This window comes from Streptomyces sp. NPDC054863, assembly GCF_053610825.1.
Genome location: NZ_JBSGZD010000002.1, coordinates 1 through 110,226, shown reverse-complemented (window position 1 = coordinate 110,226; position 110,226 = coordinate 1). Strand labels below are relative to the sequence as shown.

106 protein-coding genes and 4 pseudogenes are annotated in these 110,226 nt (G+C 70.2%); 64 read left to right on the top strand and 46 right to left on the bottom strand.

Annotation, left to right across the window (positions count from 1 at the left end; translation table 11 throughout):
* Positions 1-504, bottom strand: a pseudogene (locus ACWGIG_RS01110) (mandelate racemase/muconate lactonizing enzyme family protein); the annotation flags it as partial.
* Positions 505-733: 229 nt separating this feature from the next.
* Here ACWGIG_RS01110 and ACWGIG_RS01105 point away from each other — a divergent pair.
* The 3 genes from ACWGIG_RS01105 (at position 734) to ACWGIG_RS01095 (ending at position 3,395) form a co-directional block, all read left to right on the top strand.
* The gene (locus ACWGIG_RS01105) at positions 734-1,513 is read left to right on the top strand and encodes an IclR family transcriptional regulator (protein ID WP_453319351.1); all 780 of its coding nucleotides are present in this window, start codon (positions 734-736) and stop codon (positions 1,511-1,513) included.
* Entirely contained in the window at positions 1,510-2,355 is an 846-nt protein-coding gene (locus ACWGIG_RS01100) for an SMP-30/gluconolactonase/LRE family protein (RefSeq protein WP_453319350.1), read from the top strand. Before ACWGIG_RS01105 ends, ACWGIG_RS01100 begins: the two co-directional genes overlap by 4 nt.
* 134 nt (positions 2,356-2,489) lie before the next feature.
* Positions 2,490-3,395 (top strand): pectate lyase, encoded by a 906-nt coding sequence (locus tag ACWGIG_RS01095; RefSeq protein ID WP_453319349.1) that lies wholly within the window; start codon positions 2,490-2,492, stop codon positions 3,393-3,395.
* Positions 3,396-3,485: 90 nt separating this feature from the next.
* Here the strand turns inward: ACWGIG_RS01095 and ACWGIG_RS01090 are convergent, their stop codons facing one another.
* The 5 genes from ACWGIG_RS01090 to ACWGIG_RS01070 form a co-directional block, all read right to left on the bottom strand.
* Entirely contained in the window at positions 3,486-6,047 is a 2,562-nt protein-coding gene (locus ACWGIG_RS01090; RefSeq protein WP_453319348.1) for an alpha-L-arabinofuranosidase C-terminal domain-containing protein, read from the bottom strand.
* A 193-nt stretch (positions 6,048-6,240) separates the two neighbouring features.
* Entirely contained in the window at positions 6,241-7,833 is a 1,593-nt protein-coding gene (locus tag ACWGIG_RS01085; RefSeq protein ID WP_453319347.1) for an aldehyde dehydrogenase (NADP(+)), read from the bottom strand.
* A 180-nt stretch (positions 7,834-8,013) separates the two neighbouring features.
* Positions 8,014-8,751: an alpha/beta fold hydrolase gene (locus ACWGIG_RS01080; protein WP_453319346.1), complete on the bottom strand. Its 738-nt coding sequence runs from the start codon at positions 8,749-8,751 to the stop codon at positions 8,014-8,016.
* A gap of 67 nt (positions 8,752-8,818) precedes the next feature.
* Positions 8,819-9,448: a response regulator gene (locus ACWGIG_RS01075; protein WP_453319345.1), complete on the bottom strand. Its 630-nt coding sequence runs from the start codon at positions 9,446-9,448 to the stop codon at positions 8,819-8,821.
* On the bottom strand, positions 9,441-10,739 hold the full coding sequence (locus tag ACWGIG_RS01070; protein ID WP_453319344.1) for a sensor histidine kinase: 1,299 nt from the start codon (positions 10,737-10,739) through the stop codon (positions 9,441-9,443). The genes ACWGIG_RS01075 and ACWGIG_RS01070 overlap by 8 nt, the downstream gene beginning before the upstream one ends.
* A 135-nt stretch (positions 10,740-10,874) precedes the next feature.
* Here ACWGIG_RS01070 and ACWGIG_RS01065 point away from each other — a divergent pair, with 135 nt between their 5' ends.
* The 4 genes from ACWGIG_RS01065 (at position 10,875) to ACWGIG_RS01050 (ending at position 15,094) form a co-directional block, all read left to right on the top strand.
* Positions 10,875-11,399, top strand: coding sequence for a PH domain-containing protein (locus ACWGIG_RS01065; RefSeq protein WP_453319343.1), 525 nt, complete (start codon positions 10,875-10,877; stop codon positions 11,397-11,399).
* A complete protein-coding gene (locus ACWGIG_RS01060; protein WP_453319342.1) occupies positions 11,396-12,952 on the top strand; it encodes a PH domain-containing protein in 1,557 nt (518 codons plus the stop codon). The genes ACWGIG_RS01065 and ACWGIG_RS01060 overlap by 4 nt, the downstream gene beginning before the upstream one ends.
* Positions 12,953-12,989: 37 nt before the next feature.
* Positions 12,990-13,610, top strand: coding sequence for a TetR/AcrR family transcriptional regulator (locus ACWGIG_RS01055; protein WP_453319341.1), 621 nt, complete (start codon positions 12,990-12,992; stop codon positions 13,608-13,610).
* A 98-nt stretch (positions 13,611-13,708) separates the two neighbouring features.
* Entirely contained in the window at positions 13,709-15,094 is a 1,386-nt protein-coding gene (locus ACWGIG_RS01050; protein WP_453319357.1) for an MFS transporter, read from the top strand.
* On the opposite strand, the gene ACWGIG_RS01045 is transcribed toward ACWGIG_RS01050, so the two are convergent.
* Positions 15,070-16,188, bottom strand: a complete 1,119-nt coding sequence (locus ACWGIG_RS01045) for an MBL fold metallo-hydrolase (protein WP_453319340.1) — start codon at positions 16,186-16,188, stop codon at positions 15,070-15,072. The genes ACWGIG_RS01050 and ACWGIG_RS01045 overlap by 25 nt on opposite strands.
* 112 nt (positions 16,189-16,300) lie before the next feature.
* On the opposite strand from ACWGIG_RS01045, the gene ACWGIG_RS01040 reads away from it, so the two are divergent.
* A complete protein-coding gene (locus tag ACWGIG_RS01040) occupies positions 16,301-16,849 on the top strand; it encodes a DinB family protein (RefSeq protein ID WP_453319339.1) in 549 nt (182 codons plus the stop codon).
* 24 nt (positions 16,850-16,873) lie between these two features.
* Here ACWGIG_RS01040 and ACWGIG_RS01035 read toward each other — a convergent pair whose 3' ends face one another.
* The 3 genes from ACWGIG_RS01035 to ACWGIG_RS01025 all read right to left on the bottom strand — a co-directional run bounded on the left by ACWGIG_RS01035 (position 16,874) and on the right by ACWGIG_RS01025 (position 18,789).
* The gene (locus ACWGIG_RS01035; RefSeq protein ID WP_453319338.1) at positions 16,874-17,548 is read right to left on the bottom strand and encodes an NUDIX domain-containing protein; all 675 of its coding nucleotides are present in this window, start codon (positions 17,546-17,548) and stop codon (positions 16,874-16,876) included.
* Positions 17,545-17,925 carry a DUF4406 domain-containing protein gene (locus ACWGIG_RS01030; RefSeq protein WP_453319337.1) on the bottom strand — a complete coding sequence of 127 codons (381 nt, stop codon included), beginning with the start codon at positions 17,923-17,925 and terminating at the stop codon, positions 17,545-17,547. The genes ACWGIG_RS01035 and ACWGIG_RS01030 overlap by 4 nt, the downstream gene beginning before the upstream one ends.
* Before the next feature lie 78 nt (positions 17,926-18,003).
* Positions 18,004-18,789 (bottom strand): DeoR/GlpR family DNA-binding transcription regulator, encoded by a 786-nt coding sequence (locus ACWGIG_RS01025; RefSeq protein WP_453319336.1) that lies wholly within the window; start codon positions 18,787-18,789, stop codon positions 18,004-18,006.
* 151 nt (positions 18,790-18,940) lie between these two features.
* Between ACWGIG_RS01025 and ACWGIG_RS01020 the strand changes: the two genes are divergently transcribed.
* Positions 18,941-19,564 carry a DinB family protein gene (locus ACWGIG_RS01020; protein WP_453319335.1) on the top strand — a complete coding sequence of 208 codons (624 nt, stop codon included), beginning with the start codon at positions 18,941-18,943 and terminating at the stop codon, positions 19,562-19,564.
* A 17-nt stretch (positions 19,565-19,581) separates the two neighbouring features.
* On the opposite strand, the gene ACWGIG_RS01015 is transcribed toward ACWGIG_RS01020, so the two are convergent.
* Positions 19,582-19,815: a hypothetical protein gene (locus ACWGIG_RS01015; protein WP_453319334.1), complete on the bottom strand. Its 234-nt coding sequence runs from the start codon at positions 19,813-19,815 to the stop codon at positions 19,582-19,584.
* An 89-nt stretch (positions 19,816-19,904) separates the two neighbouring features.
* Here ACWGIG_RS01015 and ACWGIG_RS01010 point away from each other — a divergent pair, with 89 nt between their 5' ends.
* Entirely contained in the window at positions 19,905-20,468 is a 564-nt protein-coding gene (locus tag ACWGIG_RS01010) for a CGNR zinc finger domain-containing protein (protein WP_453319333.1), read from the top strand.
* On the opposite strand, the gene ACWGIG_RS01005 is transcribed toward ACWGIG_RS01010, so the two are convergent.
* Positions 20,433-21,341, bottom strand: a complete 909-nt coding sequence (locus ACWGIG_RS01005; RefSeq protein ID WP_453319332.1) for a LysR family transcriptional regulator — start codon at positions 21,339-21,341, stop codon at positions 20,433-20,435. The genes ACWGIG_RS01010 and ACWGIG_RS01005 overlap by 36 nt on opposite strands.
* Positions 21,342-21,461: 120 nt before the next feature.
* On the opposite strand from ACWGIG_RS01005, the gene ACWGIG_RS01000 reads away from it, so the two are divergent.
* The 3 genes from ACWGIG_RS01000 to ACWGIG_RS00990 all read left to right on the top strand — a co-directional run bounded on the left by ACWGIG_RS01000 (position 21,462) and on the right by ACWGIG_RS00990 (position 25,290).
* Positions 21,462-23,141: an MFS transporter gene (locus ACWGIG_RS01000; RefSeq protein ID WP_453319331.1), complete on the top strand. Its 1,680-nt coding sequence runs from the start codon at positions 21,462-21,464 to the stop codon at positions 23,139-23,141.
* 614 nt (positions 23,142-23,755) lie between these two features.
* The gene (locus ACWGIG_RS00995; protein WP_453319330.1) at positions 23,756-24,769 is read left to right on the top strand and encodes a SigB/SigF/SigG family RNA polymerase sigma factor; all 1,014 of its coding nucleotides are present in this window, start codon (positions 23,756-23,758) and stop codon (positions 24,767-24,769) included.
* Between the two features lie 239 nt (positions 24,770-25,008).
* The gene (locus ACWGIG_RS00990) at positions 25,009-25,290 is read left to right on the top strand and encodes a DUF5133 domain-containing protein (RefSeq protein WP_453319329.1); all 282 of its coding nucleotides are present in this window, start codon (positions 25,009-25,011) and stop codon (positions 25,288-25,290) included.
* A 228-nt stretch (positions 25,291-25,518) separates the two neighbouring features.
* On the opposite strand, the pseudogene ACWGIG_RS00985 reads toward ACWGIG_RS00990, so the two are convergent.
* Positions 25,519-25,971 (bottom strand): annotated as a pseudogene (locus tag ACWGIG_RS00985) (LuxR C-terminal-related transcriptional regulator); the annotation flags it as partial.
* Between the two features lie 4 nt (positions 25,972-25,975).
* A pseudogene (locus ACWGIG_RS00980) lies at positions 25,976-26,597 on the bottom strand (ABC transporter ATP-binding protein); the annotation flags it as partial.
* A 148-nt stretch (positions 26,598-26,745) separates the two neighbouring features.
* On the opposite strand from ACWGIG_RS00980, the gene ACWGIG_RS00975 reads away from it, so the two are divergent.
* A complete protein-coding gene (locus ACWGIG_RS00975; RefSeq protein WP_453319328.1) occupies positions 26,746-27,261 on the top strand; it encodes a hypothetical protein in 516 nt (171 codons plus the stop codon).
* 82 nt (positions 27,262-27,343) lie between these two features.
* On the top strand, positions 27,344-27,820 hold the full coding sequence (locus tag ACWGIG_RS00970; RefSeq protein WP_453319327.1) for a macro domain-containing protein: 477 nt from the start codon (positions 27,344-27,346) through the stop codon (positions 27,818-27,820).
* 314 nt (positions 27,821-28,134) lie between these two features.
* Here the strand turns inward: ACWGIG_RS00970 and ACWGIG_RS00965 are convergent, their stop codons facing one another.
* Together ACWGIG_RS00965 and ACWGIG_RS00960 are read right to left on the bottom strand one after the other, a co-directional pair.
* Positions 28,135-29,076, bottom strand: a complete 942-nt coding sequence (locus ACWGIG_RS00965; RefSeq protein ID WP_453319326.1) for an alpha/beta fold hydrolase — start codon at positions 29,074-29,076, stop codon at positions 28,135-28,137.
* A gap of 116 nt (positions 29,077-29,192) precedes the next feature.
* Positions 29,193-29,960, bottom strand: a complete 768-nt coding sequence (locus ACWGIG_RS00960) for a hypothetical protein (protein ID WP_453319325.1) — start codon at positions 29,958-29,960, stop codon at positions 29,193-29,195.
* 118 nt (positions 29,961-30,078) lie between these two features.
* Here ACWGIG_RS00960 and ACWGIG_RS00955 point away from each other — a divergent pair, with 118 nt between their 5' ends.
* Positions 30,079-31,104 (top strand): DUF389 domain-containing protein, encoded by a 1,026-nt coding sequence (locus ACWGIG_RS00955; protein ID WP_453319324.1) that lies wholly within the window; start codon positions 30,079-30,081, stop codon positions 31,102-31,104.
* On the opposite strand, the gene ACWGIG_RS00950 is transcribed toward ACWGIG_RS00955, so the two are convergent.
* Positions 31,073-31,486, bottom strand: coding sequence for an ATP-binding protein (locus ACWGIG_RS00950; RefSeq protein WP_453319323.1), 414 nt, complete (start codon positions 31,484-31,486; stop codon positions 31,073-31,075). The two genes, ACWGIG_RS00955 and ACWGIG_RS00950, sit on opposite strands and share 32 nt — an antisense overlap.
* Before the next feature lie 87 nt (positions 31,487-31,573).
* Positions 31,574-31,882 carry a hypothetical protein gene (locus ACWGIG_RS00945; RefSeq protein ID WP_453319322.1) on the bottom strand — a complete coding sequence of 103 codons (309 nt, stop codon included), beginning with the start codon at positions 31,880-31,882 and terminating at the stop codon, positions 31,574-31,576.
* 225 nt (positions 31,883-32,107) lie between these two features.
* Here ACWGIG_RS00945 and ACWGIG_RS00940 point away from each other — a divergent pair, with 225 nt between their 5' ends.
* The gene (locus ACWGIG_RS00940; RefSeq protein WP_453319321.1) at positions 32,108-32,581 is read left to right on the top strand and encodes a carboxymuconolactone decarboxylase family protein; all 474 of its coding nucleotides are present in this window, start codon (positions 32,108-32,110) and stop codon (positions 32,579-32,581) included.
* Positions 32,582-32,606: 25 nt separating this feature from the next.
* On the opposite strand, the gene ACWGIG_RS00935 is transcribed toward ACWGIG_RS00940, so the two are convergent.
* The gene (locus ACWGIG_RS00935) at positions 32,607-33,074 is read right to left on the bottom strand and encodes an SRPBCC family protein (protein ID WP_453319320.1); all 468 of its coding nucleotides are present in this window, start codon (positions 33,072-33,074) and stop codon (positions 32,607-32,609) included.
* A gap of 159 nt (positions 33,075-33,233) precedes the next feature.
* Here ACWGIG_RS00935 and ACWGIG_RS00930 point away from each other — a divergent pair, with 159 nt between their 5' ends.
* Both ACWGIG_RS00930 and ACWGIG_RS00925 read left to right on the top strand, forming a co-directional pair.
* Positions 33,234-33,779: an HIT family protein gene (locus tag ACWGIG_RS00930; RefSeq protein WP_453319319.1), complete on the top strand. Its 546-nt coding sequence runs from the start codon at positions 33,234-33,236 to the stop codon at positions 33,777-33,779.
* Between the two features lie 99 nt (positions 33,780-33,878).
* On the top strand, positions 33,879-34,658 hold the full coding sequence (locus tag ACWGIG_RS00925; RefSeq protein WP_453319356.1) for a VOC family protein: 780 nt from the start codon (positions 33,879-33,881) through the stop codon (positions 34,656-34,658).
* Positions 34,659-34,702: 44 nt separating this feature from the next.
* On the opposite strand, the gene ACWGIG_RS00920 is transcribed toward ACWGIG_RS00925, so the two are convergent.
* Positions 34,703-35,299 (bottom strand): MarR family winged helix-turn-helix transcriptional regulator, encoded by a 597-nt coding sequence (locus ACWGIG_RS00920; RefSeq protein ID WP_453319318.1) that lies wholly within the window; start codon positions 35,297-35,299, stop codon positions 34,703-34,705.
* Positions 35,300-35,327: 28 nt separating this feature from the next.
* Here ACWGIG_RS00920 and ACWGIG_RS00915 point away from each other — a divergent pair, with 28 nt between their 5' ends.
* Together ACWGIG_RS00915 and ACWGIG_RS00910 are read left to right on the top strand one after the other, a co-directional pair.
* Positions 35,328-36,314 carry an EamA family transporter gene (locus tag ACWGIG_RS00915; protein ID WP_453319317.1) on the top strand — a complete coding sequence of 329 codons (987 nt, stop codon included), beginning with the start codon at positions 35,328-35,330 and terminating at the stop codon, positions 36,312-36,314.
* A gap of 39 nt (positions 36,315-36,353) precedes the next feature.
* Positions 36,354-36,992: an NAD(P)-dependent oxidoreductase gene (locus tag ACWGIG_RS00910; protein ID WP_453319316.1), complete on the top strand. Its 639-nt coding sequence runs from the start codon at positions 36,354-36,356 to the stop codon at positions 36,990-36,992.
* A 35-nt stretch (positions 36,993-37,027) separates the two neighbouring features.
* Here the strand turns inward: ACWGIG_RS00910 and ACWGIG_RS00905 are convergent, their stop codons facing one another.
* The 4 genes from ACWGIG_RS00905 to ACWGIG_RS00890 all read right to left on the bottom strand — a co-directional run bounded on the left by ACWGIG_RS00905 (position 37,028) and on the right by ACWGIG_RS00890 (position 39,620).
* On the bottom strand, positions 37,028-37,756 hold the full coding sequence (locus ACWGIG_RS00905; protein WP_453319315.1) for a hypothetical protein: 729 nt from the start codon (positions 37,754-37,756) through the stop codon (positions 37,028-37,030).
* Between the two features lie 15 nt (positions 37,757-37,771).
* Entirely contained in the window at positions 37,772-38,464 is a 693-nt protein-coding gene (locus ACWGIG_RS00900; protein WP_453319314.1) for a formylglycine-generating enzyme family protein, read from the bottom strand.
* Positions 38,457-38,996, bottom strand: coding sequence for a helix-turn-helix domain-containing protein (locus ACWGIG_RS00895; RefSeq protein WP_453319313.1), 540 nt, complete (start codon positions 38,994-38,996; stop codon positions 38,457-38,459). Before ACWGIG_RS00895 ends, ACWGIG_RS00900 begins: the two co-directional genes overlap by 8 nt.
* A 120-nt stretch (positions 38,997-39,116) precedes the next feature.
* A complete protein-coding gene (locus tag ACWGIG_RS00890) occupies positions 39,117-39,620 on the bottom strand; it encodes a hypothetical protein (RefSeq protein WP_453319312.1) in 504 nt (167 codons plus the stop codon).
* 255 nt (positions 39,621-39,875) lie between these two features.
* On the opposite strand from ACWGIG_RS00890, the gene ACWGIG_RS00885 reads away from it, so the two are divergent.
* Together ACWGIG_RS00885 and ACWGIG_RS00880 are read left to right on the top strand one after the other, a co-directional pair.
* Positions 39,876-40,100, top strand: a complete 225-nt coding sequence (locus ACWGIG_RS00885; RefSeq protein WP_453319311.1) for a nitrite reductase (NAD(P)H) small subunit — start codon at positions 39,876-39,878, stop codon at positions 40,098-40,100.
* 78 nt (positions 40,101-40,178) lie between these two features.
* A complete protein-coding gene (locus tag ACWGIG_RS00880; RefSeq protein WP_453319310.1) occupies positions 40,179-41,612 on the top strand; it encodes an MFS transporter in 1,434 nt (477 codons plus the stop codon).
* A gap of 76 nt (positions 41,613-41,688) precedes the next feature.
* On the opposite strand, the gene ACWGIG_RS00875 is transcribed toward ACWGIG_RS00880, so the two are convergent.
* Positions 41,689-42,894: an MFS transporter gene (locus ACWGIG_RS00875; RefSeq protein ID WP_453319309.1), complete on the bottom strand. Its 1,206-nt coding sequence runs from the start codon at positions 42,892-42,894 to the stop codon at positions 41,689-41,691.
* A 54-nt stretch (positions 42,895-42,948) separates the two neighbouring features.
* On the opposite strand from ACWGIG_RS00875, the gene ACWGIG_RS00870 reads away from it, so the two are divergent.
* Positions 42,949-43,791 (top strand): helix-turn-helix domain-containing protein, encoded by an 843-nt coding sequence (locus tag ACWGIG_RS00870; RefSeq protein WP_453319308.1) that lies wholly within the window; start codon positions 42,949-42,951, stop codon positions 43,789-43,791.
* Between the two features lie 24 nt (positions 43,792-43,815).
* Here ACWGIG_RS00870 and ACWGIG_RS00865 read toward each other — a convergent pair whose 3' ends face one another.
* Positions 43,816-44,562, bottom strand: coding sequence for a DUF1838 family protein (locus ACWGIG_RS00865; protein ID WP_453319307.1), 747 nt, complete (start codon positions 44,560-44,562; stop codon positions 43,816-43,818).
* A gap of 262 nt (positions 44,563-44,824) precedes the next feature.
* Here ACWGIG_RS00865 and ACWGIG_RS00860 point away from each other — a divergent pair, with 262 nt between their 5' ends.
* Complete coding sequence (locus ACWGIG_RS00860) at positions 44,825-46,315, top strand: condensation domain-containing protein (protein ID WP_453319306.1); 1,491 nt, start codon at positions 44,825-44,827, stop codon at positions 46,313-46,315.
* Positions 46,316-46,386: 71 nt separating this feature from the next.
* The gene (locus tag ACWGIG_RS00855) at positions 46,387-47,691 is read left to right on the top strand and encodes a PucR family transcriptional regulator (RefSeq protein ID WP_453319305.1); all 1,305 of its coding nucleotides are present in this window, start codon (positions 46,387-46,389) and stop codon (positions 47,689-47,691) included.
* 28 nt (positions 47,692-47,719) lie between these two features.
* Here the strand turns inward: ACWGIG_RS00855 and ACWGIG_RS00850 are convergent, their stop codons facing one another.
* Positions 47,720-48,373, bottom strand: coding sequence for a TetR/AcrR family transcriptional regulator (locus ACWGIG_RS00850; RefSeq protein ID WP_453319304.1), 654 nt, complete (start codon positions 48,371-48,373; stop codon positions 47,720-47,722).
* 141 nt (positions 48,374-48,514) lie between these two features.
* Here ACWGIG_RS00850 and ACWGIG_RS00845 point away from each other — a divergent pair, with 141 nt between their 5' ends.
* On the top strand, positions 48,515-49,087 hold the full coding sequence (locus tag ACWGIG_RS00845; protein ID WP_453319303.1) for a dihydrofolate reductase family protein: 573 nt from the start codon (positions 48,515-48,517) through the stop codon (positions 49,085-49,087).
* A gap of 20 nt (positions 49,088-49,107) precedes the next feature.
* On the opposite strand, the gene ACWGIG_RS00840 is transcribed toward ACWGIG_RS00845, so the two are convergent.
* Complete coding sequence (locus tag ACWGIG_RS00840; protein ID WP_453319302.1) at positions 49,108-49,521, bottom strand: arsenate reductase ArsC; 414 nt, start codon at positions 49,519-49,521, stop codon at positions 49,108-49,110.
* 94 nt (positions 49,522-49,615) lie between these two features.
* On the opposite strand from ACWGIG_RS00840, the gene ACWGIG_RS00835 reads away from it, so the two are divergent.
* Together ACWGIG_RS00835 and arsB are read left to right on the top strand one after the other, a co-directional pair.
* On the top strand, positions 49,616-49,924 hold the full coding sequence (locus tag ACWGIG_RS00835; RefSeq protein ID WP_453319301.1) for an ArsR/SmtB family transcription factor: 309 nt from the start codon (positions 49,616-49,618) through the stop codon (positions 49,922-49,924).
* The gene (arsB, locus tag ACWGIG_RS00830) at positions 49,921-51,033 is read left to right on the top strand and encodes an ACR3 family arsenite efflux transporter (protein ID WP_453319300.1); all 1,113 of its coding nucleotides are present in this window, start codon (positions 49,921-49,923) and stop codon (positions 51,031-51,033) included. Before ACWGIG_RS00835 ends, arsB begins: the two co-directional genes overlap by 4 nt.
* Positions 51,034-51,045: 12 nt before the next feature.
* On the opposite strand, the gene ACWGIG_RS00825 is transcribed toward arsB, so the two are convergent.
* Positions 51,046-51,561, bottom strand: a complete 516-nt coding sequence (locus ACWGIG_RS00825) for an N-acetyltransferase family protein (RefSeq protein ID WP_453319299.1) — start codon at positions 51,559-51,561, stop codon at positions 51,046-51,048.
* A 128-nt stretch (positions 51,562-51,689) separates the two neighbouring features.
* Positions 51,690-52,049 (bottom strand): ArsR/SmtB family transcription factor, encoded by a 360-nt coding sequence (locus tag ACWGIG_RS00820; RefSeq protein ID WP_453319298.1) that lies wholly within the window; start codon positions 52,047-52,049, stop codon positions 51,690-51,692.
* 159 nt (positions 52,050-52,208) lie between these two features.
* Between ACWGIG_RS00820 and ACWGIG_RS00815 the strand changes: the two genes are divergently transcribed.
* The 8 genes from ACWGIG_RS00815 to ACWGIG_RS00780 all read left to right on the top strand — a co-directional run bounded on the left by ACWGIG_RS00815 (position 52,209) and on the right by ACWGIG_RS00780 (position 61,995).
* A complete protein-coding gene (locus ACWGIG_RS00815; RefSeq protein WP_453319297.1) occupies positions 52,209-53,585 on the top strand; it encodes an NAD(P)-binding domain-containing protein in 1,377 nt (458 codons plus the stop codon).
* Positions 53,586-53,696: 111 nt separating this feature from the next.
* Positions 53,697-54,518, top strand: coding sequence for an SGNH/GDSL hydrolase family protein (locus ACWGIG_RS00810; protein WP_453319296.1), 822 nt, complete (start codon positions 53,697-53,699; stop codon positions 54,516-54,518).
* A 318-nt stretch (positions 54,519-54,836) separates the two neighbouring features.
* Positions 54,837-56,111, top strand: coding sequence for an acyltransferase family protein (locus ACWGIG_RS00805; RefSeq protein ID WP_453319295.1), 1,275 nt, complete (start codon positions 54,837-54,839; stop codon positions 56,109-56,111).
* A gap of 193 nt (positions 56,112-56,304) precedes the next feature.
* Positions 56,305-57,000 (top strand): response regulator, encoded by a 696-nt coding sequence (locus ACWGIG_RS00800; RefSeq protein WP_453319294.1) that lies wholly within the window; start codon positions 56,305-56,307, stop codon positions 56,998-57,000.
* A 122-nt stretch (positions 57,001-57,122) separates the two neighbouring features.
* Positions 57,123-58,616, top strand: coding sequence for a sensor histidine kinase (locus tag ACWGIG_RS00795; protein ID WP_453319293.1), 1,494 nt, complete (start codon positions 57,123-57,125; stop codon positions 58,614-58,616).
* On the top strand, positions 58,613-59,218 hold the full coding sequence (locus ACWGIG_RS00790; protein WP_453319292.1) for a hypothetical protein: 606 nt from the start codon (positions 58,613-58,615) through the stop codon (positions 59,216-59,218). The genes ACWGIG_RS00795 and ACWGIG_RS00790 overlap by 4 nt, the downstream gene beginning before the upstream one ends.
* Before the next feature lie 80 nt (positions 59,219-59,298).
* Positions 59,299-61,632 (top strand): hypothetical protein, encoded by a 2,334-nt coding sequence (locus ACWGIG_RS00785; RefSeq protein WP_453319291.1) that lies wholly within the window; start codon positions 59,299-59,301, stop codon positions 61,630-61,632.
* A gap of 81 nt (positions 61,633-61,713) precedes the next feature.
* On the top strand, positions 61,714-61,995 hold the full coding sequence (locus ACWGIG_RS00780; RefSeq protein WP_453319290.1) for a hypothetical protein: 282 nt from the start codon (positions 61,714-61,716) through the stop codon (positions 61,993-61,995).
* A gap of 42 nt (positions 61,996-62,037) precedes the next feature.
* Here the strand turns inward: ACWGIG_RS00780 and ACWGIG_RS00775 are convergent, their stop codons facing one another.
* A complete protein-coding gene (locus ACWGIG_RS00775; protein ID WP_453319289.1) occupies positions 62,038-62,424 on the bottom strand; it encodes a hypothetical protein in 387 nt (128 codons plus the stop codon).
* A 302-nt stretch (positions 62,425-62,726) separates the two neighbouring features.
* Between ACWGIG_RS00775 and ACWGIG_RS00770 the strand changes: the two genes are divergently transcribed.
* Positions 62,727-63,257 (top strand): hypothetical protein, encoded by a 531-nt coding sequence (locus ACWGIG_RS00770; RefSeq protein ID WP_453319288.1) that lies wholly within the window; start codon positions 62,727-62,729, stop codon positions 63,255-63,257.
* A 208-nt stretch (positions 63,258-63,465) separates the two neighbouring features.
* Here ACWGIG_RS00770 and ACWGIG_RS00765 read toward each other — a convergent pair whose 3' ends face one another.
* The 3 genes from ACWGIG_RS00765 to ACWGIG_RS00755 all read right to left on the bottom strand — a co-directional run bounded on the left by ACWGIG_RS00765 (position 63,466) and on the right by ACWGIG_RS00755 (position 67,147).
* Complete coding sequence (locus tag ACWGIG_RS00765; protein WP_453319287.1) at positions 63,466-65,676, bottom strand: caspase, EACC1-associated type; 2,211 nt, start codon at positions 65,674-65,676, stop codon at positions 63,466-63,468.
* A gap of 10 nt (positions 65,677-65,686) precedes the next feature.
* Positions 65,687-66,040, bottom strand: a complete 354-nt coding sequence (locus ACWGIG_RS00760; RefSeq protein WP_453319286.1) for an effector-associated constant component EACC1 — start codon at positions 66,038-66,040, stop codon at positions 65,687-65,689.
* Between the two features lie 156 nt (positions 66,041-66,196).
* Positions 66,197-67,147 carry an ArsR/SmtB family transcription factor gene (locus ACWGIG_RS00755; RefSeq protein ID WP_453319285.1) on the bottom strand — a complete coding sequence of 317 codons (951 nt, stop codon included), beginning with the start codon at positions 67,145-67,147 and terminating at the stop codon, positions 66,197-66,199.
* A 226-nt stretch (positions 67,148-67,373) separates the two neighbouring features.
* Here ACWGIG_RS00755 and ACWGIG_RS00750 point away from each other — a divergent pair, with 226 nt between their 5' ends.
* From ACWGIG_RS00750 to ACWGIG_RS00735, 4 genes are all read left to right on the top strand, one after another.
* Positions 67,374-67,805 carry a peptidase inhibitor family I36 protein gene (locus ACWGIG_RS00750; protein ID WP_453319284.1) on the top strand — a complete coding sequence of 144 codons (432 nt, stop codon included), beginning with the start codon at positions 67,374-67,376 and terminating at the stop codon, positions 67,803-67,805.
* A gap of 317 nt (positions 67,806-68,122) precedes the next feature.
* Positions 68,123-69,004 (top strand): SDR family oxidoreductase, encoded by an 882-nt coding sequence (locus ACWGIG_RS00745; RefSeq protein WP_453319283.1) that lies wholly within the window; start codon positions 68,123-68,125, stop codon positions 69,002-69,004.
* Positions 69,005-69,102: 98 nt separating this feature from the next.
* Entirely contained in the window at positions 69,103-70,011 is a 909-nt protein-coding gene (gene ligD, locus ACWGIG_RS00740) for a non-homologous end-joining DNA ligase (protein WP_453319355.1), read from the top strand.
* A gap of 419 nt (positions 70,012-70,430) precedes the next feature.
* Positions 70,431-71,525, top strand: a complete 1,095-nt coding sequence (locus tag ACWGIG_RS00735) for a carboxylate-amine ligase (protein WP_453319354.1) — start codon at positions 70,431-70,433, stop codon at positions 71,523-71,525.
* A gap of 171 nt (positions 71,526-71,696) precedes the next feature.
* On the opposite strand, the gene ACWGIG_RS00730 is transcribed toward ACWGIG_RS00735, so the two are convergent.
* Positions 71,697-73,592: a bifunctional metallophosphatase/5'-nucleotidase gene (locus ACWGIG_RS00730; RefSeq protein ID WP_453319282.1), complete on the bottom strand. Its 1,896-nt coding sequence runs from the start codon at positions 73,590-73,592 to the stop codon at positions 71,697-71,699.
* 681 nt (positions 73,593-74,273) lie between these two features.
* Between ACWGIG_RS00730 and ACWGIG_RS00725 the strand changes: the two genes are divergently transcribed.
* From ACWGIG_RS00725 to ACWGIG_RS00680, 10 genes are all read left to right on the top strand, one after another.
* Complete coding sequence (locus tag ACWGIG_RS00725) at positions 74,274-75,167, top strand: ATP-grasp domain-containing protein (RefSeq protein WP_453319281.1); 894 nt, start codon at positions 74,274-74,276, stop codon at positions 75,165-75,167.
* A gap of 431 nt (positions 75,168-75,598) precedes the next feature.
* Entirely contained in the window at positions 75,599-76,588 is a 990-nt protein-coding gene (locus ACWGIG_RS00720) for a LuxR C-terminal-related transcriptional regulator (protein WP_453319280.1), read from the top strand.
* 224 nt (positions 76,589-76,812) lie between these two features.
* Positions 76,813-77,493 carry a 2OG-Fe dioxygenase family protein gene (locus tag ACWGIG_RS00715; protein WP_453319279.1) on the top strand — a complete coding sequence of 227 codons (681 nt, stop codon included), beginning with the start codon at positions 76,813-76,815 and terminating at the stop codon, positions 77,491-77,493.
* 13 nt (positions 77,494-77,506) lie between these two features.
* Positions 77,507-78,505: an AurF N-oxygenase family protein gene (locus ACWGIG_RS00710; RefSeq protein ID WP_453319278.1), complete on the top strand. Its 999-nt coding sequence runs from the start codon at positions 77,507-77,509 to the stop codon at positions 78,503-78,505.
* 64 nt (positions 78,506-78,569) lie between these two features.
* The gene (locus ACWGIG_RS00705) at positions 78,570-79,958 is read left to right on the top strand and encodes an FAD-binding oxidoreductase (protein ID WP_453319277.1); all 1,389 of its coding nucleotides are present in this window, start codon (positions 78,570-78,572) and stop codon (positions 79,956-79,958) included.
* Positions 79,939-81,174: an ATP-grasp domain-containing protein gene (locus ACWGIG_RS00700; RefSeq protein WP_453319276.1), complete on the top strand. Its 1,236-nt coding sequence runs from the start codon at positions 79,939-79,941 to the stop codon at positions 81,172-81,174. The genes ACWGIG_RS00705 and ACWGIG_RS00700 overlap by 20 nt, the downstream gene beginning before the upstream one ends.
* Positions 81,175-81,311: 137 nt before the next feature.
* A complete protein-coding gene (locus ACWGIG_RS00695; protein WP_453319275.1) occupies positions 81,312-82,634 on the top strand; it encodes a preATP grasp domain-containing protein in 1,323 nt (440 codons plus the stop codon).
* 18 nt (positions 82,635-82,652) lie between these two features.
* Positions 82,653-83,612, top strand: a complete 960-nt coding sequence (locus ACWGIG_RS00690) for an LLM class flavin-dependent oxidoreductase (protein ID WP_453319274.1) — start codon at positions 82,653-82,655, stop codon at positions 83,610-83,612.
* A gap of 100 nt (positions 83,613-83,712) precedes the next feature.
* Positions 83,713-84,945, top strand: a complete 1,233-nt coding sequence (locus ACWGIG_RS00685) for an MFS transporter (RefSeq protein WP_453319273.1) — start codon at positions 83,713-83,715, stop codon at positions 84,943-84,945.
* Between the two features lie 60 nt (positions 84,946-85,005).
* Complete coding sequence (locus ACWGIG_RS00680) at positions 85,006-85,971, top strand: AfsR/SARP family transcriptional regulator (protein WP_453319272.1); 966 nt, start codon at positions 85,006-85,008, stop codon at positions 85,969-85,971.
* Here ACWGIG_RS00680 and ACWGIG_RS00675 read toward each other — a convergent pair.
* The 7 genes from ACWGIG_RS00675 to ACWGIG_RS00645 all read right to left on the bottom strand — a co-directional run bounded on the left by ACWGIG_RS00675 (position 85,897) and on the right by ACWGIG_RS00645 (position 93,274).
* A complete protein-coding gene (locus tag ACWGIG_RS00675; RefSeq protein WP_453319271.1) occupies positions 85,897-86,607 on the bottom strand; it encodes a class I SAM-dependent methyltransferase in 711 nt (236 codons plus the stop codon). The two genes, ACWGIG_RS00680 and ACWGIG_RS00675, sit on opposite strands and share 75 nt — an antisense overlap.
* Before the next feature lie 113 nt (positions 86,608-86,720).
* The gene (locus tag ACWGIG_RS00670) at positions 86,721-87,827 is read right to left on the bottom strand and encodes a site-2 protease family protein (protein ID WP_453319270.1); all 1,107 of its coding nucleotides are present in this window, start codon (positions 87,825-87,827) and stop codon (positions 86,721-86,723) included.
* Positions 87,828-87,921: 94 nt separating this feature from the next.
* The gene (locus ACWGIG_RS00665) at positions 87,922-90,102 is read right to left on the bottom strand and encodes a lantibiotic dehydratase (protein WP_453319269.1); all 2,181 of its coding nucleotides are present in this window, start codon (positions 90,100-90,102) and stop codon (positions 87,922-87,924) included.
* Between the two features lie 3 nt (positions 90,103-90,105).
* Positions 90,106-90,981: a hypothetical protein gene (locus ACWGIG_RS00660; RefSeq protein ID WP_453319268.1), complete on the bottom strand. Its 876-nt coding sequence runs from the start codon at positions 90,979-90,981 to the stop codon at positions 90,106-90,108.
* Complete coding sequence (locus ACWGIG_RS00655) at positions 90,981-91,802, bottom strand: DUF692 domain-containing protein (RefSeq protein ID WP_453319267.1); 822 nt, start codon at positions 91,800-91,802, stop codon at positions 90,981-90,983. The genes ACWGIG_RS00660 and ACWGIG_RS00655 overlap by 1 nt, the downstream gene beginning before the upstream one ends.
* A 108-nt stretch (positions 91,803-91,910) precedes the next feature.
* The gene (locus ACWGIG_RS00650) at positions 91,911-92,114 is read right to left on the bottom strand and encodes a hypothetical protein (RefSeq protein ID WP_453319266.1); all 204 of its coding nucleotides are present in this window, start codon (positions 92,112-92,114) and stop codon (positions 91,911-91,913) included.
* An 8-nt stretch (positions 92,115-92,122) separates the two neighbouring features.
* Complete coding sequence (locus ACWGIG_RS00645; RefSeq protein ID WP_453319265.1) at positions 92,123-93,274, bottom strand: glycine amidinotransferase; 1,152 nt, start codon at positions 93,272-93,274, stop codon at positions 92,123-92,125.
* A gap of 470 nt (positions 93,275-93,744) precedes the next feature.
* Here ACWGIG_RS00645 and ACWGIG_RS00640 point away from each other — a divergent pair, with 470 nt between their 5' ends.
* The 3 genes from ACWGIG_RS00640 (at position 93,745) to ACWGIG_RS00630 (ending at position 97,538) form a co-directional block, all read left to right on the top strand.
* Positions 93,745-94,734 (top strand): hypothetical protein, encoded by a 990-nt coding sequence (locus tag ACWGIG_RS00640; protein WP_453319264.1) that lies wholly within the window; start codon positions 93,745-93,747, stop codon positions 94,732-94,734.
* On the top strand, positions 94,731-96,314 hold the full coding sequence (locus ACWGIG_RS00635; RefSeq protein WP_453319263.1) for an ABC transporter substrate-binding protein: 1,584 nt from the start codon (positions 94,731-94,733) through the stop codon (positions 96,312-96,314). The genes ACWGIG_RS00640 and ACWGIG_RS00635 overlap by 4 nt, the downstream gene beginning before the upstream one ends.
* A gap of 261 nt (positions 96,315-96,575) precedes the next feature.
* Positions 96,576-97,538 (top strand): hypothetical protein, encoded by a 963-nt coding sequence (locus ACWGIG_RS00630; RefSeq protein ID WP_453319262.1) that lies wholly within the window; start codon positions 96,576-96,578, stop codon positions 97,536-97,538.
* 265 nt (positions 97,539-97,803) lie between these two features.
* On the opposite strand, the gene ACWGIG_RS00625 is transcribed toward ACWGIG_RS00630, so the two are convergent.
* Both ACWGIG_RS00625 and ACWGIG_RS00620 read right to left on the bottom strand, forming a co-directional pair.
* A complete protein-coding gene (locus tag ACWGIG_RS00625) occupies positions 97,804-98,178 on the bottom strand; it encodes an STAS domain-containing protein (protein ID WP_453319261.1) in 375 nt (124 codons plus the stop codon).
* 521 nt (positions 98,179-98,699) lie between these two features.
* On the bottom strand, positions 98,700-98,909 hold the full coding sequence (locus ACWGIG_RS00620; RefSeq protein ID WP_453319260.1) for a hypothetical protein: 210 nt from the start codon (positions 98,907-98,909) through the stop codon (positions 98,700-98,702).
* A 158-nt stretch (positions 98,910-99,067) separates the two neighbouring features.
* Here ACWGIG_RS00620 and ACWGIG_RS00615 point away from each other — a divergent pair, with 158 nt between their 5' ends.
* Positions 99,068-99,943 (top strand): glycoside hydrolase family 19 protein, encoded by an 876-nt coding sequence (locus tag ACWGIG_RS00615; protein WP_453319353.1) that lies wholly within the window; start codon positions 99,068-99,070, stop codon positions 99,941-99,943.
* Positions 99,944-100,216: 273 nt separating this feature from the next.
* Here the strand turns inward: ACWGIG_RS00615 and ACWGIG_RS00610 are convergent.
* A pseudogene (locus tag ACWGIG_RS00610) lies at positions 100,217-100,456 on the bottom strand (CHAT domain-containing protein); the annotation flags it as partial.
* A 204-nt stretch (positions 100,457-100,660) separates the two neighbouring features.
* On the opposite strand from ACWGIG_RS00610, the gene ACWGIG_RS00605 reads away from it, so the two are divergent.
* Entirely contained in the window at positions 100,661-101,542 is an 882-nt protein-coding gene (locus ACWGIG_RS00605) for a hypothetical protein (RefSeq protein ID WP_453319259.1), read from the top strand.
* 491 nt (positions 101,543-102,033) lie between these two features.
* Here ACWGIG_RS00605 and ACWGIG_RS00600 read toward each other — a convergent pair whose 3' ends face one another.
* Complete coding sequence (locus ACWGIG_RS00600) at positions 102,034-103,272, bottom strand: threonine synthase (protein WP_453319258.1); 1,239 nt, start codon at positions 103,270-103,272, stop codon at positions 102,034-102,036.
* Between the two features lie 520 nt (positions 103,273-103,792).
* On the opposite strand from ACWGIG_RS00600, the gene ACWGIG_RS00595 reads away from it, so the two are divergent.
* The 7 genes from ACWGIG_RS00595 (at position 103,793) to ACWGIG_RS00565 (ending at position 110,148) form a co-directional block, all read left to right on the top strand.
* On the top strand, positions 103,793-104,236 hold the full coding sequence (locus ACWGIG_RS00595; RefSeq protein ID WP_453319257.1) for a hypothetical protein: 444 nt from the start codon (positions 103,793-103,795) through the stop codon (positions 104,234-104,236).
* Positions 104,237-104,613: 377 nt separating this feature from the next.
* On the top strand, positions 104,614-105,486 hold the full coding sequence (locus tag ACWGIG_RS00590) for a 4'-phosphopantetheinyl transferase family protein (protein ID WP_453319256.1): 873 nt from the start codon (positions 104,614-104,616) through the stop codon (positions 105,484-105,486).
* A complete protein-coding gene (locus tag ACWGIG_RS00585; RefSeq protein WP_453319255.1) occupies positions 105,486-106,241 on the top strand; it encodes a thioesterase II family protein in 756 nt (251 codons plus the stop codon). The genes ACWGIG_RS00590 and ACWGIG_RS00585 overlap by 1 nt, the downstream gene beginning before the upstream one ends.
* Before the next feature lie 186 nt (positions 106,242-106,427).
* Positions 106,428-106,994: a DedA family protein gene (locus ACWGIG_RS00580; protein WP_453319352.1), complete on the top strand. Its 567-nt coding sequence runs from the start codon at positions 106,428-106,430 to the stop codon at positions 106,992-106,994.
* 20 nt (positions 106,995-107,014) lie between these two features.
* Positions 107,015-107,368, top strand: a complete 354-nt coding sequence (locus ACWGIG_RS00575) for an ArsR/SmtB family transcription factor (protein WP_453319254.1) — start codon at positions 107,015-107,017, stop codon at positions 107,366-107,368.
* Positions 107,365-107,634: a hypothetical protein gene (locus ACWGIG_RS00570; RefSeq protein ID WP_453319253.1), complete on the top strand. Its 270-nt coding sequence runs from the start codon at positions 107,365-107,367 to the stop codon at positions 107,632-107,634. The genes ACWGIG_RS00575 and ACWGIG_RS00570 overlap by 4 nt, the downstream gene beginning before the upstream one ends.
* Before the next feature lie 204 nt (positions 107,635-107,838).
* Complete coding sequence (locus ACWGIG_RS00565; RefSeq protein WP_453319252.1) at positions 107,839-110,148, top strand: MMPL family transporter; 2,310 nt, start codon at positions 107,839-107,841, stop codon at positions 110,146-110,148.
* Positions 110,149-110,226: the final 78 nt, after the last annotated feature.

Genomic DNA, 110,226 nt, shown 5'->3' with positions numbered 1-110,226 from the left:
CCGGCTCTGCCCGGCATCCAGCTCGAAGTGCCCGGTGCCGAACGGGTCGATCTTCAGGGCCCGGTAGCCGCGCTCCACGACCGCCCGGGCGGCCTGGTGGTAGGCCTCCGGGGTGCGCTCGGTGGTGTACCAGCCGTTCGCGTACGCCTTGACCCGGTCGGTCACCTTCCCGCCCAGCAGCTGCCAGACCGGCACGCCCAGCGCCTTGCCCTTGATGTCCCAGCAGGCCATCTCCACGACCGCGATGCCGGACATGACGATCTCGCCGGCCCGCCCGTAGTCGCCGTACTTCATCCGCCGGACGAGATCCTCGACGTGGAAGGGGTCCGAGCCCACGATGTGATTGGCGGCGGCCTCGCCGAGGTAGCCGGTCAGCGCGTCGGTGCGGCCGAGCATCCGGGTCTCGCCGACCCCGGTCAGCCCCTCGTCGGTGTGCACGAGGACGTACGTGAGGTTCCGCCAGGGGGTCCCGACGACATGGGTGGTAATACCCGTGATACGCACGGCAGTTGCTCCTCAACAGAATGACGGTCGTTCGATATTTCGTCATACGTTCGAAATGTTGGCGTGACCGTAGCCAGCGACTTTCGAAGGTGTCAATGGGTCGCGCACAGAACGATGTTCGATGCGAGGCATTGCCCGGCGAACGGCCGTCGGGCTAGTCTGCGTTCGTGATACCGGTCATCGATCGGAATCTCGAACGCGGATCTCGGAGAAAGTTGGGTGAAGGGCCATGGGGCGCCACGTTCCCGCAGTGACCAGGGCACTGGACATACTCGAACTGTTCCTGGAGGGCGACGGCACGCTCTCCGCCCCCGACATCACCCGCAAGCTCGGACTGCCCCGCACCACCGTGCACGAACTCGTCACCACACTGACCGCCCGCAACTACCTGGTGACCGTCCCCGAACAGCCAGGACGATACCGACTGGGCGTGCGCACCTACCAGTTGGGCAGCCGGTACGCCGAACAGCTCGACCTCGCCGCCGAGGGCCAGCGGGTCGCCCGCGAGGTCGCCGAGACCTGCGACGAGACCGTCCACGTCGCCGTCCTCGAAGACGCCGACGTCATCTACATCGCCAAGGTCGACTCCACCCACGCCGTCCGCATGGTCTCCGCCGCCGGCCGCAAACTCCCCGCGCACTGCACCTCCGTCGGCAAGATGCTGCTCGCCTCCCTCCCGGAGGACGAGCTCCACGCCCGCATCGACGGCCGCGAACTCGTCGGCATGACGCCCCACAGCATCACCGACCCCGAGGCCCTGCACCAGGCCCTGGACGACATCCGGACGCGCGGCCTCGCCGCAGAACACCGCGAGTCCAACCCCGACGTCAGCTGCGTCGCCGCCCCCGTCCGCGACCACACGGGCCGGGTCGTCGCCGCACTGTCGGTGTCCGTCCCGATGATCCGCTGGACCGAGGAGCGCGAGGCGGAACTCGCCGAGCTGGCCACCAAGGGAGCGGCGGACCTGTCGCTGCGGCTGGGGCACCGGGGCAGCGGACGGCACGCATGAGAGCCCGCACAGCCGTCCAGGAACGGGCGGCCCTCGGCGAAGGCCCCACCTGGGACCCGGCGACGGACCGCCTGATCTGGGTGGACATCCTCGGCTCCCGCATCCACACCTACGCCCCCGGAACCGGCCGCCGCACCCTCATGGCCACCGAACAGCACGTCGGCGCCGCGAAGCCGCGACGCGGCGGCGGCCTGGTCGTCAACCTCCGTGACGGCGTGGGTGCGTACGACCCCGACGGCACCTTCCGCTGGCTGCACCACGACCCGGTGCAGGGCAGGCGCGGCAACGACGCGGCGGTCGCCCCCGACGGATCGCTCTGGGCGGGCACCATGCGCTACGACGAGGCGCCCGGCGGCGGCCACCTCGTCCGGATCGACCCGGGCACGGCAGAACCCACCGTGCTCCTCGACTCCGTGTCCGTCAGCAACGGCATCGGCTGGAGCCCGGAAGGCCACCGCGCGTACTACGTCGACAGCCCCACCCGGCGCATCGACGTATACGACCTCGCCGGTCGACTCCCTTCCACCAGGCGGCCGTTCGTCGAGATCGAATCCGGTGCGGGCTTCCCCGACGGCCTCACCGTCGATGCCGAAGGCTGCGTCTGGGTCGCTCTCTGGGACGGCGGCCAGATCCGCCGCTACACGCCGGAGGGGCGCCTCGACCGTACGGTCCACCTGCCCGTCCCGCGCCCCACCGCCTGCGCCTTCGGCGGTCCCGGTCTGCGTGACCTCTACATCACCACGGCCCGCACCGGCCTGACCGCCCCGCACCCGTACGCGGGCTCCCTGCTCGTGGTGGAGGACGCCGGGCAGGGGCTGGCGATCCCGGCCTTCGAGGGGTGAGGGGGCCGGCCGCCGCCGCGCTCACCGTTGCTCACCGTTTCCACCCGAAAGAAACTCCGGCCCCGGCGGCAACCTTTTCCCCAGCGGCGGCAACCAGGCGGTGAAAACCCTCCGAGGAACGGAAGTTCTCACCCATGACCCCTCCCCATCCCTCCACTCCCCCCGCTCCCTCCGGCTCTCCGCACTCGCACCGCAGGCGCACCGCCCGCCGCCGTGCCGTTCTCGCCCTCTCCGGTGTCGGAGCCCTGACCGCAGGCGCGCTCGTCACCACCGGACTGCTTCCCTCCGCCGACGCGGCCAAGGCCCCCCGTACGGCCGCGGTCACGTCAGCCGCTGCCCAGGCCGCCCCGCCCGCCTGGCCCACCCCCACCGGCAGCAGGCCCGTGACCGCCACCATCAAGGTCACCGGCACCTATGACGGCAAGCTGAAGCGTCACTTCGGCAGCGGCGACCTCGGCGACGGAGGCCAGGACGAGGGCCAGGCCCCGGTCTTCGAGCTCGCGGACGGCGCCGTGCTCAAGAACGTCGTCATCGGCACCCCGGCCGCCGACGGCGTGCACTGCCTGGGCAGCTGCACGATCCAGAACGTCTGGTGGGAGGACGTCGGCGAGGACGCCGCCAGCTTCAAGGGCAAGTCCGCCACCGCCGTCTACAAGGTGTACGGCGGCGGCGCACGCAAGGCGTCCGACAAGGTCCTCCAGTTCAACGGCGCGGGGAAGCTGGTGGTCGCCAAGTTCCAGGTGGCCGACTTCGGCAAGCTGGTGCGCTCCTGCGGCAACTGCAAGACCCAGTACAAGCGCACCGTCCTGGTCAACGACGTCGACGTGAGCGCCCCCGGCAAGTCCCTGATAGGCATCAACACCAACTACGGCGACACCGTCTCGCTGCGCAACGTCCGCGTCCACGGCGACCCGAAGAAGAAGATCGAGCCGTGCGTGCGCTTCACCGGGAACAACACCGGGAAGGAGCCGGTGCGGACGGGCGCGGGCCCGGACGGCGCCCACTGCCGCTACCAGCCCTCCGACATCAGCTACCGGTAGCGTCCGAAGCTGATCTCTTCTTAGCACCCAACAAGCGGGCCCCCAACGGCAGTTCGTCCCGGTGGGGGCCCGCCCGCTGTCACCCCTGCGTCACTCCTTGATGCGCAGGAACGTCACCGAGTGCGCCGGGAAGGTGTACGTGAACCGGGCGCCGACCCCCTCCAGCGTCGACCGGCGGGGCCGGACCGGCTGCGCGTCGGCGGTGTTCTCCGCGTCCGGCGCGCCCTGGAGGGTGGTCACCGACGCGGTCCCCGCACCGGGAGCCCTGCCGAGGTCGACGGCCGTACGCGCGGGCGCCGCCTGTGCGTTGACCACCTTGACGATCAGCTCACCGGTCGCGGCGTCCCGGCTCACCACCTGCCGGAACGGCTCGGCGGCCTTGTCGTCGGTGAAGCGGTCCCACTCCTTCCCGTCCAGGAAGAGCACCACTTCCCGCCCCCTGACCTGCACCTTCACGTCGTACGTACGACCGGTCTCGATCGTGGTCGGCTGCTCGGCCATCGTCTGCTTCGCGCCGCCGTCGGACTTCTCCACGGCCGACCGGGTGTTGCCCCAGCCGCCCAGGTTCCACCAGTAGTGGTTCCCGGTGTCGCGCACGCCGAAGGCGACGAGGAAGCCCTCCTGGCCGGCCTTCTTCGTGGCCTTCACCCGGAGGTCGTAGTCCTGCCAGCCGGGGTCGCCCGCCGTGACGAGGGTGTCCTCGGCGGCGGCGTCCGACTGCACGTAAGCACCGTCCTGGACGGCCCAACTGCCCTTGCCCGAGGCCTTCTTCCACTGCGCGTCCCCGCCGGAGAAGTCGTCGTCCAGCAGGGTGCGCCCGTCGGCGCCGGTCACCCTCACGTCGTCGTACGCGGCACTGGTCGCCCAGGTCGAGAGCCCGACCGCACCGGTGATCGGCCCGGACGTGGCGGGGGCGCCGCTCGCCCGGCTCGGTACGACGCGGTCGCCCGTGTTCGTCATGAACAGCTTCTGCACCTCGTAGCTGGTGGAACCCCAGGAACGCTCGTTGTCGAACCAGATCATGTCCGGCCGCCACTGCACGGAGTCCGGGTGCGCGAGCAGCGGCGCGTAGCTCGCCAGCTTCACGACATCGGCATTGCGCTCAAGGCCCGTCATGTAGGCGGCTTCGGCAAGGGAGTTGGCGAACTTGTTGCCCTGCGAGGCGTACTCGCCGAGGAAGACCTTCGGACCCTTGCGGTCGTAGGAGTCGTAGCGGTCGTTGTTCTCCAGGAACCACTGCGGAGTGTTGTAGTAGTGCTCGTCGACCATCGCGACGTCCGCGTCCCGGTTCAGCTTCCAGGCCCGGTCGAAGACGGAACCGCTGTCGTCGGGACCGGAGTTGCTGATGACCTCGATGCCGGGGTACTTGGCCTCGATGGCCTTGCGGAAGGCGCTGAAGCGGGTGAAGAACTCCTCGGGCAGATTCTCCTCGTTGCCGACTTCGATCCGCTTCAGCCCGAACGGCTTGGGGTGCCCCATCCGGGCCCGCAGTCCGCCCCACTCCGACGACACCGGCCCGTTGGCGAACTCGACCAGGTCCAGGGCGTCCTGGATGTGCCGCCGCAGCAGCGCGGGATCGTCGGTCACCTTGTTCTCGCCGCACCCGGTGACCAGTGCGGGCACCACGGGCAGTGCGCTCGCCCCGATGTCCTCGGCGAACTGGAAGTACTCGAAATACCCGAGGCCGTAACTCTGGTTGTATCCCCAGAAGTTGGCGTTCGTCGGCCGCTGCTCGACCGGCCCCACGGTCTCCTTCCACTGGTAGGAGCGCCGCCGCTCGAAGTCGGGCGCCTCGTAGGCCTGATGGCTTCCGGTGTTGACCAGGCAGCCGCCGGGGAAGCGCACGAAGCCGGGCCGCAGAGCGGCGATCTTCTCCGCGAGGTCCTTGCGCAGCCCGTTGGGCCGGTTCTTGTACGTGTTCCGGGGGAACAGCGACACCATGTCGAGCCCGACCGTGCCGGTGCCGCCCGCGGTGACGGACAGCCGCCCCGTCGTGCTGTCGGACCGTGCGGTGAACCGCGCCGTGTACTTCGCCCAGCGCTCACCGCGTACGGTCACGGGCTCCGCCTCTGCGAGCACCGCCCCGGCGGCGTCGCGCAGACCGATCGAGAGCGGGGTGCCGCGCCGCTGGTCGGTGCGGGCCCATACGGAGAAGTCGTACGAGAGGCCCTTTCGTACGGAAATCCCTTTGCTGTAGCCGGAGTTGACGATGCCGTAACGAGCTGCTGGGCCGCTGCCGCCGCCGTTGAGGGTCAGTCTCAGGTGCCGGCGGTTCTTCTCGTTCAGCCGTCCCGCGTCGTCCACGACCCGCGCACTGCCGGTCGCGCCGCCGGTGGCGGCCGGGGTCCAGGCGGTCATCGGCGTGTACGCGCGGTTGTCGGCCGGGTCGAACTCGAAGGACCGGTTCTGCACCAGCTCCGCGTACAGCCCGCCGTCGGCGGCCCGGTTGATGTCCTCGTAGAAGACCCCGTACATCGAGTCGTCGATCTCGGGTCCCGGCCGGGACCGGTCGAGCGAGAGCGTGTAGTCGGTGGCGGGTTCGGGCGGGGGCGCGGGATCGGCCCCGGACGGCGGGGCGACGGCGAGGGTGGCGGCCAGCAGCAGGCCGAGCGCGAGTGCGGACCTTCGCGTGCGGAAGGGTGTGGGGGACACGGGCGGCTCCTGAAATGCGTTCGAGATCTCGGACGATGTACGGGATTTCGCTCGCAGAGGATCCATGTTCGAGTGCTGGCCGTCAACACCTGGGACAGAAAAGGGAGTTGATGCGGTTGATGCGGAGGAGAGGGGGGAGGGAGAGGGTGGTGCCGGGGCCCGGTGGTGCGGGTCGGGCCCCGGCGGACGGTTCCTAGCCTTCGCGGCGGCCGTCGACCGTGCGCGGGAGGCCCAGCGGGTTGTCCTCGCGGAGTTCGGGCGGGAGGAGGGCTTCGGGGGTGTTCTGGTACGAGACCGGGCGCAGCCAGCGTTCGGCGGCGGTGGAGCCGACCGAGGTCGAGGTGGAGGTGGTGGCCGGGTAGGGGCCGCCGTGGTGCTGGGCGGGGGCGACCGCGACGCCGGTGGGCCAGGCGTTGACCAGGATGCGGCCGGCCAGGGGGGTGAGGCGGGCGAGGAGGTCCGCAGCGCTGCCCGTACCGCCCGCTGCACCGCCGTCCGCGCCCGACGCTTCTCCGGTGGAGAGGTGGACGGTGGCGGTGAGGTTGCCGGGGAGGCGGGCGAGGAGGGATTCCGCCTCGCCCGTGTCGGCGTACCGGGCGACGACGGTGACCGGGCCGAAGCACTCCTCCAGGAGGAGGGCGTGCGGGCCGTCGGCCCGGGCGAGTTCGGCGACGGGCACGGTGAGGAAGCCGGGGCCGACCGTGTGGGCGTCGGGGCCGGGGCCCGGCAGCACCGGGGCTTCCACGTGGGGGAGCGCGGCGCGCTCGGCGACGCCCGCGACGAAGTTGTCGCGCATGCGGTGGTCGAGCATGATGCCCGGGTCGACGTCCGCGAGCGACTGGCCGAGCGACTTGAGGAGCTGGTCGCCCGCCGCGCCGGTGGGGGCGAGTACGAGTCCGGGCTTCACGCAGAACTGGCCCACGCCCATCGTCATCGAAGCGGCGAGACCGGCGCCGATCGCCTCGGCGCGCTCTGCCGCGGCGGCCTCCGTCACCCATACGGGGTTGAGGGAGCCGAGTTCGCCGTGGAAGGGGATGGGGGTCGGGCGGGCGGCAGCCGCGTCGAAGAGCGCGCGCCCGCCCCGTACCGAACCCGTGAAACCGGCGGCGGCGACCAGCGGGTGCGCGACCAGGGCGACACCGGCGTCGAAGCCGTGGACGAGACCGACGACGCCCGCCGGGATCCCGTGCTCGGCGGCTGCCCTGCGCAAGGCGGCTGCGGTCAGTTCCGAGGTGGCCGGGTGGTCGGGGTGGGCCTTGACCACGACCGGGCAGCCCGCGGCGAACGCGCTCGCGGTGTCGCCGCCCGCCACCGAGAAGGCGAAGGGGAAGTTGGAGGCGGAGTACACGGCGACGACGCCGAGGGGAATCTTGTAGCGGCGCAGGTCAGGGACGGGCGGGGTGGCGGAGGCGTCCGGGTGGCTGATGATGACGTCGAGGAAGGAGCCGTCGTCGACGGTGTCGGCGAAGGACCTCAACTGGTAGCAGGTACGGGCGAGTTCGCCGGTCACCCGGGTCGCACCGAGTGCGGTCTCGGCGTCGGCGGTCGCGACGAACTCGTCCCGGCCCTGCTCCAGTTGATCGGCCGCGGAGCGGAGGAAGGCGGCGCGCAGGGCCCGGTCCGCGAGCGCGCCGCGCGCGTCGTGCGCGGCGCGGACGGCCGCGTCGACGGCCTCGGGGGTGGCCTCCACCCCGACCTGCTCGCGCTGTTCGCCGGTCCGGGGGTCGATGCTCCACACGGGGTTCGATGCGGGGCTCGACGCGGGCACTGCGGGTATTGCTGACACCGTGGCCTCTCCTGTTTCTGTCCACTGCACAACGAGTGTCCGAAATCTCGAACTGTGTTCACTATTTCGGATGTTGGGTGATGGCGGCAGGTTAGGCACGCACGAGAAGGCCGGTCAAGGGCGATGCCCACCGCAGCGGGGCAGTGGCCGGTGAGTGACCCCGCCGGAGCCCCGGTGCGACTACTTCCTCGCTGCGGCTGCGTGCAGCACCGCCACCAGCTCCTGCGGCTGGGAGAACATCGGCCAGTGGCCGGTGTTCATCCGCACCAGGTCCCAGCGCTCGCTCTCCAGCAGCTTCGCCACGTCGTCGCTCGGCTCGGCGCCGTCGAGCAGGCACTTGACGTACGTCGCCGGGAGAGCGCCCAACCAGCCCTGCAGCTCGGCCGGTTCGGTCAGGGAGACGCCCGGGTGCGGTGTCGCGCCGTCGAGGATGCGGGCGATCTGCTCGTCGGTGAGGTCCTGGTCCGCCAGCTCGGAGGCGGTGAGAGCGTGCCAGAAGCCGCCGTTCTCCTCGATCGACTTCAGCAGGGGCGCCCGGCGGGGGTCCGGGGCGCTCGGCACGAACGCCTCTCCGTGCACCGGTACGTCGGAGTCGACGAACACCACCCGCGCCAACCGGTCGCCGATCCGCTCGGCGGCCTGGCCGACCGGGACCCCCGAGTAACTGTGCCCGACCAGCACGACGTTCCACAGGTCGAGGCGCTCCACCTCGGCGACGATGTCCTGCACGTGGGCCTGCTTGCCGACCGGCAGACCCTGCTTGTCGGCGAGCCCGGACAGGGTGAGCGGGTGCACGCCGTGCCCTGCCTCCCGCAGGCCGGGGACCACCTCGCCCCACGCCCAGGAGCCGAGGCAGGCGCCTGCCACCAGGACGAATTCACTCGCGGTCACGTCAGTCGTCTCAGCCGTGTCAGTCATGGCGGAAAGGTAGCGCAGGGGTCTGACAACGGCCGGTGTGCTGTCGGCGGCGGGTGTGCTGCGGGTTTCAGATCAGTCCCCGCTCCATCGCCCGCAGGACCGCCGCCGTGCGGTCCGAGACCGACAGTTTCTTGAACGCGCGCAGCAGGTGCGTCTTCACCGTCGCCTCCCCGATGAACAGCCGCCGCCCGATGTCCGGATTGGTCAGCCCCTCGCCGACCAGGCGCAGCACCTCGCACTCCCGCTCCGAGAGGAGAGGGGCTTCGACCGCCCGTGCGCGGAAGAGCTTCGGGGCGAGGGAGGGGGTCAGGACCGTTTCGCCGCGGGCCGCCGCGAGGACCGCCTCCACCAGGTCGTTCCGCGAGGTTCCCTTGAGGAGGTAGCCCGCCGCTCCCGCCTCCACCGCGCGCAGGATGTCCGCGTCGTCCTCGTACGTCGTGACGATGACGACCTTGGTGCGGGGCGACTCCCGCAGGATCAGGCCCGTCGCGGCGACCCCGTCCATGCCGCCCATCCGCAGGTCGAGCAGGGCGACGTCCGGTACGAGGCGGGCGGCCAGCAGCACCGCCTCCTCGCCGGAACCGGCCTGGCCGACGACGCGGATGCCGTCGGCCGATTCGAGGATGGCGGACAGGCCCTCCCGTACGACGGGGTGATCATCGGCGAGCAGGACCGTGAGCGTCGCGTTCTCAGGCACGGGTGGCCTCCGTGTTCCGTGCGGTGGCCGGTTCCAGCGGGACCGTCACTTCGATGGTGGTGCCCCGGCCGGGGCGGCTGTGGACCGTCGCGGTGCCGCCGATCTGCTCGGCGCGGGCCCGCATTCCGGGCAGGCCGTGGCCGGACTGCGCGGGGTGGGCGACGAAGCCCTGGCCGTCGTCGCGGACGGTGAGGCGGGCGGACTCCTCGCCGTACGACACGAGCACGTCCACCCGGTGGGCCGCATGCGCATGCTTGCGTACGTTCGCGAGTGCCTCCTGCGCGGTGCGCAGCAGCACCACGCTGGCGGCGGTGGGAAGCGGCCGGTCCGCTCCTTCGGAGGTGCACCGTACGTCCCACCCCGTTTCGGCGGCGAGGAGTTGGGCCTGGCGGCGTACCGCCTGGAGCAGTGAGCTCTCCGCCAGGGACGGGGGAGCGAGGGCGGTGACGAAGTGCCGGGCCTCCGACAGGCTCTCGCGGGCCACCCGGGCGGCCAGGCCGAGGTGCCTGCGGGAGAGCTCGGGGTGCTCCGTGACCTCCGCGTCGGCGGCCTGGACGAGGCTGATGATGCTCGTCAGGCCCTGCGCCACGGTGTCGTGGATCTCCCCGGCCAGCCGTTCGCGCTCGGCGGCGACCCCGGCCTCGTGGGAGAGCCGGGAGACCTGCTCCCGGCTGCGCCGCAGTTCGTCGATCAACTCGGCCCGTTCGGCGCTCTGTCGGACGACCCGGGTGATCCACAGGGTGAGCAGTACGGACAGGGCGATGCCGAGCAGGGAGATCGGCAGCATCGCCAGTACGTCCGGGTCGAACGCGCCCCCGTGCAGCAGGACCACGGCGCACGGCCACAGGTTGGCGAGTGTGCTGAGCGCGGCGGCCGGGCGCAGCGGCACGCTCATCATCAGCATGGGAACCACCGCGAACAGGGCGAAGGAGCTCGTCAGGTCGAAGAGGCCGGCGACGGCGAAGAGGAGGGAGAGGCCGAGGGGGAAGGCCACGGGGCGCCACCCCCGTGCCCGTCCGGTCCGGTGGGTCCGGTCGGTCATCAGCGGCCGGCCGAGGAGCGCGTACCAGGGGACGATCGCCGTCAGCGCGCCGAGGGCCGCGAAGCGGTGCACGGCCGGGCCGTCGGACCCAAGGAGGAGCAGGGCCGCCGTGACGAGGTAGGAGACGGCGAAGAGGCCGTCCCAGAGGGCGAGCCAGCCGGTTCCGGGCTCCTCGCGGTGCCGGATGAGGGCGTCGCGAACTGCTATGCGGCCTGGTGGCGGTGGGTCTGCCGGAGGGTGAGTGTGCACGGTTCATTCTTACTGTCCGTCCACCGGTCGGTGGACGGCCCGTTCCACCGGGCGGTGGGACCACGTGCGCCGGGCCGCACCTACGTTGGGGAAGCAGGCAGTTGGCGGTCGATCGAGCGGTGGGAAACAGAAGTGGTGAGCCGGGACGTGCGGGTCGGGCATACGGGGCAGGGCGAGTGGAGACTGCGGGCGCCCCGGCACCGCGTCGAGAGCCGGGCGGTCGGCTGGTGGACGCTGCAGGCGGCGGTTGTCGCGCTGCCGCTCCCGCTCGTCGTCGGACTGCTCGTGCTCTTCATTGCGCCCGCGAGGTTCGTCCTCGGCTGGGTGTTCCTCGGCACGCTCCTCCCCGCCCTCGCCTATGTGGCGGTGATGCCCCACTGGCGCTACCGCGTGCACCGTTGGGAGACGACGGACGCTGCCGTCTACGCGTCGTCCGGGTGGTTCTGGCAGCGGTGGCGGGTGGTTCCGCTGTCCAGGATCCAGACCGTCGACACCGTACGGGGACCGCTCCAGCAGTTGTTCCGGCTGTCCGGGGTCACCGTGACCAGTGCGTCCGCGTCCGGCGCGGTGAAGATCAACGGTCTTGACCGCAGGACCGCCGCCGACCTGGTCGAGCGGCTGACCCGCGCCACCCAGGCCGTACCGGGAGACGCGACGTGAGCGCCACGCAGGGGCGGCTGCGCCCCGACACGGGCTGGAGTCGACTCCATCCCCGGCTGCTGCTGGTGAATCTGAGCGTGCTGGCCGCCCCTGCGGCCACCTGTGCCGCGACGGTCCTGCTCACCGGTGGTGACCCCGGCCTGCAAGTCCTCATCGCCCTCGGCTCGTTCCTCCTCACCGGCCTGGTCGTGGCCGCCCTCAGCGTGCTGCGGCTGCTCACCACCCGCTACCGCCTCACCGACGACGACCGGCTGGAGGTCCGCACCGGCCTGCTGCTGCGCAGCCGCCGTTCCGTGCCCGTCGACCGGATCCGCTCCATCGACCTGACCGCGAACCCGTTGCACCGCCTCTTCGGCCTCACCTCCCTGGTGATCGGCACCGGCGGCACGACGGGTACGGGCGGCCTCTCCCTCGACGGCCTCAGCACGGCGGACGCCGCGTACGTACGCACCGAACTCGTCGAACGCCGCCGCCGGGTGGCGAACGCGCCACGGAGCACAGAACACCCCGACGGCGGCCCACTCGCCGCGCTCGACTGGGCCTGGCTGCGCTACGCGCCCCTCACCGTCTGGGGCGTCGGCGGAGTGCTCGCCACCGTCGGCACCGTCTACCGGACTCTCCATGAAATGAAGGTCGATCCACTCCAACTCGGCCCGGTGAAAGACCTGTTGGCCTACGTCGAGACCCGCTTCGGCTCCCTTCCGCTCTGGTACGGCATCCTGCTCGCCGTCCTGGCCCTCGTCTCGATCGGCGTCGTCGGATCGACCGCCACCTTCATCGAGAGCTGGGGCGGATACCGGCTGGAACGCGCGGAAGGCGGCCTGCTGCGGGTCCGGCGCGGGCTGCTGATCACCCGTTCCGTCAGCCTGGAGGAGAACCGGCTGCGCGGCATCGAACTCGCCGAGCCGATGCTGCTGCGCCTCGCGGGCGGCGCACGCCTCAACGCGGTGGCGAGCGGCCTCGGCGACGCGGAGGAGAACCGCAGCCGCAGCCGCCTCACCCCGCCCGTCCCCCTCGCGGAGGCGCACCGGGTCGCCCTCGAAGTCCTGCCCGACCCCGCGCCGCCGCTCGCCACCGGTCTCGTCCCGCACCCGCGGGCGGCCCTGACCCGCCGGATCCACCGCGCCCTCGCCGTCGTGGTGCTGACGGTCCTGGTGCTCGCCGTACCCGGTCTGTGGCTGACGCCGGACCTGGTCCACGCGGGGTGGATCACCGGCCTCGTCCTGCTGCCGGTCGCTCTCGCCCACGCCTGCGACGCCTGCCGCAGTCTCGGTCACGCCGTCGAAGGCCCGTACCTGATCAGCCGCTCCGGTACGTTCGTCCGCCGTACGGTCGCGCTCCGGCGGGACGGCATCATCGGCTGGACCGTCTCCCGCTCGCCCTCCCAGCGCAGGGCCGGGCTGCTCACGCTGGCGGCCACCACGGCGGCGGGCGGCGGCGCGTACAGGATCCGCGATGTGAGCGTGACCGAGGGTCTTGCCGTTGCCGAGGAGGCCGTGCCCCAGTTGCTGGCTCCGTTCCTCGAACGGGTACCGGGAACCGACACGGGCTGAGTAGACAGTGTCTACGCGTGGCTGGTAGACACAGTCCATGCCAACACCACCCCACCCCTCCCTCCGGGAGCGCCTGATCGATGCCGGCGCCGAACTCGTGGCGGCCGGCGGAACCGCATCGCTCGGCCTGCGGGAGATCGCCCGGCGCGCCGGGGTGTCGCACGGAGCGCCGCGCCGCTACTTCCCCACGCACCACGCGCTGCTCTCGGCGATCGCCCAACGGGGCTTCGAGGAGCTCGGGGCCCGGTTCGACGAGGCGGTGGCCTCGGCGGAGTCGCCGCGTGCCCAACTGGGCGCGCTGGGACGGGCGTACGTCGGATACGCGCTGGAGCACCGCGGCATGTTCGAGCTGATGTTCCGGCACGACCTGCTCGACAGCGGGGTGCACGGGGCGGCGGAGCAGCCGCGGCTCCGGGAGTCCACACTGCCGCTGATGGCGACCGTCGTGGACCTCGTCACCGAGTGCCGCGCGGCCGAAGAGGGCGGACAGGAGCCGGCGGTGACGGCCGCCGCCCTCTGGGCCAACCTGCACGGGATCGCTCAGCTCTGGACCTGGGGAAGCCTGCAACTGGCCCTCGACGACACCGCCTTGACGCGGCTCGACGAGCTCGTCGCGGCGGCCCTGGGCGCCCACCTCGGACCGGGGGGCACCGAATGACCGGCAGCCGTGCGACCGGCAGCCGTGCGACTGGCGGCCGTGCGACCGGCGGCCGTGCGACGCGCCGCCTCGCCCTCCTCGTCAGCGTGGTGGGCGCCATGGTCGTCGCGCTCGACGGCACCGTGCTGCTCGTCGCCCAGCCGGCCCTGCAGCGTGACTTCGGGGCGAGCACCGCGCAGGTCCAGTGGACCAGCACCGCCTACCTGCTCGCCGTCGCCGCCCTGCTCGTCGTCGCGGGCCGCCTCGGAGACCGGTACGGGCACACCCGGCTGGCCCTCGTCGGCGTACTCGGCTTCGCCGCCGCCTCCGCGGGCATCGCGCTCGCGCCGGACGTCCACTGGGTGATCGGACTGCGCGCCCTGCAAGGGGTGTTCGGCGCGCTGCTGCAGCCCGCCACCCTCGCCCTGCTGCGGCTCGCGTACCCCGCGGACCGGCTCGGCGGTCCGGTGGCCCTGCGGACCAGCGCGATCGGGGTGGCAGCCGCGGCGGGGCCGCTCGTCGGAGGTGTACTGGTCGCACACTTCGGCTGGCAGGCCGTGTTCTGGATCAACGTTCCGGTGGCGCTCGTCCTCGCGGCACTCACCTTCGCGGTACGGCTCCCGGCCCTGCCGCCCGCCGGGCCGCAGCGGCTCGACCTCGCCGGTGCGGCGCTGCTCGCCACCGCGCTCGCGGTCTTGGTGCACACCCTGTCCGGGGTGCCGGAACACGGCTGGACCGCCCCCGCGACCTGGCTCGGCCTCGCGGCTGCGGCCACGGTGGCGGCCGGGTTCGCCGTCCACGAGCGCCGTGCCGCGCACCCGATCGTGCCGCCCGCGGTGGCGCGTTCGGTGCCGGTGACCGCGTCGCTGGTGATGCTGCTGGTCACGGGCGGCGCCCTCTTCGGGGCGCTGTTCGCGACCACGTTCTACCTCCAGGACGTACGCGGCCTCGACCCGCTCGCCAGCGGGCTGCGCGTCATGCCGATGACCGTGTTCATGGTGCTCGGCGCGCCCCTGGCGGGCGGGGCACTGCGCCGGTACGGGCCGCGTCGCACCGCGGTCGTCGGCGTCGCCCTCGTCGCGGTCGCTCTGGCGGCCCTGGCCGGGCTCGACCCGATCGGCGCGTGGGCGGTGGCCGGGACGGCCTTCGCGGCGCTGGGCGCGGGATTCGCCACCGTGATGGTCACCGCCACCGGAACCGTCGTCGGCGACGCCCCGCCCGGGTACGCGGGGGTCGTCGGGGGTCTCAAGCAGACCGCCATGAGCATCGGCCCGACCTTCGGCATCGCCGTCGCCGCCGGCCTGATGCCCCCGAGGCTCTCCTCCGCGTGGGCCCCGACGGCACAGGCCCCGTCGGCCCCCACCCTGCTGGTCCTCGCCGGACTCGCCGCGCTCGGCCTGCTCCCGGCGCTCCTGCTGCCGGGACGGCGCCCGTCCGTCGACTCAACTCCCGTACGGAAAGGGAACGTCGAGCCAGTCGGTCACACCTCCAGTGCCCGCAGATGACGCGGATCCAGGACCTTCGCCCCGTACGGCGCGACCGTGGAACGCAGCGCCTCGACGGCCTTGCGGTCCACGCTCGCGGCGAGGTCGGACTCGGACTTCAGCAGTGAGGTGAGCATGTCGTCGTGGTGGCTCGGCACCACGACGGGCGGCCGGCCGAGCGCCTCCATGACCCGCTCGACGTACCGGTGCACCGCGTCGTGCCCACTGACACCGAGGACCAGGACGTCGGGACGGGCACCCGCGACCTCCCGCTCGACGAAGTTCGCCGTACCGCTCAGGAACATGATCCGAAGCCGGTCCGCACCCACGGTGACCTGGTACGCGAGCGTGCCGCCCTCCCGCATGTCGCCGAGCGTACGGACCTGCGCGGGAGGGTCGTTGAGGGTGCCGGGGGCGAAGAAGCCGTGGCCGCCGTACTGGCTGTGCAGACTGCGGAACGCCTCCACCGTGTAAGCGGGCGGAGTCCCGGTCGGCCCGGCCGGGAACCGCAGCGACTCGCCCCCGGTGAGCACGACGCAGTCGTCCGTACGCCTGCGGCTCGTGCCCATGCCCCGCAGCAGGTGCCAACTGGTCTCGCCGCACAGCGTACGGATCCGGTGCTCCTGCCAGGCCGGCCGTCCGAGCAGCTGCGGGACGTCGAGCAGGTGGTCGAAGTGGCCGTGGGTCACGAGGAGCAGTTCGGGCGGTGCGGGGAGGTGGCGCGCGACCACCTGCTCGACGGTGCCGGTGTCCGGCGTCAGTGCCCGGTCCGCGTCGATGGCACTGCCGCCCGGGACCCGGTACTCCTGCCGGGAGAGGTACGGGTCGACGAGGATGCGGTGTCCGTCGAACGCCAGCTCCCATCCCGCGACGCCCAGCCAGCGCAGCGACACCGGGCCGCCGGCGCCGCGCGGCCGGGCTCGCCCGACGGCTTCTGCCGTGCCCGCCGCGCCCACCGCGAGCCCGACGCCCGCGGCGGCCGTGCCCCCCAACGCGCCCCGGAGCAGTCCACGCCGCCCGATCCCGGACGCGTGGGCCGCCGCCGGGCCGTCCGTCCCGTCGCCGGTCCGGTCACCGGTCCGGTCGCCGGTCTCGTCACCGCATACACCGCACACGAATCTTCAGCCCCTTGAGCCTCAGTGGTCACCCTGTGCGATCAAGGACGCCGGTCGGCGGTCACCGGTTGCGGAGAGATCTTGAGCGGGCCGGTGTGCAAGGGTGTCGAGCATGACCAAGACACCTGACGGACGCACCGTGCCGCCCCTGCACGCCGACGAACGCACCATGCTGGAAGCCTGGTTGGACTTCCACCGCGACACGCTCGCCCTGAAGTGCGAGGGCCTGGACGACGCGCAGGCGCGGCTGGCATCGGTGCCGCCGTCGGCGATGACGATGCTGGGCATGGTGCGGCACCTGGAGAGGGTCGAACGCAACTGGTTCCAGAGGGTGTTCGCGGACCTGGGCGTAGCGGTGGAGGAGATATCGGCACAGGACGCCGGCTTCGCCCTTGAGGACGACCCCGGGAGTGACGGCGAGGCCGGTGACCTGGCGGCGGCGCTGTCCGAGTGGCGGGCCACCGTCGCCCGCAGCCGTTCGCTGATCGCGGGCGCGGCCCTCGACGACTCCGGCACCTTCTCGGGGGAGGACGCCGAGGCCACCGGGAGCGACACCGTGTCCCTCCGCTGGATCCTGGTCCACCTGATCGAGGAGTACGCCCGCCACAACGGCCACGCGGACCTCATCAGAGAAGTCATCGACGGCACGACGGGCCCGTGACTTCCCGGATTCGGCGTCCGGGACCTATTCCGCGAACGGGCCGTCCAGGGCTGCCCATTGCAGCAGCATGATGGTCTTCGCGTCCGCGATCTCGCCGGTACGGATCCGGCGCAGGGCCTCCGGGAAGGGGAGTTCGAGGACCGCGATGTCCTCGCCCTCGGCGGCCACCCCGCCCCCTGCCGAGGTGGCGGTGCCGGGGCCGTACGGGGCGGCGAAGAAGTGCAGGCGTTCGGTGACCGAGCCCGGACTCATGAAGGCCTCGAAGACGCGCTCCGGGGTGCCGACCGTGTGGCCGGTCTCCTCGGCGGCCTCGCGGCGGATCGCCTCCTCGGGGCTGTGACCGTCGAGCAGACCGGCGGCCGTCTCGACGAGCATGCCGTCCGGGTGCCCGTTGACGTACGCGGGCAGCCGGAACTGGCGGGTGAGCAGCACCGTCGCGCGCTCGGGGTCGTACAGGAGGATCGTCGCGCCGTCGCCCCTGTCGTACGTCTCGCGCTGCTCGCGGCTCCAACTGCCGTCGCTGCGACGGTGGTCGAAGGTCGTCTTGCGCAGGACGTACCAGTCGCAGGCGAGCACCTCCACCTCGCGGACGCGTATGTCCGGATTGCCGGTGAGGTCGCGACCGTGGGTGTCGAGGGCGGTGCGGCCCCGGCGGTCGGGGACGTCGATGCCGGGGGTGCCGGTGGTGGGTGCGTTCATCGGTGGGCCGCCGGTATCTCGTCGAGGCTGGTGTAGATCGCCGCACCCTGTGCCCGCGCCTGCGCCACCATGCGGTCCGCGCCCTCGGAGGGGCCGCCGATCCGCAGCACCGCGTCGCAGCGTGCCAGCAGGCGCTCCGCCACCGGGTGGAAGATCTCGTCGTACAAGGCGTCGCCCGGCCCCGTGCTGCCCGCCGTCTCCAGCAGCGGAAGCGCCAACGCCTCGCCCGTGACGGGGAGATGGCCGGTACGGAAGAGGGTGAGCGCCGTCTCGTTCATCGCCGTGACGTTCGCGTGGAGCTTGGCGGGGTCGTCCCCGGTGCCGGATCTGTACGGTCCTGCGACCAGGATCATGAGGGGGCGGGAGGTCGTGTCCATGGATTCAATTCCTTCTGTGGGTAAGGGAGTTCAGGTCAGATGTCAGGCGAGGTGTCAGGCGAGGTGTCAGGCCAGACGTCAGGCCAGACGGATGTGCACGCCCGCCTCCCGCAGTGCGGAAAGGGTCTGCGGGCCGTGCGGGTGGGTGGCGGCGTCCTCGGCGGCGGTGTCGGTGACGAACGTGTCCACCGCGTCGGGCGGTGCGACCCGGCTGAACGAGCGCACACCGAGCTTCGTCGCGTCCGCCACCGCCACCGTGCGCGCCGACTGCGCGAGAGCGGCCTGCTTGACCGCCGCGTCGTCCAGCGAGAACTCCGACCAGCCGTGCTCGCCGTGCACCCCGCCGATGGACATCACGAAGCAGTCGAAGGCGAGGGATTCGAGCGTACGGAGCGCCAGCGGGCCCACCAGTGACCGCTCGCCGGGGCGTGAGCGCCCGCCGACCACCAGCAGGTCGATGCCCGGCCGGTCGGCGAGCCGTACCGCCGCCTGAAGGCTGAGCACCGCCACCGTCAGCGGGGCCCGCGCCACCAGGTGCTCGGCGACGTGCACGGTCGTGGTCCCGGCGTCGAGCAGCACCCGCGAGCCGGGCTCGACCAGCTCGGCGACCGCCCTGCCCAGCCGGTCCTTCGTCGCCGTCTGCCACGGCTCCCGCGCCGCGAACCCGGCACCGTCCTCCCGGGACCGCGTGGCGACGGCACCGCCGTGCACCCGCTTCACGAGGCCCTGGCGTTCCAGCTCGGCCAGATCGCGGCGCACGGTCATGTCGGAAACCCCGAGGCGGTGTGCGAGCTCGGACACGGAAACCCGGTCGGAGCCCTGCACGAGGCGCAGGGTCAGGTCGAGACGATTGGCTACTCCCATGCCCCCATATTCACACACTCTTGTTCGAATGAACATCGGGGTGTGAGTTCATGACAGCCAAATTCCGGTTCCCCGCACCCACGGAAAGTGAGACTCTGGCCGCCGCATTCACCTCATCCCGCCCCACCCCACCTCGATTTGGGAGCAACCAGTGACCGGACCCCGCCTCACCCCGCTGCTGGAGCAGTTCGACTTCGCCTGCGAGCGGCTGACCGGCCGCATGACGGGACCGGTGATGGACAGCGGTGACGGCTCGGAGACCAAGGTCGTCCCCATGACCGACGAGGAGTACCTCTGGGAGCCGGTGGCGGACTGCTGGTCGGTCCGGCGGCGCACCGAGGGCCCGGGCCCGCGCGCGACCCTCCTGCTCGGGGCCGCCACCGGCGAATGGGGGCTCGACTCCTCCTCGTACCCACGCCCCTGGCCGACGCCCTTCACCACGCTCGCCTGGCGGCTGAACCACCTGAGCGAGCTGCTCACCCTGCGCGCCGACCACACGGCCGGCACCCGCAGCCTCACCAGGGACGACTACCGCATCAGCGGGGACGCGGCGAGTGCGATCGCCGCCTTCGAGGCGGGAGCGGCGGCCTGGCGGCAGGCACTGCTGAGCGCCGACGACGCGGCGCTCGACACCGTCGGCCACTGCACCTACCCGCACGGGAGCGACGCGCAAGAGCTGTTCGTCGACATCGTGTGGTGGGTCAACCAGGAGCTCCTGCACCACGGAGCCGAGATCGCGCTCCTCCGTGACCTGTACGGCGCCCAACAGCGCTGACGGGGGCGGCGCTTCGGCTATGTCCTGCGGGCCGGCACCGTCTTCACGACGGAGCCGTCGAGGAGGACGACCAGGCAGCCGCAGCCGCCCCGGCAGTACTCCACCTCCCCCTCGGAGGTGGAGTGGCGGGACCGCAGCGTCCACCACTGCCTCCCCGCCCCGGCAGGTGCACCGCAGAACGGGCAGCAGTCGCCCGACGGCGCGGCCTCGGGTGTTGCCGACGTCGTCGATGCTGTCGATGTCGTAGTCATGCACTCAACATGAAGTAAGTGTCTATGACACTTCAACCATTACATTCGAAGGCCTCCCGCATCCCACCTGGCGGTGCTGTAATCCTCATATGCACTTCGACGATTACGGCGGTGAGGCCGCCCGGCTGGCCGCGGAGCTGGTCAACCTGACCGGACCTCCCCGTCCCGACGACCTGGAACCCCTCCTCGGCGCCCATGGCATCGTGCGCCGCAGGCTCACCGTCAGCCAGGCCGCGGAGATCTGGGACTGGAGCCTGAGCCTCGCCGTCTGTTTCGGGCCGCAGGGGCTCGAAGAGCGCTGCGAGGCGGTCAACGCACTGCTCGCCCAGGCCTCCAGCGCACCCCGCATCTCCCTCCACGACGGCCGCCCGCACCTCCACTACAGCGCCCCCGACTCCGACGCGGCGGCCCACATCCGCGCCGTCACCGCGGCCGGACTCGCCCATGTCGTGTGTTCCGCCGCGCCCGACCGGCTGGGCCGCTGCGCACGTGACGCCTGCGCCCTCGCCTTCGTGGACACTTCCCGCAACGGCCGCCGTACCTACTGCTCGGTGCGCTGCGCCAACAACGACGCCGTGGCACGACACCGCGAACGCAGACAGGAGTTGCTCAGGGATTCATCCCAGGGGCACTCGGGGCGCCTTCGGCAGTAGCGCGCGGACATGGGCGGTGAACGCCGCCCCGGCCGGGCTGGTCGGTCCTTCCGTGCGCCAGGCGAGGGCGAGACGGCAGTGGACGCGCGGCCGGACGATGTCGACGAGGTGGACCTCCGTCTCGTTGGCGCGGGCCACGGAGGCCGGGATGACGGCCACTCCGAGCCCGCGCCCCGCGAGTTGGGCCAGTACGTGCGGGTCGGCGGCCTCGAAAGCGATGCGCGGTGCGAAGCCCGCCTCGTCGCACGCCGCCTCGACGGCGCTGCGCAGCCCCGTGCCCGGGGTCATCCCGATCAGGGCGCGGTCGGCGAGCTCGCCGAGGCCGATGCGCGCCCGGCCGGCCAGCGGGTCCTGGTGGCCGACGGCGGCGACCAGTGGCTCGTCGACGATGTCGTGGAGGGTGATGCCGGGCGGCCGGGCGCCGGAGCGGCCGATGATCGCGAGGTCGATGCGGCCCGAGTGCAGGGCTTCCACGAGCCGATCCGAACCGTCCTCGGTCAGCCCGATCTCCACCCCCGGGTGCGCCTCGTGAAAGGAGGCGAGCAGCCCCGGCAGGTCGATGCCCTTGTCCAGGGACGTGATGGTGCCGACGGTGACCCGGCCGCGCACCAGACCGCTGAGTTCGTCGACCGCCGTACGGATCGAGGAGACCGTGGCGAGCGCGGCCCGCGCGTACGGCAGGACGGTGCTGCCGGCCGGGGTCAGCCGCACCGTACGGCTGGAGCGGTCGAGCAGCTCCTGCCCCAACTCCTTCTCCAGCTTGCGCACCTGGGAGCTCACTCCGGGCTGGCTCACGTGCAGGGCCTCGGAGGCCTTCGTGAAGCTCGCCAGCTCGGCGACGGTGACGAAGTATTCCAGCTGACGCAGTTCCATAACCGCTGATTATATTCCGCAGAAAATCTAGATCTTGGACTTCTGTATACGGGTGGCCGCAGAGTCGACATGCGCCCGGACCGCAGGGCGATCCCGCATGCCCTGCCAAGGAGTAACTCAGTGAATGCCACGACCGCGACGAGGAGCGGGCGCGACAGCCGCACCGCCACTCTCGTCATGGCCTGCGTGGGCGTGTTCGTCGCCTACCTTCCGGTGACCACGGTCTCGGTGAGCCTGCCTGCCATCCAGCGCAGCCTCCACGCGTCGACGGCCGACCTCTCCTGGGTGACCGATTCCTTCGTGCTGCCGATGGCCGCGCTCATCCTCACCGCCGGAGTCGTCGGCGACGCGTACGGCCGCCGCAAGGTGTTCCAGGCCGGGCTCGCCTTCTGTGCGGCGGGCGCGGCGATCGCGCTGAGTGCCGGAAGCGTGCAGGTCCTCTGGGTCGGGCAGGCGTTCGCGGGTGTCGGCGCCGCAGCCCTGCTGCCCGCCACGCTCGGCCTGATCAGCCACGCGGTACCGAACCCGCGCGAGCGCGCCAAGTACGTCAGCCTGTGGACCGCGTCCCTCATGGGCGCGCTGGCCGTCGGCCCCCTCATCGCGGGTGTGATCCCGGAAGGCGCCTCCTGGCGCTGGATCTACCTGGTCCCGATCCCGGCCTCACTGCTCGCCATGGCCGCAGGCGCCCGCTTCCTGACCGATTCCCGTGCTGCCGATTCCCGTGCCGTCGATTCCCGCGCCGCTGATTCCCGCGCAGCCGATTCCCGTGCCGCCGGATCCCGCCCGGCCGGGTCCCGCCCCGCCGGATTCCGTCGGCTCGACTGGCCCGGGCAGATCACGGCCGCCGTCGCCGTCACTTCGCTCGTGTACGCGGTGATCGAGGGCGGCGGCGCGTCCTTCGGCGAGACGCCCGTGCTGGTGGCGCTGGCGCTGTCGGCCGCCTCGCTCGTGGCCTTCATCGTCATCGAGCTGCGCAGCAGCAGCCCGATGCTGGACCCGAAACTGTTCCGCAGCCCCGCGTTCACCGCCACCGCCCTGGTCGCCATGATCAGCTTCCTGGGGCTGATCGGCTTCGTCTTCGTCCTCAGCCTGTACCTGGGCCAGGTCCAGCGGCTCGGCACGCTGGACGCGGGCTACCGGATGCTGACGCTCACCTTCACCGCGATGGTCGCAGGGCCGGTCTTCGGCAGGCTCATGCACCGCGTACCGGCGCGGGTGCTGATCACCTCGGGCCTGCTGCTGGCCACCGGCGCGCTGCTCGCGCTCACCTCCATCGACGCGCACACCTCGTTCGCGGAGCTGGCGTGGCGGCTGATCCTCCTCGGCATCGGCTTCGGTGCGGTCTTCGCCCCGATGACCGCCACGGCGATCAACGCGGTGCCGCAGCACCTCGCGGGCATGGCGGCGGCGGGCAGCAACGCCTTCCGCCAGCTCGGCGCGGCACTGGGCCCCGCCCTGATGGGCGCGCTGCTCACCACCAGGATCAGCAGCGCCCTGCCCGGCCACCTGGCCGACGCCCACCTCGGCGCGGAGGCACGGCACCGGGTGACCGACGCGGTCGACGGCGCCGGTTTTGGTGCCGTCCACGCCATCGACCTCGGCGCGGACACCTCCCGGATGCTGGACGCCTTCAGCCTCGCGTTCCTCGACGGCATCCGGCTGTGCCTCACCGTCGCGGCGGGGATCATGCTGCTCGCGGCGGTGGCCGGCGCACTCCTGCTGCGCCGCCCGCGCGGCAGCGCCCCGACCGCAGGGGCGGCCACCCCGCAGCGGGCCGGCGAACCCGCGCTGATCGGCTGAAGGGCCGCGCTGAGCGGCTGAACTTCCGGGTCAAGCGGCTGAACGGCCGGGCCGAGCGGCTGGTCGATCGACGGCCTGCTTGCCGACCCCGACAAGGCCAACGTCCTTACCGGACCGTGCGGTTACCGGCCGCTGACCGGATCCGCTGCGATCGGCGCCGGCCCTGCCGTCCCGGGCAACGGAGGCCACGACATCCTCGGCGACGGGCTCCCCACCACCGGGCTCCCCGCCACCGGGCCCGCCGACATCGGCGCCGTACAGAGCGCCCCCCGGCAGCAACACCGCCACGGTCGAACGCCGCACACTCACCCTCCCGGTCCCCGTCACGGCCTCCCAACTGCGCCTCGTCGTCAAGGCGGCGAACACCCAGTGGGGCAACGTCGCCCTGAACGAACTGACGGTGGCCTGACGCGTGCGGTGCTGGACGAGGTGGTCCACGCACCCGCCCAACTCGTCCAGCACCGGCCGATCCTGCCGTGCGGCCCGGTGTGCACGGCGGGCGATCCGGAGGGTTGGTGAAACTTCGCGGAAGAAAGGTGGTGTCCGCGGAGAGTGAACACGCGTTCGTGGGCAAGGCTCGGATGGGAGACGACCGCGACCGAGGAGGAACTGTGATGCTCTCAGCCCCCGCAAGCGCGACCGTGGCGGAACCGGCGGACACCGGTGCACAGAGCCTGCTGCCGCAGGGTCTTCCACTGTCGGCCGAAGCGCAGACCGAAGCGCCGATCGAAGCACTGTCGACCGAAGCGCTGTCGGCCGAGGCGCCGCCGACCGGGGAGCCGCGGGGCGGGACGCTGCCGGGCGATGCCGGGGAGCTGCCCCGCATCACGCACCCCACGGCCGTCGCCCCCAAGGACGCCCGCCAGCTCTCCAAGCTCTTCCTCGACCGGCTCCAGGAGCTGGAGGAGGGCACGCACGAGTACAGCTACGCGCGCAACACCCTGATCGAAATGAACCTGTCCCTGGTGAAGTTCGCCGCGCGCCGCTTCCGCAACCGGGGCAGCGGTGACCTGGAGGACATCATCCAGGTCGGCACGATCGGCCTGATCAAGGCGATCGACCGGTTCGACCTCACCCGCGAGGTGGAGTTCACCTCCTTCGCCATCCCGTACATCACCGGCGAGATCAAGCGCTTCTTCCGCGACACGACGTGGGCGGTGCACGTACCGCGACGGCTCCAGGAACTCCGTACGGAACTGGCCAAGGCCAAGGAGCAGCTCGCCACCGTCCTCGACCGCGACCCGACGGTCCCCGAACTCGCCGAACTCCTCGAACTCACCGAGGCCGAGGTCACGGACGGCCTGATCGCATCGAACGGCTACACCGCCGGCTCCCTCGACCTGCCCGCCGAGACCGGCCAGGACAACAGCGCCAAGTCCCCCGTCTCGTACGCCGACTTCTTCGGCGCCTGCGACCCGGGCGTGGAACTCTTCGAGGACCTGCACACCCTGGCCCCGCTCCTCGCCTCCCTCTCCGACCGGGACCGCCGCATCCTCTCCATGCGCTTCGGCCAGGAGCTCACGCAGGCGGAAATAGGCGAAGTCCTCGGCATCTCGCAGATGCAGGTCTCCCGTCTCCTGACCCGTATCCTCGGCCAACTCCGCAGCGGGATGCTTACGACCTCCTGACGGTTTCTCCGCGTACTCTGCACATGATTCTCACTCTGCGTGTCCCGAGCGGCACACTCTGGCCAAAAACAGCCGGTGTGCGGCCCGTGCCAGAGGGGAAGTCGCACCAGGAGCACGCTTACCAGGCGTAGGCGCGCCACCACATGACGCACACGGCACATACGACGTACCCGAAGTAGACGACGCAAGAGACACGCACACACAAAACTCAACAAGCCGAGAAGAAGGGGAACCCCTACATGCTGGTGCCCGATCCCAAGGTGCTGCGCACGCTCCTCACGCGCTACGCGGAGACCCGGTTCGCCCACGCCCAGAACCCGACGCCGGAAACGCGGCGCGACCTGGACGACGTCACGTACACGCTGTGCGTGACCACGTCGACCTCCGGAATCGAGGCGGCCCTCGCCGCCGCGGACGCCCTGCTCGCCCGGACGTGCTGCACGCACGCGGCGGATTCCGCGCAGGAAGCGCAGGAAGCACAGGAAGTGCGGGAGCGGTCCCAGGCGGACCTGGCGGCCTGAGTCCCAGGCGCCCGTGAGCCCGCCGGGACCGGGAAGCTTCCGGCCCCGGCGGGCCGCACCGCCCGGCCTCGGCCGGAGCCGCACAGGCCCACGACCCCGAGCACCGTCCGTTCCACGGCGAGCAGCAGCGTCGGTGCGAGGGTGGCCGTGACGATCGCGCGCCGCGAGCGTGGTCCCGGGCATGCGCGTGGGGTACGGGCCCGCTTCCCGCCCGTGCTGGGCCCCGGCTCACTCCTCGACCGTGATCAGCCCCCGGCTCACCGCCGCCATCACCGCCGCCGTACGGTCGTCGACCTCCAGCTTGCCGAAGATGCGCAGCAGGTGGGTCTTGACAGTGGACTCGCTGATGAACAGGGCCGAGCCGATCGCCGCGTTGGTGAGACCGCGGGCGACCAGGCGCAGGACCTCGGACTCGCGGGCCGAGAGGGCGCTGCGCTTCGGGGTGCGGAGGCGGCGGGTGAGGCGGGCGGCCACGGACGGGGCGAGGACCGTTTCGCCTGCGGCGGCCCCGCGGACGGCCTGGAGCAGGGCGGCCCGGTCGGCGTGCTTGAGGAGGTAACCGGTGGCGCCCGCCTCCACCGCCGCGAGTATCTGGTCGTCCGTACCGTAGGTGGTGAGGACGAGGACCGGGCTCTCGGGCTTCTCGGCGGAGATGCGCGCCGTGGCCTCGACTCCGCCGCCCGGACGCGGTGTGCGAGCGCCTCGACCTCGTCCAGGTAGTGGGTGGTGAGCACGATCGTCGTGCCCTCCGCCGACAGCTGCCCGATCAACTCCCAGAACCGGGCGCGCGCTTCGGGGTCGAAACCGGTCGTCGGCTCGTCGAGGAAGAGCAGATCCGGATCGCCGATGATCCCGAGTGCCACGTCCACCCGGCGCCGCTGCCCGCCGGACAGCCGCCCCACCCGCTTCCCGGCGTGCTCGCCGAGTCCGACCTGGTCGATGACGGCCTCCGGGTCCCGGCGCCGGGGGTACGTACGCGCGAAGTGGCGCACCACCTCACGTACCGTCAATTCCGATGTGTCCGAGGCACTTTGAGCCACGATGCCGACCCTGCTGCGCCATGCCCGCCCGGCCCGCGCCGGATCCTCCCCGAGTACGGATACGGTTCCGCCGTCCCGCTCCCGGTACCCCTCCAGAATCTCCACGGTGGTCGTCTTGCCCGCCCCGTTGGGCCCGAGCAGTGCGAACACCTCACCCTGCGCGATCCGCAGATCCAGCCCGTCGACGACGGCCGTACCGCCGTAGCGCTTGACCAGACCCCTCACCAGTACCGCGGCTCCTGCCGCGCCTGCTCCTGCTTCTGTCATACGGAGATCGTCGCCCGGACAGGACGGCGGCAGTAGCGACCCGAGGACGGAACCGGCTGTCAACCGACCGGTGGGCAGAGGGAGATGTCGGAGGGCGCCGATACCCTTGGTTCGTGAGAGAGGCCGTGCGGGGAAATTTGGGGGCATTGTGAGGGAGAACCTTTCCGGCGACCGCCCGGAGAGCCGGAGTGTCTGGCAGATCGCGGTCGGGCTCGGCCTGCCGTCGCCGCTGGTGCGGAATCCGGCCGAGGGGACGGACGACCCGGCGCCCGTGGAGCGGACCCTGCGCGCCCTGGTCTGCCCGGAGAAGTTCCACTCCGGGCCGTGTCCCCTCGCCTGGGAATCCGGCTACGGACATCCGGATGAGTTCCACGGCTCCGATGAGGACTACGACCCGGCTGCCCTCCCCGTCGAAGCCACCCTCACCGTCTATGCCACCGAGGCCGAGGCGGGCGCCCTGTTCGCCAGGGCGCGTACGGAGCTGCGGATCGACGGTTCCACCGGCCACTGCGACCTCACGGACGCGCCGGTCACCCTGGAACTGCGCGACGTCCTCGCCCGCGATCCCGAAGCGTCGGCAGCGTACGGGCACCTGGTCGAGCAGTACGAGATCGAGCACGGAGGCCGGTCGGGCCAGGGACCGACCGAGGGACCGAGGGACTGAAGGACCGGAAAACCGGATTGTGTTCAGGCGGACGCGGACAACCCGCTGGACCGCCGCCCAACAGCCGGGCCATCATGCGTCCATGGAGCCATTGAAGATCATCCCGGGCGACGCCACCGACCCCCGGGCCAAGGGCCCGAAAATCATCGCGCACCTCTGCAACGACCTCGGCGGCTGGGGCAAGGGCTTCGTCGTGGCGCTCTCGCGCCGCTGGCCAGGACCGGAGAAGGAGTACCGCCGCTGGCACCGCGAGCGCGCCGGCAACGACTTCGGCCTGGGAGCGGTGCAGTTGGTACAGGTCAGGGCCGACATCTGGGTCGCCAACATGGTTGCCCAGCGCGGCATCCGGACCGGCAGCGGCGGCCCGCCCATCCGCTACGACGCGGTCGGACGCAGCCTGGAAGCAGTCGCCGCACATGCCCTCACCCACCAGGCATCGGTCCACATGCCACGCATCGGCTGCGGGCTCGCGGGCGGCAGGTGGGAACGCATCGAGCCGCTCATCACCCGGTCCCTGAGCGCGCGGGGCGTGGCCACGACGGTGTACGACCACGCCTGAGGCGGGCGTACGAAGCACGAAGCACGAAGCACGAAGCACGAAGGCGGAGTGCGAAGGCGGAGCGCGCGATGAAGCCCGTACGGTGCACGCGGTGGCGGCCGAGGGTGAATCACCGAACTCGGCTTCGTCTTGGACGAGTTAGCCCCCGAGGGCGGCTCGCACAGGCGCGGCGACGGAATCAGCGCCAACTCCGTGGAGCAGCGACCGGGGCTGGAAACCGGCCGCTGCCGTCGGCACCGGATGAGACGCGGCGGGCTCGGAGGGCTCAACGCTCAGGGCTCAGCGCTCAGGACTCAGGATTCAGCGCTCAGGACTCAGCCCTCAACGGTCCCCAGGAATCCCGCCGTCGCCGTCACGAATGCCTCTGGATCGTCGATCCACGGCGAATGCCCCGCCCCCGGCTGTACGACGAGTACGGCATCGGGGAACAGGGCCGCGAACTCCGCCGTCGACTGCGGCGGGCTGTTCAGGTCGACCTCCCCGGCCAGCAGGAACACGGGCGCCGCGCGCTCCGCCAGCGCCGCGCGCGTGGCCTCCGGGTCGTACGCACCCTCGGAACCGTAGAGCCGCGCGGCCCCCGGGTCGGCCGGTGTGCTCGTCGCCGCGTGCTGCTCCCGGGCCGCCGCGTCCCAGCGCCCCCAGAAGAACGGAGCGATCGCCTCCACGTCACCGGGCTTCGGCGCACCCGAGTTGAGGGACTCCAGCGCGGCGTACGCCGCCGGGAACCACGGCTCGTCCTTGCGGAGCCGCGCGTCCGCGAGCCGCATCTCGGACGTGATCGGGATGCCCACGGCCGCGGTGCTCGGGGTGATCAGCGCGAGCCGTCCGACGTGTTGCGGATACCGGGCCAGGTACAGCGCCGCGAGATTCGCGCCCGCGCAGTGCGCGAGCAGGTCGATCCGGTCGAGCCCGAGATGCACGCGCAGCGCCTCGACGTCGTCCACGAGACGGTCGCAACGGTACGAGGACGAGTCCGCCGGAATCTCGGAACGCCCGGTTCCGCGCAGATCGAGGAAGAGCAGCCGACGGTGCCGGGCCAGCCCTCCGAGATCACCCAGGTACCGGGGGTCCTGCAGCGGGCCGCCGGGGAGGCAGACGACGGGGGCCGTGCCCGCGCCCACGCCTGTGTCGGATCCGGTGATGCGGTAGGCGAGCCGGGTCCCGTCGGGGGCGGAGAAAGTGAAGGAGGAGCCGGAGGAGGAGGAAGGCGAGGAGGAGGACGAGGGCGAGGGCGAGGAGGACGAGGGTGCAGACATGATCGGGAGCCTGTCAGCGGAGGAGCGGACTGACAACCGGATTCCGCAGGTGAGGCAGGGGTGATACGTCCGGCAGGGGCGACGGGCCCGTCCCGCAGGGGGACAGGGAGGACGTACTACGACGGGCGACCGAGCGCCCGAACCGCCTCGCCCCACGCCCCCGGACTGCGGTGGTGGTGGGCGTGCCCGGCGGCCAGTACGGCACGCAGTTCCGCGGCGTGCTCGGTGCCGGCCGGGAGCTCCAGTTCGCCGAGGAGCGCGAGCGCGGCGTCGGGCAGCAGCTTTCCGTAGACGTCGTGGTAGCCGGTCAGCAAGCCCTTGAAGAGGGCGAGGTGGAGGGCGGGGACCCGTGCCGCGGCCCGGAAGGCCGGCAGCTTCGCCTCCCAGGGAACCGGACCTGAGCACTCCAGTACGCGCCCGGCGCGGCGGAGCAGTGTCTCCGGCGCGTCCGCGGCCAACCGCCCGGCATCGCGGCCGAGCACCTCCGTGAACGCGGTGGCCGACGTCTTCCCGTCCTCGAACCAGTCGACCCACAGCGAGTACGTGACGGCCTCGGACACCCGGGGTGCCTCCAGCCGCTGCCGGTAGCAGTCCCAGAGGACCTCGGCCGGCAGGGGACCGCCGGCGCCCCGGTCGGCGAACCGGATCTCGCACGTCACCCAGTACTGGTCGAGCACATCGAGCAGTCCGAACGCGAGACGGATCTGCCCTGCCACGTCCAGCCGTTCATCGGTGAACACCAACCCGGCCTGCCCATGGGCCACTTGACCGGAGTCGAGCCGCCCCTCAGGGGTCTCGCCGTCGGTCCACCCGTCGGGTCCGACCTGCGTGATGCCGTCCTCGGCGAGCCAGCGGCGGGCCTCGGAAGCAGCGGCGGTGTCCATCCGGACAGTATGACCGGGCGTGCACGGACCGGACGCTCGCCGATCGTGGAGCGGCCCGTGCCGTCCGTAGCGCTCCTGCTGCGCGACCTGTCGGCCGAGGCCGGGCACAATGCCCGTCATGTTGCATGTACGAGTGATCAGCCCTGCCGACCGTACGGACGAGGTGCTGCGGATCGCGATCGACTGCCCTGCCGTCGTCAACGTCCTCAAGATTCCCGGCGCCGCGCAGGCCCCGGCAGGTGACCTCGTCGAGTTCGACGTGGCCAGGGAAGCGGCCAACGGTGTCCTCGACGCACTGCGCGGCCTCGGCCTGAAGGACACCGGCGGCATCACCGTCGAGCAGCTCGACCTGTCCATCTCCTCGGCCGCCGAGAAGGCGGAGGAGGACGCTCCGGGCGATCCGGACGACGCCGTGGTGTGGGACGAGCTGGTCGCGCGTACGTCTGCGGAGACCCGCCTGACCTGGGCGTTCCTCGCCTTCCTTGCGTTGGCCACGCAGATCGCGGCAATCGGTGCGCTGCTTGACCAGCCCATCCTGATAGTCGGTGCGATGGTGCTGGGGCCGGAGTTCGGGCCGGTGGCGGCGATCTGCTTCGGGGTGATGAGCCGCAGGGCGGGCCTGATCGGCACCGCCGCCCGTACCCTCGTCGTCGGCTTCACCGTCGCCGTACTGATCACCATGGCGTGTGCGACGGCGGGCCGTCTGCTGGGCTGGATCGAACCGGCCATGCTCGACGGCCGGCCGCTGACCGACTTCATCATCCACCCCGACCGGTGGTCCTTCGTCGTGGCGCTGCTGGCCGGAGTCGCGGGCATCCTGTCGATGACCGCGGGCAAGTCCTCCTCCCTGGTCGGCGTCTTCATCTCCGTGACCACCGTGCCCGCCGCCGGGAACCTCGCGGTGGCCGTCCCGCTCGGCCACTGGAACGAGGTGACCGCCTCGCTGATCCAACTCGGCGTGAACCTCGCCGGAATGCTCATCGCGGGCACCCTGACACTCCTCGTGCAGCGCGCCCTGTGGGCCCGGTACGGGCTCCGGGTCGGACCGGTACGACGCGAGGGCGGCACGGCTGCGCCGGGAGGCGGTGCGGCCGCGCCCGGGGACGGTGCGGCTACGCCCGGGGGCTCCCGCGGTCAGGGGTGAAGCAGGCGCTGACGGCCTTCCCGTGCTGCTGGTCGTGACTTTCCCAGCTGTCGGCGAGCGCGTCGACGATGGCGATGCCCCGCCCCGAGGTGGCTCCCGTGGAGTCGGCGCGCCGAGCCGGCGGGACGGCCCCTGCATCGTCGTGAACGGAGATGTGCACACACCGGCTGTCCCAGGTCAGCACGAGCTGGGCATCGCTGCGCGCATGCAGATGGGCATTGGTGAGCAGCTCGGACACGGCGAGCACGACGGCGTCCACGGTCTCGGGACTGCTCTCGTACCAGGGCAGCTGCGCCAGATGCGCCTCGGTCCACCTTCTGCCTTCCCGTACGCCCCCGGACATCGGAAACGTCCTGGCCCAGCCCACCGCACGCATCGACATGCGCCTGCCCTCTCCTCCGGTCTGTGCGGTTTCCGTTCTCCGCCTTCCCTCCTGTCCGTGTACCCCTGAACCGGACGGCGAACAGCCCTAGGCGGCCCCCGCCCCCCGGTCGCCGTCACTTTCGCCCCGTACGACCCGCAGTCCCCGCCGGGCATGGTTCACCCGGCCGTCGCCCGCCGCCGTCCAGTACGGATGCTCGTTGACCTCCATGGTCAGCTCGCGTATCCGCTCCCACAGCTCCTCGACCTGATCCACCTCCTCCTCGGTGAACACGGGCGCGGACTCGGCACCCCAGGGGGGAGCGGTGGCGAGGGCGTGGAAGTCGGCCTGTGCCTGGTGGAGCTGCTGTTGGAGGGCGAGGAGGTCCTCGGGGAAGGAGGCGGAGTGGGAAGACATACCGGAAGCGTACGTCTGTTCGATTTACGTATGCCAGTCGACTTTCCTGCCACCCGGCCCCGGCGGCGGTGTCTGGTCCGCCGGACAGGACGCCGCTCTGCGCCTGCGGGGGAACGGGAGGGAGACGCAGGTCACATCCGGTCATGTCACAGCGCCCGGGGCCCGTTCCGTCCAAGGGTGTGCAGCCGGCAACCCGGCCGGCAGCAACGAGCAGGGGAGTTCACCATGGAAGCGCGACTCGACGTCATGGCAAGCCCGGCGGCGGCCAAGGCCATCAAGCACCTCATCGCGGCGAGCAAGGCCCTCGGGGAGTCGACGCTGCCCGCCGCGACGCGCGAACTGGTGATGCTCCGCGCCAGTCAGATCAACGGCTGCGCCGGATGCATCGACATGCACACCAAGGACGCCACCGCGGCCGGGGAGACCGCGGTGCGCCTCCACCTGGTCGCGGCCTGGCGCGAGGCCAAGGTCTTCACCGACGCCGAGCGCGCCGCGCTGGAGCTGACCGAGCAGGGCACCCGCATCGCGGACGCGGCCGGCGGTGTCACGGACGAGGCGTGGGCCGACGCCGCCAAGTACTACGACGAGGACCAGCTCGCCGCCCTGGTGACCCAGATCGCCGTCATCAACGCCTTCAACCGCGGGAACGTCATTACCCAGCAGCCCGCAGGCGACTACCAGGCCGGCCAACTGCACTGAGGAGGCGCCCACCGGGCACCGCCCCTCACACCTCGGGCCGACTGCCGGAGCGGCCCGGGGCGAGGGCCGCGTCGGCGGCTTCGAGGATCTTGCCGAAAGCGTGGCCGACGACGGGTTTGCCGACCGCACGGGTGAGGGCCGCACCGAAGGGGAAGCGGACCTGGAAGGTGGTCGTCCAGGTGACTTCGGTGCCCCCTTCGACCTCGGTGAAGGTCATGCGGCCGAGCTCGTGCCTGGCCGGCGGGAAGCTGCGTTCCACGGTGTAGTCGAAGGTGTACGGAGCTTGGTAGGCGGTGATCCGTTCGCGGAACCAGCCGATCGACCAGGTGTGGAGGCGGACGGCGCCCACTCCGTACGGTGCACCCGCGCCCGGCCGTGCCAGCCGTGCCCGGAGGATCCACGGGGACCGGGTGTAGTTGGTGGTCGTGGCGCACCAGTCGAACACCTCGGCGATCGGCGCGGCGATGACACGTCGTACGGTCAGGGTTTCCACGGTTTCTCCTCTGCGGGTCTGCTACTTCGGGCCGGCTGCGGCGCGGCACGAGCGCCGCATCCACCCGGTGGACGACACAGCCCCCGGAACTGTGAGGCCGCCCGCCCGTGACCCCCGTCACCCCTCGCTCCCCGCCGGGACCGCCCCTAAATTCGTGGCATGACACCGGAGCGGCCCCACCGGCCCTACCACCAGCCCCACGACCTGGCCGCGTACGAGGCCAGGGTGCGCAACGGCCCGTGCTTCGTGTGCGAATTCGTGGCAGGCGCACCGGGGGCCGCGCACGTCACCGTGTACGAGGACGACCAGCACATCGCCTTCCTCGACCGGTATCCGACGGTGCCGGGGAAGGTGCTCGTGGCCCCGAAGGCGCACATCGAGCACGCGGTACGGGATCTGGACGAGGCCGCCTACCTGCGGCTCATGGCGGTGGTCCGCAAGGTGGCCCTGGCGGTGGAGGCGGTACTGGCTCCCGAACGCACCTACCTGCTCTCCCTCGGGAGCCAGCAGGGGAACGCGCACCTCCACTGGCACGTCGCGGGCCTCCCCGCAGGCACCCCGTACCGGCAGCAGCAGTTCCACGCGCTGATGACCGAGAACGGCGTGCTGGCCCTCGGTGACGAGGAGGCCGCCGTGACGGGTGAGCTCCTGCGAGCCGCGCTCGCCGACTCTTCCGGCGCCTCCGGGCTCCCCGATTCGACCTGAATGTCCAGGGCATCGCCGATACGATCCGTAAGAGGACATTCGGTAGTCATCAGCAGTCATGCAGCAGCCATGCACAGCGGAGAAAGGCAGGGCATCGCGATGCTCACCACCGACTTCGTCACCGGCGCGCCCAACTGGCTCGACCTCGGCAGCCCCGACACCGCCGCGTCGGCCTCGTTCTACGGCGCCGTCTTCGGCTGGGACTTCCAGTCGGCGGGCCCGGAAGCGGGCGGGTACGGCTTCTTCCAGAAGGACGGCCGTACGGTCGCCGCCGTGGGACCCCTCACCGAGGAGGGGGCGAGCCCGGCCTGGACCCTGTACTTCAAGACACCGGACGCGGACGCCACCGCCAAGGCGGTGGAACAGGCCGGCGGGACCGTCAGGGCCGCGCCCTTCGACGTCATGGACGCGGGCCGGATGGCGTGTCTCACCGACCCGGCAGGCGCCGAGTTCGCCGTCTGGCAGCCCGCACGGACCATCGGCCTGGAGGTGACGTCGGAGGACAACACGCTGCTCTGGGCCGAGCTGCACACCCCCGACTCCCAGGCCGCGCTGTCCTTCTACCGCGGCCTGTTCGGCTGGCGCGGGCAGCAGATGGACATGCCCGGCATGGCGTACACCGTGCTCTCCACCGCCGAGGGTGACCAGGAGGACGCCTCCTTCGGCGGGATCGCCCCGGCCCCGGAGGGTGAGGAGACGCGCTGGATCGCCTACTTCAGCGTCTCCGACACCGATGCGCTGGTCGCCAGGGTGCAGGAGAACGGCGGCTCGGTCGGCTTCCCCGCCACGGACATCCCGGAAGTCGGCCGGATGGCCCTGCTCACCGACCCCTTCGGCGCCCCGTTCGCAGTGCTCAAGCCCAACCCGCGCGCGGCCTGACCTTCAGGTGCCCGCGCGGGTGGTCCAGATGCCCGCGCGGGTGGTCACCGGCCGTCCCCCAGGCCCAGCAGCAGTGCCTTCAGTGAGTCCGCCAGCTGGGCCAGTTCGGCGGGGGAGAGCGCCGACAGCAGTCCCACCTCGGTGGCCAGATGGTCCGGCAGCGCCCCGTCGATCAGTGCCAACCCCTCTTCCGTGAGGGCGACTTGGACCACCCGGCCGTCGGTGGGGCTCGGCCTGCGGGTGACCAGGCCGCGCTCCTGGAGGCGGTCCAGGCGCTGGGTGACCGCGCCGGAGGTGACCATGGCCGAGCGCATCAGCTCGGCGGGGGTGAGGTGGCGGTCCGGGCCGTTGCGGCGCAGGGTCGCCAGGACGTCGAAGGAGGCCGCGTCCAGGCCGTGCGAGGCGAAGGTGCGCTTCATCGCCGGTTCCATCAGCAGGGCCAGCCGCTTCAGCCTCCCGATCACCGCCATCGGTGACACGTCCAGGTCGGGGCGCTGCTCGTGCCACTGCTCCAGCACAAGGTCCACGTGATCCGCGCCTGTGCCCGTGCCGTGATCAGCGCCTGTGCCCGTGCCGGGACCCGCGCTCGCGCCCGTGTCCGTATTCGTTCCGGCTTTCCTGCCCGCTGCTGCATCCGTCATGGGATTCACCCTAGCCGGTCTCTTAGCGATGAGATATGTTGTCTTAGTGCTAAGGAATCGAACCGGCCTTGTGCTGCTCACTGCCTCCGCCCCGGCCGTCTGGGGCTCCACCTACCTCGTCACCACCGAACTCCTGCCTCCCGACCGCCCGTTGCTCGCCGCCGTCCTGCGCGCACTTCCGGCGGGGATCCTGCTGCTGCTCCTCACGAGGCGCCTGCCGCAGGGGAGTTGGTGGTGGAAGTCCCTCGTCCTCGGCGCGCTCAACATAGGAATCTTCCTCGCGCTCCTCTTCATCGCCGCCTACCGGCTCCCGGGCGGAGTGGCCGCCACCGTCGGTGCCGTACAGCCTCTGCTGGTGGCGGGTCTGTCCGCCGTGCTGCTCGGTCAGCGCCTCGCGCTGCGTACGCTGCTCGCGGCGGTGATCGGCATCACCGGAGTCGCCCTGCTCGTCCTGCGTGCCGATGCCCGGCTGGATGCCCTCGGTGTGGGTGCCGCGCTCGGCGGTGCGGTCGTCATGGCGACCGGCGTCGTCCTCAGCAAGCGCTGGACCTCCCCGGCGCCGCTGCTCGCCACCACCGGATGGCAACTCGTCGCGGGCGGACTGCTGTTGGTGCCCGTCGCGCTGTTCGTGGAGGGCCCGCCGCCGTCCTCCCTCACCGGGGAGAACCTCATCGGGTTCGGCTACCTGACGCTGATCGGCGCCGCCCTCTCGTACGCCCTGTGGTTCCGCGGCATCAAGGCGCTCTCCCCGACCGAGGTCACCTTCCTCGGCCTGCTCAGCCCGCTGGTCGCCACCCTCCTCGGCTGGATCGTCCTCGGCCAGCAGCTCACCGCACTCCAACTGCTGGGCGCACTGCTCGCCCTGGCGGCAGTCGCACTCGCGCAACTGCGCCCGCGCCGCAAGGCCACCGGCCCCCTCGCACCCGAATCACCCGAAGCGTCCGAAGCACCCGAATCACTCGAAGCATCCGAATCCCCCGAACCGCAGATACGCACTCCCGCTTCCGCGAAGTGACGTCAACCCACCCCACCCACACAGGAGCGACGAGTCCTCATGCGCATCACCGTCTTCGGAGCCACCGGCGCCGCCGGAAGCCGTATCGTCACCGAGGCCCTCGACCGGGGCCACGACGTCACCGCGGTCACCCGCGAGCCGGCCCGCTTCGGCGCCCTGCACCCCGCCGCCCGGCACCGGACCGGCAATGCCCTCGACCCCGACAGCGTGGCCGAACTGAGTGCAGGACAAGACCTGTTGATCAGTGCGACCCGCCCGGTTCCCGGCCAGGAGGTGCAGCTCGCGGACACCGCAAGAGCCCTGTTCGCGGGTCTCTCCCGTACCGGCGTACGACTCCTCCTGCTCGGCGGCGCGGGCAGCCTCCGCCTTCCCGGCAGTGATCTCACCGTCGTCGAAGGACCGGACTTCCCGCCCTCCTGGCGCCCCATCGCCCTCGCCTGCGACGAGCAGCTCGCCGTGTGCCGCGCCGCCGGGCCCGCCGTCGACTGGGCCTACCTGAGCCCGGCCGCCGTCTTCGAACCCGGCGTGCGCACCGGGACGTACCGGCTCGGCGCCGACGAACTGCTCGTCGACGCCGACGGCAACTCCGGCATATCCATGGAGGACTTCGCGATCGCCGTGCTCGACGAGGCGGAGCACCCCAAGCACCACCGCACCCGGTTCACGATCGGGCGCTGAGACGCCGAGACGCCGGGGGAGTCACCGCGGCGGGCTCAGTCCTCCGGGTCCTCGGGCAGGTGGTAGTAGACCGTCGCCGAGAACTGGATCTCGCCGTCGTCGGCGAACTCCGAGAACACGACCACGTCCTGGATCTCCACCACTCCGAGGTCGTCGATGCTGTCGGCGACCCGCCGCAGGAGGGCCGGTACGTTGTCGCTGCCCGGGCCTTCGGGGTTGGTCTGGGAGAAGTGATAGACGCTGAAGTGCTCTTTTACGGTGGTCACGACGGCTGAGCGTAGCTTTGAAATGCCCTGGTGGGAAAGGGTTTTCGAATCCGATCTGCGGATGCGGGGCCAGATCGGCGAGGGTCCCGGTCCGGACCGTTCCGGCGCGGGCCGGGGCGGCTCCGGCCGCGAGCGCAACTCGACAGCCGCCAGCGGTACGAAGCCGGTGCCGAAGGCCTCGCCCGCAGCACCCGCATCGCCTCCGTCGCCCGCAGCACCCGCATCCCCCGCGTCGCCCATTGCCGTGGTCCCGTCGTCGTCCAGCCTCTTCGGCATCACCCGGGCCACGCGTTCGCCCTGTGCCTTGGCGCGGTCGGCGACCGGCCCCGCGTACGTCCCGTCGACGGCGGCCCGCCACCGCGGGAGCCGGCGTCCGAAGTGCTCGGCGGTCGACGGACCTGTCCGGTGCAGGCGTTGGTGCGGTGCGAGGGCGTTGCGGCGGTACGGGGCGGTGCGCAGCAGGGCGTCGATGTCGGCGCGGCTGCTGATGTCGTCCACGCTCCCACCCTGCGTCTACGGGGCGCCGCGTGCGACGCGGAATCCCACGTCGTCGAGGAGCAGGGTGGGGTGGCTGCGGCGCCGCACCGAGGCCCGGCAGCTCCACCGCTCGTCGAACCAGCCGCCGCCGCGCAGCACCCGGTACGTGCCGTAGACCTCGGCGTCGTACATGTCCCAGCACCACTCCCACACATTGCCGAGCAGGTCGTGCAGGCCCCAGGAGTTGGGCCGCAGGCCGCCCACCTCGTGCGGGAGCCCGTCCGAGTTGCCCCGGTGCCAGGCGATCTCGTCGAGCGGCCCGTACCGCGGGCCGTCCGTACCGGCACGGCAGGCGTACTCCCACTCGGCCTCGGTCGGCAGCCGGTATCCGTCGGCGGACCTGTCCCACTCGACGCTTTCGGCACTGATCCGGTACGCGGCCGGCAGTCCCTCGGAGGAGGACAGCGCATTGCAGAAGCGGACCGCGTCCCACCACGAGACCCCCTCCACGGGCAGCCGGTCGCGCGGCGGGGCGCTGCTGGGCCGCTCCCCGGTGAGCCGTGCGTACTCGGCCTGAGTGACGGAGTGCGCGGCGAGTCGGTACGGCGCCACCTCGACCGGCCAGGCGCGCTGCGTACGCCGGTCGGACAACGTCACACGGCCGGGAGGCAGTTGGGCCATCGTCGTGGTGGTGTCGGGGGCGGGGCGGTGTTGTCCTCCGTCAGGCATGGGGCGGGACCCCTTCCGGCACTTCGGCGGTCCCGGCGGATTCGACTGTCCCGGCCGCCCCGGCCGCCCCGGCCGCTGGGGCCGCATCCGAGGCGAGGGCTTCGATGATCTTCAGCAGGTCCGCGGTGACGGCCGGGCCGCCCAGCACGATGACCTTGAGGGAGGCCCGTCCCTCGTCGTAGACGGTCTCCACCCGCACCCGGTCCTCGTACGGCCCCTCGCCCCGACTCCCGTGCCGGCCGCCGACGGTGGCCATGAGCGCATTGCTCAGCCGGGACACCTCGTCGGGCCCGATCGCGTCGATCTGCACGATGCTGGACGCCTCGACGTGCCGTGCGCGGCGCACGGGAGCGGGGGCGGCGGGTGCGACGGGCCCGCCGGTGAACGCCTCCAGGTCCTCGCGTGCGATCCGGTACTGCTTGCCGATCCGCGTCGCCCTGAGCCGGCCCTCGCGGACGTACGCCCGGACCGTCTTGACATGCAGATCGAGCAGGCCCGCCACCTGATCCACCGAGTAGAACTGCTGCGCCACGGATCCCCCACCTTTGCTTCCCACCAGCTACAGAGAACTACCCTATCGCGCCTTGAGTGGAGCGACCATAGGGAAGAATGAGGAGTGAAGTGGTCGCAGGATGCGGCGGTCGACCGCTGTTCACTGTCCCGTCGGCGGATCCGTCAGGTTGGTGATCTTCAGGTCGGAGCGGCGGACCGTGTACCAGACCTCCGTGTCCGGGCTGCCGCCCCAGATCTCGGTCACGATCACCGTGGCGGTGGTGGCCGTCGTGGCGTGGTTGCGCACCTTCCAGTCCTTGGGGACGTTCTGTGCGCGCATCACCGGGTCGGCGTGGTTCTGCTCGGCCCACTTGGTGAGGCGGGCGTCCAGTTCGGCGGTGAGATGCGCCTTGCGGACCTCTTCGGGGGTGCGGGATCCGGTGCCGAGGACCGCCTTGCGGTAGCTCTTGAAGAAGTGGTTGACCTCGATGGCGGGCGCCCGGGTCTCGCCCGGTACGGCAGTGGAGGCGGTGGTGGTGGCGGAGGCGGTGGCGGTGGCGGCCGGAGCGGGCGCGGCGCCGGCGGGCGCGGCGGCGAGAGGAGCGGCGAAGGTGAGGGCGGCGACCAGGGCCGCACGGACGAGAAGCTTGCGCTGAGTGTTCATGCGAACAAGAAAAGCAGGAAAAGCGTGTTCGTGTCATCACTCACAGTGATGAATCTTGACGAGATTGGCGGAATAGGTCTGGCGTCGGAATTGCCCGGCACGGTACCGGGCGGTGGTGACGGAGCGGAGATTCGCCCATGACGCACGCCCCCTGCCGCACACCCCCTGCCACACACCCCCCTGCCGCACACCCGGGCGGGGATCGGCCACGGGATGCAGAGCCGGTTCGGTCGATTCACCGGTGAGGCAATCGATGTGGAGTCAGGAAGGCGCCGAGTAGCGTTCCTTTCCGGCGCGGAGGGCGGGGCCACCCTCTTCCGGGACGCGTCGGGCGAGGTGCGCGCGGTCGGCAACCGCGACTCCCTCTCCGGCGGCGACGTCCTCGCCGACGGAAGCACGGGCACGGTCGACGGCTGCCCCGTCGTCGCTTCCCCGATGCACGAACAGGTCTTCGGCCTGCTTACCCGGCGAGTGCCTTGACGGCCCCGAAGTCTCCCTACCCGTACACGAGTTGACCTTCGCGGGCCCTCGTACCCGCCGGACGCACAGGAAGCGGTCATGAGTTCCCTCGCACAGGCACCCCGGGCCGGTGACGACGCGGCAGTGGCCGCCGACCCGGCGCAGTACAGACCCGGCCGCACCATCACCGACTGGCGGCCCGAGGACCCCGCCTTCTGGCGCTCCACCGGCCGCAAGGTGGCCCGTCGCAACCTGTGGATCGCGGTCCCCGCGCTCCTCGTCGCGTTCGTGGTCTGGCAGGTCTGGTCGATCACCGCGACCAACCTCACCGACGTCGGATTCGGGCTCAGCCAGAGCCAGTTGTTCTGGCTCACGGCCATCCCCGGCATCACCGGCGGCACCGCCCGCATCCTGTACACCTTCCTCGGTCCGATGGTCGGCCAGCGCACCTTCACCGCCCTGTCGACGGTGCTCCTGGTGGTCCCGCTGGTCTGGCTCGGCATCGCCATCCAGGACCCGGCCACCCCGTACACGGTCCTGATCACCATCGCCGCGCTCTGCGGCATCGGCGGCGCGAACTTCTCCTCCTCGCTCGCCAACATCGGCTTCTTCTTCCCCAAGAGCGAGAAGGGCAACGCCACCGGCATCAACGGCGGCCTCGGCAACCTCGGCGTCTCCGCCGTCCAACTGCTCACCCCCCTCGTGATCACCTGGTCGACGATCGCCATCGGCACCGCCCAGTACAAGGCGGACGGCACCCCCGTCCACCTCCAGAACGCCGCGTTCCTGTGGGTGCCCGTCCTGGTGGCCCTGGCCGCCGTCGCCTGGTTCGGGCAGAACAACCTCAAGGTCGCCTCCACCCCCTTCTCCCGCCAGAAGGTCATCTTCAAGCGCAAGCACAACTGGGTGATGACCTGGCTGTACGTCGGCACCTTCGGCTCCTTCATCGGCTTCGCCGCCGCCCTGCCGCTGCTCATCAAGACCACCTTCACCCCCATCGATGCGGCGTACTCGGCAGCCACGTACGCCTGGACGGGCCCGGCCATCGGTGCGCTCGCACGCTGGGCGGGCGGCTGGATCGCGGACAAGCTCGGCGGCGCCCGCGTCACCGTCCTGTCCTTCGTCGGCATGGGAATCTCCCTTGTCGGAGTCATCAACTTCCTGCCGTCCGGCGGCGACCACGGTTCCTTCTGGGGCTTCCTCGTCTGCTTCCTCTTCGCCTTCCTGTTCTCCGGCATCGGCAACGGCTCGACCTTCTGCCAGATCCCGATCATCTTCCGCACCACCCACCTCAAGGGCCTCACCGAGGGCACCCCCGCCTACGACCAGGCGCTGAAGCAGGCCGAGATGGAGTCCGGCGCGGTCACCGGCTTCACGGCGGGCGTCGCCGCGTACGGCTTCTTCTTCATCCCGGCCCTCTTCGGATCGGTCGCGGTGACCAGCGCGATGTGGGGCTTCGTCGGCTTCTACACGAGCTGTGTCCTCGTGACCTGGTGGTTCTACGCCCGCAAGGGCGCGGAAGCGCCCAGCTAGACCAGGCCGGGCCGGACCCACCGGTACGAGGCGGGCTCCGGGTGCCGGTCACCCGGGGCCGTCGCCCGGACAGGCCCTACCCCCTCGGCTCGTACAGCTTGCGCATCAGCAGCCAGCCCACCCCGGGCAGCGCGATCAGCGGCGCCAGCGCGGCCTGGAGCGACACCGCGTCGGCCACCGTCCCGATCAGCGGGCTCGCGAGGCCGCCCACGCTCACCGTCAGCCCCAGAGTGACCCCGCTCGCGGTGCCGACCCGGCGCGGCAGGTAGTCCTGGCCGAGCGTGACGTGCAGCGAGAACGGCACGTACAGCCCCGCCGAGGTCAGCGCCACGAAGACGAACAGCAGCGGGCCCGGGACCAGGACCGTGCCGGCGACCGCGGGCACGGTCAGCGCGTACGACCACAGCACGACCTTCACCCGCCCGTACCGGGTGGCCAGCCTGCCCCCGACGACGGTGCCGAACGCGCCGCCCAGGTAGAGGGTGAACAGGGCCGCCGTACCGACGAGTTCACCGCCACTTCCGCCACTGCCGACGCGCTCGCGGGCGTACAGCGCGATGAAGCTGCTCAGCCCGACGAAGACCACCGACCGGCAGATCACGGCCGCGGACATCCGCAGGAACGCGGGCCAGTCGTCCTCGCCGACGGTCGCCGCCGACCTGCGTGTGCCGTCACCGGCAGGGGTGCGGAGCGCACGCACCGCCACCACGCACAGCGCGGCACCCGCCAGCGCCGGAACCACCAGCAGCGGCGAGGCGCGCAGCCCGCCCGTCGCGACGACGGCGGACACCAGCAGCGGGGCGGTCGCGAAACCGAGGTTGCCGCCGAGCGAGAACCAGCCCATCGCGGTGTGACTGCCCCGGCTCGCGAGGCGGGCGATCCGCGCGGACTCCGGATGGTACGCGGCCACCCCCACGCCGGAGAGCGCGATCACGGCGAGCGTCAAAGGGTACGAACCGCCGATGCCGCCGGCCCCGCTGAGCGCCACTCCCACGCCACCGACCAGGGTGCTCACCGGCAGCAGCCACGGCAACGCCCACTTGTCGGTCAGCGCCCCGAACAACGGCTGCGCGACGGACGACAGCAGCGACGCGGCGAGCACGATGCCGGAGGCCGCGGCGTACGTATAGGCGTGTTCGGCGATGAAGAAGGGTACGAGCGCGGCCACCGCGCCCTGGTAGACGTCGACGCAGGCGTGGCTGAGGGCGAGGAGGGTGAGAGGGGCACGGGAATGCTTGTGGAGTACGGGAGTTGACGGACTGTCAGTAGTTTTCGTGGACACTTCTCGATCCTCTGCCACGCCCCCGCTGTCGCGCTTCCGATAAAATGCCAGGCAATGCCGAAAACCCGCCGACCACCGGACCCCGTCCTGCCCGCCGACCACATGCCCGTCGCCCCCACCCACACCCGCCCCCTCGCCTCGGGCGAGCGCGTCGATCCGCACCGGCACGACGACCACCAGATCGTCTACGCGGGCTCCGGTTTCCTGGCCGTCACCACCGACGCCGGTACGTGGTTCGCCCCCGGCACCCGGGCCCTGTGGGTACCGGCCGGTACGGTCCACTCCCACCGCGCCCACGGCCACCTCGACATGCACACCCTCGGCCTGCCGGCGGACGAGAACCCCCTCGGGCTGACCGCGCCCACCGTCCTGACCGTCAGCCCCCTGCTGCGCGAACTGATCCTGGAGTACACGCGCACGCCCCGGCACGGCCGGGAGCTCGCCCCCGACGTCCTCCGGCTGCGCGCCGTACTCCTCGACCAGCTCCGTGCCTCGCCCCAGCGCCCCGTGCACCTCCCCGCCCCCGCCGACCCCCGCCTGCGCGCCGTCTGCGACCTCCTGCACGCGGATCCGGCGGACCCCGGCACCCTCGCCGAGCTCGGCGCCCGCACCCACACCGGCGAGCGCACCCTCAGCAGGCTCTTCCGTGGTGAACTCGGCATGACGTTCCCCCAGTGGCGCACCCAGCTCCGCCTCTTCCACGCCCTGCGGATGCTGGCCGAGGACACCCCGGTCACCGCCGTCGCACACCGCTGCGGCTGGGCGTCGGCGAGCGCCTTCATCGACGTCTTCCGGCGTGCGTACGGCTACACGCCCGGCACGCACCACCGGCGCGACGCCCCCGGCAGAGCGGATCCGGGCCGAGCGGATCCGGGCAGGGCGACCCCGGCGGAGTGAGCGCGCGCAAGCGACCGCGGGCGGCTACTTCGGCGGGTGGAGCTTGCGCCAGTACGTCCAGCTCGTCTCGTTCGGCGCGCTCCACTTCTCCGGGGCGCGGGCGAACTCCGGGTGGCGGCCGGCGATGTAGGCGCGGGTGCGCTCGGGGACCTCGGCGTACGAGCCGAGCTTGCGGCCCCGGCAGTGATAGGTGAGACCGCCGGGCCGCCGGCCGCGGGCCATCCACGGGAGCCACGGGGACATCCGGCTCCACGACATGGTCGCCGGGACGCTGGGCGCGGGTCCTGCCAGGTCGGCGCGGTCGGCGAAGAACTGGAAGAGTTCCAGGGCCCTGTACGTGTCGCCCGCCGAGTGGACGGGGTACTCGGCCACCGGCAGCGGTGAGGGGTAGGAGAGCGGAATCTCCAGGCTGAAGCAGATCTGGTCGCCGAGATCGGTCGTCGGGATCGGGAAGGGGCGCCACTTCTGGTTCGCCGGGTCGTTCCAGACGTGCACCACCGGCAGGTCCTGCCAGGTCTCCAGGATCTCCCGGGTGACGGGGTCCAGGTAGAACGCGGCCTCGCGGGTGAGCAGTTGGTAGGCGTCAGGGCCGTTCTCGGCGTCCTCGACGAGGCGGGAGACGTTGAGTCCCTCGAAGCCGAAGAGGCGCTGGTAGGGCTCGTCGGGGGTCCAGGAGTACACGTCCCCGGACCACCAGTACGTGACCTCCTCGCCGTCGAGCGAGGCCCGGGTGCGGGCGAAGGAACGAAGAAGCTCTGCGGGTGTCGTCATACCGACCACTCTGCGCGACTCCCGCCCCGCCGGGCCGCGAAACACCGTGCCCCGCCCCGTAAGCGGCCGGAAAGAACCGCTTCCGGGCCGGACCGGAAGCCCCCGAGGCCATGGCCGACGAGCCCGAGGCCGACCGAACAGAACCGTGCCGAGGTGATCCGGGCGTATCCGGGGGCGACCGGCCTCGTTGTTGATGTCGGGTGCCCGCTGGATCTTTCGCGCCCCGGCCCCCCGATCACCCGCCTGTGAATGGACAGTTCCTATGCGCATTACCGACCTTCACGGCTGCGAGGTCCGTCCCGGACGACTGGTGGAGTGGACGCTGGATCCGGCGATGGTCGAGGCCGCGACCAGGCTGCCCGACGATTCCCGGCCACCTGCGTACGTACAGGAATCCCACATCCGGACGGCACGGTCGCTGCGGGAGGACGGTCTGTCCGTGCCCGCCTGGCTCGGGGTGGCCTTCGACATTCCGGGCCCCGTCGATCTCGACGTCCTGGAGAGCGCGCTGCGGACCTGGACGCTCCGGCACGAGACGCTGCGCAGCGGATTCCGCTGGGGCGGCGACGAGTTGCACCGGTTCACGGCCGCACCCGCCACCGTGGCACTGCGGCGGGAAGTCGTGGGCGACTACTTCGAGGCCGAGGAACTGCGACTGCACCTGCAGAAGCGTTTCGACGTGGCGGCGGACACGCTGGGCTGGCCGAGCTTCCTGTACACCGCGGTGGTCAGGGAGGACTCCACCAGCGTGTACATGGCCTTCGACCACAGCAACGTCGACGCGTACTCGCTCCAGCGCATCCCCTCGGACATCGACGAACTCTGTGCGGCGGGGATCGCGGGGACCGAGGAGGAGGCCCCGAGCAGCAGCTACGTCGACTTCTGCGCGATCGAGCGGGCCGACGCCGACGAGGTCGATCACACGCATCCGATCGTGGAACGCTGGCGGGAGTTCATCACCCGGTGCGACGGCACGCTGCCGGCCTTCCCCGTGGACCTCGGCCTCACCCCCGGCGGAAAGCTGCCCGCGCAGAAGTTCCTGTACGAGATGCTGGTGGACGACGCGCACGCGGCCGGCTTCGCGGCACACTGCCGACCGTCCGGCGGGAGCCAGGTGGGCCTCCTGGCGGCCACCGGTCTCATCGCCCACTCCCTGGGCGGCCAACCCGTCTACCGCACGGTCGTCCCGCTCCACACCCGCGCGAAGTCACGGTGGACGAACTCGGTGGGGTGGTACGTCGGCTGCGCACCGATCGAGTTTCCCGTGGCAGAGGCCCGCGGCTTCGACGACGCGCTCCGGATGGCACGATCCACGCTGCGGGCCAACAAGTCGCTGGCGCGCCTGCCGACCGCCCGCGTGCTGAAGCTGCTCGGTGCGGATTTCCGCCCGACGTCGCCCGACCTCTTCTCGCTCGTGTCGTTCGTCGACGCGCGGGACCTGCCGGGAGCCCGGCAGTGGGAGGAACTCAAGGCGTACCTCCTGCTCCGGGTCTCCTACGGCGATCAGGTGTGCGTGTGGTTCACCCGCCTGCACGAGGGGCTGCAGGTGGCCATCCGCTACCCGGACACGCCTGTCGCCCACGAGAACATGCGGCGCTACGTGGACCGACTGCGGGAGCTCATCGGCTCGGTGACCCGCGGCGACGGCGGGCTGCCCGGCCCCGTGAGCAGCACGGGAGGAGGCGTCCAGCTGCCGGCCTCAAGGCGGAGCAGCGAGAGTTACGGGCTCCCCCTGCGCGGGGGCGGTGCATGACGAACAACGGCCGCTCTCCGGGAAACGGGCATTGCCCGCTGCTGCGGCACGAGCTGCCGTAGGCTCTGGCCGTGCCCGAGGAAACCCCGAACGCCGCCATCGCCGACCTTGCCAGGGCGTTGAACACCAGACTGGACGGCATCGTCGCCGGAATGGCCGAACTGGTCGTCAGGGAGATCGAGTTCTACCGGAACACGGTGGTGAGCCCCGAGGAACTGCAGGAGGCCCTGCGCCGCAGCGTCGGCTTCATCCTCACCCATCTCGCCGACCCCGGGCCGGCGGCGGTGGACGTGTCCGCACCCCACGCCACCGGCCGCAAGCGGGCCCTCCAGGGGGCGCCGCTGCCGGAGGTCCTCCGGGTCTACCGGTTGAGCTTCGCCTACTTCTGGGAGCAACTCCTCGCCGAGGCCGAGGAGTTCGGGGAGGGCATGACGCGCGCACTGCTCGTGTCGGCGACCCGGGTCTGGTCCCTCTCGGACATCTACTCCTCGGCGCTCACCGACTCCTACCGGGAAGCCGTCGCCGAACGGATGGTCGAGACCGACCGCAGGCGCTCGGCCCTCGTCGCCGCGCTGCTCGACGGGCAGGCCACCGGCAGCGACACCGGCTGGGAGCTCGCTCGTACACTCGGTTTCCCCTACCAGGGCCGTTTCGTCGTGCTGATGGCCGAAGCCGCCGTGCCCGCCGAACCGCCCCTGGCCGGCCTGGAGGCCAGGCTGCGGGCGCTCCACGTCGCATCGGCCTGGCGGGCGCAGTCGGGACACGAGATCGCCGTCCTCTCCCTCGCCCGCAAGCAGCCCCCGGCCACGGTCGTCGCCGCTGTCCGCGACTGCGCGACCGGACGCGTCGGAGTGAGCCCCGTCTATCACCAACTCGACCACACGGAGAGCGCCTTGAGGTACGCCCAGGTCGCACTGGAGTCGTTGACCCCGGGGACGGCCGAGGTGCGGCAACTGGACGACACTCCGTTGACCGAGCTCGTGATGAGCAACCTGGACACCACCCGCCGCGCCGTCAACCGCGTGCTCGGCGGGCTGCTGTCCCTGCCCGAGGACGAACGCACCACGCTGCTGGCCACGGCCAGGGCCTGGCTCAAGGCCCATGGCTCCGCGGCCGAGGCGGCTCAGGTCCTCTACTGCCACGAGAACACGGTGCGGTACCGCATCCGCCGGCTGGAGGAGTACCTGCGCGGCCCGCTGGACGATCCGACGGTCATCGCGGAGCTCGCCCTGGCGCTCAACGCCGTCGGTACGTTCCCCGCGCTCCTGGAGCAATGCCGTCCCGCCAAGCGGCCCGCCCACCCTCGGTCGGTGGTTCAGCAGACCCAGGCACCGGGATCGCGGCGCCCGCCCGCCGTCCGTGTCGAGGGCGTCTGAGCGCGGGTGGTGGCCGCGCGAGCCGGTGTCAGATGCCGCGTTCGATCATGTCGATGAGGAGCTGGCCGGCGTCGTGGGCCTGGGTGGGGTGAAGTCCGCGCAGGGGGCCGTCGATGACGAGGACGGCGAGGCCGTGGACGGCGGACCAGGCGAGGAACTCGGCTCCTGGGCGGCGGACTTCGGGCAGGAGGCCCGTATCGACGAGGCCGTCGAGTGCGGTGCCGAGAAGCTCGAAGGGTGACTGCCCGCTGTCGCCCGTGGCATCGGTGTCCGTGGCATGGGTCATGTCGCCCGGCACGTGGAACGCGATGCGGAACAGACCCGGTTCCTCCTGGGCGAAGCGCAGGTAGCCGGTGCCGACCGCGCGGAACCGGGCCCGGGCCGCTTCCTTCTCCTCCAGGCCGTCCGGCACGGCGGCCTGTTCGGCCTCCATGGTGCGGGCGACCCGGGCCATGGCTTCCTGCGAGACGGCGTGCAGGAGAGCGCTGCGGTCGGCGAAGTGGCGGTAGGCGGCGTTGGGCACGACGCCCGCGTGGCGGGTGGCGGCGCGCAGGGCCACCGCCTCCGGACCGCCCTGGCGGGCGAGTTCGACGCCCGCCTTGATCAGGGCGTTGCGCAGGTCGCCGTGACGGTAGGTACTGCGCTTGGGCCTGTCGGCGTCCGAGGCCGTCACCCACTCCACTTCCCTTCAAATGTAGACAGCGTCCACTTGTTGCGTTTAGGCTGCTGCAAGATCGACCGGGGGCGCGGCCCGCCGCACTCCCGGGATGTGGACATCGTACACAAGGGCCCTCGTGTGCCCGCCGTCAAGGGGAGTCATCGCATGCGCACTCTGATCAGTACCGCCTTCATCTCGCTCGACGGCGTCATGGAGGGTCCGGGCGGCGAGCCCGGTTACCGGAACTCCGGATGGACCTTCAAGGACATGGAGTTCCTGCCCGAGGCGTTCGAGATCAAGGGCCGGGAGCAGCAGGAAGCCACCGCGGTGCTGCTGGGCCGGGCCAGCTACGAGGCGTTCAGTCCGGTGTGGCCGGACATGGAGGACTTCGCCCACTACAAGCCGATGCCGAAGTACGTCGTCTCCACCACCCTCGGCGAGAGCGACCTCGTGTCGAACTGGGGTGAGACGACGATCCTGCGCTCGCTCGACGAGGTTGCCGCGCTGAAGGAGACCGAGGGCGGCCCGATCATCGTGCACGGCAGCGCCTCCCTCAACCAGGCGCTCTCCGACGCCGGCCTGATCGACCGCTACCACCTGCTCGTCTTCCCGCTCCTGCTCGGCGCGGGCAAGCGCCTCTTCAGCGCCACCGACAAGGACACCCAGAAGCTGAAGCTCGTCGAGCACGAGGCGTACGCCAACGGCCTGCAGAAGAACGTCTTCGACGTGGTCCGCTGACCGGGCCGTTCGGAGTGCTCTTATGCGCTCTTTTCCGGGGCGATTTCCGCGATCAGGTTCTCGACGAGCCGCTTGATGTCGTCGCGGATCGGGCGGACGGCCTCGACGCCCTGCCCGGCCGGGTCTTCGAGCTGCCAGTCGAGGTAGCGCTTGCCGGGGAAGACGGGGCAGGTGTCGCCGCAGCCCATCGTGATGCAGACGTCCGACTCCTTCACCGCGTCGACGGTGAGGATCTTCGGGGTCTCGGCGGAGATGTCGATGCCTGCCTCGGCCATGGCCGCGACGGCGGCCGGGTTGACCGCCTTGCCCGGGTTGGAGCCGGCGGAGCGGACCTCGACGCGGTCGCCGGCCAGGTGGGTCAGCCAGGCGGCGGCCATCTGGGAGCGGCCGGCGTTGTGGACGCAGACGAACAGGACGGACGGCTTGTCGGCCATGGTGATCGTTCCTTCTCCTCGCACGGCGAACCCGGCCGCCAGTGACTTCAGCCCCCACTGGTATCAGCGGGGAGTGATGTGAGAATATCAGCGCATGCTGACTTCAGTCGATCCTGATGTGATCCGGGTGCTGGGCGATCCGCTCCGCCTGCGGATCGTGACCCTGCTGGCGCGCGAGACGCTCTGCACCACGCACCTGGTCGAGGAGACCGGCGCCAAGCAGACCAACCTCTCCAACCACATGAAGGTCCTGCGCGAGGCCGGGGTGGTGGAGACCGAGCCGTGTGGCCGGTTCACCTACTACAAGCTCAGGCCCGAGGTCCTGGACGGGCTCTCCGAGCGGTTCGCCGCGCTGGCCGCCTCCGCCCGCAGGGCCGGCGAGAACAAGAGGGCCTGCCCGTGAGCCGCACCGAACCCACCACGTCCGCGGCCACGGAGCCGCAGGGTGCGGGGGAGGCTTCGGTCGTCGCGAAGCTCTCCACCCTCGACCGCTTCCTCGCCGTGTGGATCCTGCTGGCCATGGCGCTCGGCCTGGGGCTCGGCAGGCTGATCCCGGGGCTGAACGACGCGCTCGCGAAGGTCGAGATCGGCGGGATCTCGCTGCCGATCGCCGTCGGCCTGCTGATCATGATGTATCCGGTGCTGGCGAAGGTGCGTTACGACAAGCTGGACGCGGTCACCGGTGACCGCAAGCTCATGGTCTCGTCGCTGGTCGTCAACTGGATCGTCGGCCCGGCCGTCATGTTCGCCCTCGCGTGGATCTTCCTGCCCGACCTGCCGGAGTACCGCACCGGCCTGATCATCGTCGGGCTCGCCCGCTGCATCGCCATGGTCATCATCTGGAACGACCTGGCCTGCGGCGACCGCGAGGCCGCCGCCGTCCTGGTCGCCCTCAACTCCGTCTTCCAGGTCATCGCCTTCGGCCTCCTCGGCTGGCTCTACCTGGACCTGCTGCCCGGCTGGCTCGGCCTGGGCGAGGGCGAGAGCCTCGACATCTCGATGTGGAAGATCGCCCTCAACGTCGTCATCTTCCTCGGTGTCCCGCTGCTCGCCGGGTTCCTCACCCGCCGCCTGGGCGAGAAGAAGCTGGGCCGCGAGAGGTACGAGGCGAAGTTCCTGCCGAAGATCGGTCCGTGGGCGCTCTACGGGCTCCTCTTCACGATCGTCGTCCTCTTCGCCCTGCAGGGGAAGACGATCACCTCGCAGCCCCTCGACGTCGTGCGCATCGCGGTGCCGCTGCTGGTGTACTTCGCGGTGATGTTCTTCGGGACCTTCCTCCTGGGCAAGGGCCTCGGCATGGCCTACGACCGCACCGCCACCCTGGCGTTCACCGCGGCGGGCAACAACTTCGAACTCGCCATCGCCGTCGCGATCGCCACCTTCGGCGTCACCTCCGGACAGGCCCTGTCCGGCGTCGTCGGCCCGCTCATCGAGGTCCCGGTGCTGATCGGGCTGGTGTACGTGTCGCTGGCCTGGCGGAAGAAGTTCGCCGCGGTCCGCGCGAGGGCATGACCTGCACGGCCTTCAGGGCAGGGTGGGGCTGCGGCGTTCGACCAGTACCACGTCCCGCCAGACTCCGTGGTGGCGGCCGATGCGTTCGCGGGTGCCGATGACCCGGAAGCCCGCCCGCCGGTGGACGGCGAGGCTGGCGGTGTTCTCCGGGAAGATGCCCGCCTGGACCGTCCAGATCCCGGCCGCCTCCGTCGAGCCGATCAGCGCCTCCAGCAGTACGGCGGCCACGCCGCGACCGCGTGCGCGCGGGTGGACGTACACCGAGTGCTCGACCACCCCCGCGTACGCGCTCCGCTCGGAGACCCGGCTCACCGCGGCCCAGCCCAGGACCGTCCCGGCGTCGTCGAGGGCGGCGAAGCGGTGTGCGGGCAGCTTGGCGGCGTCGAAGGCGTCCCAGGCGGGGGCGGCGGTCTCGAAGGTGGCGTGGCCCTCGTCGATGCCCGCCTGGTAGATCGCCAGAACGTCCTGGGCGTGCGCGGCTTCCAGCGGTACGACGGTCACCGGTGCGGGGTCGGCGGGAGCGGGCACTGCGGGGCTCCTTCGCGAGGGGCGGTCGGCGCGCGGCAGGGGTCAGGGCGCGGCGGGATGCTAAGGCGCGGCGGGATGCGAGGCGCGTCAGAGGTCAGGGTGCGGCGGGGTGCAAGGCGCGGCGGAGGTCAGCGCGCGGCAGAGGTCAGCAGTTGGCCCATGCCGGCCAGCACGCTGGGCTCGACGCGGTAGTAGACCCACGTCCCGCGCCGCTCGGAGGAGAGGAGGCCGGCGTCCTTGAGCTTCTTCAGGTGGTGCGAGACCGTCGGCTGCGACACCCCCACGTCGGAGATGTCGCACACGCACGCCTCGCCGCCCTCGTGGGAGGCGACCGCGGAGAACAGGCGCAGTCGCACCGGGTCACCCAGCGCCTTGAACATCGCCGCCGTGCGGACCGCTTCCTCGGCGGTCAGCGGGCGCTCGGTCAGCGGCGGGCAGCAGGGCTCGACCGTCTGCTCCAGCAGCGGCAGGGCCTTCGCGTTCGACATGACTCTATGTTGACACACGTCGAATCAAGGCCCCGGTGAGATGCTCGCAGCGGCCTCTCTGATTCGACAGATGTCTATGTTGACCGACGTCGAATCAAATGCGATGCTGGCCGCGCAATACATCGACGGATATCTAATCAGCAGACTTGGGGAGTCCTCATGAACGCGTCCGCCACCGCCCTGCCCACCGTGGTGATCGGAGCCGGCCCCGTCGGACTGGCCGCCGCCGCGCACCTCGCCGCCCGGGGCCTCGCCCCCCTCGTCCTGGAGGCAGGGGCGCAGGCGGGGGCAGCCGTGCGGGAGTGGGGGCACGTGCGGCTGTTCTCCACCTGGGCCGAACTCGTCGACCCGGCGGCGGAGAAGCTGCTGGCCCCCACGGGCTGGGTGAGGCCGGACGGCGGTACGTACCCGACCGGCGGCGACTGGGCCGAGCGGTACCTCCAGCCGCTCGCCGACGCCCTCGGCGACACGGTCCGTTACGGGGCGACGGTGACCGGCGTCTCGCGCCTGGGCCGCGACCGCATCGTCGACGCCGACCGCGAGGACCAGCCCTTCACCGTCCACGTCACCCACGCCGACGGCCGCGAGGAGCGCCTGCTCGCCGCCGCGGTCGTCGACGCGTCCGGCACCTGGTCCACCCCGGCCCCGCTCGGGGCCGACGGCCTGCCCGCCCTCGGCGAACGCGTCGCCGCAGGCCGTGTCTCGTACCGTATCCCCGACCTCGACAACCCGGCCGTACGCGCCCGTTACGCGGGCAGGCGCACGGCGGTCATCGGCTCCGGCGCCTCCGCCTTCACCGCCCTCGCCTCCCTGGCAGGCCTCGCCAAGGCGGCCGAGGGCACCCACGGGGTGTGGGTGCTGCGACGCGGCATCAACGGATCCACCTTCGGCGGCGGCAGCGCCGACCAGCTGCCCGCCCGAGGCGCCCTCGGCCTGACCGCGAAGGCGGCGGTCGACGACGGGTACGCGGACGCGGTCACCGGGTTCCGTACCACCGCCCTGGAACGCGACGACGACGGCCGGGTGGTGCTCGTCGCCGAGGACGGCCGCCGTCTGGACGCGGTGGACGAGGTCATCGTGCTCACCGGGTTGCGGCCCGACCTGTCGTTCCTGGCCGAGTTGCGGCTCGGCCTGGACGAGCGGCTCCAGGCCCCGACCGCGCTGGCACCTCTGATCGACCCCAACCAGCACTCCTGCGGCACCGTCTACCCGCACGGCGCCCGCGAGCTCGCCCACCCCGAACCGGGCGTGTACCTGGCGGGCATGAAGTCCTACGGGCGCGCCCCCACCTTCCTCGCGATGACCGGCTATGAGCAGGTCCGCTCGATCGCCGCCGCCCTCGCGGGGGACCAGGAGGCCGCCGAACGCGTCGAGTTGACGCTCCCGGAGACCGGGGTGTGCGGCGGCGCCGGGCTCTTCGACGCCCCGCAGACGCAGGCCCCGCAGGCCCCGCAGACCCCGCAGACCCCGCAGACCCCGCAGGCTTCCGCGGCGGGCGAGCAGGGTGGCTGCTGCAGCCCGCCCGCCCTCGCGTAGGACGGCCTTCGTGACGGCCGTTCCCGCGGCGTATGACGGGACTTCCCGCGGCTTGTGACGAAGCGATGACAAGCCGTCCGACCGGCAGTTTCCTCCGTTCTGCTGGAACTCATGAACAACAACGAGAGCACGTCCCCCGCCCGCCGTCGACGCACCGTTCGGCTCACCGCCCAGATCGCACTGATCGCCGCTGCCGGCGTTCTGGTGCTCACCGCCTGCGGCGGCACCGACCACGCCAAGAGCGCCGATGCCGTCGATACCGGCGGTGCCGGGCGCACCCCGGAGAAGAACGACAAGCTCTCCAGGCTGCTGTGGATGGGCGACTCCATCGGTGAGGCCCAGGCCCCCGCCATCGGCGCGGCGATGAAGGCCGACGGCGTGGAGTTCAAATCGATGGCAGCCGCAGGCGGGGGCGGAGTCATCGGTGAGATCGCCGCCCCCACCTGGGAGAGCCTCCCCAAGGAGCTGAGCTCCTTCAAGCCGGACGTGGTCGTCTACCAGATCACCACGTACGACTGGGGCACCCCGGCCGAGCAGAAGGCCGGCTACGAGAAGCTGGCGAAGACGGTGAACGACACGGGCGCCGAACTCCTCCTCGTCTCCGCGCCCCCCTTCAAGATCGACGATTTCTACCGGGCCAACGAGGCCGCGATCAGGACCGCCCCGAAGTCGGCCGAGGCCGTCGCGGTCAAGAACCCGGAGAAGGTCCACTTCCTCGACGCTTCGGCCCTGTGGGGCACGGACAGTGCCGGGGCCAAGGCGCAGCGCAGCAAGGACGGCATCCACTCCTGCCAGCAGGGCTCGGCCGCTTTCGCCCAGTGGCTCGGCAAGGAGCTGGGCAAGCAGTACTCCTTCACGCCTGCCCCGGCCGCCGAGTGGGCCACCGGACCCTGGACAGGCGACAAGGTCTTCGGACCGCTGGGCTGTAAGTAGCGCTGATTCGCGCTGATTCGCGCCGACTTGAGCTCGTCGCCGCGGGCCGGTGCCCACCGGCGTCGGCCCGTGCTGGTCCGCGCTGACCGGCATCGGCCCGTGCTGCTCCGCGCTGACCGGCGTTGGCCCGTGTTGTTCCATGCTGGCCGGCGCTGCTCCGCGCTGACCCGTGCCGGTCCACGCGCCGACCGGCCGCCCCACCCCCCCCGGTACGCCGAACGCGGGGCGGCCGGACCCGTCGGTCCGCCCGGCCGCCCTGCCTGCCCGGCCGCCCTCTCCGCCCCGCCCGGGCCGTCCCCCTTTTCGGAAGGAATCCTCATGCCTGCGCAGGCCTCCCCGGCCGTTCCGCCCTCCGCCCCGCTGTCCGCCCGGCGGCACGCCCGAGCCGCAGGGGCGGTGGCGGTGTCCGCCGTTGCCAAGCGGCACGTCGCACCGCTGGACGGTCTGCGCGGCCTGGCCGTACTCGGGGTGCTGTTCTTCCACGCGGGCCACTTCTCGGGAGGGTTCCTCGGCGTCGACCTGTTCTTCGTGCTGTCCGGGTTCCTGATCACCGGACTCCTGCTCAAGGAGACGGCGGCCCGCGACGGCCGCATCGACCTCCTGGCCTTCTGGGGGCGACGCGCCCGCCGTCTGCTGCCCGCGCTCGCCTTCACCCTCGCCGCAACCCTGGCACTGGTGTGGGCCTTCGGGCCGCCGGCCCTGCTGGGGCCCGCCCGCGACGACACCCCCTGGGTGCTCGCCAACCTGGCCAACTGGCACTTCATCGCCGACCGGATCGGATACTGGGACGCTGCCGGCACCCGCGTCTTCAGCCACCTGTGGAGCATCGCCGTCGAGGAGCAGTTCTACCTCCTGTGGCCACCGGTGCTGTGCCTGGTGGCCCGCGGGCGGCACGCGGGCCGCAACGTCGCCATGGCGGCCGCCGCCGGTGCCGCCGCCTCGCTGCTGCTCATGATCACCCTCGCCGGTCCGGTGGACACCACGCGCGTCTACGAAGGCACCGACACCCGTGCCTTCTCGCTGCTCCTGGGCGCGCTGATGGCCACGCCGCCCGCCACCCGGCTGACGGCCCGGCTGAGCACGAAGGCAGCCGGGTGGGCCGGTCCGGTCCTGGCCTGCGGAATCGGGGCGTACTGGTTCCTGGCCGACGGGCAGAATTCGCCCTCCCTCTTCCAGGGCGGCCTGTTCGGCCACGCGCTGGCCGCCGCGCTGCTCATCGGCTGCCTCGCCCACGCTCCGGCCGCCCCTCTCGGGCGCGTACTGGGGAGCCGCCCGCTGCGCTGGACGGGGCTGATCTCGTACAGCCTCTATCTGTGGCACTGGCCGGTGTACCTGCTGCTGAGCGAGGAACGCCTGGGCCTGACGGGCTGGAGCCGCACCGTCGTCGTCGTGGCCGTGTCCGTGGCCGCCGCCGTGCTCTCCACATTCCTGGTGGAGGACCCGGTCCGCTTCCGTGCCCGCTGGGCCCGGGGCCGGACCGGGGCGGCGGCCCTCGTGGCGGTGCTCGCCGCGCTGGTGGCGCTCTGGGCCGTCGTCCCGCAGCCCCTGGCGGGTTCGGGTTCCGTGGACCTCACCCGGCTCACCGACGGCTGAACCGGCCTCCGCGACGGTCTTCGCGCCACCGGTACGGCAGGACCTTCGCGCCCGGTACGCCACGGCGTCATCGTTTCATCACGGAACGGAAGAAAACGCGTCATATGCTGCGACCACCCTGGTGGCCCAAGTCCCCAAGCGCTGGCCCGACCCACCCCGATCGTTCCTGTCCCGCCGGAAGGCCGCACCACCCATGGCACGAGTCCTGCTCATCGAAGACGACCCCGCCGTCCAGAAGGGCGTCACCCTCGCCCTCAAACGGCGCGGCCACGACACCGAGGTCGCGGGCAGCGGTGAGACCGGACTCCTCGCCCTGGACCGGTACCGGCCCGACCTCGTCCTGCTCGACCTGATGCTGCCGCAGATGAGCGGCCTCGAAGTGTGCCGCCGCATCCGTGAGAACAGCCAGGTCCCGATCATCATCCTCTCCGCCCGCGGCGACGAACTCGACATGGTCGTCGGCCTGGAGGCGGGCGCGGACGACTACCTCGTGAAACCCGCCGGCGGGGAAATCCTCGAAGCGCGCATGAAGGCGGTGCTGCGCCGCGTCGCCCCCGCCCAGGACATGCTCGTGCCCCCGCCGGGCGTGCAGGAGTTCGCGGACCTCACCGTGGACCGCACCGCCCTGCTCGTCGCCAAGAACGGCACCGAACTCGCCCTCGCGCCATCGGAGTTGAAGCTTCTGCTGTTCCTCAGTGCCGCCCCCGCCCAGGTCTACAGCCGCCAGCAGCTCCTGGAGCAGGTCTGGGAGCACTCCTTCTACGGGGACGTACGCCTCGTGGACGCGTGCGTGATGCGGCTGCGCGCCAAGATCGAGGACGACCCGCGCAACCCCGTGTACGTCCAGACGGTGCGCGGCTTCGGCTACCGCTTCGGGCCCCTGACGTGACGTCCCGGCCCCCTCGTACGGCCACGGACTCCGAGTCCCGAGCCACGGACCCTGGGTCCCGAGCCACCGACTCCGCGTCCCGTGCCACCGACTCCGCGTCCCGCCGGGCTGCTCGTACAGTCATGAACTCCGTGTCCCGCCGGGCCCGTCGGCTCCGTGTCCCGCGCGGCCTGCGGGCCCGCCTGGTGGCCGCCTTCCTGCTGGCCGCCGCCTTCGGCGCACTCCTCACCGCGGGCCTCACCTTCCTGGAGGCCCGCTCGGCGATCCTGCAGCGCACCCGGACCACCGCGGTGGCCGACCTGCGCAGCCAGCTCGACTCCCTCACCCCCGACCTCGTCTTCCCGCCCGGGGCCGAGAACCTGCGCAGCCTCACCCTCCAGCTCGACCGGGCCGGCGGCTCCCGCACCTGGCACTCCTCCGCCGCGTACCGGGAGGGAACACTCGTCTCCGCGTCCTCGGGCCCGCCGGTCCCCGCGGGACTGCGCACCGCGGTCGAGAGCAGCGGGAGGGCGACGTACCAGCGCATCGAGCGCGAGGGCCGGCCCTGGCTGGCCCTCGGCATGCCCGTCGCCTACGCCCAGGAGCCCGCCCGCCGCAACGGCCCGCAGCAGCGCACCGGCCGGCTCTCCGGCCTGACCGTCTACGTCTCCTTCCCCCTCGACGACGACCGGGCCGACATCGCCGCACTGGTCACCGCAGCGCAGGCCGGAGCGGTCCCCGCCCTCGCCCTCGCCCTCGTCCCCGCCCTGTACGCCGCCGCACGCATCCTGCGCCCCGTACGCCGTCTGCGGGGCGGGGCCGAACGCATCGCCACGGGCGAGCTCGACACCCGGCTCGACGTCAAGGGGCACGACGAACTCGCCTCCCTCACCCGCTCCTTCAACACCATGGCCGAGACCCTGGAGAGGGACGACGCCGAATTGCGCCGCATGGAGGCCGGTGCCCGCCGGTTCGCCTCCGACGTCGCCCACGAACTGCGCACCCCCCTGGCCGCGATGGCCGCCGTCACCGAAGTCCTGGACGAGGACGCCGACTCGGGCGTCCTGCCCGAGGACACCGCCGACGCCGTACGCCTGATCAGCGCGGAAACCCGCACCCTCGCCCGCATGGTCGACGACCTCATGGAGGTCTCCCGCTTCGACGCCAAGGCGGCACCGCTCCATCCGGAGAACGCGGACCTGCGCACCCTCGTGGCCAAGACCCTCCAGCTCCGGGGCTGGGCCGACGACCCCCGCGTGCGCACCGACCTCGAAGGCGTACTGGCCGTACGGGCCGACCCGCGCCGCATCGACGTGATCCTCGGCAACCTCATCGGCAACGCACTCCGGCACGGCAGCCCCCCGGTCACCCTTGCCGCCCGCAGCCACGAAGGGAGTGTCACCGTCACCGTCACCGATCACGGCCCCGGCATCCCCGACGACGTACTCCCGCACGTCTTCGAACGCTTCTACAAGGCCGACACCGCCCGCACCCGCTCCGAAGGCAGCGGCCTCGGCCTCGCCATCGCCCACGAGAACGCCCTGCTCCACCACGCCACCCTCACCGCCGCCAACTCCCCGCAGGGCGGCGCGGTCTTCACCCTCACGCTGCCCCCTGCCCCGCTGGAACAGCCATGACACGCCCCCGCCCCCGACCGACCTCACCCTCCACCGGCCGGGCGCGCCAGGCCCGCAGCGGACGGACGGCCGCGGCAACCGCCGTCCTCCTCCTGCTGCTCGCCGCCACAGCTGTGAGCTGCGGCATCACCCCGACAGAACCGGCCGACGCCGGCCCTCCGGCCTCGGGCGTTCCGCGGCCCGGCACCGAAGCGCGTTCCGTACGCCTCTACTTCGCAGGCCCGTACGGCATCCGCGCCGTGTCACGGCCCGTCGACCGGCCGCTCAGCCCGCAGCACGCCCTCGACCTCCTTCTCGAAGGCCCCACCCCCGCCGAACGCCAACGAGGCCTCATCAACCAGGTCCCGCCCATGGGCGGACAGCTCACCGCGACGCCCACCACCGACGCGGTGGACGTCTTCGTCCCCGCAACAGTCAGCGCCGGCGATCTCGACGTCACCGCCGTCAGCCAAATCGCATGCACCGCGGCCCATGCCCAGGTCCCCGGCACCAAGGGGCCCGACCGGATCGACATCCGCATCCACGAGAACCTCGTCCGCTCACCCACCCCCTGGACCGTCCGCTGCGGCCCCCACAACAACGCGGTCCCTGTGGGAAGTTGACTCTTCGTGATTGCTCACGATCAACCTCCCCGACTGCTACGCTCCGGTCCCTGAGCGCGCACCGGGGGAGGTGCAGAGCCTTGGCACCCACGAACTCCATACGGGTCTACGGCCACATCAGCGGGCAGTTCGTGGTCGGCGACCACAACGTCGTGGTCAACGCGAGTGGTGACTCGCGGGTCGACGTACGCACCGAGCCGTCGCCGCGGGTGCGGCTCCGCCGGCCGCCGGTGGGCCGGTCGGCGCTCCCACGCCCCTCGGGTCTGCTCGGGCGGGAGACCGAACTCGCAGATCTCGTACGGTGGTTGGGCGACAGGCGCCCCGTGCATGTGTATGGGGCGCCGGGCATCGGCAAGACTGCCCTGCTCGCCGAGTACGCCGCCCGGAGCGCCGGGGCGGGCCGGGACGTGGTGTACTTCTCGGCCGCCGGTCTGCCGGTGCAGGACGTCGTCCAGGAGCTCTTCGACGCGTGCTACGTCACGGATGACGCCGACGGCTACAAACCCGAGCCGGACCGGCTGCGCAGGCTCATGGGCTCGGTGGGCGCCCTGCTGGTCGTGGACGACTTCGACGGCTCCGCGGCCGACCTGACGGTCCTCGTGGACGCCGCCCCCTCCTGCGACGTACTGCTGGCCTCGGCCGGGACCGTGTCCGGCGGGGCATGGCAGGGGCTGCGGCTGGCCGGGCTCACCGAGGAGGACGGGCTGGCCCTGCTGGGCCGGGAGCTCGGGCGCCCGCCGGGTGCGGACGAGGCGGCGGCGCGCAGGCTCGTGGCGACGGTGCGCGGGCACCCCCTGGCACTCGTCCAGGCGGCGGCGGCTCTGCGCCTGGGCGGGAGCGCCACCGGATTCGCCGCCGAGGAGTCGGCGCTCGCCTTCGGGATCGCCGGCGAACTCAGTGCCGGGGCCGGGCGGCTCCTCGGTCTGCTCTGCGGATTCGCGCCGCTGGCGGTCTCCTTCGAGGTGCTGGGTGCCTGTTCCGGTACGGGCCCCGCCCCGGCCGGGGCCGATCTCGTGGAGCTGGCGGCGGCGGGCCTGTTGACGCAGGACGGTTTCGGGTACCGGGCGAGCGGGCCGCTCGGCTCCCGGGTGGCCGAACGCGCGGGTACGCTGCGTCGGCCCGCGGAACTCGTCGCCCCGCTGACCGCCTGGGTCGGCGCCGCAGGCCGCCCCCACCAGGTCGTGACGGAAACCGCCGTCGTGCTCCTCGTCCTCGCCGCGGCGGAACGGGCGGGGGACGATGCCGGGGTGTGCCGGTTGGCACGGACCGTGGCCCCGGTACTGGCCGGCTCCCTGCACTGGGGCGCCTGGCAGCGCGTGCTGGAGTTCGGGGCCCGTGCGGCCCGCCGACTGGGGGCGGGCGAGGACGCGGCGTACTTCTCCCGCGAGGACGACACCCGGCGGCGCGCACTGGGGCTCGTCTCCGGTCTGGCGCTCGGCGGAGGCATGAGCACCGTGCTCGTCACGGGCGGCGCGGCGGGCAATGCGGGCGGCGGCACGGCGGCCACGACCACGGCCCAGTCCGGGTCCGGGACCGGATCCGGGTCCGGGACGAGCGGCACCCTGCTGGGCTCGGTGGCGGCACACCCCGCGGTGATCGCCGCGCTGGCCGCGGCGATCGTCGTCGGGGGCACGCTCACGGGCCTTTCCGTCACCGCCAACGAGCCGCCACGGGACCCGCCGAGCGGGTCCGTGAGCACCACCGGAACACCGACAACAGGATCAACCCCACCCCCCACTCCGACGGACATCGGCTCCAGTCCCCCTCCCACGCCCACCCCAGCGACAGAGCACCCGACCCGGAGTCCGACCTGGAGTCCGACCCGCAACCCGACCCCGCCTCCGAAGCCGTCGCTCCCCGCCGCTCCCTCGGGCGCGAAGGCCGAGGCGATCGACCGGTACACGATCCTTCTGACCTGGCTGGACAATGCCGGCGACGAGACCGCGTACGAGGTCGGCAACGGCAACACGACCCGCACGCTCCCGCCGAACACGACCACGTACCGCTGGGGCAATCTCAAGCCGGGGCAGTACATATGCCTGCGGGTGCGGGCCGTGAACCGCGCGGGAGCCTCCTCGTACGCGCCCGCGCAGGCGCCGTACTACGTCTGCGCCACCACACCGGGACGGCGAACCCCGACCATCCCCGCAACTCCCTCGGGCGTAGTCGTCGAGGCACTGAACTCCACCACCGCCCGCGTCACTTGGACCGACAATTCCGGTGACGAGACCGCGTTCTGGGTGAACAACGGCGACACCACGCGGTCGGCGCCGCCGAACAAGACGTCGTACGACTGGGACGGCCTCGTCTCCGGGAAGTACATGTGCTTCCGGGTGAGCGCCGTCAACGGGGCGGGAGCCTCCCCGTACGCGCCCACGCGATCGCCGTACTACGTGTGCACCACCACGCCCTAGCCGCGCGAAGGGCCCCGTCAGGAGCACAGCATGGCCCCCCGACGGCAGCCCGCTGTCAGTGGCGGGTGGCAGGCTGGAGGGATGAACGACGACGATGCTGAGAGGCTGCTGCGCGGCCGGGTGTACGGCCACGACCATGCCGATCCCCACCAGGGACGGCGGCCGGGGCGGAACTATGCCGAACTGATCGGCGGCCCGCTCGACGGACTGCTGCTCGACACCACCGGCTGGACTCCGGAGGAGCGGCGTGCAGGTGCGGTTCTGCGGACCGAACTGGGGCATTTCGGCCCGGGTGGACGAGCGCTGTACGACCCGCGCCCCGACGACCCGGACCGTTTCGACTGGTCGGGCGACGCACCATGACCTGCGTCCCGCACGGCTCCCGCAGGGCCGCGTGATGGTCCGTCAGGTGTGGACCCACCGCCTGACAGCCTCGATCGTGTCCCCCGGCGTCGTGTTGAAGCACAGTCGGATCCCCGGTACCGCCTCGGTGAGGAGGTTGACCAGCCGCTCGAAGAGCAGGGTGTGCTCCGGCAGCATCCGCACGCCGCCGCCGATCACCGCCAAGCCGAAGGCGTGCTCCTGGAGTTGTTTGCGGACGGTCGCCTCGGCGCTGTCCGGCGAGACGTCGATCAGGCACAGGACGGAGTGGAACCCGGCCTCCCGGACCGCGGTGTCCCCGGCCTCGATCATGGCTGCGAGTGACGCCTCGTCGAGTCCGTCGGGCATCTTGCTGTAGTCGAGCGCGCTCGGATGCAGTCCGATGAAAAGGATCTTCGTGCCTTGCGGCAAGGGAGCGGAAACCGTCGGCCGGCCCATGGCGAGTGCCCTCTCTGCTTGCGTCGGGACAACTCCTCCGGTCTACCACGGAAACCCGGCGGAGGGGGCCTGGGAGCGAACTCCCTTGTGTGTAAAGGGAGTTAGGGCTCAGCGTAGGGGGCCTGAGCCCGGCGGGGACGGCCGGGCAGTAGGCTCACCGGGTCCACACGCAAGACCTCTGCAGGAGAGAATCAGTGCCCTCGCACCAGCCCCCGTCCCACCCCGCGCCCCGAGCCGTCCGCACGCCCGGACGCAGGCGCAGCGTCGTATGCGCCGTGGCCCTTCCGGCCGCACTGCTCGCGCTGCACCTCGGACTCGGCCCTGCCGCCCAGGCGCACGAACCCGCCGCCGGAGCGCCCGCAGCGAGCCGCCTGACGGCACCCGACCGCGCGACGGTGACGGAAGGCCAGGTCAAGGAGGTCGCGCCCGGAGGAGTGCTCACCTATCCGAGCGTCACCAGCTGTCTCACTGTCACCGTGCGGCTCAGGGACGGCGGTCTGGTCGGTGCGCATGCCAGCCTGTTCCAGGTGCCCGGCGAACTGCGTTCCGACGCGATCCTGGCCGCGCTCGGCGAACTCGTCGGGAACCGCCCAGTGACCGCCGGCCAGGTCAAGGGGGCCGTGGGCTCCTGGCACCCGAGCTACTTCACGAAGGCGATCGAGAGTTACGGCGAGGGCGAGCAGGTGCCGGTCCCGACCGGCCAGGACGTCGAGGGGCTCGGCCAGGCGGTGTCCCGGCAACTCGGGCTGTCCCGCAGCCTGGTCACCGTCGAGGACGTACCCGACGGGGATCAGGTCGTGAGCTGAGCGCGGCACCGTCGCGCCGATCCCCCCTCCGCCGAGTCCCCCTCCGTCGGCCCCCGCCCCGCCTCGTACGCCGGTCGGCCCCCGCCCTGCCTCGTACGCCAGTCGGCAGCCGGGTGGCAGCCGGTGACCGACAGCCGGATCAGCTCCGGAGGAGGAGCCTCTCCCTGAGGAGCCTCACGGCTCCATCGCCGTGGGCCGAGCCCAACGGTCATTCTTCGTGGACCAATTTGTGGAGCTGTTTTCCGGATGCGGCATCCCAGACCCGGGCTGTTCCGTCCTCGCCGGCGCTTGCGAGAATCTTGCCGTCCGGGCTGAACGCCACTGCGTTGACTTCGTCGGTGTGACCGGAAAAGTTACGGATCTGCTTACCCGAGCGAGGGTCCCACAGTCGCACCGTCCCATCCGCGCTGCCGCTGGCCAGCCTGCCATCCGTACTGAAAGCCACGCTGTTCACCCACCCTGTGTGACCGGTCAGCAAAGGGAGAGGCGGTTTTTTTCCTATTTCCCATAGCCGCAGGTGATGAGAGACCGAGGCAATAGCGAGAGTATTTCCGTCCGGACTGAAGGTGAAGTCGATCGGGAAGTTGGTGCGGAGGCCGTTGGTCCAAGTCCCTGTCGTCGGATCAGACACCCGGACGGCGTCGTCATCGCTTGCTGTGCTCGCAAACCTTGTTCCGGTTGCGTTGAAAGCTACCCTGGTCACCGCATCCACGTGACTCTTCATTGCCCTGATCAGCTTCCCTGTGCCCGGATTCCTCAACTCCACCGCGCCTTTGCGGCTGCCGATGGCAAGCGTGTTGGGCTTGGCGCTGAACGCCAGGCTTGAGACGTCACGGCCTTTCATGGGGAGCGTTCTGGTGAGTTTGCCGTTCGCGGGATTGATGATCTCCACTGCGTCTGAAATGCCGCGGGCGAGGATTTTTCCGTCGTGACTGAAAGCCAGGCAGCCGCTGCCGGGTGTGACTGGGTCGATTTTCTTGGCCTTGATTTTGATACCGGAAAGATCCCATAGGCGTACGTGGCCAATAGTGGAGGTGGCCATGGTCTTCCCGTCGGGGCTGAAGGCGACGTATTTTACATTCTCGAACTCCTCCTTGGATTCACTTACGCCCTCAGGGTCATTCCCGAAAGGGTCCAACGCCCTGGTGGAGAAGTGGCTGCTGCCGGTCAGGACCAGGTACGTCAGCAGCAACCCGACAGCCCGTCGGACGGTCCGGCGCGATCGGGACATCCGTGACGGCGCGGCAAACTGCTGGAGGCGATGCTCGATTGCGAAGAGAAGCCGAAGAGGAGCGGGCCGTGGCGTAGTACGGAGGCTGTCCTCGCGCGTGGTGGCAGGGACAGGGGGCCGGGAGCCGGTTCGGCCCTCCATCGATCCAGCGGGTGAACCGTCTGCCCGACCGGCAGAGGTGGGTTCCCCGGGCCCGTCAAGACCGTCGCGGCTCTCCTGGTCCTGGTCCTGGTCCTGGGCATGCGTGAGGAGAAGGGTGCGCGCGGCTTCGGCCACCACCGCGATGTCCGTATCGGCCACCTGCGCAAGTGCTTCGCGGGCGGTGACTGTCCGGGTGGGATCGCCACCGGCCAGCCAGCCCCCGAGGGCGGCCACGGCGCCGAGTCGGATGGCCGGGAGCGGATTGTCCAAGCCGCTGCGTACTGATGCGGGAAGGGGAGCCGGGACAACCGACGGGAGGGTGAAGGCCACATTGTGCGCGAAGGCCAGCCGGCCCACTTGATTACGCCCCAGGGACTGTGGCTCGGGCCGTCCCCGGCTCCTGAGCAGCGCGCGCAGGCGGTCGAAGACCGTGTCCAGATCCAGGAGCTCGGGTGCTCCTGCGACGCCGGTGCGCAGCACTTCCGTCAGCGCCGCGGTAAATGCCGTGAGCGGATCCCCGGGAGGAGCCTGTGCCACAGCGGTCTCCGCGGCGGCGGCCAGTACGTACGTACCGTCGACCTCCGCCAGATCGACCACCTTGCCGGACTGGGGACCGAAGGCCCGTGCGCTGTAGCAGCAGTCAAGGATCACGATCCTGCGGGTCGCGGGACTACGCTCGACCGCCTGCCTGATCCACTCGTACGGGACGGCTGTGTCATGGACGGACGCCGGATCGCTGTCCACCACCGCCAGGTGCAACTGCCCCCTGGAGTCGAGCAGTCCATGGCCGGCGTAGTAGACCAGCAGGGTGTCCGTTGCTTGGGACGCGGCTTCCCGCACCAGTCGTGACGCGGCCCCCGGGGAAGCGGGTTCCCACAGCGACTTGCAGTTCTCCGTCGGCAACCCCCATGCATCTGTGACGAGTTGCTCGGCAACGGCTCCCAGATTGCCTTCGACAGCCGGGAGGTCCTCAAGCATCTCGAAGGTGCTCGCCCCGAGCAACGCGGCACGGGAATCCGCCGGGCGGGGGAGTCTGTCCGCCGTCATTGCGGTGATCTCAGGGCTCGGGGTTGAGCAGCCGGTGCATCAGGTGTTGCTCCACATCAGGGGCCGCGCCGGAAATGCTCACCTTGGTGCCGTCGGGGCGTTCAACCGTCACGGTGGGGTGCTGCGGTCGCGTGGCACGCCAGTTGGCGATGCTGACGCCGAGAGAGGCCGTGCTGAAGCCACTGCTGAGTACGAGCGACAGGATGTCGACGGCCGACGACTGCCGGCCGGGCTCCGGCGGCTCCGCCGACGCCAGCTCGGCCAGGGCGCCCCGGCGTACGGTCCTGTCGGTCATCAACCAGTCGTGGAGAGACCGCAGTTCACCCTCGACCGCACCTTCACCCACACTGATCACCAAGCGCATGCGTCCCCCCGAATGTCCTGGCAAGTCCCCCAGCAGGTAGTAACAGAGTAGATGCCCGACACTTGCCGAGCGAGGCAAATGAGACGACTGGTCGTCGGGGAGGAAGCCGCCTCCACCGGCTGCCGCACGTACCGTCACGGTCGACGACGGTTGTTCCTACGACCGACAGCGGCCGTGGAGGACCTCCGGGCCCATGACCCGAGGCATGGCCCCCCGGGTGCGAAGCGCGGCGCCCAGGGGGGTCAGCGTGTGCCGGACCGACTTCCCGTCCCTCACGGTCCGCACGAGCCCGGCCTCGCGCAGCACGGTGGCGTGCTGGCTGGCGGAGGAGGGGAGCACCCCGGTCCGGCTCGCCAGTTCACCCGTGGTGCCGGGCCGGCTCAGGGCCCCCAGGACAGCGGCCCGGGTGTGACCGAGCAGCGCGGCGAGCGAGCGCGTGTGGTGGCCGGGATCGGTCTGTTCCTCGGGGAGGACGTGTTCGACGGGATGGACGAGAACCGGCGTGCGGTCGTTGTGGAACAGGGTCACGCCGGTGCGGTGACAGAAGAACGACGGGACCAGGAGGATCCCCCGGCCCCCCAGGCGCAGGTCTTGGTGCACCGGATAGTCGACCTCCAGGACGGGGCGCCGCCACCGCATGGCCGGAGGCAACGCAGCGAGCAGTCCTTCGACGCCCTCCCCGGCCATGGCCTCGGCCAGAGTCGCCCGGCTGCGGAGCACCTGCGCCTCGATCCTCCCCCAGTAGGGCTGCACGGCGGCCCGGTGATACGCGTGCGTGACGCGTTCGAGCCGTGCGAGTGCTTCGACGCGTCCGGTGCCGAGCGCGGTGGTCCAGTGGTTCAGCGGCCGGTCGTCGGCCAACTGGGCCATGTCCCGTGCCAGTACCTCCCGGGGGCTGCTCAGCACCTCGTCCAGGGCGGTGGCCAGGGCGGTGTGGGCGGTGGCGGGGGTGAGGAAGTCGGGAAAGTAGCCCTGCCGGGGCACGAGTGCCCCGAGCAGTTCCCACCCCCTCGGCAGCCCGGCCCGTACGGAGCTGCTCCACTGCCGGGTAAGGAGGCTCCCGTCCCTGCGCTGCAGCCGGTGCAGGCTGAGGATGGTCTCCCACATGGGCAGCGGTCCGGGCGCCAGGCGCGTTCTCGCAAGGTCGTCCGCCGTGAAGTGGATCCGCAGCACAGCTCTCCCCCAGGCTTCGGCGGCCTACCACACTAAGTGCGTAACAGCCCTCGTTTCAGGGGGAATTGAAGCCATCCCGCGAGTGCTCCCGCCCCTGTCAACGTGGACGGCACGGAGGCGCCGCGACGGAGCGGCGCTCCCAGAACCACGAGGAGAACGGATGCCCGGAATGAAGCGGACAAGACTCGCACTGGCGGCGGCGGGCAGCGCACTCGCCCTGGCGGGCACGCTGGGTGCGGGGGCGGGACAGGCGAGCGCCGCACCGGTCACGGCCTTGGCATGGGGCGGCTGTGTGTCAGGCGACATCTGCGTCTACTCGGGCCTGAACGGCACCGGTGACGTGTGTGCCTGGGACGGCGACGACAACAACTGGCGGGCCGGCGCGGTTGTGTGCAGCTGGTCCGACAACAAGCGAGTGATGTCGATCTGGAACCGGGGTACCGGTGGCGCGGGCAGCTACCGCCACGTGAAGTTCTACCACTCGGCCGACTACAAGAACTACTACGCGTGCGCCGCCCAGAACTTCCAGGGCAACACCAACGGGACCGCCGGAGCCTGGCTCCAGTCCCACCGCTGGGTGACCAGCTGCTGAACCACCTTGGGCGGGACGCGGGGAGATCCGGGTACCAGCAGATCTCCCCGCGACGACGGTACACAAGCACAGAAGCTCCTGGCGGCACGGGTGATCTTGGTCGAGAACCCGTCCACCAGGAGCTTCACTGTCGTGATCGTAGGGGAGTGGAATATCTCGCCCTGCATGTGTGTGGAGGCGTGGATCGCGGGACACCCGATGCTGCACAGGCATGCGTCCACGCAGTTCGATCAGTGTGAGCGGTGGGCGTTCGCGCCTGCGCCAGGTGCGGCGCAACCTGGAAGCAGAGGGATTCGAGGAAGGAAGGAAAAGCACTGATGGGCGACACCCCGCAGGACCCGACCACCAAGCACCCGCAGCCGGAATTCAGTCAGCAGGACCAGGAGCCGCCGGGCTGGACCGGTCCGATGGACCCGCCCCCCGACCACGGCGAGGACTCCTACCGGGGGAGCGGGCTCCTGCGGAACCGGGTGGCGGTCGTGACCGGCGGCGACTCCGGTATCGGGCGGGCCGTTGCTCTGGCCTACGCACGCGAGGGCGCGGACGTCCTGTTCACCTACCTGCCCGCCGAGGCGGAGGACGCCAAGGAGACGTCCCGCCTCGTCGGGGAGGCGGGACGCCGAGGTCTGGCCGTGCCGTGCGACATCCGGGAAGAGGAACAGTGCCGTCGCCTGGTGGAGCGGGCCGTGGCGGAGTTCGGGCGCATCGATGTACTGGTCAACAACGCGGCGTATCAGATGTCCCGGCCCGAGGGCATCCAGGACATCACCACGGAGCAGTTCGACCGGGTGATGCGCACGAACCTGTACGGCATGTTCTGGCTGTGCAAGATGGCCGTGCCGCACATCCCTTCGGGCGGGTCGATCATCAACACCACGTCGGTGCAGGCGTACAGGCCGAGCCCCCACCTGCTCGACTACGCCATGACCAAGGGCGCCATCGTGACGTTCACCCAGGGTCTCGCGAAGATGCTGGTCGAGAACGGCATCCGGGTCAACGCCGTTGCTCCGGGGCCGGTGTGGACGCCGCTGATCCCGGCGACGCTGCCGGACACCAAGGAGTTCGGCAAACAGGCACCGATGGGCCGGCCTGCTCAGCCCGCGGAGATGGCACCCGCGTATGTGTTCCTGGCTTCGGAGCACGCGAGCTTCATCACCGCGGAGATCATGAACGCCACCGGAGGCACGCCGCTCCCCTGATCCGGCCAGGGGCCAGGGGCCAGGGGCCGGGAGCGGGGGAGCAGGGGCGGCAAGAGCTTCGGTGCGAAGGAGGCGGTGGCGTGAGTCCAGACGTCGAGATGCGGATCGGGCGACGCAAGGTCAACGTCAAGCGGGCTGAGAAGGAGTTGTTTCCGCAGGACGGCATCACGAAGGCCGATCTCGCCGAGCACTACCGGCGTGTGGCCCCTCGGATGCTGCCCGAGCTGCGAGGCAGGCCCCTGATGCTTGAGCGGATGCCGGACGGCATCGAGGGAGAGCGCTTCTATCAGAAGGAGGTCTCCGACTACTTCCCCGACTGGATCCATCGCACCTCGGTGGCCAAGGAGGGTGGCGAAGTGACGCATGTGGTCTGCGACGACACGGCGACCTTGGTCTATCTCGCGGGCCAGGCGTGCATCACCCCGCACCGTTGGCTGAGCCGCGCCGACCGGACGCGCAGTCCCGACCGTCTGGTCTTCGACCTCGACCCGCCAGCCGACGACTTCGAGCCCGTACGCCGAGCGGCGCACCGCCTGCACGAGCTGCTCAAGGAGCTGGACCTTCCGTCGGGCCTGATGACCACAGGCTCGCGAGGCCTGCACGTGGTCGTACCGCTGAGCCGGCGCGACGACGCCGACGACGTGCTGGCGTTCGCCCGCGCCGCTGCGGTCGCGCTGGCCGCGCGGCACGACAAGGAGCTGACGACCGAACCCCGCAAGGAATCCCGCAGGGGGCGCCTGTATCTGGATGTCGCGCGCAACGGTTATGCCCAGACCGTGGTCGCTCCGTTTGCCGTCCGCTCCAGGCCGGGCGCCCCCGTGGCCGTGCCGCTGGCCTGGGGTGAACTGGACGACCCTGAACTGACCGCACGCCGCTGGACGGTGACCGACCTCGGTGACCGTCTGGAGAGGGACTCCTGGGCGGGCCTCGCGCGCCACGGCCGCGGGGTGACCGCAGCGAACCGGCGCCTGCGAAGACTGGCACACAGCGCGGACAGCGTGAAGTGACGGGCAGGGGTCGGCCCGCGGGCGTACCTCGTGGCCGTTCCACACCCCCCGAGCGGCGACAAGTCCATGAGGAGGAGCGCGCTCATCGTCATCGACATGATCAATACGTACGAGCGGTGAAGGTGCGCACAGCGCCGATCCACCTCAAGATGGAGGACCAGCCCTCGTGCTTCGGCCAGGCAGGCACGTCGGCGGGAGCAGAATGGCTGCGGCCCTGTGGGAGACGCTTGCACCGCGTCTCACAGGCAGCTCCTACCCGCCACGGTGCAGGAGCGGCCCCGCATGACCACACGTTCCGGCGAGACCTCCTGAGGTCGCCCACCGGTGGCCCTTGGGCGCACGACGCTTCGCTTACGGAGTGCGACGAGGAGTGTGCACCGACACGGTCGCGCCCGCGGGGAGCAGAGCAGAGGGCAATGATGACAACGATCGGCGTGGAAGAGGAATATCTGCTGATTGACGCTGTTACAGGTCTCCCGGTGGCGCGGGCCGAGAAGGTGCGCCACATGATGGGCGTGGAGAGTCTCACCGCCGATGGCGAGGTACAGCCGGAACTGCTCCAGGCTCAGGTCGAGGTGGCGACCCCGGTGTGCGGCACGCTGGAAGAGGTCGGGGGCCATTTGCTGCGTCTGCGGCATGCTGTCGGGGCAGCCGCGGAGACGCAGGGGTGCCGGTTCGTGGCCTGCGCGACGCCGCCGCTGCGTGACGCGCAGCCCGTGGCGGTCACCGACGGGGCCCGCTACCGGACCTTGCGCGCCCGGGCCCCTCAGCTGGTCGCGGAGCAGTTGATCAACGGCATGCACGTGCACGTCGCCGTGCCCAGCCGCGAGGCCGGTGTGCAGGTCCTGAACCGCATCCGGGCCTGGCTGCCCACCTTGACGGCCATGTCGGCGAACTCCCCGCTGTGGGACGGTCACGACACCGGCTTCGCCAGCTGGCGCACTACGATTTTCAGTCGCTGGCCGGTCACCGGCATACCTCCGTACTTTCTCGGTGAAGACGACTACGACCGCCGTGTCCGGCAACTGCTGGAAAGCGACGTGATCGCGGACTGCGGGCAGCTGTACTGGCAGGCCCGCCTGTCGGAGCGGTACCCCACTGTTGAAATACGGTGTCTGGACGTTCAGCTGCGCGTGGACGACGCGGTCATGCTCGCCGGGGTCACCCGGGCTCTCGTGGAGACCGCTCTGACCGAAGCGACCGCCGGCGCCGATGGCCCGAACTGCGCCCCGGAAATGCTCCAGGCCAGCATGTGGCACGCGGCCAGGCACGGCCTGGGCAGTACCTTGATCGCCCCGAACGGCAGGCGACGCAGTGCCGGCGATGTGCTGAGCCAGCTCCTGCGACATGTGGCTCCGGCGCTTGACGCCTCCGGCGACGCCCGGCAGGTGACCGGCCTGGTCCACCGCCTCCTGCGAGAGGGCACCGGAGCGGACCGCCAGCGAATCGCCTTCGCGGAGGGGGGTCTGGAAGCTGCCGTCGAACTGATTACCCGAGAGAGCGCCACGTCATGAGGTACGCAGGAGCCGCCCGGGCGACCGGGGCCGCCGAGGAGATCTCTCTCGGACGAGGTGATCGACGACGCCTCTCCGAATCCCTGGATGCCGTGCTCGGCGAGAACGTACGCCCGGCCCCGGCCGGGACAGGGGTGATCTGCGGCCGGTTCCTGAGGGACACACTCCAGCTCACGCACGTCGTGGCGTACAGCAGGATGCGCGCACCGGCTCGGGAGGGTCGGTGACCCTGCTGACGTTCGGGTTCTTGGTGCGCAGTTCTGTGTTCTTCACCGTCACCCGGTCAAGTGCCGACGGGGTGAGGAGCGTCTGTTCCCGTACGAACGCGATGAAACTCTCGTAGTCACGCTGATAGCGGTAGGGCTTGCGGTAGTCGGTGAGTGCCGGGTAGCCGTCCATGCCGAGAATCGTGCCGGAGGCGGCAGCGAGTCGGTACTTCCGGTGGAGTCGCAGCGGTACACCGTCGATCCGCACGTCGGCAGGGTCAACGCGATCGCCTACGGGGCGGGACGCGTCGAAGGAATATCGAACGTTGGCGGAGACGGCCAGGGGGGCGAACCGGAGTGTGCCGTACGGGTCGGTGGACCATTGCTGTTCGAGAGCGTCGTGGATGTGCCGGCCCGTCACGGTGACGGACACCGTGGGCTGGCCGATCCCGATCGTCTGCCATGCGCTGCCGAACGTCACCTCGCCGTCGGCGTCCGGCACGAGGTCGTGCCGGACGACGGACCGGCCGGAAAGGGGGGCGAGGGGGACGAGGGCGAGCTGGGCGGGGAGGTGCCGGTGGATGTTCGAGTCGTCGTGCGGGGGAGCGGGTCTCTGCGCTGCCCACAGGGCCCAGTCCGCGGCGAGATCACCCATGGTGCTCTGACCGGCAGTGTTGCGGGTGCGGGTGAACGGACCGTTCTGTCGGCCGATGCGGCTGAACTGACGTGCGGCGGCCTCTTCGGCCCAGTAGTCGGTGATGGCCTTGAGTTCGGGGTGCGGGGTGACGTCGCGGACGTTGGGGTGGTTGGTGGAGACGGTGAGTTCACGGATCACCCTGCCGGTACGGGGGTCGAGGTGCAGGTTGATCTCGTTGATGACCTGGCCGTGGAACCCTGCCTCGACGAAGGGTCTGGGCACGCCGTCCGGGTCGGGCAGCATCATGTTGAACCGGGTGTGCCAGTGTCCGCAGACGATGGCGTCGATGTCGGGCGAGACCTTGAGGGCGAGATCGTGGGCGGGCCCTGTCGGGTTGCTGCCGCTGTTGAAGTCGTCTCCGGCGAAGGCCCCGTCGTGCACACTGAGCACGATCGCGCCCACGCCGTGCCGCTTGAGCTTCTTTGCGCAGCGGTGGGCGGTGGTGAGCAGGTCGAGGGTCTTCAGCCCGGGGTGGAACGAGTTGTCCATCGACTCCATGCCGGCGACGGTGAGGTGAATGAACCCGATCGGGATCCGCTGCCCGGCCGGGCCCGCTGCCCATTCGATGTGGTACGGGGGCAGCACGGGCCGTCCGCTGCGGGCGTGTACCACGTTGGCGCTGTAGTAGCGGAAGTCCATGCCGTGATACCGGTTTCCGGTGGAGTCACGGAACCCTGTGTCGCGACCGATGACCGGGTAGGCGTGACCGTCCTGTATGTGCCGCATCAGCTGGGACGGCGACTTGTCGAACTCGTGGTTCCCGGCGGTGGCGAAGTCGAGGCCGAGCTTGTTGAGCGCCTCGATGGTCGGTTCGTCGGAGAAGGCTGCGGCGTCGAACTCCCAGCCGGAGAAGAGGTCACCGGTCCCGAAGAAGAACGAGTTGCGCTGTCCGCCCCGCAGCCGCTCCAGGTGGGTGCCCATGGCGGCGACACCGCCGACCACGTACATCTCGCCGCCGTTTCCCCAGATGACGGAGTCGCCGCCCGTGGGCCCCTGCAAGTACCCGTGCAGATCGCAGATGTTGAGGAGCTGCACGGGTACGTACTCGTCGGCGGTCGGCGTGTCGCGGGCCGCTGCGGAGGCGTAGGCGGGAACCCCCAGCGCGGTGCCGGTGCCGAGGGCTCCCACCGCGGTGAGGAAGGTCCGCCGGCTGCGTCGGCTCACCACGCGCCACGGCCGCGGAGGCAGGATGCCGAGTGGCGCAGGACTCCTCGAAGGCGGTCCCGGGCGGCGACGGGGCGCGACACCCCGTGCGGCAATCGGGCAGGCGGCTTACGCCAGGCAGGCCCTGGGGGCGTGGGCGGTGAGAAAGGCGCGCACGTATGGGCCGACCTGGTGACGGGGAAAGCACTCTGCTCTTCCCGTGCGTCGGCCGTCGTCTGCTGCAATGGGATTCCTTCGTAGACCTCGCGTGCTTCCGTGCGGGAGGGCGACGGAGAGTGCGGAGCAGGGCGGGGGCGGGGCGACTCCTGCCCGAGGGCGTCGGTATCGGCAGTCCGGAAGACAGCAGCCGAGCCGGCCTTCCGTCCTTGAGCGGGTTCAGCAACCCCGCTTCAAACCCCGGGAGAAGTCCCGGCGGATCGGCAGAGTACAGCAGCAGGAACACGCCTGCATGCGTACTCCGGGCGCCGATGTGCTGGTGCCGCCCGCCCTCACCACCGCGACAGCGTCCCGGGCCCGAGCGGCACCGTGCCGGAATGCCGAGGAGCCCTTGGGGGCGCGCCCCGTCTCGTGTCGTCCGTCGACGAAACCGCCGTCGTGGGCACTCCTCCGAGGGGCTGGCGGGCAGCAGCCGTCCGTGACAGCATTCCGCCGTCGGTCGGCCACCCGAGTGAGGAGTCCACCGTGGCATTCGGCCCCCGCATCGCGCTCGTCACCTGCCAGGCTGTACTGGAGGATCCCGACTGGGACCGTGATCTGCCGGTCGTCATGGAAGCGGTGGAGAGCCGTGGGGCGCAGCCCGTGGTCGTGCGCTGGGACGACACGGACGTGGACTGGGCGGCTTGGGACCTTGTGGTGATTCGGTCGGCCTGGGACTACTTCTCCAGGGTCGAGGAGTTCTTGGCATGGGCGGAAAAGTGTGCGGCCGTCACCACGCTGGCCAATCCCGTGGATGTGGTGCGGTGGAATGTGGACAAGCGTTACCTCGAAGACCTTTCCCGGGCGGGAGTCCCGGTCGTCGACACCCGCTATTTCGCTCCGGGCAGTGTGGTCGACCTGCCGGGCGAGGGGGAGTACGTCGTCAAGCCGTCCGTCGGCGCCGGGGCTCGGTTCGCCGCACGCTACCCGGCCGAAGGACATGAGACGGCGGCGCGACAGGTGGCCCGGATGCACGCCGAGGGGATGACCGCGATGGTGCAGCCGTACATGCGCAGCATCGACGTGAAGGGAGAACGGGCGCTGCACTTCTCAGGCGGACGTTTCCTCCACGCCGATGTCAAGAGTGCCGTTCTCACGCCCGGTGTTCCTTACGACGAGAAGAAGATTCCACATCCCCGGCTTCAGCCCTGGGCGGCGACTTCGGCCGAATTGGCTGTTGCCACAAGCGCGTTGGCAGCCGTGCCGGGTGGTGCCGAACTCCTTTACGGGCGCGTCGATCTCGTCGACGGTGACGACGGCGGGCCGCGGGTGCTGGAGTTGGAGCTTGTCGAACCACATTTGTTCCTCTACCTGCATCTGGCCTCTTTGCCCATTTTCGCCGCGGAGATGGTCAAGGCGGCGGTGCGCGGCGCCCGGTGACGGTTTCTCCCGTGACAACGTTCCAGTGATGGGGCCCGGGTGGTGTCCGCTGCCCCGGGAGCGGGGCGGCCGTCGCCCTCCCCTCCCGCGGGGCAGGGCCACGACGGCTGGAATCAAGCCAATCATGCAGTTCCCGCCCTCCGAAGACGAAGACGTGTGATCAGGAGATCTGGCAGTGCGGTGTGGTCTCCGTGTGAACGGCGAGATACGGACAGCATGAAGGTGATCTTCTGCTCTTTCCACTCCGTGGTGCTATCACAGTCACAAGGTTTGGCGGCCTTTGAATTTGATCTTGCCGCGTCACAGCGCTTCGACGAACATGCGCGAGCCGACCCTTCCGGCTTGTTTTCAGGGAATAAGAGGGTGGCTTCGTCCGGTACTCCACGATGCCGTTGGCATGGTGGAGTAATCCCCCCGCGGAGGAGTCTTCGTTGCTGGAGCCATTTGGGATCGGCCATGATGCAGAGGAACTCTACTTCACGATTATCAGACGCCCGGGAGTGGGCGTTCAGGAGGTGGCCAAGCAGCTTGACTGGCACGAATCAAAAGTGATGCAGCAAGTAAAAGAGCTTGCCGATCTATCACTGCTCTGGCCTTCCCGGATGGGCTCGGGAGAGCTGCATCCGGTCGAACCGGAAATTGGTCTGGAAGCACTGATCGCACGTGAGAACGCAGCACTGGCGGCACGCGCGCAAGTGCTGCAGGAGTGCAAGGTGGCTGTCAGGGAAATTACCGTCGAATACTCCGGACGCTGTGGGCCCGCCCTGCTGGATGTCGAACAGGTCAACGGAACGGGAAAAATACACGATCGATTGGTCCGCATTTCCCGTGAGGCGAAGAACCGGATAATGGCTTTCACGCCGAACGGTCCGCTGATTCCCGAATCGGCCGATGTCGACAGGGGGCTCGGTGAGGAGATAATGCTCCGTGGTGTCCACATTCAGTCGGTCCAACTCGACAGCATGCGCAACAACAGGGCCAGGACGTCGCAGATGCAGCGGCTGCTGGACAAGGGGATAGAAATCAGAACCGTTCCGGTGCTGTCGCTCAGGGGCGTCATCGTCGACGGCGGGAAGGCCCTCCTCTTCCAGCAGGCGAACGAAGGAGGTGAGGACGTCGCCGTCGTGCTGTCCGGTTCCTCGGTAGTCGAGTCGATCGCACCCGTATTTGAACAGGTCTGGCTCTCGGCCGCACCGTTCGGCCCCCACGGCCAAGGGTTCGACAGAGAGATCACGGACACGGAGGAAGTCCTTCTCCAGTTGCTTCAGGAGGGCTGCACGGATGCGCAGGTGGCACGGAGGCTCGCGGTCTCCACCCGCACCGTGGGCAGGATCATCGCCGACCTCATGACACAACTGGGGGCCACGAGCCGCTTCCAGGCCGGAGTGCTCGCCCGCCGCCGGGGCTGGCTCGGCCCCTGAGCAAGCTGAGTCCGCCGGACCGCCCGGGCCGCAGGCCGGCCTGAAAGTCCGTGACCGCATCAGGCACCCATGGAACTGTCCTGCATCAGCCAGGCAGGATCCGGACATGCCTCGCCCCTTGTCCGACGGCGTCGACGCGGCGAATTATTTCCCTCGGGATACAACTCGTCCGCGAATCCGAGAATCCGATGAGGCTGGCGTGTGAAGGCGGGGTGGTGTAAAGGGTGTTGAATAAACGAGGCTATCAACTTATCACTGTCGGGAATACGTCCGATGCTGTCCGCAAGGAGTTCCAGACTCTGCCCCTCGATCAGTACTGTGAAGGAAAGTTCCGGTATCGACGGTTCTCGCAGTACCGTATGGGGCACGCGTCCGGATGGCAGCCGGAACTCCTCCCGCACCGGCCCTTCTGTCAAGCGACGCAGTTCAACGGTGTGACGGGCGGGCTGCTCAGGGAGTACGAACCGCTGCGGATCGACCCGTCCTTCCTGCTGCGTACGGGCGCCGAGGCGATTCCTCTCGACGAGGCCCTCGTGTGGCAGGCCGACGTCCACCAGTGGCGAGTGGTCGCGGACGACGACACACGCGGTGTCTCGGTGCCGGAGGGACCTCACCAGGACGGGCACACCTACAGCATGATCGCGGTCGTCGACCGCCGGAACATCAGCGGCGGCGAGACCCAGCTCATGACGCTCGACAGTGACGAACCGTTCCTCAGTCTGACCCTCTGCGCGGGTGAGGCGATCGTGCTGGACGACCGGGCGATGCGGCACTACGCCACCGACATCAGCCCGCCCGCCGGTCAGGAGGGACACCGCGACCTGTTCCTGCTCGCCTTCAACTCCTGGCCCCAGCGCAGGTACGGCGAGGCGTACGAGCACGCTGTGCTGAACGGCACCTGGTGAGCGGCGGGGGAGCATGACGGACCTGCCACAGCCCCCTGCGGACGGCCCAGTCGTCCCGGAACTCCCCGACCACGACCGCGACGACCCGATGGAGAGCGCCGTCATCAGCCGACTGGCGTCGAACTGGACGCGCCGGGCCTCGGTGAAGAAGGCGGAGCCGGACCTGGACGACCTGTTCGAGCAGCGGCGCCCGGACTACCCCGAGCACCTTCTGCCGTTCCGCGACCATCCCACCTATCTCGCGCTGGACGACGCCGTCGTGAGAAGGCTGCTCGCCTGGGCCTGGGTGGCGTTCAACAAGAACGTGATGGACAACGAACAACGGGTGGTCAATCCGGGGTTCTCCCTCATTCTCCGCGGGACGTTCGACGCGGGCCTCGACGAGTCCGTGGCACAGGCCGTCACCCAGGCCATGGTGGACGAGCAGTACCACACCCTGATGCATCTCAACGCCAGTGCGGTCACCCGCCGTTGCAGGGGGTGGCGGATGCCCGACACCGCGCTGCCGCTGGCGAAGAAGGCACGCAGGCACGAGGAGCGCCTGGCCCGGGCGCAGCACCGTTGGCAACGGGAGCTGATCACGCTGGCGTTCACCACCGTCTCGGAGATGTCCATCAACGCCTACCTCGACCTCATGGCCCAGGACGACGACGTACAGCCGGTCAACCGGGTCACGGCCGAGCTGCACAATCGCGACGAGTACTGCCATTCGTCCATCTCCAAGGAGATAGCCGTTGCGGTGTACAGGAAGCTCGGCCCCGAGCATCAGGCGTTCTTCGCCGAGGCCCTCGGTGACGGACTCGCCGCCTTCGGCGCCAACGACTTCACCACCTGGCGCCGCATCGTCGAGCTGTTGGGCGTCGAAGGCGGCGAGGCGATGATGCGCGATGTCGAGAACGAGCCGGGCCGCACCCTCCTGGTCCAGGACTACAGCGGCCTCCACCACCTGTGCGCGGAAATCGGCGTGCTGGACGAAGTGTCCTTCGACTGGCAGTCCGTGACCGTCCGATGACGGCCGACCGTACGGCCGTGCACCGCGCTCCGAGCAACCGATCCGCAGCGAGGTGCTGACCCAGATGGAGTGGCTGGATCCTGACCATCCCGACTACGACGCCGCGCGCCGGGTCTGGAACGGGACGCACGACCGGCGTCCCGCACGTATCGCACGGTGCTACGAGACGGCGGACGTCGTCGCCGCACTGCGGTTCGCGCGGTCCGCCGGGCTGGAAGTCTCGGTACGCGGCGGTGGCCACAACGTCGCGGGAACGGCGGTCGCCGACGGCGCGGTGATGATCGACCTGTCCGGGATGCGGCGGGTGAGGGTGGATCCGCAGCGCCGCGTCGCGTACGCGGACGGCGGCTGCCTGCTGGCGGACCTCGACACCGCGACAGCCGCGCACCAGTTGGTCTGCCCCACCGGCATCATCTCGCGGACCGGTCTGGGCGGGCTCGCACTGGGCGGCGGATACGGCTGGCTCAGTCGGCGCTGGGGCCTGACCTGTGATCATGTCCTCGCCGCAGAGGTGGTGCTCGCGGACGGCTCGGTGATCGAGGCGTCGCAGGAGAGCCACCCGGACCTGCTGTGGGCGCTGCGCGGCGGCGGTGGCAACTTCGGCGTGGTCACCCGTTTCACCCTGTTGCTGCGGCCGGTGACGCCGTTGTACTGCCATACCGATCTGTACGAACTGGACCAGGCGCCGCAAGCTCTACAGGCGTACCGGGAGTTCACCGGCCATCTGTCGTCGGAACTGCACGTTGCCGGTGGTTTCAAGATCGCCGGCGCCTATCCGGGCCGGGACGGCGGGCTGCCCGCCCGGCTGAGGGGCAGACCCGTCCTCTCCCTGACCGCCGTCTGGTTCGGACGGCCCGGCGAAGAGACGGCCGCGATCGAGCCGCTTCACGAAGCCGCACCCCCCGCCGTGTCGACCGGACGGACGACGACCCATGTGGAGCTCCAGGCGAGGGGCGACCACGAACGGCCGCCCGGCAACCGCTACTACACCAAATCGACCTACCTGGACGATCTGACTCCGTCGGCCGTCGAAGAGTTCGTGGCGACCGCCCGCGGTTTCCCCTCGCCGCTGTCCTCCGTCCAACTGGAGTATCTGCGCGGCGCCGTCGCCGACGTCCCGGAGGAGGACTCCGCCTTCCCCGGGAGAAGCGCTCCGTACATCTACACGGTGTCCTCCCAGTGGACCGACCCCGCCGACGACGGGGTCCACATCGAGTGGACCCGCGGAGCCGTGGAACGACTGGCCGCGTACCGCCACGGCGGTGCCTACGTGAACTACGTCCAGGACGGGCGGAGGAACGAGGTCGCCGAAATCTACGGAGCGGCCAGGCTGGCACGGCTCGCCGTCGTCAAAGCGGCCTACGACCCGGACAACGTCTTCCACTTCAACCAGAACGTCCTTCCGGCCCCGGCCGGCGACCGAAGGCAGGCACATGCGCATCGCGGTGGTTGACGGCTTCTCGGCAGGCCGGCTCCTGGTGGAGGAACTGAACCGGCTCCATGCCGAATGCGTCCATCTGAGAACCAAACCCGACTTTCGCGAGTCGTACACCCGGGGCTTCGACCCGACCGCGTACATCCAGGACCTGGGCCACACCGCCAATGTCGAGAAGGCGGCGGCGGCTCTCGGCGAACTCGGCGTGGACAAGGTGGTGGCCGGCGCCGAGTCCGGAGTCGTTTTCGCCGACGTACTCGCGCACCGCATGAACCTGCCCCACAACCGGATCGAGACGGTGCGCGCCCGCCGCGACAAGTACGAGATGGCGCGATGCGTACGGGACGCGGATCTGGCGGCCCCCCGCGGGACCCGCGTCACCTCCGCCGACGCGGCCGTGGCCGCCTTCGAGGACAACGGAGGCCGCACTGCGGTCGTCAAACCGCTGGCGAGCGCCGCCACCGACGGTGTGCACGTGTGCAGGAGCGCCGATCAGGTCCGGCGGTTCGCCGAGGAACTGCTGGGCAGGAACGACTGCTTCGGCGATCCCAATCACGCGGTCCTGGTCCAGGAATACCTGGAGGGCCAGGAGTTCATCGTCAACACGGTGACGGTCGAGGGCCTGCACAAGGTGGTGGACATCTGGCGCTGCGTCAAGATCGGCGGAACCGGCGGTGAGCCGGTGTACGACTACCACGAACCGGTCCGGCGGGGCGGCGCGGAGGGCGAGAGCGTCGTCGACTTCGCCAAGCGGGCCATCACGGCTCTCGGAGTGGTCAACGGTGCGGCACACATCGAGGTCATGCTCACCGGGGCGGGACCGGCCCTGATCGAGGTGGGCGCGCGGCTGATGGGCTCCACCCGGCCACGGTTGCACGAGGAGTACTCGGGGACGTCACAGGTCCGCCTGCTCGCGCTGGCGCTCACCGACCCCGACGCCTTCGCCCGTTTCCCGGACGACGAGGTCCGCTGGTCCCGGGAGATCCGGCAGGTCTACCTGATCAACAAACGCCGTGGGTACTGCGAAACCGGACGCTGGCGGGACCTGCTGACGTCCCTGGAGACCTGCGTCGCCATCGACGCCGCCATCGCACCCGGCGCCCTGGTGCCGCAGACCGTCGACCTGGCCACCGTGCCCGGATACGTGTACCTCGCCGCTGAGAGCCAGGGACCGATCATGCGTGACTACGAGGCCGTTCGCGCATGGGAGGAAACGGATCTCTATCTGTCCTAGGCAGTGAGTCCTGGGCAGTGAACGGCACGGCCGCCCGAGAGCCGGCCCCGCCGTCGACCGAGCGCGCGGGGAACCTGCTTCCGCGCCCCCGGCCCGCCGCTGGAGCCGACCCGACCGAACCGAAGGGGTAACCGCACATGACACGACTCCTCATCGCCAACTGCTTCACCGACGAACTCGCCGGTGACACCGAACGACTGCCGCAGGCCCATCTCCAGACGGCTGCCGCGTCCTCCCATCTGCTGCTGTGGTTCGCACGGGACGGCGACGTCATCGTCCTGCCCGTGGAGCCGGAAGCCGAACTCCTCGCCTACATCACGTCATTGACCCGCACGGACACCTCCGCGCTACGGTTCCTCACCCCGCCGGCCGGGCAGTCGGGCACCGAGCTGCTGACGGCCGAGCGCCTGGCCGACGAGGAGTTCCGCGCGAAGCTCCGCAAGACCCTGAACGGCGATCCGGTCGACACGATCATCGCCCTGACACCGGACGCGGGCGTGGCCTCCCTGGCGCGTTCGCTCGGAGCGGAGGATGCCCTTCCGGGCTATGCGTTCGTCAGCCAGGGCGGCGGCACGCTGGTGAACAGCAAGGCGGTCTTCCGTGCCGTGGCCGCCGGAGCAGGGGTCCCGCTGCCGGAGGGCGCGGTGTGCACCAACCGCAAGGACGCCGAAGACGCGATCATGGAACTGCACGACCAAGGCCTTCCCGTCATGCTCAAGCGTGACTTCTCCTGCGGCGGTCTCGGCAACGAGATCCTCAGTCCCGTACCCGGCCTGGTACCGGTCGGCGCCGGACGCCTGCTGGAGGTCGCCGGACGTTCCGCCGTGCGGGAGTACCTCGACGACCGGTGGGCATGGCTCACCAACGAGGAGCGCTACCCCGCGGTCGTCGAACGGTACTTCCCCAACAGCCGGGCCATCACGGCCGAGTTCATCATCAACGACCACACTTCCGTCTTCTCCCAGCAGGGCGAGATGTTCTCGGCTCCCGTCGCGAACGCCCAAGTCATCCCGTCCGTGGACATAGGGGCCGGTCCGCTCGCCGTCCTGGTCTCCGCCAGCAGCCGGCTGTGCGAGTCGCTGCGCTCGCTGGGATACCGGGGCTTCTTCTGCGCAGACGCTGTCCTGACCCAGGACGGGGACGTCCGATTCACCGAGTACAACGGCCGGATCACCGGCTCCACCCACCTCTACGCCGTGATCGGAGAGCACGTGGTCGGGCCCGACTACGCCGAGGGCCGGGTGATCGCGGAGTACAGCGGCTGGCCGGTTCCGTCGTTCTCCGCCGCGGTGCGGCGGCTCGCCGATTCCGGTTTCGCCTACGACCGCGACACCCGTACGGGCGTGGTCCTCACCAAGGCGTACAGCCAGGCGGACGGCACCGTCCGGTACTGCGTCGTCGCCGAGAACATCACCGCCGCCGGCCGCATCCACGAACAGGTCGAGTCGCTCTTCCGCTGAGCACGAAGGGACCCGCTCATGCGCTACGGGATCGTCATTCTTCCGGAGACCCCTTGGCAGATCGCACGCGAACGATGGCGCATGGCCGAGGAGTTCGGATTCGACCACGCGTGGACCCACGACCACCTCATGTGGCGGTCGCTGCGCAAGGAGCCCTGGTTCGGCTGTGTGCCCACCCTCACCGCCGCCGCCGCGGTCACCTCCCGCATCGGCATCGGCACTCTCGTGGCCACCCCTGAGTACCGGCATCCGGTGACCTTCGCCAAAGAGGTCATGACCCTCGACGACATCTCGGGGGGACGGTTCCTGTGCGGTCTCGGTTCGGGCGCGGGGGGCCATGACGAGCGGGCCATGGGAGGGCGTCCACTGACCTCCGGCCGGCGGCAGCAGCGTTTCGAGGAGTTCACCGAACTCACCGACATGCTGTTGCGCCGCCCGGAGACCACCTACCACGGCACCTGGTACCGGGCGGACGGCGTGCAGATGCGCCCGGGATGCCGCCAGCGCCCGCGTACCCCGCTGGCGGTCGCCGCCGCAGGCCCCAGGGCGATGCGACTCGCCGTCCGGTACGCCGACATCTGGGTCACCAACGGGACACCCGGCCGCTTCGACGCACTCCCGTACCGGCAGGCCCTGCCGCTGCTGCGACAGCAGTCGACCGCTCTGGAAGAGGCCTGCGCGGAGTCCGGGCGTGACCCCGCCACGCTGCGCCGGATGCTGGTCACCGGGTCGACCACGGGCGGAGTGCTCGCCTCGGCAGCGGCCTTCCAGGACGCCGCGGGGCTGTTCGGCGAAGCCGGCTTCACCGACCTCGTCGTCCCCTGGCCGAGGGACTCGCCCCCGTACGAAGGGAAGTTGGCCGTACTGGAAAGCATCGCCGGGACACTCGGCGGTCCAGGCCGGCCGGCGGCCCCCGACCGGGATTCCGAACGCCCTGCCTGGGCCGCGCCGCCCTACACTTCGGCGTGCGTCACCTGATCCACGGCGCCTTGGCCGGACGGCACCCCACCACCGAACGAACCGCCGAGAAAGAAGCGCATGGAAACTCACCGCGGGCGGGGGGACAACCGTTAAACCCATGGGACTCCTCGTGGATGTGACCCCGTTACGGCGCTACCCGGCCTTTCGCCGGCTCGTCGGCGGGCAGTGCATGACACTGCTCGGCAGCCAGGTCACGCAGGTCGTCGTGCCGTGGCAGGTGTACTCGCTCACCCAGTCCTCGGTGAGCGTGGGGGCGGTCGGACTGGCAGCCCTGGTGCCCATGGTCGTCTGCGGCCTGTACGGCGGGGCCGTCGCCGACTCGATGGACCGGCGGCGGCTGATCCTGCTGGTCGCGTCCTGCTCGGCGCTGGTGAGCGTCGTGCTGGTCGTCCAGGCGCTGGCGGGGCTGAACAACCTCTGGCTGCTGTACGGATGTGTCGCCGTACAGGCAGGCCTGTTCGCCGTCGACCTGCCTGCCAGACGAGCGCTGGTGGCCAGGCTGGTCGGGCCCGACGACCTGTCGGCGGCCAACTCGCTGCTGTTCCTGGTCTTCTCCGTCGGCTTCATCGGCGGTCCGCTGATCGGCGGCGCCATGGTGGTCCTGGGCGGCTACGCGGTGGCGTACCTCGTGGACATCGTGGCCTTCGCGGTGGCCGTCACCCTGCTCCGGGGGCTGCCGAGCCTGCCACTGGCGGGCGGCGGGCGCCGGGCGGATGTGGGATCCGTCGTCGAAGGGCTTCGCTTTCTGTGCAAACGTCCGGTGCTGTGGATGTGCTACGGGCTGGACATCGTCGCGACCGTCCTCGCGATGCCGGCCGCGCTGTTCCCCGCCCTGGCGGTGGAACGTTTCCACGGCACTACCGCGACGGCGGCCTACCTCTCCGCCGCGCTGGCGGCGGGGCACCTGCTGGGCACGGTCCTCAGCGGCTGGCTCGCCGCGGTGCGCCGGGTCGGAGTCGTGTCGATCACCGTGATCGTCGTCTGGGGAGTGGCGCTGGCGGCGTTCGGACTGGCCCGTGAGTGGTGGCTGGCGCTGCTGTTCCTCGCGGCGGCGGGGGCGGCCGACACCTTCAGCGCAGTACTGCGCTCCTCCGTGCTCCAGCGGGAGACACCGGACGCGTTCCTGGGCCGGACGGCGGGGGTCTGGACCGTCGTCGGAGCGGGCGGCCCCCGCCTGGGCGACGGCCGCGCGGGATTCGTCGCCGGATTCGTCGGGCCCGGAGCAGCCGCGGTGGTGGGTGGTGTCACCTGCGTCGTGGCGGTGCTGGCGCTCGCCGCCGCGGTGCCGTCCTATCTGCGCTACCGCATCGCACCGCACCAGGACAAGTGATCCGCCAAGGGATGCGCTCAACGGAACACGATCAGTGAACTCCTCGACAGGAGGGCCAACATGACCGCAGAGACAGTGCTGGGCGCGCAGCCGCCGACCGTACCGCTCCGCCCCTCACCGGCCATGCCGACGTACCGCCTCATCGGGGCCCCGGGCATCAGCGACGCGACCGGACACAGACTGGGCCCGAGCGGCATGACCACGACACTGTTGGCCGTCCTGCTGCTGCGCTCCCATCGCGTCAATGAGAGCGACGACCTCATCGCTCTGCTGTGGCCCGGATCGAAGCCGCAGTCCGCCCGGTCCAACCTCCGCCAGTACGTGTCGAGACTGCGCCGCTTCCTGCGGGACGCGGCTCCGGCGGGGAGTGCGGTACTCAGCTCGGCGGGCGGCGGCTATCTGCTGGAGGTACACCGCTGCGAGCTGGACCTCACACGTTTCGAGGACCTGGCCGTCATGGGGCGGCGGGCGCTGGAAGCGGGGGAGACCGCCCTCGCCCGCTCGTACCTGGAGGTCGCGATCGATCTCTGGAGGGGCCCCCTCTGCCAGGGGCTGGTACTCGCTCCCCAGTTGGAGAGCGAAGTCCTCTACTGGGAAGACCTGCGGTCGGCGGCGCACCAGATGCTGGTGCAGACCCGGCTCCAGCTCGGCGACTACGGACGGGCGATCGCCGAGATCCGCCGGCTCCTCGTGGTCAACCCGCTCTCCGAGGAGCTGTGGGGCATGCTGATGCTCGCGTTCTACCGCTCGTACCGCCGGGGAGAGGCGCTGGAGACCTACCGGCTGGCCCGCAGACGGGTCGTACAGGACCTCGGGGTCGAGCCCACCACTCAGCTGAGACAGCTGAACGAGCGCATCCTGAGCGGTGACTGCCCACCGGACGGCTTCGGCTGGCCGATACCGGGAACCACCCGGTGGAAGTCCGTGGCCCCGTCGGTTCCTTCCGGCGCTTCATGCCGCTCCACGGCGGGCCACCCCCAACCGCCAGGCCAGCGAGAGGAAGTCGTCCCCCGATTTCCGCTGTGACTCGGCGAGCAGGCCCGTCAGCAGAGCGCACACCCGGTCGCGTGCGGCGGCTCCCGCCCGCCGGTAGTGGTCGTGGGAGGTGGGGGCGAGCGCGGCGAACTCCGGCCAGTAGTCGTCGATTCGGGCGATGGGGAGCCGGTAGTCCGACCGCCGCCAGTCGACAGAGGCGAAACCCGCCCCCCGCATCCAGGCGCCGACCCGGTCGGGCGTGAGCTCGAACGGCCCGGTCACCGCGGAGGGGAGACGAGCCTCCTCGACCACCCGTCCGACGGAGGCCGCACCCAGGGTGATCAGCCGGCAGTCCGCAGGGCTTCCCCACAGCTGTACGACGGCTACGCCGCCCGGGCGCAGGACCCGGAACGCCTCGGTGAGAACCCGCGAAGGATCGGCGAACACCCACAGGCCGGCCACGCAGAGCACGGCGTCGACCGAACCGTTCCTGAGGGGAAGCCGATGGGCGTCGGCCTGCACCCAGTCGCATCCCCCCTGGGCCCCGGCGCTGGCCGCGAGAGACAGTGCCTCCCCGGAGAAGTCCATGCCGATCGCCCGTGAACCGGCGGGAAGGCCGCGCACCGGACCACCGGTGCCACAGGCGATGTCGAGGACGGCCCCCGCCGAAGGAAGCGACCGCGTCACGGCCTCGGACACCGAGGCGTGCAGGGCCAGGCCGGCGCGGCTGGGACGTCCCCGTACTCCTCCGTGATGCACCTGATCCCAGTGGTGCGGCCGGTGATACCCGGGAGTGGCCATCAGCGGCCCCCCGAAGGCTGGACCGAGAGCCGGTACGCAGCCCAGAACACCAGGCCGGTGGCCGCCGCGGAACCGATGGCCGAGGCCGCGGCGAAGCACAGGTAGAGCAGCCGGTCCCCACCGCTGGTCCGCCGGGCCCGGCGGGGGTCGTTGAAGGTGTCCGCCAGGTGGTCGAAGCTGCGGCTGCGCAGATGGGGCCGCCGTAGCCACAACTCCAGAAGGAGGTACGCGTCGCCCTCCAGGATCGGAATCAGGGTGGGAGCCATACCGACAGTGCCGGCGGCGAGCATGTACAGCCCGGTCAGCCGCACGGGATCCGGGCCGTGCCCCAGGTACCAGAGCAGTCCGCCGAGCGCGGCGAACACCAGGCTGCCGAGGGGGCCGGAGACGACGGTCACGACGCGCGAGGGCACCGGAAGCCGCTGCCACGCGGCCTGGTCCGGTTTGGTCCAGGCGAAGGGGATGAGCCAGCGCAGCCCGATGCTCACCCGCTCGACCTGGATGCCGTAGTGGCGGCACGCGACGGTGTGCCCGCCCTCGTGGAAGAGGGCCGACGCGACGAACGCGGCGAGAAAGCCCAGCAGACCTGGCCCTCTCAGCGCGTCCAGCAATTCCTCGGTGATCATGCCGACCCGCGTCGCGAGAGCCGCCAGCGTCAGGGCCGCACCGACGGCCGCGACCAGGACCACGGGGCGGGTGGTGAGCCGTCGCAGGGGCCGGTCGAACCGGTCGAGGACGCGCGTGGGATTCCCCCCGGCGAGCTCGATGGTCGAGCAGCCGCGCCACCACGCCCTCAGACGCTGCCAGTTGACCCCTCGTACCGCCGCCCCGCCCGGTTCCAGAACGCCCAGGCGCAGCAGTCTGGTCTCGAAGCGGCGTGCCGCGTCGACCGAAAGGCCCGGCCTGTTCCCGTTGCTGGAGGCTCCCACGATGTCGGTGTAGCTGCGGGCCCCGTCGAAGCGGCGGGCCACACCCAGCTCCCTCGCGCCCAGCACCCACCGTCGCGACGAGTCGGGATCGCTCACCTCCGACCGGCCGTCCGGACCCGGATCACCGACACGGAAGCGGGCCGGGAAGATCCCGCGGACGATTCTGTCGCCGGTCACCCTCTCACCCTCTCTGCGTCGCTGGTCGCTGGTTCGCTGGTTCGCTGGGTCTCTGCGTCTCTGCGTCTCTGGTTCTCTGCGTCTCTCGCGGGGCTCACACGACGAACGACATACGCAGTTCCGAGCAGAACCGGCCGTCGTCGGTGCGCAGCCACAGCTCGTCAGGCCCCGGGCTCATCTCGGTGAGCCGGACCCGGCTCGCCCGATGGACGGTCTTCGCGAAGGTGTCCACGGCAAGCGGATTGCGCCAGTCGAGATAGATCGGCTTGGGCTCGGTGTCGGCGAGGAAGTAGCAGTGCCGCGGCAGGCCGTGCCCGCGCGCCCAGAGGGCGAACGCCGCATAGTCCTCCCACACTTCGGCCGACCGGGTCCCCGTGGGCAGCTCCGTCGTGTCGAAGGTCCAGGACCGGCGCTTGAGTTCCACGCCCTGCCAGCGGATCCGCTGCGGCAGTACGCCGCCGAGGACATCACCGGCCAGGGCGAAGAGCACCCGGTGCAGGTCCGTGGAGAGCACCGTGACGATGTCCTCCTCCTGGCCGGACCTCCGGTCCAGGAAACGCAGCAGTCCCTCGCGCTCGACGACCCGCCCCCGGCCGGCCGGGATCCGGCGCTCCGGAGGGCAACGGCTCGTGCTGCCGGGCAGCGTGATCTCCCAGAGGTGGGGTACGACCGGCCACTCGATGCGCGAGCGCTGATAGGTCTCGTCGCCCGCGGCGAGCAGGATCCGGCCGGGCGCGAGCAGCCGGTCGGCCTCGGCACGGGCCGCGGCGGCGGCCTCGCCCAGGAACGGCATCACCACGGGCTGAAGCGCGGTCAGCACCCCCGGGTGCACCTCACCCACCACGATGCGGAAGTCACCGTTCTCGATGGCTTCCCGATCGCGTGCGGCCAGCAGTATGTCGGGGGAAGCGATCCCCACCCCGAGCACGGAGCCGAACCGGTGGTGCTCGGGGGTGGCAGCAGTGAGCGCCGTGGCGATACGCGTCAACCCCTCGGGCGACAAGGTCACTTCGTCCGCCGCGCCGTCGGCGAGCCCGGACCAGGTGCGGTGCAGAATCTCCCGCAGTTCGCCCGTCACTTCCTGGTGGAGCCGTTCGCACTCGGAGCTCCGTACCGCCTGGAGAAAGAGGGGGAAGTCCACCGCCGCGTTCTCGTCGCGGGGCAGCGTGGCGTGGACTTTCGCGTACCCGTCGTGCAGGCGGGCCGCGGCGCACTCGGCGACGATCCGGAAGAGCCCCAGCACGCCGGTGAGCCGCTCCCGCAACGAACGGGCCAGCGGCTCCCCCAGGGTGACCGCCAGATTGCGCTGACAGTCCTCGTACACGGGGAAGCGACCGACGTACATCTCGCCCTGGCGGCGCCGGGTGTCGACGCCGAGCGCGGCGAGCGTCCGCCCCATGCTGTCGAGCAGCTCCCGCCGTCTGCCGCGCCCGGCCGTCTCGAATTCATGCCGCATGGTTTCCAGGCTGCCCACGGCTTCGCGCACCGCCGGCAGCCCGTCCGCCGGTCCGCCGGAGTCGATCACGTCCCCGATCACCCGCATCGGCTGCTCGGTTCCCGGGGCGAGGCGCAGCTCGGTGGTGATCAGGCGGGTCGCGGTCCGGCGCGCCGACGGTGTGGCCGCGTCCAGGGTGCGCGCGTCCAGGCGCCCTTCGTCGGCGAGCCGCAGCAGCCGGGCCGTGTCGTCACTGACCAGAACCTCTCTGCCCAGGGGGACCCGTACCCGTCGGCCGAGGACGTCGCACCCGCTGTGGAGCACCAGCGGCAGTACGTCTCTCAGCCGCCCGTCCTGGCTGAGGACGTCGCACAGTCGGCTGACCACCCAGTGTTCGAAGAAGACCTGCCTGCGATGCAGGGTCCCCCTGTTCGGATCGAGCGGCTCGGTGCGCAGGGCCTGGGAAGCGGCGGCGTCCACCTCTCCCCAGGCGAGCGGTCCGAAGAAGCTGCAGGTGTCGTTCTTGGTGTGGAAACGCTGGAGGTAACTCCACCCCAGGCGAAGGCGCTGGCGGGACTTCGCGTTGATGGTGCGGGAGGTGGTCTCGCCGAGGGAGGCCAGCCGGTCCAGCGCGTCGGGGTTGGAGAGCAGCAGGGCTTCGGCGGCGTCCGGACGTACCAGCAGATCGGCGAGGATCCCGCGCGCCCGCTCCTGGTGCTCCCGGAACCGCCGCTCGTCCTCGGCCGTGGGGTTCTCGGGCGTCAGGTCCGAGGGCAGGGCGAGAGAGCCGAGGTCGTCGAAGGGGAAGCCGGTGGAGCGCAGCCAGAACAGTGTGAACATGTCTCAGCCCCGGCCCGTGGGTGCGGCCACGACCCCGAGGGAGCGGAGCCGGTTCAGGGTCTTGTGATCCTGGCCGGGTGCGGCCGGGTGTCCCCGTTGCTCCAGCTCCTTGGCCAGTTGCGGCAGGTCCCTGGGGCGCCCTTTCAGTATCCGCAGGATGTCGGCGGCCCGGTGGGGGACCGCCACGATGCGCCGGGCGTGGTCGAGCGCGGGCAGGAAGACGACGTAGTGCCGCGGCACGGCCGGTGGCACCGAGCGGCCGACCGCGCCGCTGTCGCGCAGCCACTCGGACAGATCGCGATCGCTGCTGTGGATCCCGCAGGGCGCGCACACACGCCATCGCCCCGCCGTCGAACCCCGGTCGTCGGTCGTGGGGCCGGTGCCGGCCGAGACGCCCCGGTCGTCGGTCGTGGGGCCGGTGCCGGCCGAGACGACCACGTCGGCCGCCGCGCGTTCCAGACCGATGAGATCGGCGAGGCCGGTGATCTTCATGAGCGCCTCGTCCGCGGCGAGGTGATCCAGGATCTGACGGCCGAACGCGTACACGAAGGGGCCGGAGTCCACCCATGCCCGGCGGTCCAGCAGGTCCACGGCGATCGCACGGAGGTCGACGCCGTTCGCGAGGAGCGCACGATGGGTCAACGGCGCAACGGTCTCAAGGGCGTTGAAGAAGGAACTCACCAGACGGAAGCGGTAGCTGTGGACGAACATCTCGGTGCCCGCCGGATGCTCCGCGTAGGCGCGGGCCACCTCGGCCTCCGACGCGTCGAGTCCCAGAGCGGTGGCCCGCTCGTCGATTCGGCCGCCCAGAACCGCTTCCCGCAGTCCGGGCTCCCGGAGAATGCGGCGCCACACGCGCCAGACCACGGAGGCTTCCATCATCGGACTCCCGGGTGTGCCGACGCCGCGTTCCAGACGCTCCTGGCGCGCGCCAGATCGTTCTGGATCATCTCCAGATCCTTCTGCCCGCCGAGCACCCGCGTGCCCTCGTGATGGCAGCGCCCCTGGTATTCGAGGGTGACGGCAGCCGGCGAGGCCCGCTCCAGCAACCATTCGAGCATCTCCCACACCGGCTCGGGCACCGGACTGTCGTGCCAGTCGTGGTAGAAGCCGTCATGCCAGCTGCCACCGGCGAGGTGCACCGCAATGACGCGGTCCAGCGGAAGTTCGGCGAGGTAGTCGTCGGTGCGATAGCCGGGCAGATTGAGCGAGTTGGCATAGATGTTGTGCAGGTCGAGATGCAGATAGGTGTCCGCCCGCTCGACCAGCCGGGCCATGAATTCCGCTTCCCGCAACTCGGCCCCCGGCGTCTTCAGGTAGTAGGCCGCGTTCTCGTGCGCGAGGGGGATGCCATAGGCGTCCTGGAGCCGCCGCGCCCGGTCGGCGACCCGCACCACCTCCGCACGGGAGAACTGGAGCGGACTGCTCCAGATGTCCAGCCAGGAATTGTCACCGTAGAAGCAGTGGTCGGCGACCCAGGGGCTGTCGATCTTCCGCGCCATCGGCACGTGCCGACGCATCGCCGGTGTGTCGTCCAGCGGAAGGAACCCGAAGTCGCAGCCGTAGTTCGAATGGGCCAGCAGCGGTCGCCGCCCTTTGAGTTCCAGCAGGCTCTCGAATGCCCCCGGAAGGAAGAGATAGGGGCTGTCCAGTGGCCCCATGACGGGATCCAGCAGTACCTCGTAGAGGTCCACATCCATGGAAGTGAACGGGAACCAGTCGAGGATTTCCGGGTTGTACTGGATCCCGATTCCTATACGCTCCGGCCTGTCGATGTCCGTTGCCTCATTTCGTCTCTTCCCGTCGGCCTATCCGAAAACCTTGCTCTCGATCACTTCGAGGTCGTCGAGCTGGAACTCCTCGAACCCGTCATCGGGTTCAGCGACCGGCGCGACTCCCTCGGTCGCCCCGGCCTCCGCTGCCGGCTCCGCAGCCCTCGGCTCGTGTTCTGCGGACTGTGCGGACTGTGCGGACTGTGTGGGATCTGCGGATTCTGCGGATTCTGCGGACATGAACGCTCCTAACTCAGGTAGTTCTCGGGCACGGAGCCCTCACGAACCGTGTCCAGCGTGAAGCAGTGCAGGCCGCCGCCGAAGATGCGCCGGTGCCGGTGCCGGAAGGGCACGACCGTGAAGCCGTGCTGCTCCATGACACGGATCAGCTCGCCGTTGGCCTCGTTGATCATCACGGTGTCGGGGCTGATCGACAGGATGTTGAGGTCGATGTACGGGCTGGTGAGGATCAGGTCGTCGTTCTCGTACTGGGGGAAGTTGTTGGCGTCCGGCTCCGGGGCGAAGATCATGTCCCAGGCGCGCAACGACTCGGGCAGAGCCTCGACTATGGCGGGCGTCCGCACCAGCAGCAGCCCCGGCCGTAGAGCCAGCACCATGCTGTCGACGTGGCCGTCGGCGAGCCCGTGCACCCGGTGGACCCTGATCCGCCCCTCCAGGTGGCGCTCCAGCCAGTCGCACGCCATCTCGTGGTTGGCCGTGGCGACGTTGACCAGCAGGTCGCCGCCGAGACGGACGCACTGAGCGCCGTCGAACATCATCTCGAAGCCCACGTCGTACGGCGACGGCTTGGGCTGGGCGATGAACTCCACCGGCCCGCCGTTGACGTAGGAGGGGTCGAAGGAGGAGTCGGTCATCAAGGGCCGCGGCATCACCGACCACCGGGCTCCCTGACGGAAGTACTCGTTGAAAACAGGCGTCAGGAACTGGGTCTCGAAGTACCGCGAGCGGACCTGCGGCGGCGTCTCGATGATCTCGCCACCGATGATCAGCGTGTTGTCCCGGATGTTCAGCGGCGGTACCACAGCCGCCGACCAGGCAGGCGTCCTGACTTCGATGGAGCCCTCCACCGAAAGCGGCCGGTGGACGGTCACCCCCAGGGACTTCAGGATGTCGACGATTCCCTCGACGTCCTCGTTGAGTTCCTCGACGTAGCGCCGCTTGATCGGCGACCGCCCGGAGTTCGCCTTGCTCTCCGGATCTTGCTGCGGTGGATTGAGGTGCGGGTAATACATGCGGTCGTGGAAGGACTTCTGGTTCGATATCTGGTCGTAGAAGAACAGCTCGAAGGAAAGTTCCCGTTCATGCCACGAGTAGTTCTCTGCCGAACCCACAATGATCTCTTTGAGCGGGGACCATTCGTCATAGCTGTTCAGCTGCATCCTGTCCTCTTCCTCTACGGCTCAAGTCAGGGACGCTACTCAGCGGGAGCATACTCAGCGCATATGAGCCGCATTCGGCAGTGCCGGAGGAGGGGGATGAACAGGCTGGTGACGCCGTGCCGGTAGGGGGCGTGGGACGGCGTGCGGGCATGCCGGGCAGCATCGGCAGGACCGGACCGGCCGTGAGTACGCAGCGAAGGAACGCCTTCTCGGCCCGGGTGGTCGCCAGCCGCTCATGAGCGGGCCCACGTGTCAGTTTGAGCCATTCAACTCATCGTCTGTGCCTGCCTGTTGATGCTTCGTATAGTCATTTCCCCACAGTGGGGCGACTGCCCCTGGGCGCACCGCAGGGACGGGAGATGCGGGTGAACCACAAGCCAGTACTTACCCGCGTTGTGTCAGGGCTGTTGATGGAACCCCGACACCGGCGGAGTGTGGGCAGCCGACTGCGGCGCAAGGGCGGGCCACCGGTGATCGAGGTTGTCGGGCTGAGCCGTACGCAGCAGAACGAGCTCCTGGAGGGCTTCCACAGCAGGTACTGGGGCCGGCTGCCGGTCAATTTCCCCGACGTCCCGGTCACGGACGAGGGGGTGGCCGACTCCTTCTGGTACCTGTCGACCGGGATGTTCGGCCTGAGCGGCCCCATCGGGTCCTGGCAGAGCCTCACCTTTCCCCGGTTCGCGCTGGGGCTGCTCGCGCACACCTGGGCCGTCAACCACACGAGCCCCAGCTTGCAGGAACTCCAGCACGCCCACCAGTGGCTGGTCAGGGAGTTGCGCAAGAAGCGGGACGAGGATCCGCTGAGGCCGGGGCGCGACCAGCTGATCAGGGAACTGGAGGAGAAGCTGCCCGCGTTCGGCCGGGGAGGTTCCGCGCTGGCGATGACCTCCGCCGTGCTTCGCTTCCTGTTGCCCCGGCCGACCCCCGGACGGGTCGCGCTGCGCTGGTGGGCGAGGGCGCTGAAAGTGCCGCGGGGCGGCGCCAATTCACGGCCGCGCGCGATCGCCATCCGGCTCTTCCACTTCTTCCGGCCGCGTCAACACCATCCGCTCGACACCGAAGCGGTGACGGCGGAGGAGGCCCGCAAGGCCCACAGGAACGAATTCCTCGCGGCGTCCTTCCTCGCCGACCTGGACGCGCACTACGGGCGCTACCGGCGGCTCAACAGGGATCAACCGCCCCTGCTGGTCCTGAAGGTGCGTGGCGCCGAGGAAAGGGCACTGCTCGACACACTCCTCACGGCGTACCGGACGGCGTTCCGGGACCAGGGCAGAAGAAGGACCGTCACCCGGCCGGTCGTCCTGGTGGTGAGCGACGACGAGGCGAGCGGACTGCCGCCGGCGGCGCCGATCGACGAGCTTGAGTCCCTGCTCGACTCCTGGACGCTGCGCCTGGAGGGCGATGTGCGGGAACGGCGGCTGTTGCGAGTGACTGTACGGAGCAGGGAGGAACGGCCATGACGGAGCGCGCTGCGGGGCACGGGGGTATGGGCCCGGTCGCCATTGTGCTGTCGGTCCTGGCGGTGGTCTGCGCGGTGGCCGCAGCGATCGTCTTCTGGCCCGAGGATCCTCCGCCGCCCGACCCCTGCGGGGAGGGCCTGCACACCAGCGGCGACGAGTGCATCGGGGTCACGGCGGGGGACCGGGTCTTCATGCCGGAGCTCGCCGACGTCACCCGTCGCATCAAGGAGGAGAACCTGCGCATCGCCGCTCAGCCGCACGTCACCATCGCCTTGATGATCCCGATGACCTCGGACCACATCGAGGTCAGGAAGCAGATCCTGCACGAGGTGCAGGGGGCCTACATCGCCCAGTACTACGCCAACGGCGCCGACGCGGCTGCCAAGAAGGACGGGGAACACCCCAAGATCCGGCTGGTCCTCGCCAACCCGGGCAAGGACCGCGACCAGTGGCGCCCCGTCGCCGACCAACTGGCCGCCATGGCGAAGTCCGGGGACAACCTGCGGACGGTGTTCGGCTTCGACCTCAGCGTCAAACCCACCGCGGACGCCATCAAGTACCTCACGAAGGACAAGAAGATCCCGGTCGTCGGCGGTCCGATCACCGGCGACGAGTTCTCCGGCTACCCCTTGTTCGCCAGGATCGCACCCACGAACAGCGACCAGGCGGATGCGCTCGTCCACTTCGACACGAAGCTGGACCTGGAGCGCGCCATCCTCGTCCAGGACACCAGGTCCGACCCCTACAACAACTCTTTGCTGCAGGCGTACGAGGAGAAGCTCCGCAAGTCGCCGCACGAGCCCATGCCCTTCGAGTCGGAGGGGACGGACATCGAAGGCGGCCTGTCCAGCGAGTTCAAGCGGATGGCCACGGACATCTGTGTGCTCCGGCCCGAGGTCAACACCGTCTACTTCGCCGGCCGCCCCGTCCACCTGCGCCAGTTCCTCAACGAGCTGGCCAGGAACCGCCCGTGCAAGAGCCAGCCGTTCACGGTGGTCAGCGGCTCGGGTGCCTCGACGCTGTACTCGGACGAGAAGCTCGACTGGGCGGCACTGCGCGGTGAGGGCGGCACCGGGCAGAGGTGGCGCAAGGTGACGGTGCAGTACACCTCCATCTCCCACCCGGACGGGTGGCTCTCGGCCAAGGCCCCCAAGACCGGCGGTTCGTCGAAGGCGATCAACGCGCTGAAGGAACGGCTCAAAGCACCCACCCCGGTCGGGCCCATCGGGCCGCCCGACATCTACGACTCACGCACGGTTTCGGTGCACGACTCCGCGCTGACCGCCATCGAAGGGATCCGTCTGCACGCGGAAGGCCGGAAGGAGGCCTACATCCCGACCCTCCGCGAGATCGGCCGCGACTGGAACGGCCTGCGTGGAGTGCACAAGGTCGACGGAGCGAGCGGGTGGATCTGCATCGACAACAACGGCAACGCCTACAACAAGGCGGTCGCCATCGTTCGACTGGACCCCGAGGTGAAGCACAAGGATCCCACTTTCGTCGGCCTCGCCTGGCCGAAGAAGACGCCGCCGCCTCAGGGGCAGGAGGGGGCCGAAGCCTGCCAGATCCCCCGGCAGTAGCCCACGTGACCTTTGGTGAACGCCGCGGCGCAGGCGCACCGAAGGCGCCCCGGCACGCCTCCACTGCTGACGCGATGTCGTGGCCGTCGATCTCGATCACGGCATCCTCGCGCGGGCGGGCGGTGTTCCGCTATTCCTGTTTCCGCCCCAAGTCCCTTGCCTGACAGCGGGATTGACAGAATGATCGGCGCCCGGGAAGGCGCGGTCCCCCGACCGCCCGCGTGACGCCGTGAAAACTGATGCAGGAGACGGTAGAGAGTTGTGAGCGAGTACACCAAGCCACTGGTCACAGCCGCCGTTGGCGCCCTGATCGTCCTCTTCGGATTCACCCCTGACTTCGGGAGCGCCAAGGACTGCGCAGGCCAGGAGATGCAGCCTGGCGATTCCTGCAACGGATCGCATGGTTCGTACGGTTATGACGACATCGCCGCCCAGGACGCCGAGAACCGCCGGAACAAGCAGATGATCTTGTCCGTCATCGGCGGAGCGGTAGTCCTCGGTGGTCTCGGGTTCGCCGGACGAGTCATGGTCGACGACGCGTCTGACGCGGCCCGCCGCCGCAGGGCCGACGCGGAGCGCCGCGCCCGCATGGCCCAGGACACATGGGACCGCCCGGCGGAACCCGGCGGGCTCGAAGACGGCTGCGACGCCCTGCTGGGCGACGGCCGGGTCGACTTCTACACCCACGCCCTGTGCTACAGGTCCGGCCCCCAGTACGAGCAGTGGGTGCGCTGGGACCAGATCACCCGCGTGTACGTCGATCCCGGTCATCACGACTTCACCGTCTCGATCAAGGCGGAAGGCAATGAAGGGCTCATGGCCATCACAGGATTCTCCGGGGGACAGGAGTACGCGTCGAAGATCAGCAAGATCGCCGACCGGGCGGCGAAGCCGAAGGTGTACGACGCCCTGAACAACACGGGGAAGTTCCGGTTGAGCGCCGGCGACCCGGGGGGATTCGGTCTGGCCTCGGCCGAGGCCCTGCTCGGAGGACCCCGTGAACTGAACCTCACCGCAGGCGGGTTCGTGCGTACGGAGCAGGGCGCGACCCGCACAATCCCCTGGACTCAGATCACCAGGATCGCCATGGGCAAGGACTTCCTGGGGCTCCCGGAAGCAGTAATCACCCTACGCAACGGATTGCAAGTCCGGTTCGAGGCCCAGGCCACCACGGACCGCGCCGCTGTCCAGATCGCCCGCGCACTGTGGAAGGCCGCGAGGTGAGGCAGGCGTCCAGGATTCCGTCCAGCGCAAGCGTCGAGGGAGGTTCGCCTCCGGGGCGAGCGCGATGAGGCCGCGTAGGGCCGCGTACAACCTGACGCCGCGGGAAGGTGAGTACACGGTGCCCGGCTCGACGCCCAACTCCTTTACCCGGCCTCGCGCTTCCCAGGCGGAGACCGTCCTCCACTTCAACGACACCGGGCCGGGTATCCCGGCGCCCTTGCCTTGCACGCACGCCGGGCCACCGGGCGAGACTTGCCCGAAAGGGTCAGCGGGGTGTCTCTCCCGCCACCTGCGCGGGAACCCGGTGGTGTCCGGACACCACCCCGAGAGGCTGTTCGAGTCCCAGAACTCTCAGAGTGCGCACGAGGAACGGGTGGTCGACGACGAGCCGGAACCGGCCTTGCTCTGCCAGCGCATGGTTCCGGACCCGGCACAGCATGCCGATGCCCGCGCAGTCCAGAAAGCTCACGTGCCGCAGATCGAGCACCAGATCCGTCCCGGGCCTGCCGGCGAGACGGACAAGTGCGGGACCGAGCCGCAGGGCGGCCAACAAGTCCAGTTCTCCGCGGAGTTCGACCACCGTAGTGGCGTCGCTCTCCCGTACCTCGATCTCACAGAGAACCCCAGTGTCCTCGAACATGCTCCACACCTCATTGCCCCAAGGTGCACGCCGATGAGTCCCCATACGGTGCCGCGCCGCTCGGGGACCGCACCACAGGGACGCTCCGTGTACTTCAGCCGAGAGACGAGCACGCTTTCAACCGGTCGGCGCCACGCTCCGCCGGGAGCTGCCTAAGGTCCCAAGCCGCCCCACCACTTCTGCTCTTGACGTACCCCCATGACGGAACCGCAACCACCTGTGGTGACGCTCTGTTCAACCACTCCTGGCCCGTCCCGACCACCTGCCACTCACCACGTCACAAGCCCCGTTCGAGCGCCCCACGGGAGCAGTTCTGTGTACGCTCCGTGGCCGGTGCGGCTCCTGCCGAGCCCGCGGCAACGGCCTCGACGCCGTCGCCGAGACAGCCGCTTCCGCAGCGAACACCGTTGTTTCGGCGGAGTCCGGTCGCTGCACGACCCGCAACACCGCGTCCGCCAGGGGAGGACGAGGTGCCGAAGGTGCAGCCATCGGCCCCGGGCGGCACAGCGTTCAGGCGGTAGTCAGCGTACCGGCGCAGCTGCAGAAAGCGTCCCCAAGTCCGCGCCCCGGGCGGCGAGTTCGGGCAGCGGCGGGCAGAAGTCGGCGAGTGTGTGCGGCCCGCCGTTCGGGAGCCGTGCGAGGGCTTCCCCGACGAGCCGGGGCTTGCCGATTCCGGCCTCGCCCTCGACGAGTATGACGGCGGGCCGCCTGCTGAGCGCCCTCAGCGGCATCCGCAGTTCGCCGCCTCAAGTCTCGTATCCGCATGGCGAACATTGGTCTGGACCTTGACGGGTTCAGACCAATGAGGTTGGCTCTGGCCCAATCTCCCCACCGAGGATGTGGTGTCGTGTTACGTACGCGTACCTCCGCCGGGAAACTCTCCCGATTCATCGCTTCTCTCATCGCCGCGGCCCTGCTCGCGGTCCTGTTCCCCCTCTTCGCCGCAGGCACCGCCGCGGCAGCCTCCTGCGCCACCGCCTGGAACTCCGGCGCGGTCTACACCCAGGGCATGACCGCCTCGCACGGCGGACGCAACTACCAGGCCAAGTGGTGGACCCAGAACGAGGCCCCGGGCACCACCGGCCAGTGGGGCGTCTGGGCCGACCAAGGCACCTGCGGCGGAGGTGGCCAGGACCCGGATCCGTCCGGATTCGTCGTCTCCGAGAGCCAGTTCAACCAGATGTTCCCGAGCCGGAACAGCTTCTACACCTACGCCGGCCTGGTCGACGCCCTGAAGGCCTTCCCGGCCTTCGCCAAGACCGGCAGCGACACCGTCAAGCGCCAGGAGGCCGCGGCCTTCCTCGCCAACGTCAACCACGAGACCGGCGGACTGCGGTACGTCGTCGAACAGAACACCGCGAACTACCCGCACTACTGCGACGCTCAGCAGCCCTACGGCTGCCCGGCCGGACAGGCCGCCTACTACGGGCGCGGCCCGATCCAGCTGAGCTGGAACTTCAACTACAAGGCCGCAGGTGACGCCCTCGGGCTCGACCTGCTGCGCAACCCCTACCTGGTCGAGCAGAACCCGTCGGTCGCCTGGCGGACCGGCCTCTGGTACTGGAACACCCAGAACGGGCCCGGCACCATGACGCCGCACGACGCGATCGTCAACGGGCGCGGCTTCGGTGAGACCATCCGCTCCATCAACGGCTACCTGGAGTGCGACGGGCGCAACCCGGCGCAGGTGCAGAGCCGTATCAACAGCTACCAGAACTTCACTCAGATCCTGGGCGTCGCCCCGGGCTCCCACCTGAGCTGCTGAGCACGCGGGCGGCCGGCCCACCCGGCCTCCGTTCTCCCTTGAGCGTTCGGTCGAGCCTTCCTTGAGCAGTCGAGCCGCCGGGGCGCGAAGGGTACGAAGGGTGACCTCCTCGTCGTCGAGCTCGTCGAGCTCGACGAGCGGGGGGGATCCGCTGGAGTGGGAGGAGGTGTTCGAGGGGCGGTTTGAGTACGCGCGTAGGACGAGACCGGACCCTGGGTGGTGCCCTGATACGGGATGCGTGATGCTGGCGCCGCTTCCGGCCCATCCAGCAGCTCAGGGGCCGAAGTGCGCATAGCCCGCCCACAGTGACGGCACCCGGGGGTAGCGTCGGCGAAGGGCACGGACCGTGGAGTGGAGTGCGTAGGGAGTGCCGCCCGCGTCCGGGAAGTTCGCCCGAATCACTCCGTAGACACCGTCGACGACTCGTGCGGCCATATCGTCCGCAGCCGTCCACAGAGTGCCGATGACATGGCGGAACCCGATGAGCTGGAACGCTGCGCCCAGGTGCACGGCCTCGTCTGCGAGGTCCCACCGACAAGCTGACCGCTACGGCCGTTCGGACCCGCTGGGTGGCCATGGGGGCCGATCCGTGCCGCAGATCTTCCAATGTCCCGCCCGCCACTGCACACGGGTGTGGGTGCGTGAGCCAGGCCGACAGGCGCCGGAGTGCCACCTTGACGATCGCCCACTGCTCGAACGAGGAGCGACCCCCTGACGGTGTTCCTGTCCGAACTGGGCAAGAAACTCGCGGACAAATGGCTCACCCTGCTCGTACTGCCAGGCCTGATGTTCCTCGGCACACTGGCGGCGGCGCTACTCGTGGGCCACACACACTGGCACGACATCGGGAAGCTGAGGTCAGGCCTTGAACGCGCGGTCGGCACCGCGCCTCGCCCGGCGGTCGAAGTCGGCCTTGCAGCGGTGGGTCTGTTGCTGCTGGCCGCAGCCGCCGGCCTCCTGGCAAGGGCCCTGGCCGCGGTCGTGGAGAGCGTCTGGGTGGGGCAGTGGCCGAGCGTTCTCTCGAACGCCGGCCTCACTCTGTCCGGACGACGGCGCCGGTGGCAGAACGCGTCACGACATTTCAACCTCGAAGTACTCAAGCCCGCCACCGAGCAGGACGAGGAGGAACTGCACCATCAGGCTGCCGTGCGCGCACGCATCGGCCTCGCGGAACCCTGCAAGGGAACGTGGATGGCCGATCGTCTCGCCGCGGTGGAAACGCGCGTACGTCTGGACCACGGACTGGACCTGCCTTTCGTCTGGCCTCGCATGTGGCTCGTGCTGCCCGACGGAGTGCGCACAGAGCTTGCGCAGTCGCGGATGGCCTTCGATTCCGCCCTGACCCTCGCAGCCTGGGGCATTTGCTACCCCGCTGTGGGAATTCTCTGGTGGCCATCAGCTGTGGCAGGGGCGGTCACCCTGATCGCGGCTCATCGACGAGGCCGCCGGTCGGTGGCCTCGCTCACCCTGCTCACCCAAGCAGCCGTCGACCTGTACGCACCCACCCTCGCCGTCCAGTTGGGCCTGGCCACCCAGACGAATCGAATCGACCACGCACTCGGAGTGCAGATCACAACCCTGTGCCGCAAAGGTTCATGACAGCGAAACAGATCACATCGCGCCGAAGCGTCACCTTGCAGGTGAGGCGACGATGGCAAACCGCCACAGCGCTCCGCCAGAGGTACGGAACCTGCTCCTTCCATGACCGGCCGGCGAGAAAGCCGGCACCTTCCACCCGCGTGCGGCGCGTCCCTGGTTTTGAGGTGCTCCATGCCGGGACCTCGGCGGTGACGAGAATGCACCCCTGGACCGCGTGAATCATTGGGCAGTCTTCCGGACCGGCGGTGACTTCTGAGAACCGCCCGTCTCAGGCCCTGTGATGACGACTCCTCCTGCCGCGCCCCCGGGCGACCCGCCGCCCCGACTCCATGGACCGGGTCGGATTCGGCGATCCGCGCACCGTGTCGCGCAGTGCGCAGTGCGCAGTGCGCAGTGCGTGGTGCGCGGAACCGGCAGTGGTTCGACCGCCGGCGGGTGTGTCGACAGGGGTCGTCGGGGCAGTCGGCGACGCCGGTCCGGCCGGACTCGCTTCAGGACGCCTCGATGCCCTGGGCGGCCAACCGCTTCCGTACCGCCTCCCACGACGGGTCGACCGGGGCCGGTGCGTGCTCGCCGACCCCGACGTCCTTGAATCCGCTGGAGGTCGCCACACACACCACCGGCCCCGGGACCTCCTCGGTGAGCGAGCGCAGTCCGGCCAGTCCGGCCGCGGCCGACAGTTCCAGCCACAGGCCCTGGCCGGCCAGTTCCGCCTGGGCGCTGCGTAGGGCGGCGTCGTCGACGAGCAGTGCCCGGCCGCCGCTGCGTTCGATCGCCAGCACGCCGCGGTAGCTGTTCACCGGGCAGTCGATGCCGTAAGCGGCCGTCCTGCCCACCGGCACCCTGGTGGCGGGTACTCCCAGCCGGACGGCAGCCGCCAGCGGGCCGCCCGCGGCAGGCTCGCAGCTGTACAGCGGTGGCACCCGGTCGGTGAGCCCGAGCCGCTGCAGCTCGGCGAAGCCCTTGCTGATGCCGAAGAGAAGCTCGCCGTAGCCGGTGGGCACGAACACCGCGCCCGGCACGCCCACTTCGGCCGCGATCTCGTAGGCCACGGTCTTGTAGCCCTCAGGCCCGAACGCGCTGCCGGTGTGGAACGGCGTGAGGTTGCTGACCGGGTGGAAGCCCAAGTGGTCCACGATCCGCTGTGTCAGAGGCCACCGCTCCTCGGCGGGAACGGGAAGTACCACGGCGCCGTACGCGGTGAGGAAGGAGCCGACCGCGGGCGGCAATTCGGCCGAGCCCAGAACCACGCAGCGCAGCCCGGCGCGGGCCGCGTACGCCGCTGCGGAGGCGCCGTGGTTGCCGGAGGAGGCCACCACGATGCCGGGCGCGGCCACGCCGAGCGCGGCACTGACCGTGCAGCGGTTGAGACGGTCCTTGTGGCTCCAGGTCGGGTTGCGCGACTCGTCCTTGACGAAGACCCCGCCACCGATGTCCACCAGCGGGGTGCCGCCCTCGCCCAGCGTCGGCGCCAGCAGCGGGGGCAGCAGCGGCGCCCACCGGTCCAGCCCGCGGCTGGTACCCGGTCCGGTGCCGCCCGCCAGGAAATTCTCCGGCACACGTGCGTAGTCGTAGTCCACCTCCACCGGGTAGGACATCTCCTCGGTACTGGTGCGCGGGCAGCCGTGGGTCAGCGGCGGCCACAGCGGATAGTGCTGTTCGGGGCCGCCGAGGGAGCGCTGGCCGGTGGCCAACGAGGCGGCTGGGGACGTGGATACGGACAGTGCCATGATCCGCATCCTAGTCAGCGGCCGTCCCCCGGGCGGCGTGTGCGCTACGTTCGGCGTCGGGCTGTCGGGTGTGCCCTGGGAGCAGGTCGGTGAGCCACTCGAAGACGGTGCCCTCCTTCCAGTCGTCGAGTGTCCGTAGTCGGTGCGTCGCGCCAGTACGGGAAGCCGTGCGGCAGACAGCGCCAGGAAATGCCGTTGCGATCCACGTGATCGAGCGCGGGGTCTTTGGCCGAGTTTCGCCGGTTCTCGGTAGTTCGACTGCCGATCGGCGACTCTGTGGAACCGCGAGGTCGCCAGGCAGTGTCTGACGCAAGGTCTCGGCCTCCTGGCCTGGCTACGCAGAGAGTGACGGCTCCCGGCCCCGCCGAGCCGTGAATATCACCCTGAAACCTGCTGGGAACGCATTCCGATGGTGTGAGCTCTTCGTGCCGCGACTACCTACTGTGCTCATGTGTTCACGCGATGACATGGGGGTGGGATCGATGTGACCAAAGCAGAGTTGGCCAAGAGGTACCCGCAGTTGAGCAGTACTGAGCCGGCGTACCTCGACGGGATGTCGGAGTCCGAGCAGAACGACTTCCTCAAGGGCCGTGGGTTCGCGACCAGCGACCAGTGGGTGCAGCGACAGGCCAGGGAGAAGGCGGCGGCAGCGGACCAAGAGCGCCAGAAGCAGCAGGAACTGAACCGCGACCACTGCGTCGCACGCGACGGCTCGCACCAGCCGCAGGGCACCCTGCGGCGCGGAACCTCCGGGTCGGTCGAGTACGTCGAGAAGTGCGCCGCCGGGGCCCTGGGGCGGGTGGACTGGATCAACAGGTTGCGGCCCTCCCGCAGCGTCAGCCGGTTGCGTCGACAGAGACGACCGCGACATTCGTCAAGTGCGGGAGCAGCTCGAAGAGTTCAGTGGTACACGAAGAGAGGATTCCCGCCGGTCTGCGTCCCCACCGGAGCCATGCTCGGCTGATCTTCGACCACCAAAATCTTGCCGGAGCCACTTTGGCAAGTACGCCGACACGTGGGCGTGGATATCGAGCTGTTCCGTGACCCGGGGCCGTGCACCGATCGCTGATACACCACTCGGCGGGACACCATCTCGGCAGCAAGCAAAAGACCCGGCGCGCCAATCCGGGCGGGCACGTCGGCGCCCCGTGGTTCGAGGTGGCGGACGGGGGCCGGTTCTACGACCGGCGTCTGAAGTGAGTCCGGGCCGTCGGACCTCCGGTGGAGTCGCAGGTCAGCGCTTATGGCTGCTGTATAGCTGGGTGACGCAGGCTGAGGATCGCACCTTGTGCGAGTCGTGACGGCCCTCAGCCGGCACCTTGATTTCAGGAGCGCGCAGCCATGACCGACCGCAGCGGCCGTCTCGCCGTGACCGGTGCCGTGCACATCTGGCACGGCAGAACTTCGGACCGGGGGGACGAGGCCGACCTGGCGCTGCTCAACGACGAGGAGCTCCTTCTCGTCCGCGGCAGAAGTGCCCCGCTCGGTGCCCACTATGCGGGCGCGCACGCCGCGCTGCGGCGCATTCTGGCCGACCACTACCTCGGTGGGCCACCCGGAGCGATCCGCTTCGGCAGGCGCAGCCGCCCGCGCTGCGCCGACGTCACGCACGGCCGGCCCCGGGTTCTCGCTCCGGCCACCGGCCTGGAGTTCAGCCTCTCCCGCTCCGGGCCCCATTGGGCCGTCGCCGTGACGGCGGGGGGCCCGCTGGGTGTCGACATCGAGAGTGGGCACGGCTTCGACATCGAGGGCGTGCCCGACCTCGTCCTGTCGGCCGACGAACTCGCCGGGCTGCGGGCAGCTCCGGACGAGGACGGACGGCGGGGCATCTTCTTCCGCGCCTGGACCCGGAAGGAGGCCACTCTCAAGGCGGTCGGTGTCGGCATCGTCGCGGAGCTGCGGAGCCTGGACGTCCGGCCCGCGCAGCCCGGACCGGTATTCGTCGACCATGCCGAACCAGGGGTACGGGCGTTGGCGGGTCGAGGATCTGTTCCTGGGGGAGGGGCTCACCGCCGTACTGGCCCGGCGCGCCGACAGCACAGGACCCGTGGTGCTGCACCGACTGGGCGGTCGTGGCGAGGGCCGGGCCGAGGGGCAGTCCGCGGGGCGGGTCACCGCCGGCGCGGGTGTGGGCGCCGTATGACCCCGGAGAGGTGCGCGGGCTTCGTGGTGAGCGAGATGCACAGGGCGACGGCCGTACTCGGGAGCGGATGATGTCGCATTCGAAGGGGCTGCTGCGGTGCTACGTGCCGCGCCCACGGGCGCGCGTGCGGCTGTACTGCTTTCCGCATGCCGGGGGTTCCGCCAGTGTCTTTCGCGGCTGGGCCGAACTGCTCCCGGAATGGGTCGAGTTGACAGCGGTCCAGTACCCCGGCCGGCAGGACCGGTACGGCGATCCACTGCCCGCTTCCCTCCCGGAGCTCGCCGAGGAGATTCTGGACGGCATCGGTGCGGACTTCGATCTGACCACTGCCTTCCTGGGGCACAGCATGGGCGCGGTGGTGGCCTTCGAGGCGGCTCGTCTGCTTCGGCCGCGCTTCCCCTCGCCCCTGGCGATGCTGTTCGCCTCCGGGTCCAAGGCGCCCGCCGTCCGTCGCCCCAAGGGTCTCACCTTCGAGGAGGACGGCATACGGGGGTACCTGGACGCTCTGGGGGGTGCGGGAGCGCAGGCGCTGACCGACCCGGAGCTGTGGCGGATCGCCTATCCGGTGATCTGCGGCGATCTACGACTCGCCGAGACCTACCACTACCGGGCGGGGGCCCCATTGGCCTGTCCCCTCGTCGCCGTCGGCGGGGACCAGGATCCTGCGGTCACGCCGGAGGACATCGCCCTCTGGAAGGACTGCACGATGAGCGGGGCGGACATCCACGTTCTACCGGGAGGGCACTTCTACTTCGAGGAGTCGCTGCCCGAGCTGGCCGCTCTCCTGACCCGCAAGTTGAATGAACTGACCGTGAGGAGGCGGTAGTTGGGCGATTGGGGCGAGTCCGTAGGGAAGCTGCGTGGGCACCCTGAGGCTGTCGTTCCGCAACCCCTAGGGGTTAGCTCGTAGATTCCCCTGGGCTCGTCCGGCGACTGTTGATCCCCGTGCTTGCACCTGCCAGTCTTTGTCTGCAGGTGATGGACCACAGGAGCGGGAGGGGAGTTGATCGGCATGGACGGCACACACTGGATCTACGCGCTGCTCGTACTTGTCACCGTGCCGCCGATGATCCCCAACTCCGCCGTGCTGGCAGGTGCGGGAGTTCTCGCCGCGGCGGGTGGCATCAGCCTTCCGCTGCTGGTGGCCTTCCCGCTGGTGGGCGCGATCCTGGGGGACCTGGCGGTGTATTGGGTGGGTCGCAAGTCGCGTAGGAGGGTGCTGATGTGGATGCCGCGAGGAGGGCGCCGCCGGTCGGTGCTCGACCGGACCGCAGACCGGTTCGAACGCCACGGAGTGCCCTCGGTGATCGCGGTGCGGTTCGTGCCGGCCGGTCGCGGCGTGGGTGGCCTGGCAGCCGGAATCGTTGACTATCCGCTGCGCAGCTATTTGCTGGGAGCCGCTGTCGCCGAGGCCATTTTCGTCTCGTACACCATCGGAATCGGCTATCTGGGCGGACAGTTCGTCAGTGACGGTCTTGCTCCGCTGTTCATCGGTCCTGCGGTGTCGCTGCTCGTCGCGGGGGTTGCCCTGGGTGTGCAACGGGTCCACGGCAGGCAATGCAAAAGGCGTGAGTCGTAGTGGATTTGGTGGGGGATGCCGTGAACACGTCTCCCCTTGACGGGGGTGAACTGGTGCAGGTGCTGGCGACTCTGGCCAATCCGCATCGCCTGCGGGTGGTGGCCGCGTTGTCTCATCGGCGCAACTACGTGAGTCAACTGGCTCGTGAACTGGGGATCAGTCGTGCTCTTCTGCAAGGGCACTTGAGGAAGCTCGAAGCGGCCGGCCTGGTATCGGCCCAGCTGGAGCTCTCGGGGGACGCGAAGGTGATGAAGTTCTACGAAGTGACTCCTTTCGTACTTCACCTGACACCGGAGACGATTTCCGATTCGTTGCTGAAGCTCGGCCCACAAGAAACTGTCCAGCAGGATGGTGAGAAAGGATCCCCGCTATGACTTACCACGGCTGGCAAGAAATCATCGGCGCTATCGGGCTGTTCGGCCTGCTGATGGTGGTGGTCACCATCGTCATCTGGCATTGTGCCGCCACCTGGCGGGCCAGGGCCATTCTCGCGCGTGATTACGAGTACCGCACGCTCGCCGAAAAAACGGCCCGTACCCAGAGTGAAACCGAGCAACATCTCTCCGGGATCAACGACCGGCTCGCCGAGATGCAGAGCCGGATGGAATCGGTCGAGCGAATGCTCAAGGAGATCGAATAACGAGAACCGAAGGATCCGGGCCGTCGAGCGGCAACTCGACGGCCCGGCAAGAAGAAGCACCACCTCGCCCATGGCGAGTCTTCACAGGATCGCTCCCCCATGGAAGGACTTTAGTTCATGATGCGCAAAGGCAAGAAGCCTCGCACGCAAGACCGTCACGGGAATCCCACCCCATTAGACCTCAAAAGCCGCAATGAGTCTGAGATGGGCAATGATCGTCGGGTCGCCAAGGGGCAGGGTGCGCTCACCGAGCGGATCGCCGGATGGTCGATGCGGCACCGCGCACTGGCGATCGGCGGCTGGCTGGCCCTCGTGCTGGTGGCAATCCTGTCCACCTCGCTGGTCTCGGGCCCGTCCGCCGTCACCGCGGACCCGGGTGACTCCGGCGCGGTCAAGAAAGTGCTGAACGAACAGAAGAATTACGAGCCGGTCCTGGAGAACGTCCTTGTCCAGCCGCTCGGTTCAGAGCCCGGGAAGTTCAAGGAGAACCCGAAGCTCGTCAAGGCCACCGACGATATGGTCGCCGAACTGAAGAAGACGCCAGGGGCGATCTCGGGGCTGCGCACTCCGATGAATCCGGGTAAGGAGCAGCAGCTGTCGGCCGACGGCCGCTCGGGTCTGGTCACCTTCTTCGTGGCCGGCCCCAACGAACAGATGAATGCCCACTTCGACGTCGTGGTGAAAGCCGTGAAGGACGTCGCCGCGCGGCATCCTGAGGTACGCGTCGTACAGGCCGGAGACGTGAGCCTGTCCCGTGCTGTCGACGACGCCATCAAGAAGGACTTCGCCAGCGCGGAGAAGACCTCCCTGCCGATCACCCTGGCGATTCTGCTCGTCGTCTTCGGCGCCCTGGTCGCCGCGTCCATCCCGCTGCTGCTGGCGGCCACCACGATCGTCGGCACCTTCGGCCTCATCGGCGTACTCAGCCAGTGGGTCGCGGTCAACAGCGCCGTCTCCTCGATGCTTCTGCTCATCGGCGTCGCGGTCAGCATCGACTACTCGCTGTTCTATCTGCGTCGTGAAAGGGAGGAGCGGGCCGCGGGGCGGAGCGTCCAAGAAGCTCTGCGCATCGCTTCTCGCACCTCCGGCCATGTGGTCGCGGTTTCCGGAGTGACCGTCATCCTCTGTGTCAGTGGGCTCCTCTTCAGCGGTCTCGACGTCTTCCGCGGTCTCACCATGGGTACCGCCCTGGTGGTCGGCCTGTCGGTGATCGCCTCCGTCACCGTGCTGCCCGCGCTGCTCGCCACCCTGGGCCACCGGGTCGACAAGGGGCGCATCCCCTGGCTCGGCAAGCGCCGCACCACCGTGCTGGAGTCCCGCGTCTGGCTGAAGTTGGCGCGCGCCGTCGTCAAGCGCCCGCTGGTCTGGGGCGGAGCCGCGGTGCTCGCCCTGCTCGTGATGGCCCTGCCGATGTCCGACATGCGGCTGCAGGACGCGGCCGTGGTCAACAGCCTGCCGCGCAGCGCCCCCACCGTGGACGCCGCGATCCGGATGCAGGAGTCCTTCCCCGGCGCTCCGACCCCCGCCCGGGTCGCCGTCTGGGGCGTCGACGGCAACAAGTCGGACACCCCCGAGGTGCACGCCGCGGTGGACCAGCTGCACGGCGAGATCGCTCGCAGCGGCGGTCAGTTGGCCGGACCGGTCTCGACCGTCCAGGTCGACGACGTCCTGGTGATCCGTGTCCCGCTGGCCGGCTCCGGCACCGACGAGGTGTCCAACGACGCGCTGGAGGTGCTGCGCGAAACCGCCCTGCCGCAGACCCTCGGCAAGGTCGAGGGCATCGACTTCGCCGTCGCGGGCCGGACCGCCTTCGCCCATGACTTCGCCGAACAGCTCGAAGGCCGTACGGGAATCGTCATCGGCTTCGTCCTCGTCCTGGCCTTCGGCCTGCTCCTGGTCGTCTTTCGCTCTCTGGCCATCCCGCTCGTGTCGATCGCGCTCAACCTGCTTTCGATGGGAGCCGCCTACGGAGTCCTGACCTGGGTCTTCCAGGACGGCAATCTCAGCTCGTTGCTCGGCTTCACCCCGTACGGCGGGGTGGCGGGCTGGCTGCCGCTGTTCATGTTCGTGGTCCTCTTCGGGCTGAGCATGGACTACCACATCTTCATCCTCAGCCGGATCAGGGAGCGCTGGCTGGCCGGCGCGAGCCCCAAGGAAGCAGTCGTCGGTGGCATCTCCGCCAGTGCGGGCGTCGTCACCAGCGCGGCCGTCATCATGACCGCGGTGTTCACCGTCTTCATCACGCTCTCCGCCATCGAGAACAAGATGATGGGTGTCGGCATGGCGGTGGCCATCCTCATCGACGCCACCCTGGTGCGCGGTGTGCTGCTGCCGGCGGCCGTGACGATGCTCGGCAGGAAGGCCTGGGAGCTGCCCGGCTGGCTGAGCTGGCTGCCCGGCAAGAACGAGCAGCAGCAGACCGCTGCCGAAGCTCACGCCGGTTACCCCGCTCACCCCGGCCAGGCAACCGAGGAGCAGCACGCGCACTCCGTCGAAGGGACCCACCTTCGCTAGGGCGTTCCGCCCGGGCCGTCGGCCTGGCGCACCACCTCCCCAGGGCCCCCGGCTCCGGATCCTGACCCAGGTCAGGAT

What these genes read in the sequence shown, in the direction of transcription:
- ACWGIG_RS01105 (WP_453319351.1), top strand. Translation starts at nt 734, where the DNA reads ATGGGGCGCCACGTTCCCGCAGTGACCAGGGCACTGGACATACTCGAA.
- ACWGIG_RS01100 (WP_453319350.1), top strand. Translation starts at nt 1,510, where the DNA reads ATGAGAGCCCGCACAGCCGTCCAGGAACGGGCGGCCCTCGGCGAAGGC.
- ACWGIG_RS01095 (WP_453319349.1), top strand. Translation starts at nt 2,490, where the DNA reads ATGACCCCTCCCCATCCCTCCACTCCCCCCGCTCCCTCCGGCTCTCCG.
- ACWGIG_RS01080 (WP_453319346.1), bottom strand. Translation starts at nt 8,751, where the DNA reads ATGACTGACACGGCTGAGACGACTGACGTGACCGCGAGTGAATTCGTC.
- ACWGIG_RS01055 (WP_453319341.1), top strand. Translation starts at nt 12,990, where the DNA reads ATGCCAACACCACCCCACCCCTCCCTCCGGGAGCGCCTGATCGATGCC.
- ACWGIG_RS01050 (WP_453319357.1), top strand. Translation starts at nt 13,709, where the DNA reads ATGGTCGTCGCGCTCGACGGCACCGTGCTGCTCGTCGCCCAGCCGGCC.
- ACWGIG_RS01040 (WP_453319339.1), top strand. Translation starts at nt 16,301, where the DNA reads ATGACCAAGACACCTGACGGACGCACCGTGCCGCCCCTGCACGCCGAC.
- ACWGIG_RS01035 (WP_453319338.1), bottom strand. Translation starts at nt 17,548, where the DNA reads ATGAACGCACCCACCACCGGCACCCCCGGCATCGACGTCCCCGACCGC.
- ACWGIG_RS01030 (WP_453319337.1), bottom strand. Translation starts at nt 17,925, where the DNA reads ATGGACACGACCTCCCGCCCCCTCATGATCCTGGTCGCAGGACCGTAC.
- ACWGIG_RS01025 (WP_453319336.1), bottom strand. Translation starts at nt 18,789, where the DNA reads ATGGGAGTAGCCAATCGTCTCGACCTGACCCTGCGCCTCGTGCAGGGC.
- ACWGIG_RS01015 (WP_453319334.1), bottom strand. Translation starts at nt 19,815, where the DNA reads ATGACTACGACATCGACAGCATCGACGACGTCGGCAACACCCGAGGCC.
- ACWGIG_RS01010 (WP_453319333.1), top strand. Translation starts at nt 19,905, where the DNA reads ATGCACTTCGACGATTACGGCGGTGAGGCCGCCCGGCTGGCCGCGGAG.
- ACWGIG_RS01005 (WP_453319332.1), bottom strand. Translation starts at nt 21,341, where the DNA reads ATGGAACTGCGTCAGCTGGAATACTTCGTCACCGTCGCCGAGCTGGCG.
- ACWGIG_RS00995 (WP_453319330.1), top strand. Translation starts at nt 23,756, where the DNA reads ATGCTCTCAGCCCCCGCAAGCGCGACCGTGGCGGAACCGGCGGACACC.
- ACWGIG_RS00990 (WP_453319329.1), top strand. Translation starts at nt 25,009, where the DNA reads ATGCTGGTGCCCGATCCCAAGGTGCTGCGCACGCTCCTCACGCGCTAC.
- ACWGIG_RS00970 (WP_453319327.1), top strand. Translation starts at nt 27,344, where the DNA reads ATGGAGCCATTGAAGATCATCCCGGGCGACGCCACCGACCCCCGGGCC.
- ACWGIG_RS00965 (WP_453319326.1), bottom strand. Translation starts at nt 29,076, where the DNA reads ATGTCTGCACCCTCGTCCTCCTCGCCCTCGCCCTCGTCCTCCTCCTCG.
- ACWGIG_RS00960 (WP_453319325.1), bottom strand. Translation starts at nt 29,960, where the DNA reads ATGGACACCGCCGCTGCTTCCGAGGCCCGCCGCTGGCTCGCCGAGGAC.
- ACWGIG_RS00955 (WP_453319324.1), top strand. Translation starts at nt 30,079, where the DNA reads ATGTTGCATGTACGAGTGATCAGCCCTGCCGACCGTACGGACGAGGTG.
- ACWGIG_RS00950 (WP_453319323.1), bottom strand. Translation starts at nt 31,486, where the DNA reads ATGTCGATGCGTGCGGTGGGCTGGGCCAGGACGTTTCCGATGTCCGGG.
- ACWGIG_RS00945 (WP_453319322.1), bottom strand. Translation starts at nt 31,882, where the DNA reads ATGTCTTCCCACTCCGCCTCCTTCCCCGAGGACCTCCTCGCCCTCCAA.
- ACWGIG_RS00940 (WP_453319321.1), top strand. Translation starts at nt 32,108, where the DNA reads ATGGAAGCGCGACTCGACGTCATGGCAAGCCCGGCGGCGGCCAAGGCC.
- ACWGIG_RS00930 (WP_453319319.1), top strand. Translation starts at nt 33,234, where the DNA reads ATGACACCGGAGCGGCCCCACCGGCCCTACCACCAGCCCCACGACCTG.
- ACWGIG_RS00925 (WP_453319356.1), top strand. Translation starts at nt 33,879, where the DNA reads ATGCTCACCACCGACTTCGTCACCGGCGCGCCCAACTGGCTCGACCTC.
- ACWGIG_RS00920 (WP_453319318.1), bottom strand. Translation starts at nt 35,299, where the DNA reads ATGACGGATGCAGCAGCGGGCAGGAAAGCCGGAACGAATACGGACACG.
- ACWGIG_RS00915 (WP_453319317.1), top strand. Translation starts at nt 35,328, where the DNA reads ATGAGATATGTTGTCTTAGTGCTAAGGAATCGAACCGGCCTTGTGCTG.
- ACWGIG_RS00910 (WP_453319316.1), top strand. Translation starts at nt 36,354, where the DNA reads ATGCGCATCACCGTCTTCGGAGCCACCGGCGCCGCCGGAAGCCGTATC.
- ACWGIG_RS00900 (WP_453319314.1), bottom strand. Translation starts at nt 38,464, where the DNA reads ATGCCTGACGGAGGACAACACCGCCCCGCCCCCGACACCACCACGACG.
- ACWGIG_RS00890 (WP_453319312.1), bottom strand. Translation starts at nt 39,620, where the DNA reads ATGAACACTCAGCGCAAGCTTCTCGTCCGTGCGGCCCTGGTCGCCGCC.
- ACWGIG_RS00880 (WP_453319310.1), top strand. Translation starts at nt 40,179, where the DNA reads ATGAGTTCCCTCGCACAGGCACCCCGGGCCGGTGACGACGCGGCAGTG.
- ACWGIG_RS00870 (WP_453319308.1), top strand. Translation starts at nt 42,949, where the DNA reads ATGCCGAAAACCCGCCGACCACCGGACCCCGTCCTGCCCGCCGACCAC.
- ACWGIG_RS00865 (WP_453319307.1), bottom strand. Translation starts at nt 44,562, where the DNA reads ATGACGACACCCGCAGAGCTTCTTCGTTCCTTCGCCCGCACCCGGGCC.
- ACWGIG_RS00860 (WP_453319306.1), top strand. Translation starts at nt 44,825, where the DNA reads ATGCGCATTACCGACCTTCACGGCTGCGAGGTCCGTCCCGGACGACTG.
- ACWGIG_RS00845 (WP_453319303.1), top strand. Translation starts at nt 48,515, where the DNA reads ATGCGCACTCTGATCAGTACCGCCTTCATCTCGCTCGACGGCGTCATG.
- ACWGIG_RS00840 (WP_453319302.1), bottom strand. Translation starts at nt 49,521, where the DNA reads ATGGCCGACAAGCCGTCCGTCCTGTTCGTCTGCGTCCACAACGCCGGC.
- ACWGIG_RS00835 (WP_453319301.1), top strand. Translation starts at nt 49,616, where the DNA reads ATGCTGACTTCAGTCGATCCTGATGTGATCCGGGTGCTGGGCGATCCG.
- ACWGIG_RS00820 (WP_453319298.1), bottom strand. Translation starts at nt 52,049, where the DNA reads ATGTCGAACGCGAAGGCCCTGCCGCTGCTGGAGCAGACGGTCGAGCCC.
- ACWGIG_RS00815 (WP_453319297.1), top strand. Translation starts at nt 52,209, where the DNA reads ATGAACGCGTCCGCCACCGCCCTGCCCACCGTGGTGATCGGAGCCGGC.
- ACWGIG_RS00810 (WP_453319296.1), top strand. Translation starts at nt 53,697, where the DNA reads ATGAACAACAACGAGAGCACGTCCCCCGCCCGCCGTCGACGCACCGTT.
- ACWGIG_RS00805 (WP_453319295.1), top strand. Translation starts at nt 54,837, where the DNA reads ATGCCTGCGCAGGCCTCCCCGGCCGTTCCGCCCTCCGCCCCGCTGTCC.
- ACWGIG_RS00800 (WP_453319294.1), top strand. Translation starts at nt 56,305, where the DNA reads ATGGCACGAGTCCTGCTCATCGAAGACGACCCCGCCGTCCAGAAGGGC.
- ACWGIG_RS00795 (WP_453319293.1), top strand. Translation starts at nt 57,123, where the DNA reads ATGAACTCCGTGTCCCGCCGGGCCCGTCGGCTCCGTGTCCCGCGCGGC.
- ACWGIG_RS00790 (WP_453319292.1), top strand. Translation starts at nt 58,613, where the DNA reads ATGACACGCCCCCGCCCCCGACCGACCTCACCCTCCACCGGCCGGGCG.
- ACWGIG_RS00780 (WP_453319290.1), top strand. Translation starts at nt 61,714, where the DNA reads ATGAACGACGACGATGCTGAGAGGCTGCTGCGCGGCCGGGTGTACGGC.
- ACWGIG_RS00765 (WP_453319287.1), bottom strand. Translation starts at nt 65,676, where the DNA reads ATGACGGCGGACAGACTCCCCCGCCCGGCGGATTCCCGTGCCGCGTTG.
- ACWGIG_RS00760 (WP_453319286.1), bottom strand. Translation starts at nt 66,040, where the DNA reads ATGCGCTTGGTGATCAGTGTGGGTGAAGGTGCGGTCGAGGGTGAACTG.
- ACWGIG_RS00755 (WP_453319285.1), bottom strand. Translation starts at nt 67,147, where the DNA reads ATGTGGGAGACCATCCTCAGCCTGCACCGGCTGCAGCGCAGGGACGGG.
- ACWGIG_RS00750 (WP_453319284.1), top strand. Translation starts at nt 67,374, where the DNA reads ATGCCCGGAATGAAGCGGACAAGACTCGCACTGGCGGCGGCGGGCAGC.
- ACWGIG_RS00745 (WP_453319283.1), top strand. Translation starts at nt 68,123, where the DNA reads ATGGGCGACACCCCGCAGGACCCGACCACCAAGCACCCGCAGCCGGAA.
- ligD (WP_453319355.1), top strand. Translation starts at nt 69,103, where the DNA reads ATGCGGATCGGGCGACGCAAGGTCAACGTCAAGCGGGCTGAGAAGGAG.
- ACWGIG_RS00735 (WP_453319354.1), top strand. Translation starts at nt 70,431, where the DNA reads ATGACAACGATCGGCGTGGAAGAGGAATATCTGCTGATTGACGCTGTT.
- ACWGIG_RS00710 (WP_453319278.1), top strand. Translation starts at nt 77,507, where the DNA reads ATGACGGACCTGCCACAGCCCCCTGCGGACGGCCCAGTCGTCCCGGAA.
- ACWGIG_RS00705 (WP_453319277.1), top strand. Translation starts at nt 78,570, where the DNA reads ATGGAGTGGCTGGATCCTGACCATCCCGACTACGACGCCGCGCGCCGG.
- ACWGIG_RS00700 (WP_453319276.1), top strand. Translation starts at nt 79,939, where the DNA reads ATGCGCATCGCGGTGGTTGACGGCTTCTCGGCAGGCCGGCTCCTGGTG.
- ACWGIG_RS00695 (WP_453319275.1), top strand. Translation starts at nt 81,312, where the DNA reads ATGACACGACTCCTCATCGCCAACTGCTTCACCGACGAACTCGCCGGT.
- ACWGIG_RS00690 (WP_453319274.1), top strand. Translation starts at nt 82,653, where the DNA reads ATGCGCTACGGGATCGTCATTCTTCCGGAGACCCCTTGGCAGATCGCA.
- ACWGIG_RS00685 (WP_453319273.1), top strand. Translation starts at nt 83,713, where the DNA reads ATGGGACTCCTCGTGGATGTGACCCCGTTACGGCGCTACCCGGCCTTT.
- ACWGIG_RS00680 (WP_453319272.1), top strand. Translation starts at nt 85,006, where the DNA reads ATGACCGCAGAGACAGTGCTGGGCGCGCAGCCGCCGACCGTACCGCTC.
- ACWGIG_RS00665 (WP_453319269.1), bottom strand. Translation starts at nt 90,102, where the DNA reads ATGTTCACACTGTTCTGGCTGCGCTCCACCGGCTTCCCCTTCGACGAC.
- ACWGIG_RS00660 (WP_453319268.1), bottom strand. Translation starts at nt 90,981, where the DNA reads ATGGAAGCCTCCGTGGTCTGGCGCGTGTGGCGCCGCATTCTCCGGGAG.
- ACWGIG_RS00655 (WP_453319267.1), bottom strand. Translation starts at nt 91,802, where the DNA reads ATGGATGTGGACCTCTACGAGGTACTGCTGGATCCCGTCATGGGGCCA.
- ACWGIG_RS00650 (WP_453319266.1), bottom strand. Translation starts at nt 92,114, where the DNA reads ATGTCCGCAGAATCCGCAGAATCCGCAGATCCCACACAGTCCGCACAG.
- ACWGIG_RS00645 (WP_453319265.1), bottom strand. Translation starts at nt 93,274, where the DNA reads ATGCAGCTGAACAGCTATGACGAATGGTCCCCGCTCAAAGAGATCATT.
- ACWGIG_RS00635 (WP_453319263.1), top strand. Translation starts at nt 94,731, where the DNA reads ATGACGGAGCGCGCTGCGGGGCACGGGGGTATGGGCCCGGTCGCCATT.
- ACWGIG_RS00625 (WP_453319261.1), bottom strand. Translation starts at nt 98,178, where the DNA reads ATGTTCGAGGACACTGGGGTTCTCTGTGAGATCGAGGTACGGGAGAGC.
- ACWGIG_RS00620 (WP_453319260.1), bottom strand. Translation starts at nt 98,909, where the DNA reads ATGCCGCTGAGGGCGCTCAGCAGGCGGCCCGCCGTCATACTCGTCGAG.
- ACWGIG_RS00600 (WP_453319258.1), bottom strand. Translation starts at nt 103,272, where the DNA reads ATGGCACTGTCCGTATCCACGTCCCCAGCCGCCTCGTTGGCCACCGGC.
- ACWGIG_RS00590 (WP_453319256.1), top strand. Translation starts at nt 104,614, where the DNA reads ATGACCGACCGCAGCGGCCGTCTCGCCGTGACCGGTGCCGTGCACATC.
- ACWGIG_RS00585 (WP_453319255.1), top strand. Translation starts at nt 105,486, where the DNA reads ATGTCGCATTCGAAGGGGCTGCTGCGGTGCTACGTGCCGCGCCCACGG.
- ACWGIG_RS00580 (WP_453319352.1), top strand. Translation starts at nt 106,428, where the DNA reads ATGGACGGCACACACTGGATCTACGCGCTGCTCGTACTTGTCACCGTG.
- ACWGIG_RS00570 (WP_453319253.1), top strand. Translation starts at nt 107,365, where the DNA reads ATGACTTACCACGGCTGGCAAGAAATCATCGGCGCTATCGGGCTGTTC.
- ACWGIG_RS00565 (WP_453319252.1), top strand. Translation starts at nt 107,839, where the DNA reads ATGGGCAATGATCGTCGGGTCGCCAAGGGGCAGGGTGCGCTCACCGAG.